Origin of the sequence: Cellulomonas dongxiuzhuiae (assembly GCF_018623035.1) — a bacterium.
Lineage (GTDB): Bacteria > Actinomycetota > Actinomycetes > Actinomycetales > Cellulomonadaceae > Cellulomonas > Cellulomonas dongxiuzhuiae.
The window spans coordinates 1,943,603-2,058,945 of sequence record NZ_CP076023.1; the positions used below are offsets into that span (position 1 = coordinate 1,943,603).

The 115,343-nt window shown below is 74.3% G+C and carries 105 protein-coding genes, 4 tRNA genes and 1 riboswitch (2 of these 110 running past the window's edge); of the genes, 90 read left to right on the forward strand and 19 right to left on the reverse strand.

The features are described 5' to 3' along the window. Both KKR89_RS18570 and KKR89_RS08730 read right to left on the reverse strand, forming a co-directional pair. Positions 1-1,634, reverse strand: the 5' portion of a protein-coding gene (locus tag KKR89_RS18570; protein ID WP_208195006.1) for an HAD-IIIA family hydrolase. 4 nt of this gene lie to the left of the window's left edge; 1,634 of the gene's 1,638 nt are visible here — the first part of the coding sequence; the start codon lies at positions 1,632-1,634; its stop codon lies beyond the left edge, outside the window. Further along, positions 1,631-3,361, reverse strand: coding sequence for a carbamoyltransferase family protein (locus KKR89_RS08730; protein ID WP_208195007.1), 1,731 nt, complete (start codon positions 3,359-3,361; stop codon positions 1,631-1,633). The genes KKR89_RS18570 and KKR89_RS08730 overlap by 4 nt, the downstream gene beginning before the upstream one ends. 194 nt (positions 3,362-3,555) lie before the next feature. On the opposite strand from KKR89_RS08730, the gene KKR89_RS08735 reads away from it, so the two are divergent. Both KKR89_RS08735 and KKR89_RS08740 read left to right on the forward strand, forming a co-directional pair. Beyond that, positions 3,556-5,040: an aldehyde dehydrogenase family protein gene (locus KKR89_RS08735; protein ID WP_208195008.1), complete on the forward strand. Its 1,485-nt coding sequence runs from the start codon at positions 3,556-3,558 to the stop codon at positions 5,038-5,040. A gap of 121 nt (positions 5,041-5,161) precedes the next feature. Then, positions 5,162-5,926 (forward strand): glycosyltransferase family 2 protein, encoded by a 765-nt coding sequence (locus KKR89_RS08740; RefSeq protein WP_251141082.1) that lies wholly within the window; start codon positions 5,162-5,164, stop codon positions 5,924-5,926. Positions 5,927-5,951: 25 nt separating this feature from the next. On the opposite strand, the gene KKR89_RS08745 is transcribed toward KKR89_RS08740, so the two are convergent. The 3 genes from KKR89_RS08745 to KKR89_RS08755 form a co-directional block, all read right to left on the reverse strand. Next, positions 5,952-7,439, reverse strand: coding sequence for a PP2C family protein-serine/threonine phosphatase (locus KKR89_RS08745; RefSeq protein WP_208195009.1), 1,488 nt, complete (start codon positions 7,437-7,439; stop codon positions 5,952-5,954). Further along, positions 7,436-8,155 (reverse strand): GAF and ANTAR domain-containing protein, encoded by a 720-nt coding sequence (locus tag KKR89_RS08750; RefSeq protein WP_208195010.1) that lies wholly within the window; start codon positions 8,153-8,155, stop codon positions 7,436-7,438. Before KKR89_RS08750 ends, KKR89_RS08745 begins: the two co-directional genes overlap by 4 nt. A gap of 115 nt (positions 8,156-8,270) precedes the next feature. Next, complete coding sequence (locus KKR89_RS08755; protein WP_208195011.1) at positions 8,271-9,050, reverse strand: ANTAR domain-containing protein; 780 nt, start codon at positions 9,048-9,050, stop codon at positions 8,271-8,273. A 261-nt stretch (positions 9,051-9,311) separates the two neighbouring features. Here KKR89_RS08755 and KKR89_RS08760 point away from each other — a divergent pair, with 261 nt between their 5' ends. Further along, positions 9,312-9,482: a hypothetical protein gene (locus KKR89_RS08760; RefSeq protein WP_243882207.1), complete on the forward strand. Its 171-nt coding sequence runs from the start codon at positions 9,312-9,314 to the stop codon at positions 9,480-9,482. On the opposite strand, the gene KKR89_RS08765 is transcribed toward KKR89_RS08760, so the two are convergent. From KKR89_RS08765 to KKR89_RS08785, 5 genes are all read right to left on the reverse strand, one after another. Continuing rightward, complete coding sequence (locus KKR89_RS08765) at positions 9,434-10,126, reverse strand: hypothetical protein (RefSeq protein WP_208195012.1); 693 nt, start codon at positions 10,124-10,126, stop codon at positions 9,434-9,436. The genes KKR89_RS08760 and KKR89_RS08765 overlap by 49 nt on opposite strands. After that, positions 10,123-11,064 (reverse strand): glycosyltransferase family 2 protein, encoded by a 942-nt coding sequence (locus tag KKR89_RS08770; RefSeq protein WP_208195013.1) that lies wholly within the window; start codon positions 11,062-11,064, stop codon positions 10,123-10,125. The genes KKR89_RS08765 and KKR89_RS08770 overlap by 4 nt, the downstream gene beginning before the upstream one ends. Before the next feature lie 172 nt (positions 11,065-11,236). Next, positions 11,237-11,308: transfer RNA gene (locus KKR89_RS08775), tRNA-Val, on the reverse strand. Between the two features lie 16 nt (positions 11,309-11,324). Further along, positions 11,325-11,395: transfer RNA gene (locus tag KKR89_RS08780), tRNA-Cys, on the reverse strand. A gap of 49 nt (positions 11,396-11,444) precedes the next feature. Continuing rightward, positions 11,445-11,516, reverse strand: a tRNA-Gly gene (locus KKR89_RS08785). Positions 11,517-11,700: 184 nt separating this feature from the next. On the opposite strand from KKR89_RS08785, the gene KKR89_RS08790 reads away from it, so the two are divergent. Beyond that, on the forward strand, positions 11,701-12,564 hold the full coding sequence (locus KKR89_RS08790) for an aminotransferase class IV (RefSeq protein WP_208195014.1): 864 nt from the start codon (positions 11,701-11,703) through the stop codon (positions 12,562-12,564). A 90-nt stretch (positions 12,565-12,654) separates the two neighbouring features. Here the strand turns inward: KKR89_RS08790 and KKR89_RS08795 are convergent, their stop codons facing one another. Next, the gene (locus KKR89_RS08795) at positions 12,655-13,083 is read right to left on the reverse strand and encodes an SsgA family sporulation/cell division regulator (RefSeq protein ID WP_208195015.1); all 429 of its coding nucleotides are present in this window, start codon (positions 13,081-13,083) and stop codon (positions 12,655-12,657) included. Positions 13,084-13,438: 355 nt separating this feature from the next. On the opposite strand from KKR89_RS08795, the gene KKR89_RS08800 reads away from it, so the two are divergent. The 20 genes from KKR89_RS08800 (at position 13,439) to KKR89_RS08895 (ending at position 34,093) form a co-directional block, all read left to right on the forward strand. Beyond that, positions 13,439-13,510: transfer RNA gene (locus tag KKR89_RS08800), tRNA-Val, on the forward strand. A 79-nt stretch (positions 13,511-13,589) separates the two neighbouring features. Next, the gene (locus KKR89_RS08805; RefSeq protein ID WP_208195016.1) at positions 13,590-15,656 is read left to right on the forward strand and encodes an NAD(+) synthase; all 2,067 of its coding nucleotides are present in this window, start codon (positions 13,590-13,592) and stop codon (positions 15,654-15,656) included. 122 nt (positions 15,657-15,778) lie between these two features. Continuing rightward, entirely contained in the window at positions 15,779-17,794 is a 2,016-nt protein-coding gene (gene thrS, locus KKR89_RS08810) for a threonine--tRNA ligase (protein WP_208195017.1), read from the forward strand. Between the two features lie 3 nt (positions 17,795-17,797). Then, the gene (locus KKR89_RS08815; RefSeq protein WP_208195018.1) at positions 17,798-18,370 is read left to right on the forward strand and encodes an HIT family protein; all 573 of its coding nucleotides are present in this window, start codon (positions 17,798-17,800) and stop codon (positions 18,368-18,370) included. A gap of 7 nt (positions 18,371-18,377) precedes the next feature. After that, positions 18,378-18,989, forward strand: coding sequence for a phosphatidylinositol phosphate synthase (gene pgsA, locus KKR89_RS08820; RefSeq protein ID WP_208195019.1), 612 nt, complete (start codon positions 18,378-18,380; stop codon positions 18,987-18,989). Further along, positions 18,986-20,053: a phosphatidylinositol mannoside acyltransferase gene (locus KKR89_RS08825; protein ID WP_208195020.1), complete on the forward strand. Its 1,068-nt coding sequence runs from the start codon at positions 18,986-18,988 to the stop codon at positions 20,051-20,053. Before pgsA ends, KKR89_RS08825 begins: the two co-directional genes overlap by 4 nt. 14 nt (positions 20,054-20,067) lie before the next feature. Beyond that, a complete protein-coding gene (locus tag KKR89_RS08830) occupies positions 20,068-21,255 on the forward strand; it encodes a glycosyltransferase family 4 protein (protein ID WP_208195699.1) in 1,188 nt (395 codons plus the stop codon). Continuing rightward, positions 21,252-21,929: a hypothetical protein gene (locus tag KKR89_RS08835; protein WP_208195021.1), complete on the forward strand. Its 678-nt coding sequence runs from the start codon at positions 21,252-21,254 to the stop codon at positions 21,927-21,929. Before KKR89_RS08830 ends, KKR89_RS08835 begins: the two co-directional genes overlap by 4 nt. Before the next feature lie 160 nt (positions 21,930-22,089). Further along, positions 22,090-23,004, forward strand: a complete 915-nt coding sequence (gene pdxS, locus KKR89_RS08840; RefSeq protein ID WP_208195022.1) for a pyridoxal 5'-phosphate synthase lyase subunit PdxS — start codon at positions 22,090-22,092, stop codon at positions 23,002-23,004. Beyond that, on the forward strand, positions 23,001-23,603 hold the full coding sequence (locus KKR89_RS08845; protein WP_208195023.1) for an NUDIX hydrolase: 603 nt from the start codon (positions 23,001-23,003) through the stop codon (positions 23,601-23,603). The genes pdxS and KKR89_RS08845 overlap by 4 nt, the downstream gene beginning before the upstream one ends. 40 nt (positions 23,604-23,643) lie before the next feature. Then, the gene (gene pdxT, locus KKR89_RS08850) at positions 23,644-24,255 is read left to right on the forward strand and encodes a pyridoxal 5'-phosphate synthase glutaminase subunit PdxT (protein WP_208195024.1); all 612 of its coding nucleotides are present in this window, start codon (positions 23,644-23,646) and stop codon (positions 24,253-24,255) included. An 89-nt stretch (positions 24,256-24,344) separates the two neighbouring features. Further along, positions 24,345-25,100, forward strand: a complete 756-nt coding sequence (locus KKR89_RS08855; protein WP_191779335.1) for a YebC/PmpR family DNA-binding transcriptional regulator — start codon at positions 24,345-24,347, stop codon at positions 25,098-25,100. A gap of 88 nt (positions 25,101-25,188) precedes the next feature. Further along, on the forward strand, positions 25,189-25,755 hold the full coding sequence (ruvC, locus tag KKR89_RS08860) for a crossover junction endodeoxyribonuclease RuvC (RefSeq protein ID WP_208195025.1): 567 nt from the start codon (positions 25,189-25,191) through the stop codon (positions 25,753-25,755). A 91-nt stretch (positions 25,756-25,846) separates the two neighbouring features. Continuing rightward, on the forward strand, positions 25,847-26,455 hold the full coding sequence (ruvA, locus tag KKR89_RS08865) for a Holliday junction branch migration protein RuvA (RefSeq protein ID WP_208195026.1): 609 nt from the start codon (positions 25,847-25,849) through the stop codon (positions 26,453-26,455). Next, positions 26,448-27,536: a Holliday junction branch migration DNA helicase RuvB gene (ruvB, locus tag KKR89_RS08870; RefSeq protein WP_372438467.1), complete on the forward strand. Its 1,089-nt coding sequence runs from the start codon at positions 26,448-26,450 to the stop codon at positions 27,534-27,536. Before ruvA ends, ruvB begins: the two co-directional genes overlap by 8 nt. A gap of 131 nt (positions 27,537-27,667) precedes the next feature. Then, complete coding sequence (gene yajC / locus KKR89_RS08875; RefSeq protein WP_208195027.1) at positions 27,668-28,060, forward strand: preprotein translocase subunit YajC; 393 nt, start codon at positions 27,668-27,670, stop codon at positions 28,058-28,060. Positions 28,061-28,143: 83 nt separating this feature from the next. Continuing rightward, on the forward strand, positions 28,144-29,940 hold the full coding sequence (secD, locus tag KKR89_RS08880; protein ID WP_243882208.1) for a protein translocase subunit SecD: 1,797 nt from the start codon (positions 28,144-28,146) through the stop codon (positions 29,938-29,940). Next, positions 29,940-31,028 carry a protein translocase subunit SecF gene (secF, locus tag KKR89_RS08885; RefSeq protein ID WP_208195028.1) on the forward strand — a complete coding sequence of 363 codons (1,089 nt, stop codon included), beginning with the start codon at positions 29,940-29,942 and terminating at the stop codon, positions 31,026-31,028. The genes secD and secF overlap by 1 nt, the downstream gene beginning before the upstream one ends. After that, on the forward strand, positions 31,025-31,603 hold the full coding sequence (locus KKR89_RS08890; protein ID WP_208195029.1) for an adenine phosphoribosyltransferase: 579 nt from the start codon (positions 31,025-31,027) through the stop codon (positions 31,601-31,603). Before secF ends, KKR89_RS08890 begins: the two co-directional genes overlap by 4 nt. A 99-nt stretch (positions 31,604-31,702) precedes the next feature. Next, on the forward strand, positions 31,703-34,093 hold the full coding sequence (locus KKR89_RS08895; RefSeq protein WP_208195030.1) for a RelA/SpoT family protein: 2,391 nt from the start codon (positions 31,703-31,705) through the stop codon (positions 34,091-34,093). Between the two features lie 48 nt (positions 34,094-34,141). On the opposite strand, the gene KKR89_RS08900 is transcribed toward KKR89_RS08895, so the two are convergent. From KKR89_RS08900 to KKR89_RS08910, 3 genes are all read right to left on the reverse strand, one after another. Next, entirely contained in the window at positions 34,142-34,729 is a 588-nt protein-coding gene (locus KKR89_RS08900; protein WP_208195031.1) for a hypothetical protein, read from the reverse strand. A 75-nt stretch (positions 34,730-34,804) separates the two neighbouring features. Continuing rightward, entirely contained in the window at positions 34,805-36,613 is a 1,809-nt protein-coding gene (locus KKR89_RS08905) for a DUF349 domain-containing protein (protein ID WP_208195032.1), read from the reverse strand. Then, on the reverse strand, positions 36,610-37,392 hold the full coding sequence (locus KKR89_RS08910) for a peptidylprolyl isomerase (protein WP_208195033.1): 783 nt from the start codon (positions 37,390-37,392) through the stop codon (positions 36,610-36,612). The genes KKR89_RS08905 and KKR89_RS08910 overlap by 4 nt, the downstream gene beginning before the upstream one ends. Positions 37,393-37,598: 206 nt before the next feature. Between KKR89_RS08910 and KKR89_RS08915 the strand changes: the two genes are divergently transcribed. From KKR89_RS08915 to KKR89_RS08945, 7 genes are all read left to right on the forward strand, one after another. Then, positions 37,599-38,321 carry an MBL fold metallo-hydrolase gene (locus KKR89_RS08915; RefSeq protein WP_208195034.1) on the forward strand — a complete coding sequence of 241 codons (723 nt, stop codon included), beginning with the start codon at positions 37,599-37,601 and terminating at the stop codon, positions 38,319-38,321. Positions 38,322-38,397: 76 nt separating this feature from the next. After that, a complete protein-coding gene (gene hisS, locus KKR89_RS08920) occupies positions 38,398-39,783 on the forward strand; it encodes a histidine--tRNA ligase (protein WP_208195035.1) in 1,386 nt (461 codons plus the stop codon). A gap of 69 nt (positions 39,784-39,852) precedes the next feature. Next, entirely contained in the window at positions 39,853-40,491 is a 639-nt protein-coding gene (locus KKR89_RS08925; RefSeq protein ID WP_208195036.1) for a hypothetical protein, read from the forward strand. 31 nt (positions 40,492-40,522) lie between these two features. Next, positions 40,523-41,566, forward strand: coding sequence for an Rv2578c family radical SAM protein (locus KKR89_RS08930; RefSeq protein ID WP_208195037.1), 1,044 nt, complete (start codon positions 40,523-40,525; stop codon positions 41,564-41,566). A 121-nt stretch (positions 41,567-41,687) separates the two neighbouring features. Beyond that, a complete protein-coding gene (aspS, locus tag KKR89_RS08935; RefSeq protein ID WP_208195038.1) occupies positions 41,688-43,469 on the forward strand; it encodes an aspartate--tRNA ligase in 1,782 nt (593 codons plus the stop codon). Between the two features lie 14 nt (positions 43,470-43,483). Beyond that, positions 43,484-44,251 carry a GNAT family N-acetyltransferase gene (locus KKR89_RS08940; protein WP_208195039.1) on the forward strand — a complete coding sequence of 256 codons (768 nt, stop codon included), beginning with the start codon at positions 43,484-43,486 and terminating at the stop codon, positions 44,249-44,251. A 103-nt stretch (positions 44,252-44,354) separates the two neighbouring features. Beyond that, positions 44,355-45,134, forward strand: coding sequence for an SDR family oxidoreductase (locus KKR89_RS08945; protein ID WP_208195040.1), 780 nt, complete (start codon positions 44,355-44,357; stop codon positions 45,132-45,134). A 21-nt stretch (positions 45,135-45,155) separates the two neighbouring features. On the opposite strand, the gene KKR89_RS08950 is transcribed toward KKR89_RS08945, so the two are convergent. From KKR89_RS08950 to KKR89_RS08960, 3 genes are all read right to left on the reverse strand, one after another. Continuing rightward, on the reverse strand, positions 45,156-46,610 hold the full coding sequence (locus KKR89_RS08950) for a lipase maturation factor family protein (RefSeq protein ID WP_208195041.1): 1,455 nt from the start codon (positions 46,608-46,610) through the stop codon (positions 45,156-45,158). 78 nt (positions 46,611-46,688) lie between these two features. Further along, entirely contained in the window at positions 46,689-47,102 is a 414-nt protein-coding gene (locus KKR89_RS08955) for a DUF2809 domain-containing protein (RefSeq protein WP_208195042.1), read from the reverse strand. Between the two features lie 23 nt (positions 47,103-47,125). Further along, on the reverse strand, positions 47,126-49,357 hold the full coding sequence (locus KKR89_RS08960) for an MMPL family transporter (protein WP_208195043.1): 2,232 nt from the start codon (positions 49,355-49,357) through the stop codon (positions 47,126-47,128). 108 nt (positions 49,358-49,465) lie between these two features. On the opposite strand from KKR89_RS08960, the gene KKR89_RS08965 reads away from it, so the two are divergent. The 28 genes from KKR89_RS08965 (at position 49,466) to nusB (ending at position 79,645) form a co-directional block, all read left to right on the forward strand. Beyond that, the gene (locus KKR89_RS08965) at positions 49,466-50,875 is read left to right on the forward strand and encodes a replication-associated recombination protein A (RefSeq protein WP_208195044.1); all 1,410 of its coding nucleotides are present in this window, start codon (positions 49,466-49,468) and stop codon (positions 50,873-50,875) included. A gap of 233 nt (positions 50,876-51,108) precedes the next feature. Next, entirely contained in the window at positions 51,109-51,735 is a 627-nt protein-coding gene (rpsD, locus tag KKR89_RS08970) for a 30S ribosomal protein S4 (RefSeq protein WP_191779370.1), read from the forward strand. Between the two features lie 152 nt (positions 51,736-51,887). Beyond that, positions 51,888-52,253, forward strand: a complete 366-nt coding sequence (locus KKR89_RS08975; protein ID WP_208195702.1) for a DUF948 domain-containing protein — start codon at positions 51,888-51,890, stop codon at positions 52,251-52,253. Next, positions 52,250-52,633, forward strand: a complete 384-nt coding sequence (locus tag KKR89_RS08980) for a hypothetical protein (RefSeq protein WP_208195045.1) — start codon at positions 52,250-52,252, stop codon at positions 52,631-52,633. The genes KKR89_RS08975 and KKR89_RS08980 overlap by 4 nt, the downstream gene beginning before the upstream one ends. 93 nt (positions 52,634-52,726) lie before the next feature. Next, the gene (gene alaS / locus KKR89_RS08985) at positions 52,727-55,420 is read left to right on the forward strand and encodes an alanine--tRNA ligase (RefSeq protein WP_208195046.1); all 2,694 of its coding nucleotides are present in this window, start codon (positions 52,727-52,729) and stop codon (positions 55,418-55,420) included. A 37-nt stretch (positions 55,421-55,457) separates the two neighbouring features. Beyond that, positions 55,458-55,997: a Holliday junction resolvase RuvX gene (gene ruvX, locus KKR89_RS08990; protein ID WP_251140832.1), complete on the forward strand. Its 540-nt coding sequence runs from the start codon at positions 55,458-55,460 to the stop codon at positions 55,995-55,997. A gap of 7 nt (positions 55,998-56,004) precedes the next feature. Continuing rightward, a complete protein-coding gene (gene mltG / locus KKR89_RS08995) occupies positions 56,005-57,216 on the forward strand; it encodes an endolytic transglycosylase MltG (protein ID WP_208195048.1) in 1,212 nt (403 codons plus the stop codon). Further along, positions 57,213-58,064: a shikimate dehydrogenase gene (locus KKR89_RS09000; protein ID WP_208195049.1), complete on the forward strand. Its 852-nt coding sequence runs from the start codon at positions 57,213-57,215 to the stop codon at positions 58,062-58,064. The genes mltG and KKR89_RS09000 overlap by 4 nt, the downstream gene beginning before the upstream one ends. A gap of 126 nt (positions 58,065-58,190) precedes the next feature. Further along, positions 58,191-59,864, forward strand: coding sequence for a GspE/PulE family protein (locus KKR89_RS09005; RefSeq protein ID WP_208195050.1), 1,674 nt, complete (start codon positions 58,191-58,193; stop codon positions 59,862-59,864). Between the two features lie 250 nt (positions 59,865-60,114). Beyond that, the gene (locus tag KKR89_RS09010) at positions 60,115-61,473 is read left to right on the forward strand and encodes a type IV pilus twitching motility protein PilT (RefSeq protein ID WP_243882210.1); all 1,359 of its coding nucleotides are present in this window, start codon (positions 60,115-60,117) and stop codon (positions 61,471-61,473) included. Next, complete coding sequence (locus KKR89_RS09015; RefSeq protein WP_208195051.1) at positions 61,473-62,702, forward strand: type II secretion system F family protein; 1,230 nt, start codon at positions 61,473-61,475, stop codon at positions 62,700-62,702. The genes KKR89_RS09010 and KKR89_RS09015 overlap by 1 nt, the downstream gene beginning before the upstream one ends. Before the next feature lie 164 nt (positions 62,703-62,866). Continuing rightward, positions 62,867-63,304, forward strand: coding sequence for a prepilin-type N-terminal cleavage/methylation domain-containing protein (locus KKR89_RS09020; RefSeq protein WP_243882313.1), 438 nt, complete (start codon positions 62,867-62,869; stop codon positions 63,302-63,304). Between the two features lie 114 nt (positions 63,305-63,418). After that, positions 63,419-65,302 carry a prepilin-type N-terminal cleavage/methylation domain-containing protein gene (locus tag KKR89_RS09025; protein ID WP_208195053.1) on the forward strand — a complete coding sequence of 628 codons (1,884 nt, stop codon included), beginning with the start codon at positions 63,419-63,421 and terminating at the stop codon, positions 65,300-65,302. A gap of 38 nt (positions 65,303-65,340) precedes the next feature. Further along, on the forward strand, positions 65,341-66,045 hold the full coding sequence (locus tag KKR89_RS09030) for a hypothetical protein (RefSeq protein WP_243882211.1): 705 nt from the start codon (positions 65,341-65,343) through the stop codon (positions 66,043-66,045). Beyond that, positions 66,045-67,955: a pilus assembly PilX family protein gene (locus tag KKR89_RS09035; RefSeq protein WP_243882212.1), complete on the forward strand. Its 1,911-nt coding sequence runs from the start codon at positions 66,045-66,047 to the stop codon at positions 67,953-67,955. The genes KKR89_RS09030 and KKR89_RS09035 overlap by 1 nt, the downstream gene beginning before the upstream one ends. Before the next feature lie 2 nt (positions 67,956-67,957). Beyond that, entirely contained in the window at positions 67,958-68,755 is a 798-nt protein-coding gene (locus tag KKR89_RS09040; RefSeq protein WP_372438468.1) for a prepilin peptidase, read from the forward strand. 72 nt (positions 68,756-68,827) lie between these two features. Continuing rightward, positions 68,828-69,889 (forward strand): type IV pilus assembly protein PilM, encoded by a 1,062-nt coding sequence (pilM, locus tag KKR89_RS09045; RefSeq protein WP_208195054.1) that lies wholly within the window; start codon positions 68,828-68,830, stop codon positions 69,887-69,889. Beyond that, the gene (locus KKR89_RS09050; protein WP_208195055.1) at positions 69,886-70,587 is read left to right on the forward strand and encodes a fimbrial assembly protein; all 702 of its coding nucleotides are present in this window, start codon (positions 69,886-69,888) and stop codon (positions 70,585-70,587) included. Before pilM ends, KKR89_RS09050 begins: the two co-directional genes overlap by 4 nt. Beyond that, on the forward strand, positions 70,587-71,360 hold the full coding sequence (locus tag KKR89_RS09055) for a hypothetical protein (RefSeq protein ID WP_208195056.1): 774 nt from the start codon (positions 70,587-70,589) through the stop codon (positions 71,358-71,360). Before KKR89_RS09050 ends, KKR89_RS09055 begins: the two co-directional genes overlap by 1 nt. 232 nt (positions 71,361-71,592) lie before the next feature. Beyond that, positions 71,593-72,810 carry a chorismate synthase gene (gene aroC, locus KKR89_RS09060; protein WP_208195057.1) on the forward strand — a complete coding sequence of 406 codons (1,218 nt, stop codon included), beginning with the start codon at positions 71,593-71,595 and terminating at the stop codon, positions 72,808-72,810. A gap of 126 nt (positions 72,811-72,936) precedes the next feature. Continuing rightward, the gene (locus tag KKR89_RS09065) at positions 72,937-74,490 is read left to right on the forward strand and encodes a peroxidase family protein (RefSeq protein ID WP_208195058.1); all 1,554 of its coding nucleotides are present in this window, start codon (positions 72,937-72,939) and stop codon (positions 74,488-74,490) included. A gap of 75 nt (positions 74,491-74,565) precedes the next feature. After that, entirely contained in the window at positions 74,566-75,129 is a 564-nt protein-coding gene (locus tag KKR89_RS09070; protein ID WP_208195059.1) for a shikimate kinase, read from the forward strand. Next, positions 75,126-76,247 (forward strand): 3-dehydroquinate synthase, encoded by a 1,122-nt coding sequence (gene aroB, locus KKR89_RS09075; RefSeq protein ID WP_208195060.1) that lies wholly within the window; start codon positions 75,126-75,128, stop codon positions 76,245-76,247. Before KKR89_RS09070 ends, aroB begins: the two co-directional genes overlap by 4 nt. 153 nt (positions 76,248-76,400) lie before the next feature. Next, a complete protein-coding gene (locus tag KKR89_RS09080) occupies positions 76,401-77,309 on the forward strand; it encodes an endonuclease domain-containing protein (RefSeq protein WP_208195061.1) in 909 nt (302 codons plus the stop codon). A 113-nt stretch (positions 77,310-77,422) separates the two neighbouring features. Continuing rightward, positions 77,423-78,013 carry a hypothetical protein gene (locus KKR89_RS09085; RefSeq protein WP_208195062.1) on the forward strand — a complete coding sequence of 197 codons (591 nt, stop codon included), beginning with the start codon at positions 77,423-77,425 and terminating at the stop codon, positions 78,011-78,013. 15 nt (positions 78,014-78,028) lie between these two features. Then, positions 78,029-78,457 (forward strand): hypothetical protein, encoded by a 429-nt coding sequence (locus KKR89_RS09090; protein ID WP_208195063.1) that lies wholly within the window; start codon positions 78,029-78,031, stop codon positions 78,455-78,457. Positions 78,458-78,663: 206 nt separating this feature from the next. Continuing rightward, positions 78,664-79,227 carry an elongation factor P gene (efp, locus tag KKR89_RS09095; RefSeq protein WP_191779423.1) on the forward strand — a complete coding sequence of 188 codons (564 nt, stop codon included), beginning with the start codon at positions 78,664-78,666 and terminating at the stop codon, positions 79,225-79,227. Position 79,228: 1 nt separating this feature from the next. Continuing rightward, entirely contained in the window at positions 79,229-79,645 is a 417-nt protein-coding gene (gene nusB, locus KKR89_RS09100; protein ID WP_208195064.1) for a transcription antitermination factor NusB, read from the forward strand. A 36-nt stretch (positions 79,646-79,681) separates the two neighbouring features. On the opposite strand, the gene KKR89_RS09105 is transcribed toward nusB, so the two are convergent. Further along, positions 79,682-82,018, reverse strand: coding sequence for a putative bifunctional diguanylate cyclase/phosphodiesterase (locus KKR89_RS09105; RefSeq protein ID WP_208195065.1), 2,337 nt, complete (start codon positions 82,016-82,018; stop codon positions 79,682-79,684). Positions 82,019-82,213: 195 nt separating this feature from the next. Between KKR89_RS09105 and pyrR the strand changes: the two genes are divergently transcribed. From pyrR to KKR89_RS09225, 24 genes are all read left to right on the forward strand, one after another. After that, positions 82,214-82,807 carry a bifunctional pyr operon transcriptional regulator/uracil phosphoribosyltransferase PyrR gene (gene pyrR / locus KKR89_RS09110; protein ID WP_208195066.1) on the forward strand — a complete coding sequence of 198 codons (594 nt, stop codon included), beginning with the start codon at positions 82,214-82,216 and terminating at the stop codon, positions 82,805-82,807. After that, on the forward strand, positions 82,804-83,859 hold the full coding sequence (locus tag KKR89_RS09115; protein WP_208195067.1) for an aspartate carbamoyltransferase catalytic subunit: 1,056 nt from the start codon (positions 82,804-82,806) through the stop codon (positions 83,857-83,859). Before pyrR ends, KKR89_RS09115 begins: the two co-directional genes overlap by 4 nt. Beyond that, the gene (locus KKR89_RS09120) at positions 83,856-85,166 is read left to right on the forward strand and encodes a dihydroorotase (protein ID WP_208195068.1); all 1,311 of its coding nucleotides are present in this window, start codon (positions 83,856-83,858) and stop codon (positions 85,164-85,166) included. The genes KKR89_RS09115 and KKR89_RS09120 overlap by 4 nt, the downstream gene beginning before the upstream one ends. Next, the gene (locus KKR89_RS09125; RefSeq protein WP_208195069.1) at positions 85,166-85,717 is read left to right on the forward strand and encodes a PH-like domain-containing protein; all 552 of its coding nucleotides are present in this window, start codon (positions 85,166-85,168) and stop codon (positions 85,715-85,717) included. Before KKR89_RS09120 ends, KKR89_RS09125 begins: the two co-directional genes overlap by 1 nt. Further along, entirely contained in the window at positions 85,714-86,934 is a 1,221-nt protein-coding gene (gene carA, locus KKR89_RS09130) for a glutamine-hydrolyzing carbamoyl-phosphate synthase small subunit (protein WP_208195070.1), read from the forward strand. Before KKR89_RS09125 ends, carA begins: the two co-directional genes overlap by 4 nt. Next, positions 86,934-90,272, forward strand: coding sequence for a carbamoyl-phosphate synthase large subunit (gene carB, locus KKR89_RS09135; protein WP_208195071.1), 3,339 nt, complete (start codon positions 86,934-86,936; stop codon positions 90,270-90,272). Before carA ends, carB begins: the two co-directional genes overlap by 1 nt. Further along, complete coding sequence (gene pyrF, locus KKR89_RS09140; protein ID WP_208195072.1) at positions 90,269-91,117, forward strand: orotidine-5'-phosphate decarboxylase; 849 nt, start codon at positions 90,269-90,271, stop codon at positions 91,115-91,117. Before carB ends, pyrF begins: the two co-directional genes overlap by 4 nt. A 194-nt stretch (positions 91,118-91,311) precedes the next feature. Continuing rightward, the gene (locus tag KKR89_RS09145; RefSeq protein ID WP_208195073.1) at positions 91,312-92,214 is read left to right on the forward strand and encodes a hypothetical protein; all 903 of its coding nucleotides are present in this window, start codon (positions 91,312-91,314) and stop codon (positions 92,212-92,214) included. 136 nt (positions 92,215-92,350) lie between these two features. After that, positions 92,351-92,662, forward strand: coding sequence for an integration host factor, actinobacterial type (gene mihF / locus KKR89_RS09150; RefSeq protein WP_191779445.1), 312 nt, complete (start codon positions 92,351-92,353; stop codon positions 92,660-92,662). A gap of 105 nt (positions 92,663-92,767) precedes the next feature. After that, positions 92,768-93,337 (forward strand): guanylate kinase, encoded by a 570-nt coding sequence (gene gmk, locus KKR89_RS09155; protein ID WP_208195074.1) that lies wholly within the window; start codon positions 92,768-92,770, stop codon positions 93,335-93,337. Positions 93,338-93,472: 135 nt separating this feature from the next. Beyond that, on the forward strand, positions 93,473-93,739 hold the full coding sequence (rpoZ, locus tag KKR89_RS09160) for a DNA-directed RNA polymerase subunit omega (protein ID WP_191779449.1): 267 nt from the start codon (positions 93,473-93,475) through the stop codon (positions 93,737-93,739). Between the two features lie 10 nt (positions 93,740-93,749). Further along, the gene (gene coaBC, locus KKR89_RS09165) at positions 93,750-95,000 is read left to right on the forward strand and encodes a bifunctional phosphopantothenoylcysteine decarboxylase/phosphopantothenate--cysteine ligase CoaBC (RefSeq protein ID WP_208195075.1); all 1,251 of its coding nucleotides are present in this window, start codon (positions 93,750-93,752) and stop codon (positions 94,998-95,000) included. After that, entirely contained in the window at positions 94,997-96,196 is a 1,200-nt protein-coding gene (gene metK, locus KKR89_RS09170) for a methionine adenosyltransferase (protein ID WP_208195076.1), read from the forward strand. The genes coaBC and metK overlap by 4 nt, the downstream gene beginning before the upstream one ends. Positions 96,197-96,272: 76 nt before the next feature. Continuing rightward, positions 96,273-98,423, forward strand: a complete 2,151-nt coding sequence (locus KKR89_RS09175) for a primosomal protein N' (RefSeq protein ID WP_208195077.1) — start codon at positions 96,273-96,275, stop codon at positions 98,421-98,423. 39 nt (positions 98,424-98,462) lie between these two features. Further along, positions 98,463-99,431, forward strand: coding sequence for a methionyl-tRNA formyltransferase (gene fmt, locus KKR89_RS09180; RefSeq protein ID WP_208195078.1), 969 nt, complete (start codon positions 98,463-98,465; stop codon positions 99,429-99,431). Continuing rightward, on the forward strand, positions 99,428-100,963 hold the full coding sequence (locus KKR89_RS09185) for an RsmB/NOP family class I SAM-dependent RNA methyltransferase (protein WP_208195079.1): 1,536 nt from the start codon (positions 99,428-99,430) through the stop codon (positions 100,961-100,963). Before fmt ends, KKR89_RS09185 begins: the two co-directional genes overlap by 4 nt. A gap of 66 nt (positions 100,964-101,029) precedes the next feature. Further along, positions 101,030-101,701 carry a ribulose-phosphate 3-epimerase gene (gene rpe / locus KKR89_RS09190; protein ID WP_208195080.1) on the forward strand — a complete coding sequence of 224 codons (672 nt, stop codon included), beginning with the start codon at positions 101,030-101,032 and terminating at the stop codon, positions 101,699-101,701. Between the two features lie 67 nt (positions 101,702-101,768). Beyond that, positions 101,769-101,902, forward strand: a riboswitch (FMN riboswitch). A gap of 86 nt (positions 101,903-101,988) precedes the next feature. Next, positions 101,989-103,116, forward strand: coding sequence for a bifunctional diaminohydroxyphosphoribosylaminopyrimidine deaminase/5-amino-6-(5-phosphoribosylamino)uracil reductase RibD (ribD, locus tag KKR89_RS09195; RefSeq protein ID WP_372438469.1), 1,128 nt, complete (start codon positions 101,989-101,991; stop codon positions 103,114-103,116). Continuing rightward, positions 103,116-103,730 carry a riboflavin synthase gene (locus KKR89_RS09200; RefSeq protein WP_208195081.1) on the forward strand — a complete coding sequence of 205 codons (615 nt, stop codon included), beginning with the start codon at positions 103,116-103,118 and terminating at the stop codon, positions 103,728-103,730. Before ribD ends, KKR89_RS09200 begins: the two co-directional genes overlap by 1 nt. After that, on the forward strand, positions 103,727-105,097 hold the full coding sequence (ribA, locus tag KKR89_RS09205) for a GTP cyclohydrolase II (protein ID WP_208195082.1): 1,371 nt from the start codon (positions 103,727-103,729) through the stop codon (positions 105,095-105,097). Before KKR89_RS09200 ends, ribA begins: the two co-directional genes overlap by 4 nt. After that, on the forward strand, positions 105,094-105,567 hold the full coding sequence (gene ribH / locus KKR89_RS09210; RefSeq protein WP_208195083.1) for a 6,7-dimethyl-8-ribityllumazine synthase: 474 nt from the start codon (positions 105,094-105,096) through the stop codon (positions 105,565-105,567). Before ribA ends, ribH begins: the two co-directional genes overlap by 4 nt. 68 nt (positions 105,568-105,635) lie before the next feature. Further along, positions 105,636-105,899 (forward strand): phosphoribosyl-ATP diphosphatase, encoded by a 264-nt coding sequence (locus KKR89_RS09215; protein ID WP_208195084.1) that lies wholly within the window; start codon positions 105,636-105,638, stop codon positions 105,897-105,899. Between the two features lie 52 nt (positions 105,900-105,951). Beyond that, on the forward strand, positions 105,952-106,800 hold the full coding sequence (gene hisG / locus KKR89_RS09220) for an ATP phosphoribosyltransferase (protein ID WP_208195085.1): 849 nt from the start codon (positions 105,952-105,954) through the stop codon (positions 106,798-106,800). A 1-nt stretch (position 106,801) separates the two neighbouring features. Further along, positions 106,802-107,245, forward strand: a complete 444-nt coding sequence (locus KKR89_RS09225; protein ID WP_208195086.1) for a PH domain-containing protein — start codon at positions 106,802-106,804, stop codon at positions 107,243-107,245. Between the two features lie 15 nt (positions 107,246-107,260). Here KKR89_RS09225 and KKR89_RS09230 read toward each other — a convergent pair whose 3' ends face one another. Then, complete coding sequence (locus KKR89_RS09230; RefSeq protein ID WP_208195087.1) at positions 107,261-108,418, reverse strand: DUF3866 family protein; 1,158 nt, start codon at positions 108,416-108,418, stop codon at positions 107,261-107,263. Between the two features lie 73 nt (positions 108,419-108,491). On the opposite strand from KKR89_RS09230, the gene KKR89_RS09235 reads away from it, so the two are divergent. The 7 genes from KKR89_RS09235 to KKR89_RS09265 all read left to right on the forward strand — a co-directional run. Further along, positions 108,492-109,571, forward strand: coding sequence for a helix-turn-helix transcriptional regulator (locus KKR89_RS09235; RefSeq protein WP_208195088.1), 1,080 nt, complete (start codon positions 108,492-108,494; stop codon positions 109,569-109,571). Beyond that, positions 109,564-110,550: a helix-turn-helix transcriptional regulator gene (locus KKR89_RS09240; protein WP_208195089.1), complete on the forward strand. Its 987-nt coding sequence runs from the start codon at positions 109,564-109,566 to the stop codon at positions 110,548-110,550. The genes KKR89_RS09235 and KKR89_RS09240 overlap by 8 nt, the downstream gene beginning before the upstream one ends. A 1-nt stretch (position 110,551) precedes the next feature. Further along, on the forward strand, positions 110,552-110,884 hold the full coding sequence (locus tag KKR89_RS09245) for a hypothetical protein (protein WP_208195090.1): 333 nt from the start codon (positions 110,552-110,554) through the stop codon (positions 110,882-110,884). Between the two features lie 112 nt (positions 110,885-110,996). Then, entirely contained in the window at positions 110,997-111,281 is a 285-nt protein-coding gene (gene tatA, locus KKR89_RS09250) for a Sec-independent protein translocase subunit TatA (RefSeq protein ID WP_208195091.1), read from the forward strand. A 49-nt stretch (positions 111,282-111,330) separates the two neighbouring features. After that, the gene (gene tatC, locus KKR89_RS09255) at positions 111,331-112,140 is read left to right on the forward strand and encodes a twin-arginine translocase subunit TatC (protein ID WP_208195708.1); all 810 of its coding nucleotides are present in this window, start codon (positions 111,331-111,333) and stop codon (positions 112,138-112,140) included. Further along, a complete protein-coding gene (locus KKR89_RS09260) occupies positions 112,137-113,051 on the forward strand; it encodes a diacylglycerol/lipid kinase family protein (RefSeq protein WP_208195092.1) in 915 nt (304 codons plus the stop codon). Before tatC ends, KKR89_RS09260 begins: the two co-directional genes overlap by 4 nt. Positions 113,052-113,101: 50 nt before the next feature. Next, positions 113,102-115,343, forward strand: the 5' portion of a protein-coding gene (locus tag KKR89_RS09265) for a DEAD/DEAH box helicase (protein WP_208195093.1). It continues 629 nt past the right edge of the window; only the first 2,242 of its 2,871 coding nucleotides appear in the window; the start codon lies at positions 113,102-113,104; its stop codon lies beyond the right edge, outside the window.

Here is a 115,343-nt window from a genome sequence, read left to right on the forward strand (position 1 = left end):
GCGGCGACCTCCGTCTCGGTGCCGACCTCGGGCTCGTGCGGTGCGGCGTCCACCGGCTGCGCGTCGAGCCGGTCGGCGGGCGTCCCGACGACGTCGGGCAGGACGGCCACGAGGGCCGCGCGGAGGTCGGTCGCCACCTCCGGGGCGGCGTCGACCTCCTCGGGCAGCGTGGCGGGCGTCGGGACGAGCACCGGGCGCGCGCCCGCGGCCAGCGCCGCCTCCACGTCGGCGCCGATGTCGCCCACCACCGCGCACTCCCACGGTGCGACGCCCAGCTCACGGGCCGCCGCGAGCACCATGCCGGGTGCGGGCTTGCGGCACGTGCAGCCGTCGTCGTCCGTGTGGGGGCAGACCTGCACGGTGCCGAACGACCCCAGCAGGTCGGTGACGCGCGCGTTCACGGCCGTCACCTGGGCGTCCGTCAGCAGGCCGCGGCCGATGCCCGACTGGTTGCTCACGAGGCCGACCCGCACGCCCGCCGCGCGGAGGGCGTCGAGCAGCTCGCGTGCGCCCGCCACGGCACGCACCTGGGACGGGTCCCCGTTGTACGGCACGTCGTGGACGAGCGTGCCGTCGCGGTCGAAGAGCACGGCGCGCACCGGCGGGCGCCACGGCGGCGCACCGCCGCGATGCGCGATCGTGCCCGCGACGCGGTGACGCACCGCCGCGAACGGCAGCACCACCGAGGTCAACGCCATGCGCCGCCACTCGTCGCGCCAGCCCTCGTCACCCGGGCGAGGGCCCGGCAGGACGCGGATCCGTACGAGGTCGGCCGTCAGGGCGGCCCATGCGGCACCCGCGGCGGCCGCCGCGCGCGGCCGTCCCGCGACGAGCGCGGCCCCGCCGGCGGTCGCGGCCGCCACGGTCGCGACGTGCCAGGCGAACCGCCCCCGCCCCGTCTGCGCCAGGTCGCGCCAGCGGGGGCCGTGCGCGGCCCGCAGCAGCGCGTCGTCGCGGGCCCCGGCCTGCACGCGCACGCTCACGCGGTCGTCGGCCGGACGCACCGGGTGCGTGGTGACGCGGTCCCCGACGTGCAGGCGCCACCCGGCCTGCCGCACGCGCAGCGCGAGGTCGGCGTCCTCCCGGTAGGCGCGCGGGAAGCGCTCGTCGAACCCGTCGACCGCCACGAGCGCGGTCCGGCGGTACGCCATGTCGGCGGTCGCCCAGCGCGCGCCCTCGAGACCGCCGGTGCTGCGCTCCCAGTCCGTCGGCGGCCGGTGCGCCGGCAACGGCACCCGCAGCCGACCCTGCGTGGCGGCGACGTCGGGCTCGGAGTCGGCCGCGGCCAGGTCGGCGGCGAACGCCTCGGCCCAGCCGGCGGGCAGCAGCACGTCGTCGTCGAGGAACAGCACCCACGGCGTGCGCACCCGGCGCCACCCCGCGTTGCGGGCGGCGGCCGGTCCGCGCCCACCGACCCGCACGACGCGCACGGGCAGCGCGACGTCGTCCACGTCGAGCGGCTCCGCGGCGGTCAGCGGACGGTCGTCGCACACCACGACCGCCTCGGGCGCGGGCAGCACCGCACCCAGCGGCTGCGCGGCGAGCGTGTCGAGCAGCGCGCGCAGCGACGGTCGGCCGATCGTCGGCACGACGACCGACCACGCGGGTGGCGACGCGAGCCCCGACGGCGTCACGCCGTCGCTCCCTCGCCGCCACGGGCTGCGTCACCCGGCGGGTCGTCGACCGCGCCGCCGGCCGGGCGTGGGCTCCCGGCCGCTGCGAAGACGTCCGCCCGGCGCACCAGGTGGGGGCCGAGGACCAGCAGGTCGACGGGAGCCGAGCCGAACAGCTCGAGGGCGTCGCGGGGGTCGTCGACCATCGGCCGGCCCGCGGTGTTGAGGCTCGTGTTGATGACGACCGGCAAGCCCGTGCGGTCCGCGAACGCCTCGATCGTCGCGCCGAGACGCGGCTGCCTCGCCGGGTCGACGGTCTGGATGCGCGCGGTGCCGTCGACGTGCACCGCAGCCGGGATCCGGTCACGCCACGCATCGGCGACCCGGTGCACGAAGAGCATGTACGGGCTCGGGAGCGGACCGTCGGAGAAGATCTCCGGCGCGCGGTCCAGCAGCACCATCGGCGCCACCGGGCGGAACTGCTCGCGCCCCTTGACGTCGTTCATGCGCTCGAGGTTCTCGGCGTGCCCGGGGTGCGCCAGCAGCGAGCGGTGACCCAGCGCGCGCGGGCCGAACTCGCTGCGCCCGTCGAACCACGCGACGACGCCGTCCGCCGCCAGCACGTCGGCGACGTCCTGCGCGAACCGCTCCGGCGGCGGGGTCGTGAACGGCACGCGGGCGCCGCGCAGCCACTGCGCGAGCTGGGCGTCGTCCCACTCGCGGCCCAGGTCCGCACCCGGCATGGGCCGCACCGGCTCACCGAGCTCCGCGGCCGCCTGGAGCGCCGCTCCCAGCGACGTGCCCGCGTCCCCGGCGGCGGGCTGCACCCACACCTCCTCGAACCCGCTCTCGCGCCAGATGCGGGAGTTCGCGACGCAGTTCAGCGCGATGCCCCCGGCCATCGTCAGGACGCGGTCGCCGGTGCGCTCGTGCAGCCACCGCGCGAGGTCGACCAGGACCTCCTCCAGGCGCACCTGCACCGACGACGCGAGGTCGGCGTGCTCGCCGCCCCACGTGCCGTCGTCGACGCGCCTGCTCGCGAACCGCGTCCAGTCGGGGATCTCGGCGACGAACCCGCCGTCCCCGGTCGCGTACACGTGCTCGCGCAGCTGCTCGAGGAACCGGGGGCGGCCGTAGGACGCGAGCGCCATGACCTTGTACTCGTCCGACGAGCGCAGGAAGCCCAGGTGCTCCGTCAACGACTCGTACAGCAGCCCCAGCGAGTGCGGCAGCTCCTGGGTCGTGAAGACCTCGATCCGCCCGCCCTCGTAGCGTCCCGCCAGGTGCGAGGCCCGTTCTCCGCGTCCGTCGAGCACCAGGACGCTGCTCGTCGGGAACGGCGAGGCGAGCGCGGCCGACGCCGCGTGGGCGACGTGGTGCGGCACGTGGTGCAGGCGCGCGTGCTCGATCCCGGGCAGCGCGCTGCGCAGGAACCCGCCGACGTTCTGCGCGTACGTCGTGCGCAGGTGGTCCCACGGGTCGTGCAGGCCCAGGTCCTCCGCGGACTTCGACAGCTCGGGGTCGAACGAGTACGCGACGACGTCCACGTCGGCCGGCGTCAGTCCCGCGCGCTCGAGGCACCACCGCATCGACAGCTCCGGCAGCTCCCACGCCGAGAAGGGCACGGGTCGCTTGCCGTGCTTGCGGCGGCTGAACCGCTCCTCCTCGGCGGCGGCGACGACCTCGCCGTCCACGACGAGGGCGGCCGAGGGGTCGTGGTAGATCGCGTTGACGCCGAGCACCCGCATGAGTGGCCGACCTTCCGTGCATGGTCCACAGTCGGGGTGGACGCAGTGCTGCGGCTGGCTCGCTGCTGAACCGTCCCGCGCCGGTGATCCCGGCCCAGCGTGGAGCACTTCACCCGCTCGTGCACGTCGAGACGATTCGTCGGACTCGTCCGACTCGTCCCCCCACCCGTACGGACCCGTCGATCGGAGAGCACATGACCACCGCGACCGCCCCGGCCGCCGCGCACCCCGACGTCCCGACCTCGGTCGACCGCCTCGACGTGCACCACCTCGGCGGCCGCCCGGTGGCAGCCCGTGGCACCCGCGAGATCGTGCGCGTGTCGCCCGTCGACGGCCGGCCCGCCGTGGTGCTGGTCCCCGCCGACGCGCACGAGGTCGACGCCGCCGTGGCGGGCGCCCACGCCGCGCGACGCACCTGGCGACGGACCGTGCCGCAGGAGCGGGCGGCCGCGCTGCGGACCGCCGCCGCGCACGTCCGGGCACGGGCCGAGGAGCTCGGCATGCTCCTCACCCGGGACACGGGCCGGCTGCTCACCCAGTCGGTCGCGTCCGCACACGTGGCGGCCGACATCCTCGAGGAGACGGCGACCACCGGCCTGGGGGCGACAGGTCGCGCGCTCGCGGGCGACCCGCTCGCGCTGGACGTCGTGCGCCGCGAGCCGCACGGCGTCGTCGCAGTCATCACGCCCTGGAACGACCCGTTCCCGGCGGCGGCAGGCCTGCTCGCCGCCGCGCTGGTGACGGGCAACACCGTCGTGCACAAGCCGTCCGAGCGCAGCCCGCGTGCGGGCTTCGAGCTCGCGCGGACGATCGCCGAGGCGTTCCCGGGCGGCGTCCTCGAGGTCGTCAACGGTGACGGGGAGACGGGCGCGGCGCTCGTCGCGGACACCCGTGTGGCCCTCGTCGCCCAGGTCGGCAGCAGCGCGACCGGTCGAGCCATCGCCCGCGCGGCGGGGGAGCGGGGCGCGCGCGTGCTGCGGGAGAACGGTGGCAAGGACGCGCTGGTCGTGGACGCGGGCGTCGACGCGGCGTGGGCGGCGCGGCAGATCGCCACGGGGGCGTTCACGAACACAGGGCAGCTGTGCACGTCGGTCGAGCGGGTGTACCTCCACCAGGACGTCGCCGACGCGGTCCTCGCGGCGCTGGTCGCGATCGCCGAGGAGATGCGGGTGGGAGCGCCCGAGGAGCCCGGGACCGAGCTCGGTCCGCTGGTCGACGGGGCGCAGCGCGACGTCGTCGTGCGGCACGTCGAGGAGGCCGTGGCCGCCGGCGCGCGTGCGCTCGTCGGCGGTCGGCCGCTCGACGGCCCTGGCGCGTACTACCCGCCGACGGTCCTGGACGGCTGCACGGCGGACATGGCGGTCATGCGCGAGGAGACCTTCGGTCCGGTGGTGGCGATCACGCGCGTACCGGACTTCGCCACCGCGCTCGAGCTGGCCGACGCCGGCGCCTACGGGCTCGCCGCGACCGTGCTCACGCCGCGGCTGGACCACGCGCTGCTCGCGGCCGAGCAGCTCGACGTCGGGACCGTGAAGATCAACGCGGTGTTCGGCGGCGCGCCCGGCGGCTCGGCCGACCCGCGGCGCGAGTCCGGCGCGGGCGCCGGCTACGGTCCCGACCTGCTGGCGGCGATGACGCAGCTCAAGACCGTGCACCTCGAGCCCGCGGTCACCGGCTGACGTCGCCACCTGTCACCCCTGCCGCGCGCACCCGACCCTCCCTGCCCGGTGGCGGCACCCGGACGCGAGGGCGAGGATCGTGCGGACGAGCCCGACGCGGTCGGGCCCAGGCAGGAGGACCGTGGACCCCCACGCCACCGCTGTGGCGGTGACCCGCGGCGCCGGGCGCGGTGTCGTCGTCTCGGTCGTCGTCCCGGCCCGGGACGACGCCGAGCACCTCGCCGTGTGCCTCGCGCTCCTCGCCTGCCAGACGCGCGCGCCCGACGAGGTGGTGGTCGTCGACAACGCGTCGCGGGACGCCACGGCCGACGTCGCACGACGTCACGGTGCCCGGGTCCTCCACGAGCCGCGCGTCGGCATCCCCGCAGCGGTGGCGACCGGCTACGACGCCGCACGCGGCGACGTGATCCTGCGCCTGGACGCCGACTCCCGGCCCGGGCCCGACTGGGTCGCCCACGCGCTGGACGTGCTGCGCGACCCCGACGTCGACGCCGTCAGCGGATGGGGTCGGTTCGACCTGCCGGGACCGTGGGGCGGGCTGCTCGCCCTGACCTACCTCGGGTCCTACTACGCCCTCGGTGAGCTCGCCGCCGGGCACCCGGTGCTGTGGGGCTCGTCGGCCGCGCTGCGCGCCGGTGCCTGGCAGCGGGTCCGCGGCGAGGTGACCCGGACGGGCGACGTGCACGACGACCTCGACCTCGCGATGGCGCTCGGGCCGGGCGCTCGGGTCGTCGTGGACCGGACCTGGCGCGTCGGGGTCTCCGCCCGGTCGGTGCGCCCGGGGCGGCAGTGGTTCCGCCGGTTCGGGCGCGCGTACCGCACGCTGCGGCGGCAGTGGCAGGTGGCGCCGCCCTGGGAGCGGTGGTGGGTGCGCCTGCGGGGATGAGCGTGCTCGCGCGCGCGGGACCCCCTCACAGCGGCTCGGGGTACGGCGCCGCCGGCTCGGGGTCGAGCGCGTCCTGGCCCTCGGTCGTCCACTGCACGAGCAGCAGCGTCGCGTCGTCCTGGAGGACGCCGTGCTGGTGCTTCCGGATCGCCTGGGAGACCCGCCGGACGACCTCGGGCAGCGGGAGGTGCTCGGCGGCACCGCGCTGCAGCGTGTCGACGAGCCGCGCCACACCGAACTCCTGACGCTCCTGGTCGCGGGCGTCGGTGACCCCGTCGGTGTACAGCACCACGGTGTCGTCGGGCTGCAGGTTCTCCTCGCCGACCGTCATGTCGCGCAGGTCCAGCCCGAGCACCGGCCGGCGCCCCGCGGCGAGGCTCTTGACGACCTTCCCCTCCCGGAAGAGGAGGGGGGCGGGATGGCCGGCGACCAGGTACCTGAGCCGCCCCGTCGTGAGGTCGAGGTCGGCGACGACGCCCGTCGCGAGCACGTCGCCGTGGAACCCCTCGGCGATCGCGTCGTGGACCGCCTCGACCTGCTCGAAGAGCCCGGCACCGGAGCGCCGGGCGCTGCGGTACGCCGACACCGCGGCCGCGGCAGCGAACCCGGCTCGCAGGTCCTGCCCCATGGCGTCGACCACGGCGAACTGCGCGCGGTCGGCGGACAGCGCGTAGTCGAAGACGTCGCCCCCGATGTCGTGCGTCGGCTCGATGCGACCGGCCACGAGCACACGGTCGGTGCCGGCCGTCAGCGGCGGCAGGAGGCGCCACACGAGCTCGGCCTGCGCGCTGCGGGGCCGGCTCACGCGCAGCGACTCGAGGAAGTCGCCGTAGGCGGTCGTCGAGGAGACGAGATGACCGAGCTGGTGCGCCCACCACCAGCACTGTCGGTGCAGCTGGGGGTCGGTGAGCTCCGCCGGCTCGCGCGTCATGACGTCCAGGACGCCGAGCCGCTCGACGCCGTCGATGACGGGCACCCACAGGCGCGCCTGGCCGTCGTCCGACACGGTCGTCTCGATCTGCAGCCGGCGGAACGCCCGGCCGGGCAGGGTGCCGTCGATGCGCAGCGGGGGCCGGCTCGCCCCGCCGTCGCCGGGCACGGGGACGAGCATCTCCGTGGCGTCGTCGGCGAGGTACGCCACGACGCCCACGCCGAGGTGACCGCCTGCGGCGGACAGGACCGCAGGCAGCGCCTCCGGGGGCGCCAGGTGGGTGCCCCGGAGCATCGCGACGAGCGCCGCCGGGAGCCCCGTCGAGGGCTCGGGCGGGCGCACGGTGCGCGAGTACGGTGCGCGGGCCGCACCGGCGAGGGTGTTGAGGTGGTCGTTGACGGCCAGCGCGACCCGGTCGCGCTCGACCTCGGGCAGGTCCGCCTCGCCGGCGAGGAACGCCTCGAGGTCCACCACCCCCGCGCTGCCGCCCAGCGCGACGTACCGCAGCCACAGCTCGTCGACCGTCTGGCGCGTCCGCAGGTGCGCGATGCGCATGAGTCGCCAGTGCGGCTCGGTCGTCACGGCCGGACGACCACCCGGCGGGCGTGCTCCGTCAGCGCGCGCGAGGCGATGTCGTGGACGCTGAGGCGCTCGCGCTCGGCGACGGACGCGAGGTGCCCGAGGGCGGCCTGCTCGGTGACGCGGTCCCGCCCCATGAGCAGCCCGATGGCCTGCTGCAGCGCGTCGCGCCGGGCGAGCAGCGCCTGCACGTCGCCGCCGAGCCGTCCTGCCTGGCGGGACGACCGCGCACCCGCGACCAGGAGCGCGGTCTGCGCGGCGAACAGGCCGAGCGTCGTCTCGTCGTGGTCGGTGAACGCCCCGGCGTCCCGCGAGTACAGCTTGATGGCACCGAACGCGGTGTCCCCTGCGACGACGGGTGCGCTGAGCACGGCGTGCAGCCCGAGACCGACCACCGCGGACGCCCACCGGGGCCAGCGGGTCTCCGCCGCGGCGTCGTCGACCCGCACGACGCGACGCGTCAGCCACGCGGTGAGGCAGGGCCCCTCCGCCAGCTCGTACTGCAACCCGTCGGCATTCTCGACGAGCCGGTCGGTCCCCGCCGTGGTGGCCGAGACGCCGTCGTCCCCGACCAGCGTGATCCCCGCCCCGTACGCCGACGGCACGGCCTGCACGGCCGTCGACGTCAGCAGCCGCAGCACCCCGTCCACCGTCCGGCCCGCCAGCATCAGCCCGGAGGCCCGGGCCACCACGTGCTCCAACGAGGATCCCGCCGTCATGACGTCGCCTCCTTGCGACCACCCACGGTTGCGGTGATCCATCGACTGTACGACCGGCGCCGTCGCAGCGCAGTCGGTCGCCCCGCAACCGCGTCGACGCGGGACCGCGCCCCGGCTAGGCCGGCGGCGACGCCGCGTCGGCCCGTGACCCGGGCCCGGACGTGCGGGCGCCTCCGGCGGCACGAGGTGACGTGCTGGCTCGCGGCTGGAACGGCGACACGCGGGGCGGACGTCCCGACACGCGCGTCACGATCTCCGTCGCCACGACCCGGAGCTTCGCGTTGCGGTGCATCGAGGCCGTCCGCAGGATGTCGAAGGCGGTGTCGGCGTCGCAGCGGTTCTGGGCCATGATCACGCCCAGAGCCTGGTCGATCACGGCGCGCGCACCGAGCGCGGCCAGCGAGTCCTCCGTCGCGCGCGTGACCGACTCGACCTCGAGCGCCGTGAGCCACAGCAGGGCGATCGCGTCCGCGAGCTCCGACAGCCGACGGAGCTGGTGGGGCGGCCAACCGCCCGGCGTGTCGCGGTGGACGCTGAGCGCGACCCTGGCGTGCTCGTGCCGCCCCAGCACCACGGCCACCGACTGCACGCCGGCGTCCGCGCAGGCGCGTGCCCACCCGGGCCACCGAGCGCACGTCACGACGTCGTCCACGACGACGTCACGGTCCTCGATCAGGGCGAGCGCCCGTGGTCCGCCACCTGCGACGTCCTGCGCGGCGTCGCACCGTCCTGCCGCCGCCGACGTGGCCGTGACCCACCGCTGGTCGTCGCCCGACCGGACGACGACGCTCGTGTGAGCGTCGACCGCCTGCCGCGCCTGGTTCGCCAGTGTCGGCACGAGCGCCTCCAGCCATGCGGACGCGTGGTGCCGGACCTGCCCGTCGATGATCTCCATGCGCTCGTCTCCGCCGCCGCTCGCCGTCCCACCACCTGGCGTCCTGCATCGACACCGGCCTCCGGGTCACCGGTCCGAGAGCGACCCGGGGGGCGCGTCGACGGAGCCGCGGCCGACGCGGTCAGGGTAGGGCTCCGGAGGGCCGACGGCATCCGGGCGGCGACGCGCCGGCGTCCGGGAGCTCCGGTCGAGACGTGCGCGCACCGGGGCCGTGCGGGCGCGCGCGGGGGCCCTCGTCTGCAGGACTCGCCCACCTTCACGGTGCCGCGCGGGCTCAAGGCGCTCGTCGACCGCTTCGGGCCCCGCGGCGAGTCCCAGTGGAAGATCGTCGTGACCGCTTCCGTCATCACGACGGTCCCGATGATCCTGCTGTTCCTCTTGCGTCAGCGGTGCTTCGTCCAGGGCGTCTCGACGACGGGCAGCAAGGGCTGACGCGAGGCGGCGTACGCGGGCAGCCGGAGCGCCGCCGCCCAGCCGTACGTGCCGTACGGCGCGTGCAGGACGGGGTCGAACCGGGGGTCGGCCGTGTGGTCCCGCTCGGTCGCGACGAGCCGGCCGCACCGCTGCCACGGTCCTCCCGGCCGCGCCGCCAGGAGCACGAGGTCGACCCGCAGGTCACCGTCGTGGACGTCCCCGAACGCGCCGGGACCCGGGACGGCGCCGAGCAGCAACGGGCCGCCCGAGGTGCGGAACGGCATGATCGTGCTGAACGCGCCGGTCCACGGCCTGCGCCGGGGGACGAGGACGAAGCGACCCGCACGCCCGGCGCCGGTCCCGGAGAGCAGCAGGTCGCGCGGCGCACCGTCGACGTGCCAGCGCACCGCGACGCCGTGCACGTCCGGCAGCCCGGGCGGCAGGCCCGCCGCACGCGACACACGGACGAGCGCGGGACCGCGGTACCCGGGAGCGGGCAGGGGAGAGCCGGGACCGCCCGCGAGCTCCAGCGTCCCGTGGAGGGTCGCACCCTGCGGGTGCAGCGCGCGGCCGCGCCGCAGCGCGGCGACGGGCGCCGGCACGAGCGCCAGGAGCCCGCCCAGGACACGCACCGGGAGCGGCCCGGGGGACCGGCCGGTCACCGGGATCCCGCGACGCCGCGGGCGGGGCGGTCCCCTGCGCCCGGTGCGCTGCCGTCGAGCTGCGCGATGTCCGCGAGGACGTGCCGCGGCAGCACACGGCGCTGCCGCAGGGCGCCGGGCAGGTCCCGCACCGCGTCGAGGGCGCCACGGCGCGTCGCGGCGTCCTCGACGAGCGCCTGCCGCACCCGGACCAGCGCGTCCCGCCGGGGCAGCCGCAGCAGGCCCGTCAGGACCCGGGACCGGGCCACCGCCCGCCGGCGTGCTGCGGCGTCGTGGCGTCGCGGCGAGGGATGGTGGTGGACCACGGGTCCGGCGACGTAGGCCGGGGGTGCGCCCTGGGCCGTCAGGTCCCAGGCGAGCCGCTCCTCCTCGCCGGGGAAGCGCACGACGTCGTCGAACCCGCCCGCGCGCAGGAAGGCGTCACGCCGCACCATGGCGGCGCAGGCCATGAACCCGAGCACGCGGGGTCCCGGCAACAGCTCCCCGCCACCCTCCAGCGGAGAGGCTGCGAGCACGTCGCAGAAGGGGTCGCGGCGTTCGGCGGCGCCGACCAGGACGTCGACCGCCACCAGCCCCGCCGCCGGTGCCGACGCGAGCGCGTCCGCGGCGGCGGCCAGCGACCCGGGGGACCACCACGAGTCGTCGTCCGCGAAGGCGACGAACGGTGTCGTCGCTCGCCGGACGCCGATGGTCCGGCCCGCCGCTGCGAGGTTCCGGCCCAGCTCGACGACCTCCACGTTCGGGAAGGCGCGCCGCACGGCCTCGACGGTGCCGTCGGTCGATCCGTTGTCGACGAGGATCACGCGCGCCCGGTGCCGTCCCAGGGTCCGCAGCAGGTCGTCACGACGGTCGCGGCTGGCCACGACGACTGTGACCCGGGGGTCCTCCGGCGGCTCGGGCCCGTCGCCGGAGCCGTCCGGACGCAGCGTGCTCTGCACGGCGGCACCTCCACGAGGCGGGTGAGGCGAGGGCGGAGTCCGGGGGACCCCGCCGTCCGAGGGTACGAAGACCGGAACCGTTCCGCGCGGCGGCCGAGCGGCAGCGTCCGGCTGCGCCGGCGGATGCCTGGGTACGACGAAGGCCCCAGGTCGATGACCTGGGGCCTTGCTGTGGGCGATACTGGGATCGAACCAGTGACCTCTTCCGTGTCAGGGAAGCGCGCTACCGCTGCGCCAATCGCCCATGGGAGTGCAATACGAGGTGGAGACGGGATTCGAACCCGTGTATACGGCTTTGCAGGCCGCTGCCTCGCCTCTCGGCCACTCCACCGCTGAGACCGCAGTCCACAACGGCTGGGAGCCGAAGGGGAGAGCCTCCGAGCGGACGACGGGATTCGAACCCGCGACCCTCACCTTGGCAAGGTGATGCTCTACCACTGAGCCACGTCCGCGCGTCAGTTCCGCCGTTTCACCGGCGTTCCTGGTGCGTCGAAGACTCTAGACGACAAACTCGGCGAGAGTCCAACCGGCCCCCGTCCGCGTGTCGCCCGACGCGTCCGCCGACCTGCGCCAGGAGGCGCGGAGAGGGTCCGCGACGGGCGGCGCCGCAGGTCCGGGCGGTGCGAGGATGAGGTCGTGGACCTTGCGATCTGGGCCGGCGGACGGCTGCACGCGCCCGACGAGCCGGTGCTCACCGCCGTCGACCACGGGCTCACCGTGGGTGACGGGGTGTTCGAGACCTGCGCCGTGCACCGCGGTGCCGCCTTCGCGCTCACGCGCCACCTCGCTCGCCTCGAGGCGTCGGCCCACGGGCTCGGCCTGCCGCCCCTGCCGATGGACGAGGTGCGCGAGGGCGTCCGCGCGGTGCTCCGGGCCGCGGGCGAGCACGCGGGACGCCTCCGCATCACCGTCACGGGCGGACCGGGCCCCCTGGGCTCGCACCGCTACCCGGACGACGAGGTGCGCCCCACGGTGGTCGTCGTGGCAGGTCCTGCCACGGTGTCCGACGTCGCGCGTGCCGTGCGCGTCCCGTGGGTGCGCAACGAGCGCTCGCCGCTCGCGGGGCTCAAGACCACGTCGTACGGCGAGAACGTCGTCGCGCTCGCACGGGCGCGTGAGCGCGGTGCCGACGAGGCACTGCTGGCCGACACCCGCGGACGCCTGAGCGAGGGGACCGGGTCCAACGTCTTCGTCGAGCTCGGCGGCGAGCTGCTCACGCCGTCCCTCGAGACCGGGGCGCTCGCGGGCGTCACACGTGCCCTGCTGCTGCTGTGGGGCGCCGAGGCGGGTCTCCCGGTGCGCGAGGCGCGGCCGGACGAGCTGGCGTGGGAGGTGCTCGACGACGTCGTCGCGGGCCGCGCCCACCTCGCGCTGACGGGATCGGTCCGCAACGTCACGCCCGTCGTGCGCCTCGACGACCACGACGTCGCGGCCGGTCCGCTGTCCCGGGAGGCCCGGCGGCTGTTCCTCGCGCGGCTGGACGACGACGTCGACCCCTGATCGCGTCGTCCGTCGGGGTGCGCCCCGACGCACGACGGCCGGCCCCGCGTCGCGGGACCGGCCGGCAGCCGTGGTGGTGACGCCCGAGGATCAGGCGGTGAGGAGAGCCGCGATGAGCGCGGTGATCTCGCCCTCCATCTTGTCCGACTCGCTGCCGATGGGCACGAGCGCCTCGGTCGCGGCGATGAACCGCAGGAGAGGCTCCGTCGGCGCCGCGAGCAGCGCGCTGCCCTCCACGCCGGAGAGCGACACGAGGGTGTAGTCGGGGTCGTCGTCGCGCCACACCTGCACGTCGCCCGTGCCGGCCGGTGCGTCGGCGACCGCGTGCACGCCCTGGGCCAGCAGCTCGCGGCCGAGGAGCCAGGTCGACATCGTGTGGGCGCCGGTGAAGACGGCGCGCACCGTGTACGGGTCGGTGGTGCGGAAGCACATCTCTGCCGACACCGGGATGACGGTCGCGTCGGACCCGATGAGCTGCATGGCAACGACCTCGATGACGTCGTACGACGTATCCGCCATCGGGTCCTCCTGTCGCATGGTGGGGCCCCGATCGGGCCGTGAGGTCACATCATGGCAGGACGGATGTCCCATTGGACCGATGCTCGGGCACAGTTCACCCGCCCGGACCCTTTCAGGTGGTATGGAAAACGTTGCACATCGCTCTCCCGGGCGCCGAAGGCGACATTTCACCCCGTTTGCCGCGGCTTGGCGGCTGCGGTTGCGCTGCCGGGCCGCTCGTCGCGACGTGAGGTCCGCCGGTTCGGAGATCGGCCCGGCGTCCGCTAGCATCGTCTCCCGTGCCGCCTACGGGTGGTCCGCACGACTCCTGCCCACGGGCCGGTGCAGGCGGGCACACGTGGCCGGCGCAGGCAGCGGGCGATTGGCTCAGTGGTAGAGCGCCTCGTTCACACCGAGGAGGTCACTGGTTCGAACCCAGTATCGCCCACCCGCACGAACGCCCCCGGCTGAGCCGGGGGCGTTCGTCGTTCCAGGTGAGCGCGTCGTCGGCGTGCCAGACTCGCAGCGTGGACTTCCTCTCGGCCTACTCCCACGGGTTCGCACGGGTCGCCGCGTGCACCGTGCCCGTCACCGTCGCGGACCCGGCGCGCAACGCGGCTGCCGTGATCGACGCCGCCCGCGCGTGCCACGACGACGGCGTCGCGGTCGCCGTGCTCCCGGAGCTGTGCCTGTCCGGCTACGCGATCGACGACCTCTTCCTGCAGGACACGCTGCTCGACGCCGTGCGGGCGGCCCTCGACGAGGTCGTCGCCGCGTCGAGGGACCTCCGTCCCGTGCTGGTCGTCGGGGCGCCTCTCGCGCACGGCAACCGGGTGCTCAACGTCGCGGTCGTCATCCACCGCGGACGCGTGCTGGGCGTCGCACCCAAGTCCTACGTGCCGACCTACCGCGAGTTCTACGAGCGCCGCTGGTTCGGGCCCGGTGACGACGTGCGCGGCACGGTCACGGTCGCGGGCCAGGAGGCCCCGATCGGGCCCGACCTGCTGTTCGCCGCGACCGACGTCCCCGGCCTCGTCGTGCACGTCGAGGTCTGCGAGGACATGTGGGTGCCCGTCCCGCCGAGCGCGACCGCCGCGCTCGCCGGCGCGACGGTGCTCGTCAACCTGTCGTCCAGCCCCATCACGGTCGGACGCGCCGAGGACCGCCGGCTGCTCGTGCGCTCGGCGTCCGCGCGGTGCCAGGCGGCCTACGTCTACGCGGCCGCCGGTGCGGGGGAGTCGACGACGGACCTGTCGTGGGACGGCCAGACGCTGCTGTACGAGCTGGGGGAGCTGCTCGCGGAGGGTGAGCGGTTCGTCGACGGCACCGTCGTGACGGTCGCGGACGTCGACCTGGACCGGGTGCGCCAGGAGCGGCTGCGCATGGGCACCTTCGACGACAACCGCCGCACCCTCGGCATGGCACCCGCCGGCGCCTCGCACCGCACGGTCCGGTTCACGGTCGATCCGCCGACCGGCGACATCGGGCTGCGGCGCGCGGTCGACCGCTTCCCCTTCGTCCCCGACGACCCGCAGCGCCTCGCGCTCGACTGCTACGAGGCCTACAACATCCAGGTCAGCGGGCTCGAGCAGCGGCTGCGCGCGGTCGGCGACGCCAAGGTGGTCATCGGGGTGTCCGGTGGCCTGGACTCGACGCATGCGCTGATCGTCGCGGCGAACGCCATGGACCGTCTCGGCCGGCCGCGCAGCGACATCCTGGCCTTCACGATGCCGGGCTTCGCGACGTCCGACGTGACGCGCAGCAGCGCGCTCGCCCTGATGGAGTCCCTGGGCACGACGGCCGAGACGCTCGACATCCGGCCCGCGGCCCGGCAGATGCTCGCCGACCTCGGTCACCCCGCCGGTGCCGGCGAGGAGGTCTACGACGTCACCTTCGAGAACGTGCAGGCCGGCCTGCGGACCGACTACCTGTTCCGCGCGGCGAACCAGCGCGGCGGGATCGTGCTCGGCACGGGCGACCTGTCGGAGCTCGCGCTCGGGTGGTGCACGTACGGCGTGGGCGACCAGATGTCGCACTACGCGGTCAACGCGGGCGTGCCCAAGACCCTCATCCAGCACCTCATCCGGTGGGTCGTGTCCGAGGGCCACTTCGACGAGGCCACCAACGAGGTCCTGCTGCGGGTCGTCGAGCAGGAGATCTCCCCGGAGCTGGTGCCGGCGCGCGAGGGCGAGCCGGTCCAGTCGACCGAGTCGACGATCGGCCCGTACGCGCTGCACGACTTCGCGCTCTTCCAGGTGCTGCGCCACGGCACGCGGCCGAGCAAGATCGCCTTCCTCGCGTGGCACGCGTGGCACGACGCGCAGGCGGGTGCGTGGCCGCCGGCGTGGCCGGACCACCGTCGTCCCGCGTACGACCTGCCTGCCGTCCGCCGCTGGCTCGAGGTGTTCCTGCGGCGGTTCTTCGCGAGCCAGTTCAAGCGGTCGGCGCTGCCCAACGGGCCGAAGGTCAGCGCGGGCGGCACGATGTCGCCCCGCGGGGACTGGCGCATGCCGTCGGACGCGTCGGTGGCGGCGTGGCTGGCCGAGCTCGAGGCGCACGTCCCGCACGACCTGCCGACCCACGGGTCCGCCTGACCCGCGCCGGTTATCGGGTCCTGGCGCGGGCCGCGCGGTCGGTAGCATCGACCACGTCCGTGTCGGCGACCGCCGACCCGCCGCGAGACGCGGCGCGGGCAGACCCGAGGAGCTGGCGCAGCGTGCCCGAGCAGATCACCCTGACCGTCGACGGCGTCGAGACCCCGGTCGCGCAGGGCACGACGGCCACGGAGCTGTTCGCCGAGCGCCGCGACGTCGTCGTCGTGCGTGTCGACGGCGAGCTGAAGGACCTCGCGCTGCCGCTGCCCGACGGTGCGGTCGTCGAGGCCGTGACCATCGGGTCGCCGGACGGCCTGGCGGTGCTGCGGCACTCGGCCGCCCACGTCCTGGCGCAGGCCGTGCAGGAGGTCAACCCGAAGGCCCGGCTCGGCATCGGCCCGCCCATCACCGACGGCTTCTACTACGACTTCGACGTCGAGACCCCCTTCACCCCCGAGGACCTCAAGGCCGTCGAGAAGGTCATGGGCCGGATCGTCAAGGAGGGCCAGGCCTTCCGGCGGTGGGACGTCACCGAGGCGGAGGCCCGCGAGGTGCTGGCCGACGAGCCGTACAAGCTCGAGCTCATCGGCCTCAAGGGCTCGGCGTCGGACGCGGCCGAGGGCGCGTCGGTCGAGGTGGGCCTCGGCGGGCTGTCGATCTACCAGAACGTGCGTGGGGCCGGGCGCGAGTCCGAGACCGTCGTGTGGCAGGACCTGTGCCGCGGACCGCACCTGCCCAGCACCCGGCTCATCGGCAACGGGTTCCAGATCACCCGGTCCGCCGCCGCCTACTGGCGCGGCTCGGAGAAGAACCCCCAGCTGCAGCGCGTCTACGGGACCGCGTGGCCGAGCAAGGACGAGCTCAAGGCGTACCTCGAGCGCGTCGCCGAGGCGGAGCGGCGCGACCACCGCCGCCTGGGCAGCGAGCTCGACCTCTTCTCCTTCCCGGAGGAGATCGGCTCGGGCCTGTCGGTGTTCCACCCCAAGGGCGGGATCATCCGCATGGAGATGGAGGAGTACTCGCGCCGCCGCCACGTGCAGGCGGGGTACTCGTTCGTCAACACGCCGCACATCACCAAGGAGCAGCTGTTCCAGGTGTCGGGCCACCTCGACTGGTACGCCGACGGCATGTACCCGCCGATGCAGCTGGACGAGGAGCGCGACGCCGACGGGCACGTGAAGCGGGCGGGGCAGAACTACTACCTCAAGCCCATGAACTGCCCCATGCACAACCTGATCTTCCGCTCGCGCGGGCGCTCGTACCGCGAGCTGCCGCTGCGGCTCTTCGAGTTCGGCACCGTGTACCGGTACGAGAAGTCGGGCGTCGTGCACGGCATGACCCGCGGGCGCGGCTTCACCCAGGACGACGCGCACATCTACTGCACGCGGGAGCAGATGCAGGGCGAGCTCACCAGCCTGCTCACGTTCGTCCTCGACCTGCTCAAGGACTACGGGCTCGACGACTTCTACCTGGAGCTGTCGACGCGCAACCCCGAGAAGTCGGTCGGCTCCGACGAGGTCTGGGAGGAGGCGACCGAGACGCTGCGTGCCGTCGCGGAGGCGTCGGGGCTCGACCTCGTGCCCGACCCGGGCGGCGCGGCGTTCTACGGCCCCAAGATCTCCGTGCAGGCCAAGGACGCCATCGGCCGCACCTGGCAGATGTCGACGATCCAGCTCGACTTCAACCTGCCCGAGCGGTTCGAGCTCGAGTACACGGCGCCCGACGGCAGCCGGCAGCGGCCCGTCATGATCCACCGCGCCCTCTTCGGGTCCATCGAGCGCTTCTTCGCCGTGCTCACCGAGCACTACGCCGGCGCGTTCCCGGCCTGGCTCGCGCCCGTCCAGGTGCTCGCCGTGCCCGTCGCCGAGCCGTTCGAGCCGTACCTGGACGAGGTGGTCGCGCGGCTGCGGGCCCAGGGGATCCGCGCCGAGGTCGACCGGTCCGACGACCGCTTCGGCAAGAAGATCCGCAACGCCTCCACGCAGAAGATCCCGTTCGTGCTCATCGCGGGCGGCGAGGACGCCGAGGCCGGTGCCGTGTCGTTCCGCTACCGCGACGGCCGCCAGGACAACGGCGTGCCCGTGGACGAGGCGGTCGAGCGGATCGTCTCCGCCGTGCGCGACCGCGTCCAGGTCTGAGCCGTGGCCTCGTCCGACGACGTCGAGGTCGAGTCCGCCGGTGCCTTCGCGGGTGAGCCGGACGGGCTCGACCGGCTGTGGACGCCGCACCGCATGGCGTACATCGGCGGGCAGGACAAGCCCGCCGACGACGCACCCGGTGACGGCTGCCCGTTCTGCCGCATCCCCACGCTGCCGGACGAGCAGGGGCTGGTCGTGCACCGCGGCGAGGTCGCGTACGTCGTGATGAATCTCTACCCGTACAACTCCGGGCACCTGCTCGTCTGCCCCTACCGGCACGTCGCGGACTACACCGAGCTCACCGAGGCCGAGGTGCAGGAGGTCGCCGCGCTCACGCGGACCGCGATGCGCGTCGTGCGGCAGGTCATGACGCCCGACGGCTTCAACCTCGGCATGAACCAGGGCCAGGTCGCCGGTGCGGGCATCCAGGCGCACCTGCACCAGCACGTCGTCCCGCGCTGGGGCGGCGACGCGAACTTCCTGCCGATCGTCGCGCGCACGCGTGCGCTGCCGGCGCTGCTGGGCGACACCCGGGCGGCCCTCGCGGACGCCTGGCCCGTCACGACGAAGGGATGACCGACCCGTGCTGAGCCGACTGCGCGGCGTGATGACGCGGCTGTGGACGCCGCTCGCCGACGCGCTCCTGCGAGCCGGGGTGAGTCCGGACGCCGTGACCATCGCGGGGACCTTCGCCGTGGTCGTCACCGCGCTGTGGGCGTTCCCGACGGGCCACCTGCTCCTCGGCGGGTTGCTCATCGCCGTCTTCACGCTCACCGACTCGATCGACGGCGTGATGGCACGGCGGTCGGGCCGCAGCGGGCCGTGGGGCGCCTTCCTCGACTCGACCCTCGACCGGTTCGGCGACGGCGCGATCTTCGCGGGGCTCGTGCTCTGGTACATCGGTGCGGGCGACTCGCGCCCCGACGCCGTGCTCGCGCTGGCGTGCCTCGTGCTGGGCTCGATCGTGCCCTACGCACGCGCTCGCGCGGAGGGTCTCGGCATGACGGCGGCGGTCGGCATCGCCGAACGGGCCGACCGGCTGTTCGCCGTGCTCGCCGCGACGGTCCTCGTCGGGGCCGGGGCGCCCGACGTCGTCATGACGGTCGTGCTCGCGCTGCTGACGGTGGCCTCGGCGGTGACGGTCGTGCAGCGCATGGCGACCGTCCGGCGCCAGGTCCGGCAGGCGGCGCCGTGAGCGTCGACGTCGCCCGTGCCTACCACCTCGCGTGGCGCGTCGGCCATCGGCTGCCGGGGGGTCTCGTGCGCGCCGCCATGACGCTGGGTGCGGACGTGGCCTGGTGGCGGCGGGGCTCCGGCGTGCGGCGCCTCGAGGCCAACCTGGCCCGTGTGCGGCCCGAGCTCGACTCCGGCGCGCTGCGTCGCCTCTCGCGGGCCGGCATGCGCTCCTACATGCGCTACTTCGGCGAGGCGTTCACGCTGCGCGGGCTGACCCCCGAGCACCTCGCCGCCCGTGTCCGCGTCGAGGGCATGGAGAACCTGCGCCCCGACCTCGACGCGGGCCGGCAGGTCGTCATCGCGCTCGGGCACATGGGCAACTGGGACCTCGCCGGTGCCTGGGCCGCCGCGCACGTGGCGCCCGTCACCACCGTGGCGGAGCGGCTCGAGCCCGAGGAGCTGTTCCAGGAGTTCAGGGCCTTCCGCGAGAGCATCGGCCTGCGGATCGTCCCGCTGACGGGCGAGGGCGACGTGTTCCGCCGGCTCGTGCGCGTCGCGCGCACCGGCCCGGGCCTGCTGCCCCTGCTCGCCGACCGCGACCTGACGGCCAGGGGGCTCGAGGTCGACCTGTTCGGGCACCGGGCGCGGGTCGCCGCCGGTCCCGCGGCTCTCGCGGTCACGACGGGTGCCACCCTCGTGCCCGCGTCCATCACCTACGAGCGGCTGCGCCGCGCGCGGCGACGAGCGGCCGGGGGGCCGTGGGGGATCGTGGTCCGCTTCCACGCCCCGGTGCAGGCCGATCCGGACGCGCCGCGTGCGGAGCGCGTCCACGCGCTCACGCAGGCGTGGGTGGACGTGGTGGCCGAGCAGATCCACGCGCACCCGCAGGACTGGCACATGCTGCAGCGCGTGTTCGTGGCCGACCTCGACCCTGCCCGGGACGCGGCGCGGCGGTCCCCGGGTGCACCGCCGGACGACGGTGCCTGGACCGACGACGGTGCCCGGACCGACGACGGCGCCGGGACCGACGGCGGCGCCGGGACCGACGGCGGCGACCCCCTCGACGTCGGGAGCGTGTCGTGATCGCGGGGCGTCCCCTGCGGGTGGGGCTCGTGTGCCCCTACTCCTTCGACGTGCCCGGCGGCGTGCAGTTCCACGTCCGCGACCTCGCGGAGGCGCTCATCGCCCGCGGTCATGAGGTCTCCGTGCTGGCGCCCGCCTCGGACGACACCCCCGTGCCGCCCTACCTCGTCGCTGCGGGCCGCGCCGTCCCGGTGCACTACAACGGGTCGGTCGCGCGCATGACGTTCGGACCCGTCACGGCCGGCCGGGTGCGCCGCTGGCTGGCCGCGGGGCAGTTCGACGTGCTGCACCTGCACGAGCCGGTCACCCCGAGCCTGGGCATGCTCGCGCTGTGGATCGCGGACGGCCCGGTCGTGGCGACGTTCCACACGTCCCTGGTCCGGTCGCGACCGCTGCAGATGGCGTACCCGCTCGTGCGGCAGTCGCTCGAGAAGATCTCGCTGCGCATCGCGGTGTCGGAGGACGCGCGCCGCACGCTGGTCGAGCACCTGGGCGGCGACGCGGTCGTCATCCCCAACGGCGTGTGGGTCGACACGTTCGCCGCGGCGGGCACCGACCCGCGCTGGACCGGTACGCCGCAGGCGCCGACCGTCGCGTTCCTCGGCCGGCTCGACGAGCCCCGCAAGGGCCTGGCGGTCCTGCTGCGCGCCGTCGCGACCGTGCTCGAGGCGTACCCCGGTGCACGGTTCCTCGTGGCCGGCAGCGGCGAGACCGGCGAGGACCAGGCGCGCGACGTGCTGGGTGACCGCGCGTCGGCCGTGGAGTTCCTCGGCGGTGTCAGCGAGGAGGACAAGGCGCGCCTGCTGGCCTCGGCGGACGTGTACTGCGCGCCGCAGACCGGTGGTGAGAGCTTCGGCATCGTCCTCGTCGAGGCGATGAGCGCCGGCACGACGGTCGTCGCGAGTGACCTGGGCGCCTTCGCACGCGTGCTCGACGACGGCGAGGCGGGCGTGCTGTTCCGCACGGGTGACCCCGCCGACCTCGCGGCGACGCTCGTGCGCGTGCTGGGCGACCCGGCGCTGCGGACCCGCGTGAGCGAGCACGCGTCGCGTGTCGTGCGGCGCTACGACTGGTCGGCGGTCACCGACCAGGTGCTCGCGGTGTACGAGATGGCCGTCGACGGCGCGAACGCGCCCGTCGGCGAGGACCCGTCGTCCCTGCGCGGTGCCCGGTTGATCGAGCTGCGGCGGGGTCGCTCGTGACCGGCGGGTCGGACGTCACGGTCGTCCTGGTGGTCGTCGCCGTCGTGCTGCTGCTCGCCTGGCTGGTCTGGGTGCGGGCGAGCCGCCTCGACCGGCTGCACCGCAAGGTCGGCGCGTCGCGCGCGGTCGTCGACGCCCAGCTCGTGCGCCGCGCGTCCGTCGCGGCCGAGCTCGCGACGAGCGGTCTGCTCGACCCGGCGAGCTCGCTGGTCATCGGTGAGGCCGCGTGGGGGTCGCTGACGGACGGCGGTGCGGGCGACGTGCCGCCCGGCCTGCTGCCCGCCGACCTGCGGGACCTGCTGCGGGGCGGGGCCGCGGCCACTGGCGCCGTGGACCGGGCCCAGGTCGAGAGCGACCTCACGGCGGCGCTGCGGGAGGTCCTCGACGACGCCGACGAGGTGGCGGCGCTGGCGGACGACCCGGAGGGCGGTCGGCTGCTCGAGGCGCTCGCCGCGGCGTGGTACCGCGTGCAGCTGGCGCGGCGGTTCCACAACGAGGCGGTGGCGCAGACCCAGCGCGTGCGTCGCGGCGCGCTCGTCCGGCTGCTGCGACTCGCGGGCCACGCACCGGAGCCGCGGACGCTCGAGCTCGACGACGCCTGGCCCCAGGGCCTGCCGCGCCCCGGGGAGGGGCCGCGCACCACCCGGCCGGGCGGCGCGGCGTCGGGCGCCTGACGTCCGGTGTCCGGGTGGCGGGCGCGGCACCCGGCCGCGTGCAGCGACGACCTAGGATGGACGGCGCACCGACCACGGCCCTCCGCACCTCCGGTCCTGCCCGCATCCGGGGACCACGCGGGCGCCGGGCGTCCCGAACCACGGATCGAAGAGGTCTGACGTGACCGAGAACCCCCAGCCCGTCGCCCCCGCCGGTGAGGTCGGAACCGCGCGCGTCAAGCGCGGCATGGCCGAGATGCTCAAGGGCGGCGTCATCATGGACGTCGTCACGCCCGAGCAGGCGAAGATCGCCGAGGACGCCGGCGCGGTCGCCGTCATGGCGCTCGAGCGGGTGCCCGCCGACATCCGTGCGCAGGGCGGCGTCGCGCGCATGAGCGACCCCGACCTCATCGACGGCATCATCTCGACGGTCTCGATCCCCGTCATGGCGAAGGCACGCATCGGCCACTTCGTCGAGGCGCAGGTGCTGCAGTCCCTGGGCGTCGACTACGTCGACGAGTCCGAGGTGCTGACGCCCGCCGACTACGCGCACCACATCGACAAGTGGGCGTTCAACGTCCCGTTCGTCTGCGGTGCGACCAACCTGGGCGAGGCGCTGCGCCGCATCACCGAGGGCGCCGCGATGATCCGCTCGAAGGGCGAGGCGGGCACGGGCGACGTGTCCAACGCGACGACCCACATGCGGACCCTGCGCGACCAGATCCGTCGCCTGACGTCGCTGCCCGAGGACGAGCTCTACCTCGCCGCGAAGGAGCTGCAGGCGCCGTACGAGCTCGTCAAGGAGGTCGCCGCGGCCGGCAAGCTGCCCGTGGTGCTCTTCACCGCCGGCGGCATCGCCACACCGGCCGACGCCGCGATGATGATGCAGCTCGGTGCCGAGGGCGTGTTCGTCGGCTCGGGCATCTTCAAGGCCGGGAACCCCGCCGAGCGGGCCGCCGCGATCGTCAAGGCGACGACGTTCTACGACGACCCGGACGTCATCGCCAAGGTCTCGCGCGGCCTGGGCGAGGCCATGGTGGGCATCAACGTCGACGACGTCCCGGTGCCCCACCGCCTCGCCGACCGGGGCTGGTGACCACGCCCGACCCGCAGGCCCCCGGGGCCGTCCCCGTCGTGCCACCGGGCGCCGAGGGGGACGGCCCCGCCGTCGTCCTCGACGGTGGCTGGGTGCCGGGTCCGGACGGCGTCCTGTCGCGCAGCGCCGCGCGCGTGCTCCTGCTCGACGAGTCGGACCGGGTGCTGCTCGTGCGCGGGCACGACGCGGACGCCCCGGACCGCTCGTGGTGGTTCACGGTCGGCGGTGGCATCGACCCCGGCGAGGACGCGCGGTCCGCGGCGGTGCGCGAGGTGCACGAGGAGACCGGGATCCGGCTGGCGGCCGACGATTTGGTGGGCCCGGTGTACACGCGCTCGGCGCTGTTCGACTTCGCGGCCCGCACCTGCCGTCAGCACGAGGACCTGTTCGTCGCCCGGGTGCGCAGCACGGACGTCGCGCTCAGCCGGGACGGCTGGACGGACGTCGAGCGGGACGTCATCGACGAGCTCCGGTGGTGGGAGCTGGACGCGCTCGCGCGCGTCGAGATCGAGGTCTTCCCCGCGGGCCTGGCCCAGCTCGTCCGCGACGTGCTCGTGTGGGACGGGACGACCCGGCACCTCGGCCTCGTGCGGGAGTGAGGCGTACGGCTGCGCCCCGGCGCACCTAGGATCGTCGACCGTGACTCCCACCATCGGTGTCCTGGCGCTGCAGGGCGACGTCCGCGAGCACGTCGCCGTCCTGACCTCGCTCGGTGTCGACGCGGTCGGCGTGCGCCGCCCGGCCGAGCTCGACGCCGTCGACGCGCTCGTCGTCCCGGGCGGGGAGTCGACGACCATCGACAAGCTGCTGCGGGCGTTCGAGCTCGACGGGCCCGTGCGCGACCGGCTGCGCGCCGGCATGCCGGCCTACGGCTCGTGCGCGGGGATGATCCTGCTCGCGGACCGGATCATCGGCGGCATCGAGGGGCAGCAGACCCTCGGGGGCGTCGACATCACCGTGCGCCGCAACGCCTTCGGCCGGCAGGTCGACTCGTTCGAGACCGACCTCGTGATCGACGGGATCACCGACAGCGCCGAGGCCCCCGTGCACGCGGTGTTCATCCGGGCCCCGTGGGTCGAGGAGGTCGGCCCGGCTGCCACGGTCGTGGGCCGCGTCGCGGACGGGCCTGCCGCCGGTAGGATCGTCGCGGTGCGCCAGGGCCCGCTGCTCGTGACCTCGTTCCATCCCGAGGTGACCGGGGACCCGCGGGTGCACCGACTGTTCGTTCAGATCGTCCGCGACAGCCTGTGACGTCGCGGGGTCCCCGGCCCGTCCCCGCCAGGACGGCGGCGTGGGGGAGCGACGCGGGCGCACCAGCGGAGACGAAGGGGTAACGAGCCATGTCGGGTCACTCCAAGTGGGCCACCACCAAGCACAAGAAGGCCGTCATCGACGCGAAGCGCGGCAAGCTCTTCGCCAAGCTCGTCAAGAACGTCGAGGTGGCCGCCCGCACGGGCGGTGGTGACCCCGCCGGCAACCCGACGCTCTTCGACGCCATCCAGAAGGCCAAGAAGTCGTCCGTCCCCAACGACAACATCGACCGGGCGGTCAAGCGCGGGTCCGGCCAGGAGGCCGGCGGCGCGGACTACCAGTCGATCACGTACGAGGGATACGGCCCCGGCGGGGTCGCCGTGCTGGTCGAGTGCCTCACCGACAACCGCAACCGTGCCGCGTCGGACGTGCGGGTCGCGTTCACGCGCAACGGCGGCCAGATGGCCGACCCGGGCTCCGTCGCGTACATCTTCAGCCGCCGTGGCGTCGTCGTCGTGCCGCAGGAGGGCACCGACGAGGAGGCCGTCATGGAGGCCGTCCTCGAGGCGGGCGGCGAGGAGGTCAACGACCTGGGCGACACGTTCGAGGTGATCAGTGCCGCGACGGACCTCGTGGCCGTGCGGACCGCGCTGCAGGAGGCCGGCATCGACTACGACTCGGCCGACGTGGTCTGGTGGCCCTCCACCCAGGTCGAGGTCGACGCCGACGGCGCGCGCAAGGTGCTGCGCCTCATCGACGCGCTCGAGGACTCCGACGACGTCCAGAACGTCTACGCGAACTTCGACGCCTCCGACGAGGTCATGGCCGAGCTCGACGCCGAGTGACGCGCGGCAGGTCGCGACCTGCACGCACGGGCCCCGTCACCGGTGTGGCGGGGCCCCTCGCACGCGGGACGCCTGCGACGATGACCGCGTGCGCGTGCTCGGAGTGGACCCCGGCCTGACCCGCTGCGGCCTCGGCGTCGTCGACTCCCTGCCGGGGCGGCGCGCGCGCCTCGTGCACGTGTCGGTCGCACGCTCCGACCCCGGCCTCGACGTCGACCAGCGGCTGCTGCTCATCGAGCGGGCCCTCGAGGAGTGCCTCGAGGAGCACGCCCCCGACACGGTCGCGGTCGAACGGGTCTTCGCGCAGCACAACGTCAGCACCGTCATGGGCACCGCGCAGGTCGCCGGGCTCGCCATGGTGGCGGCCGCGCGCCGGCGCATCCCCGTCGCGCTGCACACGCCCAGCGAGGTGAAGGCGGCGGTCACCGGCTCCGGCCGTGCGGACAAGGCGCAGGTCCAGACGATGGTGGCGCGGCTCCTGGGGCTGACCGAGGTGCCGCGGCCCGCCGACGCCGCCGACGCGCTCGCGCTCGCCATCTGCCACCTGTGGCGCCCGGCGGGGGCACTCGGAGCCCCGCAGCGCGAACCCGGCGGCATGACGACGGCGCAGCGGCAGTGGGCCGCGGCGGAGCAGGCGGCGCGGCGGCGCGCGTGACGTCGCGACGCGGGACCCCGGCGCGTGTCCTTCGTACACCTGTTCGCCTCGTGTGGGAGAGTGGGGCGGTCGACGACAGGAGGAGCGCGCGGTGATCGCGTCGGTGCACGGGACGGTGCTGGCAGTACGGCTGGACGCGGCGGTCGTGGAGGTCGGAGGTGTCGGCCTGCTGGTCCAGGCGACGCCGGCGACCCTCGCGGGACTGCGGGTCGGGCAACCGGGTCGGTTGTTCACGTCGCTCGTCGTGCGCGAGGACGCGCTGACGCTGTTCGGCTTCGCCGACGACGACGAGCGCGACGTGTTCGAGACCGTGCAGACGGTCTCGGGCGTGGGGCCGCGCCTCGCGCTGGCCATGCTCGCGGTGCACACGCCCGACGGGCTGCGTCGCGCGGTCGCGCACGAGGACCTCGCGGCGCTCATGCGCGTCCCCGGCATCGGGCGCAAGGGCGCGCAGCGCATCGTCCTGGAGCTCGGGGAGCGGCTCGGTGCGCCGTCACCGACCGCAGGTGCCCCCGCGGCGTCGTCCGCGGACCACCGCGAGCAGGTCGTCGAGGCGCTCGTCGGCCTGGGCTGGCCGCTGCGCGCCGCGCAGGACGCGGTCGCCGCGGTGCTCGACGGCTCACCGAGCCCGGTCGGGGCCGACGAGGTGCCGGGCGTGCTGCGCGCGGCGCTGCGCTCGCTGGGCAGCGCCCGTGCGTGACGCCGGGTCGCCGCGCATCGAGGTCGGCGGGGCGGAGGAGGACGGCGACGTCGAGCCGTACGGTGCGGAGTCGCTCGTGCGTCCCGTCGCCGACGAGCCGGAGCGCGCCGCGGAGGCGGCGCTGCGTCCCCGGCGGCTCGACGAGTTCGTCGGCCAGCGGGTCGTGCGCGACCAGCTGTCCCTGGTCCTGCAGGCGGCGCTGGGTCGCGGGCGGGCACCGGACCACGTGCTGCTGTCGGGCCCCCCGGGTCTGGGCAAGACCACGCTCGCGATGATCATCGCGGCCGAGCTCGGGGCGTCGCTGCGCGTGACCAGCGGGCCGGCCATCCAGCACGCGGGGGACCTCGCCGCGGTCCTGTCCTCGCTCGAGGAGGGCGAGGTGCTCTTCATCGACGAGATCCACCGGCTCGCACGCCCGGCCGAGGAGCTGCTCTACGTCGCGATGGAGGACTTCCGAGTCGACGTCATCGTCGGCAAGGGGGCGGGCGCGAGCGCGATCCCGCTGTCCCTGCCGCCGTTCACCGTCGTGGGGGCGACCACGCGCGCCGGGCTGCTGCCGGCGCCGCTGCGTGACCGCTTCGGCTTCACCGGGCACCTCGACTTCTACGACGACGCCGAGCTCGAGCGCGTGCTCGTCCGGTCCGCCGGGCTGCTGGGCGTCCCGCTCGACGTGACGGCCGCCGCCGAGATCGCGTCGCGTTCGCGCGGCACGCCCCGCATCGCCAACCGCCTGCTGCGGCGCGTGCGCGACTGGGCGCAGGTGCGCGGCGACGGCATGCTCTCGCTCGCCGCCGCACGGTCCGCCCTCGAGGTGTACGAGGTCGACGAGCGCGGCCTGGACCGTCTCGACCGGTCGGTCCTGGACGCGCTGTGCCGACGCTTCGGTGGCGGCCCGGTCGGGCTGACGACGCTCGCGGTCGCCGTGGGGGAGGAGCCCGAGACCGTCGAGACGGTCGCCGAGCCGTTCCTCGTCCGCGAGGGTCTCATCGGGCGCACGTCGCGCGGTCGCGTGGCGCTGCCACCTGCCTGGGAGCACCTCGGGCTGCCGGTGCCGCCGCCCGCCGGCACGCTGTTCGGCTGACCGCCGCGGGCACCCCGGCGGACGGGAACGGGCCGCGAGGGAACCCCCGGGGACGGTCGCACGTTGGAGCGTCGGGCCGCGGCGCCTAGACTGCGGCCGACGTCTGACACGATGCGGAGAACCACCACCTCATGGACTACTCGTTCCTGGTCATCATGCTGCTCGCCTTCGCGGCGCTGTGGTTCATGTCGAGCCGCTCCCGCAAGCAGCAGCGCGAGGCCGCCGACTTCCGCAGCAACCTCGCCGTCGGCGACGAGGTCATGACGGGTTCCGGACTCTTCGGCACCGTGACCGCGATCGACGGTGACGTCGTGACGCTCGAGTCGACACCCGGCAGCTCGACGCGCTGGCTGCGCGCCGCGATCGCCCGCAGGTCCGAGCCGGTCGTCGTCGACGACGCGGCGGACGCCGCTCCCGCTGTCGTAGAGGACGAGCCCGTCGTGGACGTCCCCGACGACCTGTCCTCCCTGCCGCCGGAGCCGCCGGCGACCGGGCGCGAGGACCGCGACCGCGACAACCAGTGACTCCCCGGCCCGGGCGATGACGCCCGGGCCCCGACCCCACCGGCCGCCTCGGCGGCCGGTGCGCGCACGAGAGAAGAACTCCGTTGGCTCCTCCTCCCCGCCGCCGTGAACGGCCGGTCCGCACGCTCGTCACCCTCGCGGTGCTGGTCGTCGCGCTGTTCGCGTCGATCCTCGCCGGCACCCGCTGGAGCGACGCGACGCTGACGCCCAACCTCGCGCTCGACCTCGAGGGCGGGACGCAGGTCATCCTGCAGCCCGTGCCCGAGGCGCAGGGCTCCGTGACGTCGGAGACGATCAACCAGGCGATCGCGGTCATCCGCCAGCGTGTCGACGCCTCGGGCGTCGCCGAGGCGGAGATCACGAGCCAGGGCGGCGACAAGATCGTCGTCGGCCTGCCGGGCCGGCCCAGCGAGGAGACGCTGGACCTGGTGCGCACGTCCGCGCAGATGGAGTTCCGCCCCGTCCTGGTGATGGGCGCCGCGGCGGCCACGCCGGACGCGGCGGGCGACGACGCGGCTGCTGACGACGCCGCGCCGTCCGACCAGCCGACCAAGGCCGCGCCGGACAGCCCGAGCGACGTGGCGTACTACGTCACGCCCGCGCTGCAGGCGGAGTACGACGCGCTCGACTGCACGCTGCCGGAGAACCGGACGGGAGGCGTGCCGGGCAACCCCGACGAGGCCGTCGTCGCGTGCGACCTCGAGGGGCTGGCCAAGTTCATCCTCGGTCCGGTCGAGATCCCCGGTGCCGACATCGCCACCGCCACCTCGGGGCTCGGCACCACGTCGACGGGTGCGTCGACGGGCCAGTGGGTCGTCAACCTGGAGTTCACCGGCGAGGGCACCCCGAAGTTCACCGAGGTGACCACCCGTCTGGCGAGCCAGGGCGAGCCGCTCAACCAGTTCGCGGTCGTGCTCGACGCCCTCGTCATCTCGGCACCGTCCGTGAACGAGGTCATCCCGAACGGTCAGGCGCAGATCTCGGGGTCCTTCACCCGGGAGTCCGCCGCGACGCTCGCGAACCAGCTGAACTTCGGCTCGCTCCCGATCAGCTTCGAGGAGCAGAGCGTCCAGCAGATCTCGGCGACGCTCGGTTCCGAGCAGCTCCAGAAGGGTCTGCTCGCGGGCGTCTTCGGCCTCCTGCTCGTCGTCGTGTACTCGCTGTTCCAGTACCGGACGCTCGGGCTGGTCACCGTGGCCTCGCTGCTCGTCGCGGCCGTCATCACGTACGGGATCATCGTCCTGCTGTCGTGGGTGCAGGGTTACCGGCTCTCGCTGCCGGGCGTGGCGGGCATCATCGTCGCGATCGGCATCACCGCGGACTCGTTCATCGTGTACTTCGAGCGCATCCGCGACGAGCTGCGCGACGGCCGGTCCCTGGGCGCCGCCATCGAGAAGGGCTGGGAGCGCGCGCGACGCACGATCCTGGCGTCCGACGCGGTCAACTTCACCGCCGCGATCGTGCTGTACCTGCTGGCCGTCGGCGGCGTGCGCGGCTTCGCCTTCACGCTCGGTCTGACGACCCTCGTCGACCTCGTCGTGGTGTTCCTGTTCACGCACCCGCTCATGGTCCTGCTCGGGCGCACGCGGTTCTTCGCCGAGGGCCACCCCGCCTCGGGCCTCGACCCGCGGCGGCTGGGAGTCGACACGGCGCGCTACGCGGGCCGCGGCCGGGTCGCGGGAGGCCCCAGCGCGCCGACCACCACCGGCTCCGCGTCCTTGCGCGAGCCCGTCGCGGTCGGCGCGTCCGGTATGACCATCGCCGAGCGGCGCGCGGCCGCTCGTGCGGCCCAGGCGGCCGCAGGGCGATCGCAGGACCCACCCACGACCGTTGTCGACGACGAGCCCATCTCCGGCCGTCCTGAGGGGAGCGACCGCTGATGGCCACGGGATTCGCCCAGTGGGGCAACGACCTGTACACCGGTCGGCGCTCGTACGACATCGTCGGACGCCGACGGACCTGGTACCTCATCTCGGCGGTGCTCGTCGCGATCTCGGGCGTGCTGCTGTTCGTGCCGGGCCTCAACCCCGGCATCGAGTTCCGCGGTGGCTCCGAGTTCGTCGTGTCCGGCGTCGACACGACCGACCAGCAGCTGGCGACCGACACGGTGCTCGCGGTCGCCCCCGACGAGGTCCCGCGCGTCACGACGGTCGGCGGCTCGTCGCTGCGCATCCAGACCGCCGAGCTCACGAGCGAGGAGGTCACCGAGGTCACCAACAGCCTCATCGCGGCCTTCGACGTGGACGAGGACCAGGTCACCAGCACCTTCATCGGCCCGACCTGGGGCCAGGACGTCTCCCAGAAGGCGATCACGGGTCTCGTCGTCTTCCTCGTCTTCGTCTCGATCGTCATGACCGTCTACTTCCGCAACTGGCGGATGGCGGCGGCGGCGATGCTCGCGCTGTTCCACGACCTGATCCTCACGGTCGGGGTGTACGCGGCCGTCGGGTGGGAGGTCACCCCGGCGACGGTGATCGGGTTCCTCACCATCCTCGGGTACTCGATCTACGACACGGTCGTCGTGTTCGACAAGGTCCGCGAGAACACTGCGGACGTGCTCGATCAGTCGCGGTTCACGTACGCCGAGAAGGCGAACCTGGCGGTCAACCAGACGCTGGTGCGCTCGATCAACACGTCCGTGGTGGCCCTGCTCCCGGTCGCCTCGATCCTCGTCATCGGTGCGTTCATCCTCGGCGCGGGGACGCTGCGCGACATCGCGCTGGCGCTGTTCGTCGGCATGTTCGTCGGGACGTTCTCGTCGGTCTTCCTGGCGACACCGCTCGAGGTGTCGCTGCGCGAGCGCGAGCCGCGGATCCGGGAGCACACCGCCAGGGTGCTCGCCGCCCGGGCGGGCGTGTCCGCGGACAGCGGTGACGTCGCCGTCGGTGCGGCGCCGCGGGCGACCGCCGCGCTGCGGCCCGGTGGCCACCTGGGCGCCGCGGCACAGCCCCGGCGCAAGGGTCGATGAGCGGCGTCGTGGACGGGTCGGGCGCGCAGCCCGGCCCGTCGGACGACCGGGCTGGTCTGGCCGACCTGGTCGAGAGCATGCTGCGCACCGTGCCGGACTTCCCGGAACCGGGCGTCCAGTTCCGCGACATCATGCCGCTGCTCGCGGACGGTGACGCGTTCGCGCGCGTCGTGACGGCGCTCGCCGGCCATCCGCACGGTCCCGTGGACCTCGTCGCCGGCATGGAGGCGCGCGGGTTCCTGCTCGCCGCCCCCGTCGCCGTGGCGCTCGGGGCCGGTGTCGTGCCGGTGCGCAAGGCCGGCAAGCTCCCCGGGCTCGTCGCGTCGCAGTCCTACGCGCTGGAGTACGGGTCGGCGTCCGTCGAGATCCAGCCGTCCACCGTCCCCGCGGGCGCGCGGGTGCTGGTGATCGACGACGTCCTGGCCACGGGCGGGACGGCCGCGGCGACGGTCGAGCTGCTCGAGTCCTGCGGTGCGACGGTCGTCGGGCTCAGCTTCCTCGTGGAGCTGGGCGCCCTGGACGGCCGCGCCCTGCTCCCGGGTCGGGACGTCGACGTCCTGCTGACCCTGCCCTGAACGCCCGTCACCCGGACGGCGCCCGCCCGCGGCGCCGGTGTCGGGACGCGAGCGTCGCGGTCGTAGAATCGTGCGGACGACAGGAGGGGGTGAGCGGCGATGGCGGACAAGGTCGGAGCAGGGGCTGACGCCGTGACGTCGCCCGTGCCTGTCGTGGCGGAGCCTGCGCAGGAGAGCGCGCCGGCCGCGGCCGTCGACGCGCCGCCCGAGACCGAGCCGGCGACGGGCTCGACGGGTCGGGTGCGGGCGCGCCTCGCACGACTGTCGGGGCGGTCCGCTTCCGCGTACCCGGCGCTCGAGCCGGTGCTGCACGCCGTGCGCACCAACCACCCCAAGGCCGACCTCTCGGTGATCGAGCAGGCCTACGTCGTCGCCGAGCACGCCCACCGCGGCCAGATGCGCAAGAGCGGCGACCCGTACATCACGCACCCGGTCGCGGTCGCCACCATCCTCGCCGAGCTCGGCATGACGCCGTCCACGATCGTGGCCGCGCTGCTGCACGACACCGTCGAGGACACCGACTACTCCCTGGACCAGCTGCGGCGCGACTTCGGGCCCGAGGTCGCGATGCTCGTCGACGGCGTGACGAAGCTCGACAAGGTCACCTACGGTGACGCGGCGCAGTCCGAGACCGTCCGCAAGATGGTCGTGGCGATGTCCCGTGACATCCGCGTGCTCGTCATCAAGCTCGCCGACCGCCTGCACAACGCCCGCACGTGGAAGTTCGTGTCGGCGGCTTCGGCCGAGAAGAAGGCGCGCGAGACGCTCGAGATCTACGCGCCGCTCGCCCACCGGCTCGGCATGAACACCATCAAGTGGGAGCTCGAGGACCTGTCGTTCGCGACGCTCTACCCCAAGGTCTACGACGAGATCGTCCACCTCGTCGCCGAGCGCGCTCCCGCGCGCGAGGAGTACCTCGCGACGGTCCGCGACCAGGTCGGTGCCGACCTGCGGTCGGCGAAGATCAAGGCCGCCGTGACCGGCCGGCCGAAGCACTACTACTCGATCTACCAGAAGATGATCGTGCGTGGTCGCGACTTCACGGACATCTACGACCTGGTGGGCGTGCGCGTGCTCGTCGACACGGTGCGGGACTGCTACGCGGCTCTCGGCGCGCTCCACGCGCGGTGGAACCCGGTCCCCGGCCGGTTCAAGGACTACATCGCGATGCCGAAGTTCAACCTGTACCAGTCGCTGCACACCACGGTGATCGGCCCCGGCGGCAAGCCTGTCGAGATCCAGATCCGCACGCACGACATGCACCGGCGCGCGGAGTACGGGGTGGCTGCGCACTGGAAGTACAAGGAGACCACCAAGAGCAACGGCCCGCAGGACGCGGCGGGCAACGACATGACGTGGCTGCGCCAGCTCGTCGACTGGCAGCGGGAGACGGCGGACCCGGCGGAGTTCCTCGACCTGCTGCGCGACGAGATCGCCGGCGCCGAGGTCTACGTCTTCACGCCCAAGGGCGACGTGCAGGCACTGCCCGCCGGCTCCACGCCGGTCGACTTCGCCTACGCGGTGCACACCGAGGTCGGGCACCGCACGATGGGCGCGCGCGTCAACGGCCGGCTCGTGCCGCTGGACTCGACGCTCGAGAACGGTGACGTCGTCGAGGTCTTCACCTCCAAGTCCGAGACGGCCGGTCCCAGCCGTGACTGGCTCGCGTTCGTCAAGAGCCCCCGGGCGCGCAACAAGATCCGGCAGTGGTTCACCAAGGAGCGCCGCGAGGAGGCGATCGAGCAGGGGAAGGACGCGATCGCCAAGGCGATGCGCAAGCAGAACCTCCCCATCCAGCGGCTCATGTCGCACGAGGCGCTCGTGGCGCTCGCGCACGAGATGCGGTTCGCGGACGTGTCGGCCCTGTACGCCGCCGTCGGTGAGGGGCAGGCCTCGGCGGCGTCCGTGGTGCAGCGGCTCGTGCACTCGCTCGGCGGAGAGCCCGCCCAGGAGGAGGACCTCGCCGAGGCCGCACGCCCGGGCGCGACCGGGCGCCGGGTGCGCAGCGGAGACCCCGGTGTCGTCGTCAAGGGCGTCGACGACGTGTGGGTCAAGCTCGCCAAGTGCTGCACCCCGGTGCCCGGGGACGAGATCATCGGTTTCGTGACGCGGGGCGCGGGCGTCTCGGTGCACCGGACCGACTGTCTCAACGTCGAGGCCCTGCGCCGGCAGCCCGAGCGGATCGTCGACGTGGAGTGGACGCACACCAGCTCGCAGATGTTCCTGGTGCAGATCCAGGTCGAGGCCCTCGACCGCAGCCGGCTCCTGTCGGACGTGACACGGGTCGTGTCGGACCACCACGTCAACATCCTGTCGGCGTCGGTCTCGACCTCGCGGGACCGCGTCGCGCTCTCGCGCTTCGTCTTCGAGATGGCCGAGCCGTCGCACCTGGCGTCGGTGCTGAGCGCGGTCCGCAAGGTCGAGGGCGTCTTCGACGTCTACCGGATCACCGGGTCGCGCGGGGCCGAGGAGCCGGCGATCCGGGCCTGACGCCCGCGACGGCCCGGCCTCGGGCGGTCCGCCGTGGAGCCTGCGCGCTCACACCTGCCGGAGCGTGGCGCGTGCCGCGCGCAGCCCGCGGCCGCCGCGGTGCGCGTCGATCCGCCGTAGCGCGGCGTGCGGGTCCAGCCCGCGCGGCAGCAGCGTCCGCAGCACGGGCACTGCGGTCGGTGCCGGGACCCAGCGCGCGACGTCGACCGCGGTGCGTGTCACGGTGGTGACCAGCACGCCGCCGAGGGTCTGCAGGTCCTCGTCGACGAGGTCGGCCTCCGCGGTCGTGCGGTCCGGGTGAGGGTCGGGCCGGCGGGCACCTGAGCGCACGAGGACGGTCACGCGCCGCGGCGGCGTGCCACCGGCGTGCACCCACGCGGCCGCGAGCTGCCCGACGGCTCCGCGCTGCGGGACGAGCGGCGCGAAGGCGCGCGCGCGGACCGCCGGGTCCTCGGGCGTCCCGCGGACCCGCGCGACGTCCCCCCAGAGGGGAGCGAGGACCCCGTCGAGGTGCAGGCCGGTCCACGCCCAGGCGGGGACGTCACCGCGTCGCAGGACGACGGGACCGGGCGACGGCGGACGCGGACGCAGCCGCTGCAGGAAGGCCGGGGCCGCGGCGGGGTCGCAGACGGTCATGAAAGCCAGGATGCCCGCCGGCGTCCCCCGACGGGGGAGCAGGCGGGCATCCTGTGGACGGACGGGCGCGCGGTGTCAGCCGCGGGCGTCCTGCGCGGCGCGCTGCACCTGCTCGAGCCAGGCGCGCCGGGCGTCGAGCGCGGCCTGGGCCTCCGTGACGCGGCGCTGGTCGCCTGCCGCCTTCGCGCTCTCCAGGTCGGCCTCGAGGCCGGCGATCGCCTGCTCGAGCTGCGCGGCCGCACCCTCGGCGCGGGCGCGCGTCTCGGGGTTGCTGCGACGCCACTGCGCCGAGTCGGCCTCACGCACCGCGGTCTCGACGGCCCGCATCCTGCCCTCGACCCGCTGGACGTCGGCGCGCGGCACCTTGCCTGCGGCGTCCCACCGGTCCTGCAGCGAGCGCAGCGCCGCCTTGGCGGCACCGAGGTCGCGGACGGGCAGCAGCGCCTCGGCCTCGACGAGCAGCGCCTCCTTGACCTCGAGGTTCGCGCGGAACTCCTCGTCGATGGCCTGGTTCGCGGCGTCCCGGGCGGCGAAGAACGCGTCCTGCGCGGTGCGGAACCGGGCCCAGAGCGCGTCGTCGACCTGGCGGTTGGCCCGTCCGGCCGCCTTCCAGCGCGTCATGAGGTCACGGAAGGCCGCCGACGTCGCACCCCAGTCCGTGCTCGTCGCCAGCCGCTCTGCGTCGGCCACGAGCTGCTCCTTGACGGTCTTCGCCTCGGAGTTGCGCGCCTCGAGCTCGGCGAAGAAGTGCCGCCGCTCACGGTCGAACGTGGTGCGGGCGTGGCTGAACCGCTTCCAGAGCGACTCCTCCGTGGGCCGGTCGATGCGCGGGCCGGAGCGCTGGGCGTCCTTCCACTGGTCCAGCAGGAGGCGCAACTGCTCACCGGCGGGCCGCCACTGGATGCGCGACGGGTCGGTCGTGGCGATCTTCTCGGCCTGCTCGACGATCTGCGTGCGTGCGGCGACGGCCGCCTCCCGCGCCGCGGCGCGCTCGGCGTCCGCCTGCGCACGACGCTCGGCGGCCCGGGACCGCAGGCCCTCGAGCCGCGCCCGCAGCGCGTCGAGGTCGCCCACGGCGGCCGGCTCGGCGAGCTCCTCGGTGAGGCGCGTGAGCGTCTGGTCGATCTCCTTGACCGAGAGGTCGGTGGCGGACAGCCGCGCGTCGAACAGCGCGACCTTCGCCTGCAGGTCCAGGAACCGCCGGACGTACAGCGCGAGCGCCTCGGGCGCGCTCGCACCGGGGAACTGCCCCACGACGCGCTCGCCCGCGGCCTCGACGACGTGCACCGTGCCGTCCTCGTCGACGCGCCCGAAGGTCGCGGCGTGCGCGGCCGCGGCCTCCTCGTCGGGGGTCGGGACGGGGACCGCCGGGCCGGCGGGGGACGCCGCGACCGCCGACGGCCGCGGCACGGGCCGCGGGAGCGGACGCACGGAGGCCGGGGAGGGGCGCGGAGCCGCGGGTGCTGCCGGGGCGGTGGACTCGCCCGTGGGCTCGGCCTCCTCCGCGGCGGGCCCGTCCGTGGCGTCGCCCGACGGCTCCTCCGCGAGGGCCTCGGGCGTGGCGTCGACGTCGCCGGCCGGGGCGTCAGCCGCGGACCCGTCCTGGGCGGCCTCGTCCGTGGCCTCGGCGGAGGGCTCCTCCGGGAGGGCCTCGGCCGCGGGCTCGGGGTCCGCGGTCGCGTCGGTGCGGGCCGCCTCGTCGTCGGCCACGACGGCCTCGGTGGTCGACCCGTCCGTGGGCTGCGGGCTCGGTGCCGCGTCGTCGACGGGTGCCACCTCGGGCACCTCGGGCACGTTCGGCGCAGTGGTGCCGGCCGGGTCGCCCGCGGGAGGGGGAGCCTGCTCGGCGTCGTCCGGGGACGACGTCGTCGGGTGCTCGGTCACTGGATCTCCACTCCCTCGATGGTGACGTCGGTGACCGGACGTTCGCTGCCGTCCTGGGTCCCCGCGTCAGCGATGGCCTTCAGCACGTCCAGACCGGACGTGATGTGGCCGAACACGGTGTAGCCGCCCGCCGTGTCTGACGGGATCTGCGAGTCCTCGTAGACGAGGAAGAACTGGGAGCCCATCGACGCGGCGTCGCCGCCGACGCGGGCCATGGCGATCGTGCCTGCCGGGTACATGTCGTCCGACGGTGCGTTCTCGATCGGACCCCACGTGTAGCCCGGGCCGCCGGTGCCGGTGGCCGTCGGGTCGCCGCACTGGAGCACGTAGATGCCCTCGGGCACGAGGCGGTGGCAGATCGTGCCGTCGAAGTACCCCTCCCCGGCCAGCGTCACGAAGTTCGCGACCGCCTGGGGCGCCGCGGCACCGTCGAGCTCGATGCCCACCGCCCCCGCGGACGTCGCGATCGTGCCGGTCCACGTCCGGTTCTCGGCGAGCGAGGCCTCCGGCAGGACGCCGCCGTTGCCGGTGCGAGCGGGGAAGGTGGCTGCCGGGGCTGCGGTGGCGGCGGGGTCGTCGGTCGACGAGGCCGCCGACGGTCCGTCGTCGCCCGAGAGGTTGATGACGGCGACGACTCCCACGGCCAGCGCGAGCACCGCGACGACTCCGCCGGCGATCACCCGCATGCGCTGCTGGTGTGCCCGCTGCGCCTGCAGCTGGCGTGCGTGCAGCTTCTCGTACCGACGGCGCTCGTACTCGCGCTCGCGCTTCGAAGACACCGCTCTCCTCGTCTCGTCGTGGCGACAGCGGCGGTGCCGTGTGCTCGGGCACCGTCGCCGTCGAGGCTGCGACCACCGGACACATGCCGGACCCCGGACAGTCTAGGCAAGGCGGGGGCGTCGTCGTGCACCGGCGCACCCGCATGGACGCACGTACCCCGCGGTGGGCACGGCGCGGGTGCGGGGGCTCGTCTAGCGTGCGGGGGATGGAGATCCTCACGGTCGTCGCACCCGTCTTCGCCGCCCGGTGCTCGGTGCTCGTCGCCGACGACGGCGCGTGCGTCGTCGTGGACCCCGGCGCGGGCGCCGGCGACCAGGTCCGGCGGCTCGTCGTGGCCCGTGGCCTGACGCCTCGGGCGGTGCTCGTCACGCACGGCCACGCGGACCACACGTGGGACGCACCGGCGCTGTCGCGGGACCTCGACGTGCCGGTGATGCTCCATGCCGGTGACGCCTACCGCCTCGAGGACCCGTTCGGGACGCTCGGCGTCCTCGACCCGCGGCACGACCCGTCCGGTCCGCTCGCGCAGGCGCTGCGCGCCGCCGGGGTCGACGTCGCGTCCTGGCGCTCCCCGCAGCGGGTCGAGCCGTTCGGGGCCGCCGGGAGCGGCCGCACCGGTGACGTGGAGCTGGACCTCGGCGGCGTCCGCGTCGTCGCGCGCCACGCCCCCGGGCACACCGAGGGCTCCACCCTGTACCTGGTGGACACGGGGGAGGCGGACCCGGTCGTGCTGTCGGGGGACGTCCTGTTCGCGGGCAGCATCGGGCGCACCGACCTGCCCGGCGGGGACGACGCCGCGATGGCGGCGACCCTGCGCGACGTCGTCGCGGTGCTGCCGTCGTCGTCGCGCGTGCTGCCCGGCCACGGGCCGGCGACCGACGTCGCCACCGAGCTGGCGACGAACCCGTACCTGGCCCGCGCCCGCTGACCGGGCCCGGCGCACCGTCGCCCGCGCCGTGGACGTCGGTGCGGGACCGTCGTGCCGGTCTGGGATCATCGGACGCATGGCGCGACCCACACCCCTGTCCGGATTCCCCGAGTGGCTGCCCGACGGGCGCATCGTCGAGCAGCACGTGCTCGACGTGCTGCGCCGCACGTTCGAGCTCCACGGGTTCGCGGGGATCGAGACGCGGGCCGTGGAGCCGCTCGAGCAGCTGCTGCGCAAGGGTGAGACCTCCAAGGAGGTCTACGTGCTCCGCCGCCTGCACGACGAGCCCGCGGGGGCCGACGAGCCCGCCGACCGCCAGGGTCAGCTCGGGCTGCACTTCGACCTCACCGTGCCGTTCGCGCGCTACGTGCTCGAGAACGCGGGGCGCCTGGCGTTCCCCTTCCGGCGCTACCAGATCCAGAAGGTCTGGCGGGGCGAGCGGCCGCAGGACGGCCGGTTCCGTGAGTTCGTGCAGGCCGACATCGACGTCGTCGGCGCCGGTGCGCTGCCGTACCACTACGAGGTCGAGCTGCCGCTCGTCATGGCCGACGCCCTGGGCGCGCTGCGGGACCTCGGCGTCCCGCCCGTGCGGATCCTGGTGAACAACCGCAAGGTCGCCGAGGGCTTCTACCGCGGGCTGGGCCTCGAGGACGTCGAGGCGGTGCTGCGCGGCATCGACAAGCTCGACAAGGTCGGGCCCGAGGCCGTCGCCGACCTCCTCGTCGCCGAGGCCGGTGCGACGCCGGAGCAGGCCGCCGCGTGCCTCGAGCTCGCGGCCGTGCACGGCGGCGACGCGTCCGTCGTCGACCGGGTGCGCGAGCTCGCCGAGCGCCACGGGGCGTCGACCGAGCTCCTCGAGGAGGGCCTTCGCGAGCTGGGCGCCCTCGTCACCGCCGCGGCGGAGCGGGCCCCGGGCGTCCTGGTCGCGGACCTGAAGATCGCCCGCGGGCTCGACTACTACACCGGGTCGGTCTACGAGACCGTGCTCGTCGGGCACGAGGACCTCGGGTCCATCTGCTCGGGCGGGCGCTACGACACGCTGGCGTCGGACGGCACGACGACCTACCCGGGCGTCGGCCTGTCGATCGGCGTGTCGCGGCTCGTCTCGCGCCTGCTGTCCGCCGGGCTCGTGCGCGCGACGCGCTCGGTGCCCACGGCGGTGCTGGTCGCCGTCACGTCCGAGGAGCGTCGCACGGCGTCGGACGCCGTCGCCGCGGCGCTGCGCGCGCGCGGCATCCCCACCGAGGTCGCGCCGAGCGCCGCGAAGTTCGGCAAGCAGATCAAGCACGCCGACCGCCGCGGGATCCCGTTCGTGTGGTTCGTCGGCGACGCGGACGAGGACGGCGCACCCGCGCAGGACGAGGTCAAGGACATCCGGTCGGGCGAGCAGACGCCGGTCGACGCGGCGACGTGGACGCCGCCCGCCGAGGACCTGCTGCCGCGCGTCGTCGCCGCCGGCTGACGCACGCGTGCCCCGAGGGGCCGGCCCGGTCGTGGTGCGGCCGTGCCGGCCCACGCCTAGCGTGGCGGCGTGCCCACCGTCGCGTCCGACGTCGCCCCGGCGCCCGTCGTCCTCGACGGGCGCATCGCGGGCGTCGGCACGGCGCACGGCACGAGGCTCGTGGTCGGGCGGTGGCTGCGCTCACCTCTCGGCGGGTTCGCCGACGTCATGGTCGAGCACCCCGACGGCACGCGGGTGCTGCTGGCGCCACGCAGCGACGTCGCGGACCTCGTCACGCGGCTGTACACCTTCGACGCCGTCCACGTGGTGCCCGTGCACGTCGTGGCCGACGCGAGCTCGCGCACGTGGACGGTGGTCGCCGGGCCCCTGCGCGCACGCCTGACCATCGGGGCGCGCACCCCGGTCGGGGCACTGCTCCGGCTCGTCCCTCCGGTCGTCGTACGCGCCCGCGCGACCGCCGGCCTCGTCGACGCGCTCGCGGGTGCGCTCGTCCGGGGTGTGCGCACGCGCGGCCGGGGCCGCGACGGTTCGTCGCAGGTGTACGCCGCACGCGACCAGCACGCCCTCGTCGCGCTCGACGCGCGCTGGGGCGACCGCTCCCTCGGCGACCTGCGCCGCGTCGGACCGCCCGTGCGCTTCGGCTTCTCCTCCGTCCCCGCGGCACCCGCCGTCACGGCTGTCCAGGTCACGATCGACGCGCCGCCTTGACCCGGTATCGAACACGTGTTCGAATCGACGCGTGCGCTGGGACGGGCAGAAGATCGACGCGGGGGAGGGCGACGCCCTGCCCGGCCTCGACCTGCGCACCCTGCCCGGGCTGGTCCGCAGCGTCCGCACGCCCGACTTCGCCGGCGTCACGTTCCACGAGGTGCTCTCGCGCACCGCGCTCAACCGCGTCCCCGACGCCTCGGCCGTCCCGTTCCGGTGGACCGTCAACCCCATGCGCGGCTGCCTCCACGCGTGCACCTACTGCTTCGCCCGCGGCACGCACCGCTACCTCGACCTGGACGCGGGCAAGGACTTCGACACTCAGATCGTGGTGAAGACCAACGTCGCCGAGGTGCTGCGCGCCGAGGTCGCCCGCCGGTCGTGGGCGCGCGAGCACGTGGCGCTCGGCACCAACACCGACCCGTACCAGCGCCCGGAGGGGCGCTACACGCTGATGCCCGGGATCATCGAGGCGCTCGCGGGCTCGGGGACGCCCCTGTCGGTGCTCACCAAGGGCACGCTGCTGCGGCGGGACCTGCCGCTGCTGGCCGCGGCGTCGCGCGACGTGCCCGTGTCGCTCGCGGTGTCGATCGCCGTGCTGGACGACGAGCTCCAGCAGCAGCTCGAGCCCGGCACGCCGACCGCCCGGGCGCGGCTGTCGCTGGTGCGGGCGATCCGGGACGCAGGCCTGCCCGTGCAGGTCCTGGTAGCGCCCGTCCTGCCGTGGCTCACCGACTCGACCGACCACCTGGACCGGCTGCTCGGTGCCGTCGCGGACGCGGGCGCCCAGCGCGCCACCGTCATGGCGCTCCACCTGCGACCCGGCGCGCGCGAGTGGTTCCTCGCGTGGCTGACGCGGGAGCGTCCGGAGCTCGTGGCCGGGTACGGCCGGGTGTTCCGGGGCGGGTCGTACGTGCACGGCGAGTACCGCGCATGGCTCGACGCGCGCGTCCGGCCGCTGCTCGCGAAGCACGGCCTCGACCGGCCGCAGCCGGACGCGGAGGGAGTGCGCTGGGCCCGCCGGGACGGCGACGCCCACCCGGCAGCGGCGCAGCTCCAGCCCGCGCTCTTCTGACCGTCGTCGCGCGGTGGGGGGCAGCGTCCGCGTCGCCGATCCCGCGTGGGCCGGCCCCGCGGGCGCACCTATGATCGTCATGCGCCCACCCGGGCGCGGACCCCGACCTGAAGGACCTTCCGTGCTGCGCACCCACACCGCCGGCTCGCTGCGGGCCGAGGACATCGGCACCACCGTCACCCTCACGGGCTGGGTGGACCGGCGTCGCGACCACGGCGGGGTCGCGTTCGTCGACCTGCGGGACGCCTCGGGCATCGCCCAGGTCGTCATCCGTGACGAGGCCGTCGCGCACGGCCTGCGCGCCGAGTACGTGCTGCAGGTCACCGGCGAGGTCGGCCGACGCCCCGCGGGCAACGAGAACCCGAACCTGGCCACGGGCGAGGTCGAGCTCGTCGCGCACGAGGTCGTGGTGCTCAACGAGTCCGCCCCGCTGCCGTTCCAGGTCTCGGCGTCCGTCGACGAGCCGGTCGGCGAGGAGACGCGGCTGCGCTACCGCTACCTCGACCTGCGCCGCGCGGGACCGTCGCACGCGCTGCGGCTGCGCGCCCAGGTCAACCGCGCCGCGCGTGCGGTGCTCGACGAGCGCGGCTTCGTCGAGGTCGAGACCCCGACGCTGACCCGCTCGACGCCCGAGGGTGCGCGCGACTTCGTCGTCCCGGCCCGCCTCGCACCCGGCAGCTGGTACGCGCTGCCGCAGTCGCCGCAGCTGTTCAAGCAGCTGCTCATGGTCGGCGGGCTCGAGAAGTACTACCAGATCGCCCGCTGCTACCGGGACGAGGACTTCCGCGCCGACCGGCAGCCGGAGTTCACGCAGCTCGACGTCGAGGCGAGCTTCGTCGACCAGGACGACGTCATCGAGCTGGCCGAGGCCGTCCTGACGTCCCTGTGGGAGCTCATCGGGTACACGATCCCGACGCCGATCCCGCGCATGACGTACGCCGAGGCGATGCGTCGCTACGGCAGCGACAAGCCGGACCTGCGGTTCGGGCTCGAGCTGACCGACCTCACGGAGTACTTCGCCGCGACGCCGTTCCGGGTCTTCCAGGCGCCGTACGTCGGGGCCGTCGTGCAGCCGGGCGGTGCGAGCACGCCGCGGCGCGGGTTCGACGCGTGGCAGGAGTGGGCCAAGCAGCGCGGCGCCAAGGGCCTCGCGTACGTCACGGTCGGCGAGGACGGCGAGCTCGGGGGACCGGTCGCCAAGAACATCACGGACGAGGAGCGGGCCGGCCTCGCCGCGGCCGTCGGTGCGCAGCCGGGCGACGCGGTGTTCTTCGCGGCCGGCAAGGTCACCGACGCGCGGGCGCTGCTCGGTGCCGCACGCCTCGAGATCGGGCGCCGCGGCGGCCTGATCGACGAGTCCGCGTGGTCGTTCGTGTGGGTCGTCGACGCGCCGCTGTTCAAGCCGACGGGCGAGGACGACGACGTGGCGGTCGGCGGCGGCGCCTGGACCGCCGTGCACCACGCCTTCACGTCGCCGACGCCGGAGTGGGTCGACCGCTTCGAGGAGTCGCCCGGCGAGGCGCTGGCGTACGCCTACGACATCGTGTGCAACGGCAACGAGATCGGTGGCGGGTCGATCCGTATCCACCGCCGCGACGTGCAGCAGCGGGTGTTCGAGGTCATGGGCATCGGGCCGGAGGAGGCGCAGGAGAAGTTCGGCTTCCTGCTGGACGCCTTCGCCTTCGGCGCCCCCCCGCACGGCGGGATCGCGTTCGGCTGGGACCGGATCGTCACGCTCCTGACGCGCTCGGACTCGATCCGCGAGGTCATCGCGTTCCCGAAGTCCGGCGGCGGGTACGACCCGCTGACCGGTGCGCCGGCCCCGATCTCGCCCGAGCAGCGTCGCGACACGGGCGTCGACGTCAAGCCCAAGCAGGCGCCGAGCGCCGCCGTCCAGGACTGACGGGCAGGCCCGTGGTGGCCGCACGACTCCTCGAGCGACTCCCGCCCGTGCTGCGGGAGCGGCGTGACGTCCTCGACGGACAGGTCCGCTGGGCCGCCGCGTCCGTCCTCGCCCAGGACGACGCGGCGGTCGTCCTCGTCGTCGACTCGCCCGCAGGTGACCTCTTGTGGGCGCTCGGGGACGTCGACCAGCTCGAGCGGCTCGTGCCCGACGCCCTCGTCGCCCACGGCGGCGGGTTGTGGTGGGCCACGGTGCCGCGGGCTGTCGAGGTGCCCGCCGAGGCGCTGGACGTGGCCGGCATCCGGCGGCAGACCACCTGGGACCGCTTCACGACGGACGCACCGCCCCCGCAGCAGCCGGGGGAGGGTGCCGTGGTCGCGCTCGACCCCGTGCGTGACGCCGTCGCCATCAACGCCTGCCTCGACGTCGGTCACCCCACGACGCGCGACCGCCCCGGTGCACCGGACGACGCGGGGTGGTGGGGCGTGCCCGGCGAGGGTGGCGAGCTCCTCGGCGTGCTGGGCGTCACCACCCGCCCGGGCGGGGCGACGCCGCCGATGCACCTGCACGGTCTCGGCGTCGTGCCCGCTGCGCGGGGGCGGGGTCTGGGGGCCGCGATCACCGCGACGGCCGCGCGACGCGCCCTGCAGGCCGGTGCGCCGTGGGTCTCGCTGGGCATGTACGCGGACAACGTGCACGCCCGCCGGGTCTACGACGCCCTGGGGTTCCGGGTGGACGTCGAGAACGCGGGCTACGGACCACCGGGGGCCACCCACCCGTGACCCTGCCGCCGGCGGGACGCCCTCTCACGAGGTCGCCCGCTCGCCGCGCGGTCCGCGCGCGCCTTGGCTAGCGTCGGCGTGTCGGACCACAGGAGGGCGGACGATGACGCTGCAGGACAAGGTCGCGCTGGTCACGGGCGCGGGATCAGGCATCGGGCGGGCCACGGCGGTGCGCCTCGCGCAGGACGGGGCGACGGTCGTCGCGCTGGGGCACAGCCAGGACAGCGCGGACGACGTCGCCGAGGAGATCCGCGGCAACGGTGGCACGGTGCTCGCGGTCGCGGCGGACGTCGGTGACGCCGCCGCGGTGCGCGACGTCTACGCGCGGGTCGAGCGCGAGCTCGGACGACTGGACGTGGTCGTCGCGAACGCGGGCGTCAACGGCGTGTGGGCGCCGCTCGACCAGCTCGAGCCGGAGGAGTGGACCTCGACGCTCACCACCAACCTCACGGGCACGTTCCTCACCGTGCGTTACGCGGTCCCGCTCCTCGTCCGGCAGGGCGGTGCGGTCGTCGTCGTCTCGTCCATGAACGGCACCCGGACGTTCACGACGGCGGGCGCGTCGGCGTACTCGACGAGCAAGGCCGGGCAGGTCGCGTTTGCGCGGATGGCGGCGGTCGAGCTCGGCCCGCGCGGGGTGCGGGTCAACTCCGTGTGCCCCGGTGCGATCGAGACGAACATCCTGGACAGCACCGAGCAGCGGGACACCGAGGGCATCGGTGTGCCCGCCGAGTACCCGCAGGGCCAGATCCCGCTCACGGGTGAGGAGTCCGGGTCGTCGCGCCAGGTCGCGGACGTCATCGCCTTCCTGGTCTCCGACGCCGCGAGCCACGTCACCGGCACCGAGGTGTTCGTCGACGGCGGCCAGTCGCTGATCATCTGACGGCGCGCCGCCGCGCGCGGGTCACTGCAGGCGGGCGAGCCGCGCGCGGTCGGTCGCGTCGACCAGGAGGCCTTCGGCCTCACGGACCCACCGCTGTCCCGTCGCGCGCCGCTGCTCGCGGGTGGCGAACCGGTAGCGGTACAGGCGGGCGCGGACCCAGCGCGGCGGCGCGCCGTCGAACGGGTCGTGCGCGAGCAGGCGCAGCGTCGGACCGTCGGCGTCGAGCAGGCGGCCGAGGAACGGCACGAACCAGCGCAGCTGCGACGACGAGCCCAGCGCGAGGAACCACATCCCCCAGTCGAGGCGCAGGTGGTACGGCGCGTACTGGCGGGGGAGGCGACGCACGTCCGTCGGCTTGCCGCGGAACTCGTACTCGAGCCACGTCGCGGCCCCGGGGTCCGCATCGCGCGTGCCCTCCACGACCACCTCGGTGCGCCGCCGCGTGACGGAGCCGAAGGCCCCGTAGGCGTTGACGAGGTGCAGCGCGTTGAACGACGCGTTCATCGCCTGGTGGCGCGAGAGCAGGTTGCGCAGCGGGTGACGGCTCAGCCACACGCACAGCGCCGCCACCGCGAGCACGACGACCACGTACCAGGCCGGCGGGTCGCCGACAGGTGCGACCGGGCCGAGGTCGACGCCGACGAGCCCGAGCGCCCACCGCCACGACGCGTCGTCGATCGCGGAGCACGCCAGCACGATCGTGAGCCAGTTGAGCCACGCGAAGTTGCCCGACAGCACGAGCCACAGCTGGGTGGCGATCATGATCGCGGCGGCCGTGGACGCGACCGGCCCCGGCACCAGGAGCCCGAACGGCACCACCAGCTGCGTCACGTGGTTCGCCAGCACCTCGACCCGGTGCAGCGGGCGCGGCAGCAGGTGGAAGAGGCGGCTCAGCGGCCCGGGCATCGGCTGCGTCTCGTGGTGGTAGTACAGCGCGGTCAGGTCCCGCCACGCCCGGTCGCCGCGCATCTTGATGAGCCCCGCCCCCAGCTCCAGGCGCAGCACGAGCCACCACAGCAGCACCAGGACGGGCAGGGGCGGCGGTACGTCGTCGGACCCCAGGAACGCCGCGAGGAACCCCGCCTCGAGCAGCAGCGACTCCCACCCGAACCCGTAGAACACCTGCCCGACGTTGACGACCGACAGGTACAGCACCCACAGGACGGCGAACGCGAGCAGCGGCAGCCACGGCGGACCCTGCTGCGGCAGCCCGACGACGAGGGTCAGCGCGACGACGACACCCACCCACCCGACGAGCACCACGAGCCGGTCGCTGTACCAGCGGTGGAACAGGCTCGGGCTCGCCCGGAAGGGGACCCGCGCGGTGAACGCGCGCACGGGGAGCAGCCCTCGCTCGCCCAGCAACGGGCGGAACTGCTGGAGCACCGCGACGAACGCGACGACGTGGACGGCCGCGACGCCCCGCTGCACGAGCGCACGCGCAAGCGTGTACCCGTCCGCGTCGAACCACTCCATCCCGACCACCCCCGGCCTCGCCCCCGGGTCCAGGCTCGTGCAGGACGGCGCGGCCTGCCCGGCGACCGTCCCGGCGCGTCAGGTGGCCCGACGCGCCAGGGCGTCCACGGCCGCCACCGCGAGCACGCCCGCGAGGTACGCGAGCAGGTCCGCCGGCACGAACGTCGACCCCAGGGCGTAGGCGGCGGGCGGCCATGCCGCGACGACGGCCCCGGGGACGGGCGTGAGCTGGGCGAGCTCCACGGCGACGCACACCCCGAGCGCCACCGCCGCCGCACCGGTGACGCGCGCCGCCGGGACGGCGAGCAGGACCAGCAGCTGCACGAGCGCGGCGTACAGCGCACCCCCCGCGAGATCGGCGGCGAGACCGTCGCCGCGCGACACGGCGAGCCCCGCGACCAGCACCGCGAGGGCCGCGACCCCGAGCAGCGCCCGCCGCCGCGGCCGCCGGACCTCCGGCGTCGGGGCGTCGGACGCGGGCGACGGGTGCACCGGGGGACCGTACCCGGGTGCCGTCAGTGGAGGATCGCGAAGCGCCGGTACAGCCGGCGCAGCGGGCCGGGAGCCCACCAGTTGGCCCGGTCCAGGATCGTCATCGTCGCCGGGACGAGGAAGAGGCGCACCACGGTCGCGTCGATCAGCACGGCGAACGCGAGCGCGAAGCCGACCTGCTTGATGACGACCAGGTCACCCACGACGAAGCCGGCGAACACGACGATGATGATCGCCGCGGCGGACGTGATGATCCGCCCGGAGCGCTGCAGCCCCAGCCGGACCGCCTCGTCCGTGGGCAGGCCCTCGTCGTGCAGCTCCTTGACTCGCGAGAGCAGGAAGACCTCGTAGTCCATCGCCAGCCCGAACGCGAACGCGATGACCAGCGCCAGCACGTACGTCTCGATCCCGCCGGTCGACGTGAACCCCAGCAGCCCCTCGAGATGGCCGTCCTGGAACACCCAGACCAGCACGCCGAGCGAGGCCACGATGGACAGCGCGTTCGTGATCAGAGCCTTCACCGGGATCACGACGGACCCCGTCATGAGGAACAGCAGGAGCAGCGTGGCGACGCCCACGATCCCGAGCGCGATCGGCGCACGCGCCAGCAGCGCGTCCGTGAAGTCGATCTGCGAGGCGGCCTGACCCACGACCCACCGCTCGAACGGCACGTCGAGCCCGCGCACCTCCCGCACGACGTCGGCGGCCACCGGACCGCCCGGGTCGTCCGTGTCGGCCCGCACCCCGAGGACGACGTACGCCCCCACGGGAGTCGGCGGGTCGACGCCGACGACACCCGGCAGCTGCGCGATCTCCTCGGCCCACGCGGTCGCCTCCGGGAGGGACGCGGCCGTGAGGACCGTGACGGCCGGGGACGACGCCGCGGGGTAGTTCTCCTCGAGGTCGGCGACGTACGCGCGCTGGGTCGTGCCGGCCGGGAGCAGCTCGAGGCCGCTGATCCGCAGCTCCATCCGCAGCGCCGGCGCCGCCAGCAGCGCCAGCAGGGCCACGCACCCGAGCATCACCCACCACGGGTGTCGCTGCACGCGCCCGGCGAGGTGCGAGAACGCACCCTCGTCGTGCCGCACGTCCGACGCGCGGCGCAGACCCGGCACCCGGGCCAGCAGGCCCGGCTTCGCCAGGCGGCGGCCCGTCATCGTGAGCAGCGCCGGGACGAGCGTGACCGCCGTCGCGACGGCCACCAGCACGACGGCCACCCCGCCCGCCCCCACGGCGCGCAGGATGTCCGGGCGGAACACCAGCAGGCCGGCGATCGAGACGGCCACCGTCACGGCGGAGAACACCACGGTGCGGCCCGCGGTCGCCATGGTGCGCTCGACCGCCGCGACGACCGCGCCGTCACCACGGCGCCGCCGGCTGCCCGCGCCGTCGTCGGTCCCGACGCTGCGGTGCAGCTCCTCGCGGAACCGCGAGACGATCAGCAGGCCGTAGTCGATCGACAGACCCAGCCCGAGCACCGTGACGACGTTGACCACCGACGCGTCGACGTCCATCACGTACGTCAGGGCGAGCAGGGCGCCCAGCCCGCCCGCGATCGAGGCGAGCGCACCCGCCATCGGCATCGCCGCGGCGAGGAAGCCCCCGAACACCACCACCATGATGAGCAGCGCGATCGGCAGCGCCACGACCTCACCCGTGCGCAGGTCGTCCTCGACCTGCTGCGTGATCTCGTCGACGATGAGGTGCTCGGCGCCCACCACCCCGTCCACGTCGGGCGCCACGGCCGCGAGCTCGCCCGGCACCTCGAGCAGCCGCTGCTCCACCGCGTCGAGCGCGGCCCCCTGGGCGTCGTCGGACAGGTCCGGCGCCAGCTCGACGACCACGAGGAACCCCTCGCCGTCACGGGCGAGCAGCGGCGCGGACGCCGGGTTCTCGACGCCGCCCGGCAGCACGAGGGGGTCGATGACGGACGCCACGCCCTCGATCGCGGACAGCTCCGCGCGTACGGGCTCGAGCGCCGGCCCCAGCTCAGGGTCCGCCGGGTCCAGCCCCGACAGCACGAGGTTGACGCTCGGCCCCGTCGTCCGCTCGGCGGCGAGGATCTCCTGACCGCGCGTCGACTCGGTGCCCGGCACCCCCGGCGACCCGGTCGCCACCCGGTCGAACAGGTTCTCGCCGTGCAGCCCCTGCACCGCCAGGACGTAGCCGAGGACCGTGAGGACCAGCCACACGACGACCGTGGACCGCGGGTGGTGGGCGACGGTGCGACCCAGGCGTGCGAACACGCGGGTCATGCTCGCAGGTCCCGGGGGCCCGGCGCACGTCACGGCGGCGCCCGGGTGGTCGCGCGCGCCCGTGACCGCAGGACCGACCCGTCGCAGGCGGCCCGTAGGCTCGCAGGCATGGACCTGTTCGACGCGGTCTCCTCGACCGCGCACGGGCTGCCGGCCCCCGCCGCCGGAGCCCCGCTCGCGGTGCGCATGCGCCCGCGCACCCTCGACGAGGTCGCCGGGCAGGGGCACCTGCTGGTGCCCGGCTCCCCCCTGCGCCGCCTCGTCGAGCCCGCCGAGGAAGGCGCGCGCCGTGCCGTGCCGTCCTCCGTCGTCCTGTGGGGCCCGCCCGGCACGGGCAAGACGACGCTCGCCTACCTGGTCGCCAGCACGTCGGGACGCCGGTTCGTCGAGCTCTCGGCCGTCACCGCCGGCGTCAAGGACGTGCGCGCCGTCGTCGACGACGCGCGCCGCCGGCTCGCGGCCGACGGGTCCGAGACCGTCCTGTTCATCGACGAGGTGCACCGCTTCACCAAGGCCCAGCAGGACGCCCTGCTGCCGAGCGTCGAGAACCGCTGGGTCACGCTCGTGGCCGCCACCACCGAGAACCCCTCGTTCTCCGTCAACTCGCCCCTCCTGTCGCGGTCCCTGCTGCTGACCCTGCAGCCGCTGTCCACCGACGACGTGCGCGTCCTCGTCGAGCGTGCGGTGCGCGACGAGCGCGGCCTCGCCGGCTCGGTCACGCTCGACGACGACGCCCTCGACCACCTCCTGCGCCTCGCCGGTGGCGACGCCCGCAAGGCGCTGACGATCCTCGAGGCCGCCGCGGGCGCCGGGCTCTCGGAGCGCGGCCCCGCCGCCGGGACCGCCACCCCGGTCACGATCGACCTGGCCACCGTCGAGCGCGCGATCGACGTCGCCGCCGTGCGCTACGACCGCGACGGCGACCAGCACTACGACGTCATCAGCGCGTTCATCAAGTCGATGCGCGGCTCCGACGTCGACGCGTCCCTGCACTACCTGGCGCGGATGGTCGCCGCGGGGGAGGACCCGCGCTTCATCGCCCGGCGCATCGTCATCGCCGCCGCCGAGGACGTCGGCATGGCCGACCCGAGCGCGCTGCAGACCGCGGTCGCCGCCGCACAGGCCGTCGCTCTCATCGGCATGCCGGAGGCGCGGATCATCCTCGCCGAGGCGGTCGTGCACCTGGCGACCGCTCCCAAGTCCAACGCCGCCTACGTCGGGATCGACCGCGCGCTCGCGGACGTGCGCGCCGGACGCATCGGCACCGTCCCGCCGCACCTGCGCGACGCGCACTACGGAGGCGCCCAGGGACTCGGGCACGGCAAGGGCTACCGGTACGCGCACGACGCTCCGCACGCGGTCGCGACGCAGCAGTACCTGCCGGACGAGCTCGCGGGTACCCGGTACTACGAGCCGTCCGACCGGGGCTTCGAGCGTTCCGTGGGGGAGCGGCTGACGAGGATCCGGTCGATCCTCGACCCGTCCGGCGGCGGGGATCCCGGGGGCGGACCTGCCTGAGGACGCGTCGGCGGCTGATCCGAGCCCGTCCGTCAGGTAGTATCGACCGGTCGTCCGCCGTTGCGCGGACGGCAGCAGTCAGCACCTGGGGCCCTAGCCCGCGGCACCGACCGTCCTCATGACGACCGGGTGGCCGCACCGTGGTCGGCCCCACGCCCGCCGGAGACCTTTCCGTCCGGACCTCGTCCGGAGCGCGGGTGTGCTCGTCCATCGACACGACAGGAAGTACCACTGTGAGCAGCGTGACCCGTTCGCGTCGCCAGGTCCGCCTGAGCCGCGCGCTCGGCCTGGCCCTGACGCCCAAGGCCGTCAAGCACTTCGAGAAGCGTCCCTACCCGCCCGGTGAGCACGGCCGCGCCCGTCGCCGCACCGAGTCGGACTACGCGGTGCGTCTGCGCGAGAAGCAGCGTCTGCGCGCCCAGTACGCGCTGCGCGAGAAGCAGCTCGCCAAGGCGTACGAGAACGCCCGCAAGGCCCCGGGCCTGACCGGTGAGGCCCTCGTCGAGGACCTCGAGACGCGTCTGGACGCGCTCGTCCTGCGCGCCGGCTTCGCCCGCACGATCCTGCAGGCGCGCCAGACGGTCACGCACCGTCACGTGCTCGTCGACGGCAAGATCGTCGACCGTCCGTCCTTCCGCGTGAAGGAGGGCCAGACGCTGCAGATCAAGCCGAAGTCCCAGGCCACCGTGCCGTTCCAGGTCGCCGCCGCCGGCGCTCACCGCGACGTGCTGCCGAACGTGCCGGGCTACCTCGAGGTCCAGCTCGAGAAGCTCAGCGCCACGCTGGTGCGTCGCCCCAAGCGCGCCGAGGTCCCCGTGACGTGCGAGGTCCAGCTGGTCGTCGAGTACTACGCCCGCTGACCCACCCCACGAACGCCCCGCCGCGCACCATCGCCGGCGGGGCGTTCGTGCGTCCGGTGCGCACGGCACGCGCGTCGTCCGGGCGTGGCGCCCGGGTAGGGTGACGACGTCCGATCACGGACCAACACGCAGCTGGAGAGAGGTCGGGCATGGTGTCGATCGGTGACGTCGCGGGACTCATCGCAGCAATCGCCTTCGTCGGTCTGGTCGGTTTCCTCGGGTTCGTGTGCCTGAAGGTCGCGGCCGTGCTCGAGGAGACGCGCAGCTCCGTCAAGGAGCTGACGGACCACACGGTCCCGATGCTGGACGAGGCCGCGAAGGTCGTCGCGTCGTCCGCCTCGCAGATGGACAAGGTCGACACGGTCACGACCGCAGCGGCCCAGGTCGGCGAGAACGTCTCCGCCCTGTCCTCCCTGGTCACGGCCACGGTCGGTGCGCCGCTCCTCAAGGTCGCGGCGTTCTCCTACGGCGTGCGGCGGGCCCTCGCCGGCCTGCGCACGGGCGGCACGGGCCGATGAGGCGCCTGTTCTGGGTCGGCGTCGGCGTGGCGCTCACGGTCGTCGTCGTCCGGCAGGGTCGTCGGCTGGTCGCGCAGTACGCACCGGCCGGCACCGGCGACGCGGTCGACGGCGCGGTCCGGGTCGGTCGCGCGCTGCGAGCCGCACGGGACGACTTCCGCACCGGCGTCGCCGAGCGCGAGGCCGAGCTGCTCGAGGCCCTCGTCGGTGACGTCGACATCGACACGGTGCGCGCGAACGCGCCGCGGCACCGCGCCGAGCTGCGCGAGACCTTCGGCCGGCCCGCCCAGGACGGTCTCGCACGTGACCTGTCCGCCCGCGGCTGGGCGGACGAGCCGCTCACCGACCCCGACGACGACGCGCAGGCCCCGTTCTTCTGAGCGGGCCGCCGCGCACCACCCGGGCCCGCGTGCCCGGACCCACCCGAACCATCCGCCGCCGCCGTGCGGTGGACCGCACCTGACGAGGACGACATGCGCACCGCCGAGATCCGCCAGCGCTGGCTCGACTACTTCGAGACCCGGGGCCACGCCATCGTGCCGTCCGTGCCCCTGATCTCCCCGGATCCGTCGATCCTGTTCACGATCGCCGGCATGGTGCCGTTCATCCCGTACATCCTGGGGACGCAGGAGGCGCCGTGGCCCCGCGTGGCCAACGCGCAGAAGTGCATCCGCACCAACGACATCGAGAACGTGGGCCGCACGACGCGCCACGGCACGTTCTTCCAGATGCTGGGCAACTTCTCGTTCGGCGACTACTTCAAGCAGGGCGCCATCGAGCTCGCGTGGGGCTTCCTCACCGGCTCGCAGGCCGACGGCGGGCTCGGGCTGGACGGCGACCGGTTCTGGGTGACGATCTGGAACGAGGACACCGAGGCGGCCGACGCGCTCGTCCGCGTCGGCGTGAACCCGCAGCACATCGTGCGTCTGACGCGCGAGGAGAACTTCTGGGACACGGGCCAGCCCGGCCCGGCGGGCCCGTGCGCCGAGTGGCACTACGACCGCGGCCCGGAGTTCGGCCCCGAGGCCGAGGGCGGCACGGTCGACCCCGGTGGCGACCGGTACCTCGAGATCTGGAACCTCGTCTTCGACCAGTTCGTGCGCGGCGAGGGCCGCGGCAAGGACTACCCGCTGCTCGGCGAGCTCGAGCGCAAGGCCATCGACACCGGGGCCGGGCTGGAGCGCATCGCCTACCTGCTGCAGGGCAAGAACAACCTGTACGAGACGGACGAGGTCTTCCCGGTCATCGAGCGCGCCGCCGAGCTCACGGGGCGCCGCTACGGCGCGGGCGGCGAGGACGACGTGCGGCTGCGCGTCATCGGCGACCACGTCCGCTCCGCACTCATGCTCATCGGTGACGGCGTCACGCCGTCCAACGAAGGCCGCGGCTACGTGCTGCGCCGGCTCGTGCGCCGCGCGGTGCGCTCGATGCGCCTGCTCGGCGTCGAGGAGGCGGCGCTGCCCCAGCTGCTGCCGATCAGCCGCGACCTCATGAGCGCGTCGTACCCCGAGATCGCGCGCGACTTCGACCGCATCGCCCAGGTGGCGTACGGCGAGGAGGAGACGTTCCTGCGGACCCTCACGGCGGGCACCACGATCTTCGAGGGCGCGGTCAGCCGCGCGAAGGCCGGCGCGGGCGACGGCGACGCGGCGCTGACCGGCGAGCAGGCGTTCGCGCTGCACGACACCTACGGGTTCCCCATCGACCTCACGCTTGAGATGGCGGCCGAGCACGGCGTCAGCGTCGACGAGCAGGCCTTCCGCACGCTCATGCAGGCGCAGCGGGACCGTGCGCGCGCCGACGCGCTGGCCAAGAAGACGGGCCACGCAGACACCAGCGCGTACCAGCAGCTCCAGCAGTCGCTGAGCAGCGAGCACGGCGCCCCCGTCACCTTCGTCGGCTACACCGACACGACCGCGCGTGCCAAGATCGTCGGCCTGCTCGTCGACGGCGCGCCCGCCCCGGCGGCGACCGCCCCCGCGCACGTGCAGGTCGTGCTCGACGTCACTCCCTTCTACGCCGAGGCCGGCGGCCAGCTGGCCGACACCGGCACGATCACGCTCGAGAACGGCGGCATCGTCGAGGTCGACGACGTGCAGGCGCCGGTCAAGGGGCTGTCCGTGCACCACGGCCGCCTCGTCGACGGCACCGTCACGCTCGGTGACCAGGGCACCGCGACCATCGACACCGCGCGCCGTCGCGCGATCGCGCGCGCCCACACCGCGACCCACATGGTGCACAAGGCGCTGCGCGAGGAGCTCGGCGACAGCGCCACGCAGGCGGGCTCGGAGAACGCACCCAGCCGCCTGCGGTTCGACTTCCGGTCCGGCGCCTCGGTGCCCGCGTCCTCGCTCTCGCAGATCGAGGGCCGCGTCAACGAGCGGCTGCAGGACGACCTCGAGGTCACGGACCGCACGATGGCGATCGACGAGGCCCGCGCGCTGGGCGCGATGGCGCTCTTCGGGGAGAAGTACGGCAACCAGGTGCGCGTCGTGTCCATCGGCGGCGACTGGTCACGCGAGCTGTGTGCCGGCACGCACGTGCGGCGCTCGGGCGAGCTCGGCCTCGTCACGCTGCTGGGGGAGTCGTCCATCGGGTCGGGGGTGCGCCGCGTCGACGCGCTCGTCGGGGACTCGGCCTACGGTTACCAGGCCAAGGAGCGCGCGCTCGTCAGCCAGCTCTCGGGGCTGCTGGGGGCGCGCCCGGACGAGCTCGGCGACCGCGTGTCGTCGCTGCTCACCCGCGTGCGCGAGTCGGAGAAGGAGCTCGCGGCGCTGCGCCAGGCACAGGTGCTGGCGGCCGCGGGTCAGCTCGCCGCGGGTGCGGAGCAGGTCGGCACGGTCCGGGTCGTCGCGCACGACGCGGGCGACGTGGCGGCACCCGACGACCTGCGCACCCTGGCGCTGGACGTGCGCGGGCGGCTGGGGGAGTCGTCCCCGGTCGTCGTGGCCGTCGGCGGCGTGGCCAAGGGCCGTCCGGTCGTCGTGGTCGCGACCAACGCGGCCGCGCGCGAGGCCGGCCACCGGGCGGGCGTGCTCGTGCGCACCGCCTCGGGCGTCCTCGGCGGCGGCGGTGGTGGCAAGGACGACGTCGCCCAGGGCGGCGGCACCGACGCGGCCCGACTCGCCGACGCCCTCGCGGGTGTCGTCGCGGCGGTCCGTGGTTGACGCCACGCCGCCGCGGGGCGCGGTCGACGTGGACACGGTGACGCGCGGCGTCCGCCTCGCGGTGGACGTCGGCACCGTGCGCGTCGGACTGGCGGCGAGCGACCCGGACGGCATGCTCGCCACGCCCGTGGCGACGCTCGCGCGCGCCTCCGGCAAGCCGTCCTCGACGGCCACGGACGTGGCGAGGATCGCGGACGAGGCCCGGGAACGAGGTGCGGAAGTGGTGTACGTCGGGCTTCCCCGTCACCTGTCGGGTGCCGAGGGGTCGTCCGCAGGGGTCGCGCGCGCGTACGCTGTCGCACTGGCGCACGCGGTCCGGCCCCTCGCGGTCCGGCTCGTGGATGAGCGGATGAGCACCGTGACCGCGCATCACGCACTACAGGCGGCCGGCCGATCCGGACGCCGCCACCGGCAGGTCGTCGACCAGGCAGCCGCGGTGGTGATCCTGCAGCACGCGCTGGACGTGGAGAGGTCCACGGGACGACGTCCCGGGGAACGGGTCGAGGTCGACCCGGACCGTTCCGCTCCGGCGCGGGGGGCTGCTGCAGGTGACGACGGCACGACAACCGTGGAGTGACGCGCAGGTGAGCAACCAGACGGAGTGGTGGGCCCCCGTGAAGTCGGACGAGAGTGCGACCGAGCTCTTCGGCGGTGACCGTGCCGCGGCAGCGCCCGGTGCGCCGGAGCCTCGTCGCCGGTCCCGGGCCTCCGGACGCAAGCGCGACGAGCGGATGCGCAAGCAGCGCCGCCGGCGGTCGATCTCGGTGCTGGTGGTCGCCCTGGTGCTGGTGGTCGGCGCCGTCTACGTGGTGTTCTCCCTCATGGGTGGCTCGCTCCTCGGGGGCGCCGGCCAGACGCGGGAGGTGACGGACTATCCGGGCTCGGGCAGGCCGGGAGCCCCGACGGTCGTCATCAACGCGGGCGACTCGGGCGCGGTGATCGCCACGACGCTGCACCAGGCGGGGATCGTGGCCTCCGAGGAGGCGTTCCGCGACGCGTTCGACGCGAACCCCGACGCCGCGGGCATCCAGCCCGGCACCTACCAGCTGATGCTGGAGATGAAGGCGGAGCTCGCGGTCCGCTCGCTGCTCGACCCGAAGAGCCGGGTCTCGATGAAGGTCACCATCCCCGAGGCCTTCACCGCCGAGCAGATCTTCACGCGCATCCACGAGGTCACGCTCATCAGCGTCGACGAGATCCGCGCCGCCGCGGCGGACCCCGCAGCGATCGGCCTGCCGGCGGAGGCCGGCGGCAAGGTCGAGGGGTGGCTCGCCCCGTCGACCTACCAGATCGAGCCGAACACCTCGCCGCAGAACATCCTCGCGCAGATGGTCGCGAAGACCGTCGAGACGCTCAGCTCGAAGGGCGTGCCGCAGGACCAGTGGCACGACGTGCTGACGAAGGCGTCCCTCATCGAGAAGGAGGCCAAGCAGCACGAGGACCGGCCGATCATGGCCCGCGCCATCCAGAACCGGCTGGACCGTGGCATGACGCTCGACATCGACGCCTCGGTCGCGTACGGCCTGGGGATCTCCGGGACGCAGCTCACGCGCGAGCACACGCAGGACCCGAGCAACCCGTACAACACCTACAAGCACCTGGGTCTGCCGCCGACGCCCATCGCGGCACCTGGCACCGTGTCCATCGACGCCGTGCTCAACCCGGCCGAGGGCAAGTGGGTGTTCTGGGTCGCGATCGACCTCGAGACGGGCGAGACGCGGTTCGCCGAGACGCACGACGAGCACCAGGAGAACGTCCAGCTGCTCCGGCAGTGGCAGGCGGAGCACGCGGGGTGACGGCTGCGCACCGTCGCGCGGCGGTGCTCGGGCACCCGGTCGCGCACTCGCTGTCGCCCGTGCTGCACCGTGCGGCCTACGCGGCGCTCGGCCTGGACACCTGGGCGTACGACGCCGTCGACGTCACCGAGGACCAGCTCCCGGGCTTCCTGGACCGTCTCGACGCGTCCTGGGCGGGCCTGAGCCTGACGATGCCGCTCAAGCAGACGGTGATCCCGCTGCTGGATCACGTCGAGCCGCTCGCGCAGGTGGTCGGTGCGGTGAACACCGTGCTCGTGCAGGGCTCCGGGCCGGCACGCATGCTCACGGGGGCCAACACCGACGTGCACGGACTGGTCGCGGCGCTGGGGGAGGCCGGTGTCTCCGGCGGGCTGCGATCGGCCGGGGTGGTCGGTGCCGGAGCCACCGCGGCGTCGACCCTCGCGGCGCTCGCGCAGCTCGGATGCCCGACGCCGCGGGTGTACGTGCGGTCGCAGGCGCGCGCCGGCGCGCTGTTGCGCGCTGCGCACCGCATGGGCGTCGAGCCGCGGCTGTGCCGGCTCGACGACGCGGCGGGGGAGATCGGCCGCCTCGACGCGGTCGTGAGCACCCTGCCCGCGCACGCCGCGGACCCGCTCGCCGCGGCGCTGCCCGCCCACGTCGGCGGCGCCCTGCTGGACGTCTGCTACGACCCGCGGCCCACGGCGCTGTCCGCGTCCTGGGCGGCGCGGGGCGGCCGGGTCGTCGGCGGTGAGCGCATGCTGCTGCACCAGGCCGTGGAGCAGGTGCGGCTGATGACGGGACGACCCGGGCCCCTCGACGCGATGGACGCGGCGCTCGACGCGGTGCTCGCCCCGACCACCGCCTGAGCGCTCGCCCCGTCCGTCCCGTGTGCAGGGTGCGGCACCTGGTGGGTCCGCGCTTCAGAGTCCGGGAGCGTCTGCCGATGACCTTCACGGAGGCCGAACGCGGTCCCCGGACGAGGAGGCGTGCGCGTGAAGCAGCTCGGGGAGATCCTGCTGACCGGGGGTCTGGTGACGGAGTCGCAGCTGCTCGCGGCGATGGACGAGCAGATCGCGACGGGGACGTCGCTGGGACGCACGCTCGTGGAGCTCGGCATCCTCTCCGAGTCCCAGCTCGTGCAGGCGCTGGCCGAGCAGGTCGGCATGGAGTTCGTCGACCTCGACGAGTACCCGGTCGACCGCCGTGCGGTCACGCTCGTCCCGGGCGTGATGTGCCGGATGCACACGGTCCTGCCGGTCGGGCTGCGCGACGGCGCCATCGTGCTGGCGACCGCCGACCCCGGCAACGTCGTCGCGGTGGACGACGTCCGCACCGTGTCCCAGATGCCCGTCATCTCGGTGATCGCCACGCACGACAACCTGCTGCGGGCGATCGACCGGTACTGCCGCGCCGACGACGAGATGGAGGACCTGAGCCACGCGTTCGAAGTCGACAACCGCGCGCAAGAGGTCGACCTCAGCCGCCTCGGGGACTCCGTCGACGACGACGCGCCGATCGTCCGGTACGTCAACCTGCTCGTGACCCAGGCGATCAGCGACCGGGCGTCGGACATCCACATCGAGCCCTCGGAGCATGACCTGCGGGTGCGGTACCGCATCGACGGCGTGCTGCACGAGACGCAGCGCTCGCCCAAGAACATCATCGGCGGCGTCATCAGCCGCGTGAAGATCATGAGCGACATCGACATCGCCGAGAAGCGCAAGCCTCAGGACGGTCGCATGTCCGTCGTGCACAACGGTCGCAAGATCGACCTGCGCGTGGCGACCCTGCCGACGGTGTGGGGCGAGAAGATCGTCATGCGCATCCTCGACAACTCCACCGCGAGCCTCGACCTGCGCGACTTGTCGTTCCTCGAGCATAACTACGCGACGTACAAGGAGTCGTACACCAAGCCGTACGGCATGATCCTCGTCACCGGCCCCACGGGCTCCGGCAAGTCGACGACGCTGTACGCGACGCTCAACGCGGTGTCCAAGCCCGAGATCAACGTCATCACCGTCGAGGACCCCGTCGAGTACCGGCTGCCCGGCATCAACCAGGTGCAGGTCAACCCGAAGGCCGGCCTGACGTTCGCCGCGGCGCTGCGCTCGATCCTGCGCTCCGACCCGGACGTCGTGCTGCTCGGTGAGATCCGCGACCACGAGACGGCGCAGATCGCGATCGAGGCCGCCCTGACCGGCCACCTCGTGCTGTCGACCCTGCACACCAACGACGCTCCCTCGGCCGTGACGCGTCTGACCGAGATGGGCATCGAGCCGTTCCTCGTCGGCTCGGCCCTCGACTGCGTGGTCGCCCAGCGGCTCGCGCGCCGGCTGTGCACGCGGTGCAAGGAGCAGTACACGCCGGCGCAGCACGAGCTGGAGGCCGCGCGCTTCCCGTGGATGCCGGGCGAGCCCCTGCCCCAGCTCTACCGCCCCGCGGGGTGCACGGCCTGCTCGCGGACCGGCTACAAGGGGCGGCTCGCGCTGCACGAGGTGATGCGCGTGACCGAGGAGATCGAGCGGCACGCCGTCGCGCACTCGTCGGCGCTCGAGATCAACGCGACCGCCGTCAAGCAGGGGATGCTGGGTCTGCGTGAGGACGGGTGGCAGAAGGTGGCCGACGGTCTGACGTCGATCGAGGAGATCCTGCGCGTCGTCGCCTGAGCGAGTCGGACGCACGCTCAAGTGCGGACCTGCAGCCGCCGATGCCTTGGCAAGGCCGCCGGACGGGTGGCACTCGCCGGCGCGGAGGACTGCAGTGACGGACAGCTACCCGGGCGGACCCACGCGGCCGCTCCCGCCCTACCGACCGGTGACCGGCGAACGTCCCCCAGCAGCGGCCGTGTTCCTGCCCGTGCCGTCGCAGTCCCACGACGCGCGGCCGCCTGCGACCTCCGCCTTCCCGTCGCGTCCGATGCAGCCGGGTGAGACGTTCGCACCTGCGGACCCGCCGCCCCCGCCGGTGCCGCCGTCGCAGCGGGTGCCGGTGCCGCAGCAGCCGACGGCGGCGATGCCGGTCAGTCCCGTCCCGCCGGCAGCGGGCCACGCGCGCGCCGCGGGTCCCGGTGCCCCGCGTGCCGCGGCACCGCAGCAGCAGCGCTCGGGCAGCGGCATGCAGCGCCAGCCCGACGACATCGACATCGACCAGGTCCTGCGCGCCATGGTCGAGGCGGGCGGCTCCGACCTGCACCTGACGGCCGGCGCGCCGCCGACGGTCCGGATCTCGGGGAGCCTGAAGCCCCTCGGCGGGTTCGCCCCGATGATGCCCGAGCCGCTGCGCCGCTCGATCTACGCGATGCTCACGCAGAAGAACCGGGAGAAGTTCGAGGCGAACCTCGAGCTCGACATCTCGCACGCCGTGCGCGGGCTCGCGCGGTTCCGGGTCAACGTCTACCAGCAGCGCGAGTCCGTCGGGGCCGCGTTCCGCGTGATCCCGTACGAGATCAAGGAGCTCAAGGACCTCGGTGTGCCGCCGATCGTCGGCACGTTCGCGGGCATGCCGCGCGGCCTGGTCCTCGTGACCGGACCGACGGGCTCGGGGAAGTCGACGACGCTCGCGTCGATCGTCGACCTCGCGAACCGCACGCGCGAGGACCACATCATGACGGTCGAGGACCCCATCGAGTTCCTGCACCGGCACAAGAAGTGCGTCGTCAACCAGCGCGAGGTCGGCGCGGACACGCACTCGTTCGCGAACGCCCTCAAGCACGTGCTGCGCCAGGACCCCGACATCATCCTGGTCGGCGAGATGCGTGACCTGGAGACCATCTCGGTGGCGCTGACCGCGGCCGAGACCGGGCACCTGGTCTTCGCGACCCTGCACACGCAGGACGCCGCGCAGACCATCGACCGCATCATCGACGTGTTCCCCGCCCACCAGCAGGCCCAGGTGCGCACGCAGCTCGCGGGTGCGCTGCAGGGCGTCGTCTGCCAGACGCTCGTCAAGCGGTCCGACGGTCCGGGGCGTGCGGTGGCCACCGAGGTGCTGATCGCCACACCGGCCATCCGCAACCTCATCCGTGAGGGCAAGACGCACCAGATCTACTCGGCGATGCAGGCCGGTGCCCAGCAGGGGATGCACACGCTCGACCAGCACCTCGCGGACCTGGTGAAGGACAACAAGGTCACCTACGAGGCGGGGCTGGAGGCGTGCCACCACGTCGAGGACTACAACCGCCTGACCGGCCGGTTCTCCGGCGGCAGCCAGGGCGCGGCCGGCATGGGCGGCATGGACCCGTACGCGAGCATGGAGATGGACATGGGGAGCATGTGATGGCCGAGGGGACGAAGACCTTCGAGTACGCGGTCCGCGACCGCGAGGGCAAGATCGTCAAGGGCCGGCTCGAGGCCACGGACCAGGCGGCCGTCGCGAACAAGCTCAAGTCGATCGGGGTCGCGCCCGTCTCGATCCAGGAGGTCGCGACCGGCGGCCTGAACGCCGAGCTCAAGATCCCCGGCATGTCCGACCGGGTCAAGATGAAGGATCTGGCGATCATGGCGCGCCAGATGGCCACGATGATCGACTCCGGTCTCTCGCTGCTGCGCGCCCTGAGCATCGTGGCCGAGCAGACCGAGAACAAGGCGCTGGCCCGCCGGCTCGCGCAGGTCCGCAACGACGTCGAGCAGGGCGTCGCCTTTTCCGTCGGGCTCGGCAAGCATCCGGACGTGTTCCCGCCACTCATGATCAACATGGTCAAGGCCGGCGAGGTCGGCGGGTTCCTCGACCAGGTCCTGATCTCCGTCGCGGACAACTTCGAGTCCGAGGTCAAGCTCCGCGGTCAGATCAAGTCGGCGATGACCTACCCGGTCGTCGTCTTCATCATCGCCATCCTCGCCACGGTCGGCATGCTGCTGTTCATCGTCCCGGTCTTCCAGGAGATGTTCGAGAACCTGGGTGGAAAGCTGCCTGCCCCGACGCAGTTCCTCGTGACGATGTCGAACGTCATGAAGGTCGCGATCCTGCCCCTGCTCGCCGCCTTCGGCGTGTTCACGTGGTGGTGGTCCAAGCACAAGAACGACCGTGCGATCCGTGAGCGGCTCGACCCCCTCAAGTTGAAGATCCCCGTCTTCGGCAAGCTTTTCCAGAAGGTCGCGGTCGCGCGTTTCACGCGCAACTTCGGCACGATGCTCCGCTCCGGCGTCCCGATCCTGCAGGCTCTCGACATCATCGGCGAGACCAGCGGCAACCTCGTGCTCGAGAAGGCGGCGCACTCCGTGCAGGAGTCGGTGCGCTCCGGGCAGTCCCTCTCGGGCCCGCTCTCCCTGCACCCGGTGTTTCCTCCGATGGTCGTGCAGATGATGGCGGTGGGCGAGGACACCGGTGCGCTGGACACGATGCTCGAGAAGGTCGCGCAGTTCTACGACCAGGAGGTCGAGGCGACGACGGCGCAGCTCACGAGCCTGATCGAGCCGCTCATGATCGTCGTCATCGGCGGTGTGGTCGGCGGCATGATCATCGCGTTGTACCTGCCCATCTTCTCGATGTTCGAGCTCGTCCAGTAGGTCCCGCGGGACACCGACTGGTCCGCTCGGGTGAAGTTCCCGGTGTGAATCCGACAGCCGCTCAAGGGCGATCTCCGACGGCCCGATCTCGTGGGGGCAGCACCCGAACCGGCATCCCGCCGGAATTCGTCTGACACTTCCCTTCCCTCAAGGAGCACATCGTGATGGCACGTCTCCGCAAGGCTCAGGACGAGCAGGACCAGGGCTTCACCCTGATCGAGCTCCTCGTCGTCATCATCATCATCGGCATCCTCTCCGCGATCGCCATCCCGGTCTTCCTGAACCAGCGTGAGCGCGCCGTGGCCACCGCCGCGCGGGCCGACGTCTCGGTCCTGGCGAAGGAGATCTCGACGGCGATCATCGACAACAGCACGGCGCTGCCGGCCGTGGCCATCGCGACCGGCTCGTACACCGTGACCCCTGCCGGCGGTACTGCCCGCGTTGTCGGCCCGGTCAGCAACGCCGGCTTCACGGCTCCGACGATCCCGACCACGGCGACCACCAGCGACTGGTGCGTGCAGCTCACGGTCGCGGGTGCTGGTGCCATCACGGCAGTCAGCTACGACTCGCAGACCGGCGCGAAGGATGCGGCCTGCTCCTGATCTGAGCACCGCGTGATCGCGGTGTGACCTGGGTGGGGCGGGGGACGACGTCCCCCGCCCCACCTGCACGACCCGCACTCCCACACCCCCGCACGGTCCCCGGAGGCTCGCCCCATGGTGCAGAGGCAGACCACCCGCGGCGCTCATGCCGACGACGGCATGAGCCTGGTCGAGGTGCTGATCGCCGCTGTCGTGCTGGCGATCCTGTCGACCGCGGTCCTCGGGGTCATCCTGCGCACGCAGGCCGCCAACGTGGACACGCGTTCGCGGACCGCGGCGGCCAGCCTCGCCCAGCGCGAGATCGAGTTCGTCCGTGAGGAGTTCGTCCGGACGCCCACCAGCCCCGTCGACATCGCCAACGCCGGCGTCGTCACCAACGCCCATCCCCTCACCGGCGGTACCGCCGGGTCGCCGCTGGTGCTCGACAACGTGCCGTACACGGTGACCCGCTCCGTGGCGTGGAACGTCACGGGCACCGGGGCCTCCGCGTGCGAGGGCGGGTCGCTCGTGCAGCACCCGACGCTGGGCGTCACGGTCGCCGTGACGTGGCCCAACATGGGCGCCACCCGACCGGTCCTGTCCCACATCCAGCTGGCCCCGCCGAAGGGCACGAGCGTCTCGGCCACGCAGGGCTTCGTGGCGGTCAAGGTCGTCGACTCCGACGGCGCCCCGCACGCGGGGCGCACGGTGCGCGTGACCAGCACGGCCGGTGCGACGACGTCGTCTCTCACCGACACCGCCGGCTGTGCGGTCGTCGCGGTCAACCCGCCGGCCGCCGGGAGCGTCTACACGGCGCGGTTGGGCGACGTCGGGTTCGTCGACGTCTCGGGGGTGCCCGACCCGTCGAAGCAGACCGGCGTCCTGAAGGCGGGTCAGCTCAACGCGAACCTGAGCTTCGCGTACGACCGTGCGGCGACGCTGCGGGTGCGCGTGGTCGACGGGTCGGGTGCGCTCCTGCCCGACAGCGCGGCGGCAGGCGCCCTGCTGACCGTCGCGGCCACGGTGAGCTCCGGTTCGTCGGCCACGTCGGAGCACACCGCGACCGGCAGCGAGACCACGATCGGGGGCCTGTGGCCGTCGCGCTACGGTGCGTACTTCGGTGCAGCGCCACCCCCCGGCGGGTACGCCTCGGTCGAGCTCGAGCCGGGCGCGACCGGCCAGGTCGACGTCGTCCTGAAGTTCGCCGAGGGCACGATCGGCAACCTGCCCCCCGGCACGACGGGTGTCGTCGCGGTGCCGGGCACCGGTGGGTGCACGGCGCCCGGGGCACGGTCGGTCGACCCCGCCGGGTTCAGCCTGATGCCGGGGCAGTGGACGTTCTGGGCGACCGGTGCGGCCTTCACCTGTGCCACCGGCCCGACGGTCACCCTCGTCGGCGGCCCCGCCGGCACCATCGGCTTCGCGCCGTCCGTCCTCCGGGTCGTCGGCGTGCCCGCCGGTGGCACCCTCTGGGCGGTCAGTACGACGAAGGCCACCGGTCTGACGACCTGCGCGGGAGCCGCGACCGCCGGTGTCGCACTGAACGTGGACGCGGCGCGCACCGGACCGCTGCCACTGCCCGCCGGCGACTGGTTCGTGTACCGCACGAACGGGGCCGCCGACGGCCCCTGCCTGTCGGTACCGGCGACTGCCTACCCGCAGAACGTCGCCTACGGCACGAGCTCGACCCTGACCTGGGTCGATCGGCCGCCGCCGGTGGGACTGACGATCACGAACGTGCCCTCCGGCAACCAGTGGCGCGTGTTCGTCTCGCGCACGACCCGCTCGGCGAACTGCGGGACGACGCTGCCGGCGGGTGCCGTGCAGGTGGGCGCTCTGAACGCCAGGAACGTCACAGGCTCCGTCGAGCAAGGTGTCTGGTACGTCTACCGGCAGCGCACCGACGGCAACACGAGCACGCGATGCACGCTGATGAAGGGTCCCGGGACCGTGACGATCTCCGGTACGGCCACGGCCTACTCGGCGGACTTCATGAGCGGCCTGGTGACGTCGTCATGAGGCGGCTGCGCAGTCGGCGCGGTGACGCCGGGACGACGATGTCGGAGCTCGTGGTCGTCATGTTCGTGCTGTCGATCATCGTGATCGCGACGATGACGCTGACCGTCACCATGCAGCGCACCAACGCCCAGACGATGAACCGCCAGGAACAGATCGACGGCGTGCGCTTCGCGATGGACCGGATCAGCCGCACGCTGCGGTCCGCCGTACGTCCCAGCCAGCTGTCGACGGCCTGCGCGACGTGCACCGCCGACGCGTTCGTCTCGGGGCAGCAGTTCGCCGTGCAGTTCTACGCCAACGTCGAGAGCACGTACTCGGTGGTGGTCCCCAGCCGGGTCACCTACTCGGTGGCCGCGACCGGCCCCACCGCCGGTGTCCTGGTCGAACGGGTCCAGGAGCCGGACCAGGGCACACCCACGGCGTCCGGCTGGACGTACTGCGACGCAGAGGCCGCCGGGGCGACAGCGGCGTGCAAGGCGCGGCTGCAACGCCGGACGCTCGCGACCGGCGTGCGCGCGACCGGCACACCCATGTTCGCGTACTACGCGAACAACAACACGGCTCTCAGCGCTGCCGGTACGGGGCTCGCGGCCACCGAGTTGGCCACCGTCATGGCCGTCGAGGTGCAGCTCACTGCGACCAGCACCGGCGTGGCCGCCGCTCAACCCACCACCATCGTCCAACGCGTGCTTCTCACCAACCCGTACACCCTGCTGCGACCCGACCCCGGAGCGACCCCGTGATGCGACTGATGCGGACGCGCCTCGGCGCGCGTCACGACGACACCGGTGCCGGCCTCGTTCTCGTCGTGGGGTCGATGATGGTGCTGACCATGCTCGCCCTGACCGCGCTCGCCTCCGTCACCGCCAGCGAGCGGCTGGCACGGCATTCGCAGGACTACCAGGCGGCTGCCGCCGCTGCGCAGGCGGGCGTCGAGGAGTTCATCAGCAGGGTCAACCGCGAGGACTCCTACGGCTCGACCATCGACTGCCTCAACCCCGCGTGGCGTGCTCCGACGACGACCGCCAACTCGTGCGGCTGGAACGCCGCGACCACGGTGGGTTGGGCGCCGGTCGTACCCGGCGAGACGGACCCCGCCGCCGCATGGTTCCACTACTCCGTCGACGCGAGCCGCAAGACGGCCGAGGGGTCGATCCTGCTGACCGTCACGGGCCGCGTCAACGGGGTGTACCGCACCGTCGAGACCGCTGTCGGCAAGGGCGGCTCGACGGACTACGTCTACTACACCGACTTCGAGTCGGCCGACCCTGCCAACATCCAGGCCTACACGGCGGCGGAGAAGGCCTCGATGAGCGCCGCGCAGCGCAACGCCTGCGGGATCAACGGTCACTCCAACGCGCTGTACTGGTGGAAGAAGAACGCCGCGAACCAGACACGCTCGTCGTACGGCTGCGAGGAGATCACCTTCATCGACGGCGACCGCCTCGACGGGCAGGTCCACACCAACGACACGATCTTCGCCTCGATCCGCACGTCCGGTGCCCCGAAGCCCTCGTTCCTCGAGCCGGTGACCACGTCCGACGAGCGCTGCCGGACACCCGGGACGACGAACTCGCAGTGGGAGGACCGGTGCCTGCGCCCCTCGACGAACAGCCTCAACGGCCTGGCGAACTTCAACAGCAAGCCGCCGTCCTACAAGGACCCGCTGTACCTCGACGACACGTCGGCCGAGTTCGTGAACCACCCGGGGTGCCACTACTACGGGTCGACGCGCGTGATCTTCCGCAGCAACGGGCGCATGACCGTCTGGAACAAGCGCGTCAACAACAACAACACCGCACCGGTCTCGATCGCGGCGCCCGACGGCACGCAGCGCGGCTGCGGGACCCTCGACCAGCTGGATGCCGGTGCCGACCTCGAGATCCCCGACGACATGGTCCTGTACGTCGGAGCGTCGTCGGCACCCATGCGGGAGTGCTACAAGGGAGAGATCGGCGGGCCGACGGGTCGGGCGCTGCCGCTCGGCACGTACACCGGTGCCGCGGCCGGCAGCGGGGGCACCTACCAGCGTGACGTCAACATGGAGGAGCCAACGAAAGCCTGCTCCCGCGGCAACCTGTACGCCGAGGGCATCGTCAACGGTCACGTCACGCTCGCCGCGGCGGAGTCCGTGATCGTGACCGGTGACCTCGTGCTCGCCGACGGACGCACCGAGGGCTCCTCGGACCTGCTCGGACTCGTCGCGACGAACTCCGTCGAGGTCTTCCACCCCCGCATGGTCACGGTGAACGCCACCCGCAACTACGTAGGTGCACCTTGGTACTGGGGCAACCCGAGCGGTGAATCCGACCCCAGCACGGACTGGCCCACGCGGTACACCGACCCCACGACCAGCTCCTACTTCCCGTCCTCGGGTGTCCAGATCGCCGGGTCGATCCAGACGCTGCAGCACTCGTTCCTCGTGCAGAAGCACTCGGTGGGCGGCGCCCTCGGAACGCTCTACGTGTACGGCTCCATCGCCCAGCGGTGGCGCGGTATCGTCGGGCAGGGCACGAACGGGTACACGAAGTCGTACAACTACGACAAGCGCCTGCGTTACGCGTCGCCGCCCTACTTCCCCCGCTGGGCCAACGCCGAGTGGAGCCTGCGCTACACCGGCGAGACGACGACGCCCGACGAGGTGAGGACCTGACCGTGGACGCCGTGGAGATCGCCGGTCTCGTTCTCCTCGGCCTCTTCGGCATGGTCGTCGGGTCGTTCCTCAACGTCGTCGTCTGGCGGGTGCCCCGCGGGGAGTCGGTGGTCAGGCCCCCGAGCGCGTGCCCGACGTGCCGGGCTCGCATCGTCTGGTACGACAACGTTCCCGTGGTCTCGTGGCTCGTGCTGCGGGGGAGGTGCCGGCGGTGCGCTGCGCGCATCAGCGTGCGGTACCCGGTCGTGGAGCTCGTGACGGGCCTGCTGTTCGTGGGGACCGCGCTGGTGGTCGGCTGGACCCTCGCCCTGCCGGCGTTCCTGTACCTCGTGTCGATCTCCGTCGCGCTCGCCGCCATCGACGTCGACGTGCACCGGTTGCCGGATGCGATCGTCCTGCCGTCGTACGCCGTGGCCGGGGTCCTTCTCGTGCTGGCGTCGTGGACGCCTGGTGAGGGCGTCGACACCGACGCCCTGGTGCGCGCGGCTGCGGGCTCGGGCGCGCTCTTCCTGCTGTACCTCGTGCTGGCCCTCATCCACCCGCGGGGCATGGGGCTCGGCGACCTCAAGCTCTCGGGCGTGCTCGGGCTGTACCTCGGCTGGGTCGGTTGGGGCGCTCTGGCGGTCGGTGCCTTCGCCGCGTTCCTCCTCGGCGGCCTCTACGGCGTCGTCCTGATGGTCGCGGGACGTGCGGGCCGCAAGACCCAGGTGCCCTTCGGGCCGTGGATGCTCCTGGGGGCGGTGCTCGGCGTCGTCGTCGGCGAGCCCCTGGCTGCGTGGTACATCCGCATTGCCGTCTGACCCGGCTCAAGTCCGGGGTCGGTCCGACCGATAGTCCCTTCGTGCGCACACCGCCGACGGAAGGACGATGACGTGGCCGCCTCGCGGGTGATCGGGCTGGACATCGGGACGACGATGCTCCGAGCCGCCGAGCTGGAGTTCGGCAAGGGGACCGGCATGAGCAGGTCCGCCTCGTTGGTGCGCTACGCCGAGGCGCCGCTGCCTGCCGGTGCGGTGCGAGACGGTGAGGTCGTCCAGGCGGAGATCGTCTCCACGACCCTGCGCCAGCTGTGGTCCAAGGCCCGCTTCGGCACGAAGGACGTCGTCATCGGGGTGGGCAACCAGCGGGTGCTCGTCCGCGAGTTCGACCTGCCGTGGCTGCCGGACAACCAGATCAAGCAGGCGCTGCCGTTCCATGTGCAGGGCGTCCTGCCGATGTCGACGGACGACGCACTGCTGGACTTCCTGCCGATCTCGGAGTTCGAGGGCCGCTCGGGCCGCACGCTCAAGGGCATGCTGGTCGCCGCTCAGCGGGACACCGTGAACTCGAACGTCCTCGCCGTGGTCGGCGCGGGGCTGAGCCCCACGATGGTCGACCTCAACGCGTTCGCACTGCTGCGCTCGGTCTGCCGCGGCGAGCTTGCCGGCCGCACCGTCGCGGTCGTCGACGTCGGTGCGAACCTCACGCACGTCGTCGTGTCGCAGGCCGGAGTGCCGCGGCTCGCGCGCACGCTGCCCTCCGGCGGGCAGGCCGTGACCGACGCCGTGGCGTCGGCGGCCGGCATCGGGCGCCCCGAGGCGGAGGATGCCAAGCGCGCCCTCGGCATCGGCTACAACGGCAGCGGTGACGCTACTGTCGCCGCCCAGGCGGTCAACGAGTCGGCGCAGAAGCTGCTCGACGCGGTCCGAGGGACGATCGGCTTCTACTCCAACAGCAACCGGCAGGCACCCGTCGAGGCGGTCCTGCTCACGGGCGGCGGAGCGGATCTGCCCGGCTTCGGCCAGTACCTGGCCACCCTCGTACGCCTTCCGGTCCAGGGCGCCGACGTGCTCGCCGGCGTGCGCGTCCGTAAGGGCAGCCTTCCCACGGCCCGCGGCGGCGGCGCTTCCGTGGCCGCCCTCCCGATCGGTCTCGCCTACGGAGTCGCCGCATGAACGCCGCCCTCGCCCCGACCGCGCCGACCGGCGTCGACGGCTCCACCGCCGTCAGGGTGCGCGTCCCGCAGGTCAACCTCCTTCCCTCGAGCGTGTCCGACGCGCGCGGTCTGCGGACGGTCAAGCGCTGGGCGCTGCTCGGGGTTGCGGCGACGGTGCTCCTCGTGGCGCTCGTCTACGTGGCCTCGGCGCTCCAGCTCGCGGAGGCGCAGGGTGACCTCACCGCGGCGCAGGCCCGCACCACGCAGCTCCAGGGACAGATGGCCGAGTACTCCGAGGTGCCGCTCGTGCTCGGCGAGCTCGGACAAGCTGAGCAAGCGCGGTCACTGGCGACCTCGACCGAGGTGCTGTGGCGGCCGTACCTCGACTCCGTGCGCGCTGCACTGCCCGCCGACGCCGCGCTGCGCACGCTCCAGGTCACGGGTGCGACCCCCACCGTCAGCGCACTCACCCCGGCCGACCCCCTGCAGCCGCAGGCTTACGGCCAGATCGCCTTCACCGCCGCGTCGACCACCATCCCGGACTCCGCGGCGTGGGTCGACGCCCTGCGAGCGATCCCCGGGTTCGTCGACCCACGCATCCAGTCCGTGGTCGCCGAGGCGACGGAGACCACCAGTGGTTTCCTCGTGACCGGCACGGTGCAGTACGACGCGAACGCCCTCTCCGGGCGGTTCCAGGAGTCCGAGGGGAACGAGTGATGGCCGCCAAGCGATCAGGTGCATGGATCGGTGGTGCGGCGTTCCTCGCCGTGCTGATGATGGCGGGCGGGTGGCTCCTCCTCGTGGCGCCCGCACGCGCGGACGCCACGGACGTGCGCGCCCAGACGGTCGCCGCCGTGCAGCAGAACGACCTGCTGGAGCTCCAGCTGGCGTCGTTGCGGGTCGACGCGGCCAAGCTCGACGAGTACAAGGCCCAGCTCGAGAGCGTGCGTCGACAGGTACCCCGGACGCTGCTCGACACCGACCTCACCCGCGAGATCGACGCCATCGCTGCCGCCAACGGGGTGACGATCGAGGACTTCGCCCTGACGACACCGATGACGGTCGTCGCGGTCGCCCCGGTGCCCGGGACGGAGCCCGTGGCGCCCGCCGTACCCGCCGACGACGCACCGGCCGACGGTGAGGCACCGGCCGAGGGCGACGCACTGCCCGTCCCTCCGGCGCCGACGGGGCCGACGGCACCCAACGGCATGGTCGGGGTCGACCTGAGCCTCACGGTCGTCGGGACACCTGACGAGGTCAGCGCCTTCATAGCCGCGCTGCAGGAGGGCATCACCCGACTGGTCGGCGTCTCGGGGCTCGAGGTCATGGTGCTCGAGGACCAGGGTGCCCAGGGCGGACAGGCAGCGGTCACTGCCGGGGACTGGCAGGCCACCGTCCGCGCGACCGCCTACGTCCTGGCGCCCGAGGCCACCCCACCCGCCGCAGCGGCGGTCGCGCCGGCGGTCGCGCCCGCCGAGGTGAACAGCTGACCGAGCACTCCGCACGGTGCCCGGGCTCGACATGAGCCCGGGCACCGGCGTACGTCGCTCCGAACGCGGTCGACCACCGACCCGCGACGGGGAGGGCGCGGCGACCAGCGCCGGCACCTGAACGGTGCGGCGCGCCCGGCACAGCGGGTGCCCGCGCTGACGACGACGCAACGTCGGTCCAGGGAGCGGGCACGCGGAGGTGGCACGCTCCACGCGTGAAAGGATCGCCCCCATGCTCCGATGGCTAACCTCCGGCGAGTCGCACGGTCCCGCGCTCGTCGGCATCCTCGACGGTCTGCCCGCCGGTGTGCAGGTGCAGACCTCCGACGTCCAGGCCGCGCTCGCGCGGCGTCGTCTCGGGTACGGGCGCGGTGCGCGCATGAAGTTCGAGCAGGACGAGGTTCGCCTGCTCAGCGGTGTGCGCCACGGCCTGACGCAGGGTGGTCCGCTCGCGATCGAGGTCGCCAACACCGAGTGGCCCAAGTGGGCCGACGTGATGTCGGCCGACCCGGTGCCCCCCGAGGCGCTGACGGTCGACGCCGGTATCGGGGACGTCAAGGAGATCGCGCGCAACCGGCCGCTGACCCGGCCCCGCCCGGGTCACGCCGACCTCGTCGGCATGCGCAAGTACGGCTTCGACGACGCCCGCCCGGTGCTCGAGCGGGCCTCGGCCCGCGAGACGGCGACGCGCGTCGCGCTCGGCACGGTCGCGGCGGCGTTCCTCGAGCAGGTCGCCGGCGTGCGGCTCGTGTCGCACGTCGTCGCGATCGGGCCGGTCGCGGTGCCGGACGACGCACCGGAACCGACGCCCGACGACGTCGCGGCCCTGGACGCCGACCCCGTGCGCTGCTTCGACGCCGCCACGAGCGCGGCGATGGTCGCCGAGATCGACCAGTGCCACAAGGACGGCGACACGCTCGGGGGTGTCGTCGAGGTCCTCGTGCACGGCCTGCCGTCGGGCGTCGGCACGTACGTGCAGGCGGACGGCCGCCTCGACGCGCGGCTCGCGGGTGCCCTCATGGGCATCCAGGCCATCAAGGGCGTCGAGGTCGGCGACGGGTTCCGCACCGCGACCCGCCGCGGGTCGCAGGCGCACGACGAGATCGAGCGCGACGCGTCGGGGCGCATCGTGCGGCGCACCAACCGCGCCGGTGGCATCGAGGGCGGCATGTCCAACGGCGAGGTCGTGCGCGTGCGTGCCGCGATGAAGCCGATCTCGACGGTCCCGCGGGCCCTCGCCACGGTCGACACGGCCACGGGGGAGCCGGTCACGGCCCACCACCAGCGCTCGGACGTGTGCGCCGTGCCCCCGGCAGCCGTGGTCGCCGAGGCCATGGTCGCGCTCGTCGTCGCGCAGACGCTCCTGGAGAAGACCGGCGGCGACAGCGTCGCCGAGGTCCGGCGCAACCTCGAGGCGTACCTCACGTCCATCCCCGAGCTGCTGGCCTGACACCCCGACGTACCGACGACGGGCGGTCCGGGCATCCGGGCCGCCCGTCGGCGTATCTGCCCCCCGGGTCGTGCGCTCCTCCCGCATGACGGCGCTGCGCCCGCAGCCGCCGCTCAAGGGGGGACCATGACCATCACCGCACCGCAGCGTGCGGGGCACCACGCCCCGCGCACCGCCGAGGAGCTCACCGCCGCCGGCACCTCCGCGCACGGCCTGGGACGCGGGCGGCGACCCGCGCGCGGCCACGGCCACGAGGCGCGCGGCCTGCAGTACCTCCCGCTGTCGGCGCTGCACGAGGGGCGGTTCGGACGCCTGTTCCGGCTGCCGCCCTACGTGCCGTCCGACACCGAGATCGCGCGCGTCGCCGCGCTCATGACCGAGGGCAGCACCGGCGGTGACCGCACGCTCGACAACCCCGCCATCCCGGCCGGCTACACCTACCTGGGCCAGTTCGTCGACCACGACCTCACGTTCGACCCCGCGTCGAGCCTCGAGCGCCAGAACGACCCCGATGCACTGACGAGCTTCCGCAGCCCGCGCTTCGACCTCGACTCCGTCTACGGCCGCGGCCCGGCCGACGACCCGTTCCTCTACGACAGGACCAGCCAGGTCGACGGCGCCGCGAAGCTCCTGATCGGGTCGAACGGACGCGACGACGACCTGCCGCGCAACACCCAGGGCGTCGCCCTGCTCGGGGACCCGCGCAACGACGAGAACACGTTCGTCGGGCAGCTGCACCTGACGATGCTGAAGTTCCACAACGCCGTCATGGACCACGTCCTGGGCGACCCGCACCTGACCCGCGGCAGCGAGACCCCGTTCGAGACCGCGCAGCGGATCGTACGCTGGCACTACCAGTGGGTCGTCGTGCACGACTTCCTGCGCCGCACCGTCGGTGACGCCGCGCTCGCGGACCTGCTCGTGACGTCGCCCGACGGCCGGCCGCAGGCGCGGCTGCGCCACTTCACGTGGCAGCGGGCGCCGTACATCCCGGTGGAGTTCTCGGTCGCGGCGTACCGGTTCGGGCACTCCCAGGTGCGCGGGCGCTACCGGCTCAACACGGTGGTCGGCGCGCCCGACCCGGCGGACCCGCAGGCGCGCCCGGGGCTGCCGACGTTCACGCCGGACCCCGTCGACAAGGAGCCGCTCGGCCACTTCGGCGGGTTCCGTCCGCTGCCGCAGTTCTGGACGATCGAGTGGGCGCGCTTCTTCGAGCTCGACGGGGCCGGCTCCGACGGGCTCCAGCACAGCCGGAAGATCGACACGCACCTGGCCAACCCGCTCGCGGCCCTGCCGCCCGAGATCGGCGGCGCCATGCCGTCGCTCATCGCGCGCAACCTGACCCGCGGAGCGCGCCTGCTGCTGCCGTCGGGCCAGGCCATGGCGGCCCGCATGGGCGTCGAGCGGCTGTCCGAGGACGAGATCGGTCTGGACGGTGCCCCCGCGCCGCTGTGGTACTACGTGCTGCGCGAGGCCGAGGTGCAGGCCGACGGTGAGCACCTGGGGGAGCTCGGCGGCCGGGTCGTCGGCGAGGTGTTCCTCGGCCTGCTGCAGGCCGACCCGTCGTCGTACCTGCGCAACGAGCCGACGTGGACGCCGTTCCTGGGCACCGGGGACGACTTCGCCATGCCCGACCTGCTGCGCGTCGCCGGCCACGGGCTGGGACCCACCCCCGGGTGAGTCGTCGCGTCCCGTGCCGCCCGCCGTCCCGTGGACGGCACGGGACGCCTCCCACGGCGGGGCTAGGCTGCGGCCGTGCCCCGTGCAACCCCCACCTCCGGACCTCGTGTCGTTCTCGTCGGCCCGCCCGGCGCGGGCAAGTCCACCGTCGCCGCCGCGCTCGCGGAGCGCTGGCAGCTCGAGTCCCGCGACACCGACACCGACGTCGAGACCGCGGCCGGCAAGTCCGTCGCCGACGTCTTCGTCGAGGACGGCGAGCCGCACTTCCGTGCGCTCGAGCGCACCGCCGTCGCCACCGCGCTCGGCGAGCACGAGGGCGTCCTCGCGCTGGGCGGGGGAGCCGTGCTCGACCCTGCGACGCGCGCCCTGCTGCAGGCGTACCGCGACGGCGGCGGGGTCGTCGTCTTCCTCGACGTCAGCCTCGCGCACGCCGCCGGACGTGTCGGGCTCAACCAGTCGCGCCCGCTGCTCGTCGGCAGTCCTCGCGCGCAGTGGCAGTCGCTCATGGACGTCCGGCGTCCGGTCTACGAGGAGGTCGCGACCGTGCGGGTGTCGACGGACGGGCTGCGCCCCGCCGAGGTCGCCGAGGTCATCGAGACGACGCTGCGCGAGCAGCGCATCGCGGAGCCGGGCGCATGAGCGGCGAGGCCGTCGTCACGGTCGCGGGGGAGCAGCCGTACGACGTCGTCATCGGGCGCCACCTGCTGGGCCACCTGCCGGCGATGCTCGGCGACACCGTGCGCCGGGTGCTCGTCGTGCACCCGGCCGCCCTGGCCGCGTCCGCCGAGACGGTGCGCGAGGACCTCGCGTCGCACGGCTACCAGGTCTACCTCGCGCAGGTGCCGGACGCCGAGGAGCAGAAGACGGCCCAGGTCGCGGCCTTCTGCTGGGGCGTGCTCGGCCAGGCGGACTTCACGCGCTCCGACGCGGTCGTCGGGCTCGGCGGGGGTGCGACCACCGACCTCGCGGGATTCGTCGCGGCGACGTGGCTGCGCGGCGTGCGCGTCGTGCAGGTGCCCACCACCGTGCTCGGCATGGTCGACGCCGCCGTGGGCGGCAAGACCGGCATCAACACCGCCGAGGGCAAGAACCTCGTCGGCGCGTTCCACCCGCCCGCGGGCGTGCTGTGCGACCTCGCGTCGGTGGAGTCCATGTCCCGGTACGACTTCGTCGCCGGGCTCGCGGAGATCGTCAAGTGCGGGTTCATCGACGACCCGCGGATCCTCGAGCTCGTCGAGGAGAACACCGCGCTGCTGCAGGATCCCGTGGCCGCCGCCTCCTCACCCGTGCTCGCCGAGCTCGTCGAGCGGGCGGTGCGGACCAAGGCGCGTGTCGTCGGCGAGGACCTGCGCGAGGCCGGCCTGCGCGAGATCCTCAACTACGGCCACACGTTCGGCCACGCGGTCGAGCAGGTCGAGCGGTACCGGTGGCGCCACGGCGCCGCGGTGTCGGTCGGCATGGTGTTCGTCGCGGAGCTCGCCCGGCTGGCCGGACGGCTCGACGACGACGTCGTCGAGCGGCACCGCCGCGTCCTGAGCTCCCTCGGCCTCCCGACCACCTACCGCGGCGACCGCTGGGACCAGCTGCTCACCGCGATGCGCCGCGACAAGAAGACGCGCGGTGACCTGCTGCGCTTCGTCGTCCTCGACGGCCTGGCGCGCCCGTCGCGCCTCGAGGGCCCGGACCCGACCCTGCTGGCAGCCGCCTACGCCGAGATCTCGTCGACCCCGGAGCCGTCGACAGGCATCCTCCTCTGACGTGAGAGCGCCGAATCCGGGCCCGTGACGCCCGGATCCCTCACTCTCACCCATGGGCGGTGAACCGTCCACAGGGGAAGGAGCGGACGCGCCGGTCCACAGATCGCCCTCGTGGTCGGTCAGGTCGCCTCGGGGTGCAGCAGGTTCGGGTGCGTGGCTCCCACCGTCGACCGCACCTGGACCCCGCCCGCCGCAGCGGGGCGCCGCGGCGTCTTCACCCGTGCTGAGGCCGTCGCGGCGGGTCTCACCGAGGACCAGGTGCGCCACCGCATCGAGTCGGGGGCGTGGCGGCGGGTCTGCGGTGCCGGGCTCGCGCTCGCCTCGGCACCGCGCGACCCGTGGCTCGACGCGCACGCCGCCACCGTGACCTGGCCCGGTGCGACGCTCGCGCTCACCACCGCGGCGCTGCTGCACGGCATGCCGGTGCCCGACGACGGCCGCGTGCACGTGGTCGTCACCGGACCCCGCGCGCGGCGCGGCCGACTGATCCCGCACCGGCACGTCCTGGCACCTGCGGACCGGGTCGTCCTCGGTGGGGTGCACGTCACCGGACGCGTCCGCACAGCGGTCGACTGCCTCGGGTCGCTGGCCCGTGCCGACGCCGCCCGCCTGCTCGCCTGGGTCGGGACCCGCGGGATCGTCGGTGCGGACGACCTCGACGGCTGGGTGGATGCCCACCCCGGGCACCGGGGCAACGCGCAACGCACCTGGTGCGCCGACCGGCTGCGCAGCGGCGCCCTCAGCGTCGCGGAGGAACGGCTGCACGGCCTCCTGCACAGCGCGGGCGTGACGGGCTGGGTGGCGAACGCGTCGCTCCTCGACGCCCTCGGCGTCCCCGCTGTCGTGGACGTGTGGTTCGCAGACGTCCGCCTGGTCGTCGAGATCGACGGCCGTGTCGCGCACGGGCCCGACCGGTTCCAGGACGATCGGACTCGCCAGAACCTGCTCGTGGGCGCCGGGTGCACGGTGTTGCGCTACACCTGGCACGACCTGACCCGCCGGGCCGGCCACGTGCTCGCTCAGATCGTCGAGACCCGTCGCCGGCTGCGCACGCCTCGGTGAGGGAGAGGATTCCGGGAAGGATCTGCCCGTCATCCTCTCCTTCACCGTCAGGGGCGCGCGACGGACAAGTGTGGGGGCTTGTTTGGGGTGGTACAAGGTGCAAGGCTTGTCGCATGTTCGTCATGACGATCGACCAGCGCGGGAGCCGGCGCGGCACCGACCGGGTGCCCGAGCTGCTCGCCGCGCTCGCGGACGTGCCGGTCGTCCGCGGCTTCGAGCGCACGGTCGGCGACGAGGTCCAGGGCGTGCTGGACGACCCCGAGGTCGTGGTCGACACCGCACTGGTCGCGCTGCGTGACGGCGGCTGGAGCGTCGGGGTCGGCGCCGGACCCGTCGACGAGCCGCTGCCGCGCTCACCGCGCGAGGGCTCCGGAGCGGCCTTCCTGCTCGCGCGCGACGCCGTGGAGGCGGCCAAGAACCGGCAGCGGCCCGTCCCGCTGGCCGTCCGGGGCGTCGACGCGACTGCCGCCGCCGACGCCGACGCGGTGCTCGTGCTGCTCGGGTCGCTGGCGGCGCGGCGCACGGCCGCCGGGTGGGCCGCGGTCGACGCCGTCCGCGCGGCCGACGCGGGTCAGGACGTCGTGGCCCACGCGCTCGGTGTCTCCCAGCAGGCCGTCAGCCAGCGCCTGCGGACCGCGATGTGGGCCGAGGAGCTCGCCGCACGGCCCGCTGCGGCGCGTCTGTTGACGCGTGCGGCCGACTGACGCCAAGGTCGGCCCGTGCACCCTGCCCTCGTGGCCGGCATCTGGGCCGGCGCCCTGCTCCTCTCGTCCGCGGGCGGCTGGTTCGTCACCCGCCTCGTCCTGCGCCTGGCGTCCCGCTCGCGCGACGCCGGGCGCCGCCGCGGCCACGGGCCGGTGCTGCTCGAACGCCTGAGCGTCAGCGACGGTCCCGAGGGGGAGGGGGCGCAGATCGTGCTGCGCGGCGGCACCTGGATCGGGGTCCTCGAGCGGCTCGCCGTCACAGGCAGCGTGCTGGCGGGCGTGCCCGAGGGCGTGGCGGTCGTCGTGGCGGTCAAGGGCCTCGGCCGCTACCCCGAGCTCCGCGAGAACCCGGGGGCCTCCGAGCGCTTCGTCATCGGGACGCTGGCCTCGCTGCTCTGGTCGGCGGTCATCGGCCTGGCCGCCGCGCGGGTGCTGCTGCTCTGACCCGGGCGCGCGGGCGCTAGGATGGTCGACGGCCTGCGGCCGGTCCGTGCACCTCGTGCACCGGTCCGGCCGGGCACAGAGAGTCGGACGCGGTGGGCACCAGGTGCCCGCCCGGCGGCTCCGTGGCCGGCAGCCGTCCTGTGGGGCGCCTGTGCTCCGGACGCGCCGCACGGCGCGCACCACCACCGACCGGGAGATCGACGCTCGTGGCGACCACCAACGACCTGAAGAACGGCATCGTGCTGCGCATCGACGGCCAGCTGTGGACCGTCATCGAGTTCCAGCACGTCAAGCCCGGCAAGGGCGGTGCCTTCGTGCGCACCAAGCTCAAGAACGTGCTGTCCGGCAAGACCGTCGACCGCACGTTCAACGCCGGCGTGAAGGTCGAGACCGCCAGCGTCGACAAGCGCGACATGCAGTACCTGTACAAGGACGGCGACGACTTCGTGTTCATGGACACGGACACGTTCGACCAGCTCAACGTGCCGGCCGCCACGGTCGGGGACGCCGCGAACTTCATGCTCGAGTCGCAGACGGCGCTCGTCGCGACCAACGAGGGTGTGCCGCTGTACGTCGAGCTGCCGCCGTCGGTCGTGCTCGAGGTCACCTACACCGAGCCCGGCCTGCAGGGTGACCGCTCGTCGGCCGGCACCAAGCCCGCGACCCTCGAGACCGGGTACGAGATCCAGGTCCCGCTGTTCCTCGAGGCCAACACCAGGGTCAAGGTGGACACCCGCGACGGGTCGTACCTCGGCCGCGTGAACGACTGACATGGGCGCCCGGACGAAGGCACGCAAGCGCGCGCTCGACGTGCTGTTCGAGGCCGAGCAGCGCGGCCTCGACGTCGCCGAGCTCCTCGCGCAGCGCGTCGTGGAGCCGGGCACCGAGGCGTCGCTGCCCCAGTACGCGGTCGACATCGTCGAGGGTGTGCTGGAGCACTCCGAGCGCATCGACGAGCTGCTGGCGACGCACGCGCACGGCTGGACGGTGGCGCGCATGCCGGCCGTCGACCGTGCGCTGCTGCGCCTGGGTGCCTGGGAGATCCTCTGGAACGACGACGTGCCGGACGCGGTCGCGGTCGACGAGGCGGTGTCGCTGGCCCGCGAGCTGTCGACCGACGACTCGCCGGGGTTCGTCAACGGCCTGCTCGGCCGCCTCGTCGTCCTGAAGCCGACCCTGCTGGCCTGACCGGCCACGCGAGCACCACCCGACGCCCGGGCACCCTCACAGGTGCTCGGGCGTCGTGTCGTCCAGGGACCCCTGCACGACGCGCAGCGGTCGCGGCACGAGCTGCGGACGGCGCAGGGGCAGACGAGGCCCGACCGGGCGCAGGTCCTCGACCGCGACCAGCCCACCCGGGAGCCGCGGCTGCGGCCGGGCGCCCCGGACGGGCAGGCCCGGGGCCGGTCGACCCACGAAGTTGCCCTGCGCCTGCGGGACCCCGAGCTCGACCAGCATCTCCAGGTCCCCCGCCGACTCGACGCCCTCGGCCACGACGTCGAGCCCGTGGTGCTCCGCCAGCGCCACGATCGCCCGGACCGGTCCCGCGCCGCGCGGCGTGCGCACCTCCCGGACGAACGACCGGTCGATCTTCAGGACGTCGACGGGCAGGCGAGCGAGGCGCGCGAGCGAGCTGAACCCGGTCCCGAAGTCGTCCAGCGCGATCCGCGCCCCGCGGGCGCGCAGCTCGGACAGGACGGGCACGGCGGCGGCCGTGCGCAGCATCGTGCTCTCGGTGATCTCGATCGTCAGGTGCTCCCACGGCCCGCCGGACCAGGCGGCGTCGATGCGCTCGAGGACGTCCGGCTCGTGCAGCTCGCGTGCCGAGAGGTTCACGGCCACCGGCATGTGGTGCCGGTCGAGCGCGCGCCGCGCCTGGCGGATCATCGACCTGCCGATCGGCACGATGAGTCCGCTCTGCTCGGCGAGCGTCAGCCAGTGCTCGGGCAGGATGAAGCTGTCGCCCTCGTGCCAGCGCGCGAGCGCCTCCAGGCCGACCACCTCGAGCGTCCGGGTGTCGACGATCGGCTGGAAGTACGCCGTGATCCGGTCCTCCTCGACCGCGCGCTCGAGCGCGGCGCGCTGCCGGCGTGCGTCCTCGGCGCGCGCCCGCAGCGCCGGGTCGAACACGCGGTGCCCGGACTGCGTCCGCTTCGCCTCGAGCATGGCGGCGTCCGCGTGCCGCAGCAGCGCGTCGGGGTCCACGATGTCGGTCGGGTTCCACGTCGCCACGCCGCAGGTGAGGCGGGGGCCGGCCACGGTGCCGACGCGGGCGCCGAAGCCGCTGCGGATGCGGCGCGCGAGGTCGGCGAGCTCGTCGTCACCGGGTGCGCGGCACACGACGACGGCGAACTCGTCGCCCGCGAGCCGGGCCACGTAGGTGTCGTCGTCGACCCAGCCGCGCAGGAAGCCCGCCGTGCGTCGCAGCAGGTCGTCACCCGCCGCGTGCCCCTCGCGGTCGTTGACGTCCTTGAAGCCGTCGATGTCGCAGTAGACGACCGAGACGCGCGTGCGCTCGACCGCGGCCCGCTCGAGCACCTCGCGCAGGTGGGTGTCGACCGCGCGCCGGTTCGGCAGACCGGTCAGGGTGTCCGTCACCGCGGCCCGCGACAGCCGGGCCGTGAGCGTGTACCGCTCGGCCGCCGTGGAGACCACGAGCCCCAGGTCGATGAGGAAGGTGCGCTCGTGGGGGGCGAGCCGGTCCGGGGCGGCCGGGAACAGGTCGGCGACGTAGCGGTCGCGCTGCAGCGGGCGCAGCGACCCCTCGATGCTCGGGTCGGCGAGGACCTCGCGCGCGGCATCGCGGGCCTGCAGGAGCAGCGCGTCCGCGTCGCGGTGGAACCAGGCGCTGTTGGTGACGGCCGACAGGGCGTCGCGCATGAGCTCGCGGCGCTGTGCGGTCAGCTGCGCGCGGCGCAGGCGCGCGGACGCGAGCCACTCGAGCCCGACGGCCAGCGGCAGCGGCCACAGGCTCGCGAGCACGGCGCCCACCGGCCGGCCCGCGAGCAGGACCCCGGCGGTGAGGGCGCCCATCGAGACCCCCGCGGCGCAGACCAGCAGCACGCCGAGGCGGTTGAGCCGCACGCTGCCGAGGGCCGCCACGACGTAACCGACCACCACGCCGAGGGCGACGAACAGCAGCGCGACCGCCACGGGCCTGGCCGTCGGCGGGCCCGGGTCGTCGACGGGACCGAACGTGAGGAACCACAGCGCGGTCCGCAGGACGAGGACGACGGCGGCGGCCGTCACCCACGGGCGCAGCCGCGGCCCCCCGCCGCCGAACGCGCGGGTCGCGGGGAGGCACAGCAGGGCCACGACGCCCACGAGCTGGCCGTGCAGGAACGACAGCGCCTCGCGCGCCTCGGGCGCGACCGTGACGCCGTGCAGGCCCGCGACGAGCACCAGCCCGGCCATCGCGACGGAGAGGGCCAGGGACCACGTCGACCCCTCGGAGCGCAGCGCGCCGCGCCACCAGACCCACTGCAGCACGCAGAAGCCACCGACCAGACCGGCAGCGAGGAACTGTAGGACGGTGGTCCACAGGGGGACGTCGCCGAGCATGTGGGGAACATCGGCGCACGTCGGGCCCGGGATGAACGAACCACCGGGTGATGCTCACCCACCCGTACGGCCGTCCGCGCGGCGTGCCGCGCGTCACGTCGCGCCGTGCGGGACGGCGCCGCGAGCGACGGTAGGATCGGCCGCGAGCAATCTCCCTTTAAGCCCGTCCTGTGAGGCGGGGAAGGAGTCGCACGCATGAGCACGCCCACGTCCACGTCCGGGGAGTCCGAGCCCGGGCACGCGGCACCCGGCACCACCGTCCTCGGTGCCGACGACATCGCCCGCGCGCTGACCCGCATCGCGCACGAGGTGGTGGAGCGCAACAAGGGCGTCGACGACGTCGTCCTGCTGGGCATCCCCACACGTGGCCTCCCGCTCGCCCGCCGCCTCGCGCAGCGGCTGGAGCAGGTCGAGCACGTGCCGGCCGCAGACCTCGTCGGCAGCCTCGACGTGACGATGCACCGCGACGACCTGGCGCACCAGCCGACCCGCACGATCGGCGAGACGTACGTCCCCGGTGACGGCATCGACGGCCGCGTCGTCGTGCTCGTGGACGACGTCCTGTACTCGGGGCGCACGATCCGTGCCGCGCTCGACGCGATCAGCGACCTGGGCCGGCCGCGCGCGGTGCAGCTCGCCGTCCTCGTCGACCGGGGGCACCGCGAGCTCCCCATCCGCGCCGACTACGTCGGCAAGAACCTGCCCACCGCGTCGGCCGAGCGTGTCCGGGTCCTGCTGTCCGAGACCGACGGCGAGGACCGCGTGGTCATCGAGGGGGGTGCCCGATGAGGCACCTGCTCTCCGCGGCGGACCTCGACCTCACCGAGGCGGTCCGCGTGCTCGACACGGCGGCGCAGATGGCCGCGACGCAGGCCCGGGAGATCAAGAAGCTCCCGACGCTGCGCGGCCGCACGGTCGTCAACCTCTTCTTCGAGGACTCCACCCGCACCCGCATCTCGTTCGAGACCGCCGCCAAGCGGCTGTCCGCCGACGTCATCAACTTCTCCGCCAAGGGGTCGAGCGTCTCCAAGGGCGAGTCGCTCAAGGACACGGCCCTGACGCTGCAGGCGATGGGCGCGGACGCGGTCGTGATCCGGCACCCGGCCTCGGGCGCACCGCACACGCTCGCGCACGGGGGCTGGACGCGCGGCGCGGTCGTCAACGCCGGCGACGGCATGCACCAGCACCCGACGCAGGCGCTGCTCGACGCCTACACGCTGCGCCGTCACCTCGTGGGCGACGGCGGTCGGGCCGACGCGACGGGTCGCGACCTCGCGGGCGTGCACGTCGCGATCGTGGGCGACGTGCTGCACAGCCGCGTCGCGCGGTCCAACGTCCAGCTGCTGCGCACGCTGGGCGCGCGGGTCACCCTGGTGGCACCGCCCACGCTCGTGCCCGTCGGCGTGCACGCGTGGCCCGCGGAGGTGTCGTACGACCTCGACGACGTGCTCGCGACCGGCCCCGACGCCGTGATGATGCTGCGCGTCCAGCGCGAGCGGATGTCGAGCGCGGGCGGCGGCTTCTTCCCCAGCCCGCTCGAGTACTCGCGGGGCTACGGTCTGGACGCCCGGCGGCTGGCCGTGCTGCCGGACCACGCCGTCGTGCTGCACCCCGGTCCGATGAACCGTGGCCTGGAGATCTCGGCGGACGCGGCCGACTCGCCGCGGGCCGTCATCGTCGAGCAGGTCGCCAACGGCGTCGCGGTGCGCATGGCCGTGCTGTACCTGCTGCTGGCGGGCGGGGAGCCGGCACGCGGCCGCGACGACGCGGCGGGCACGCCGACGGCGGAGGGCCAGGAGCGCACGGACGTGCGCACGGACGAGACGAGGACGCACGCGTGACGACGTATCTGCTGACCGGGGCCCGGCCGCTGGGCGGCGACCCCACCGACGTGCTGATCGCCGACGGCGTCGTGGCCGCGATGGGCGCGGACGCGCGACGGGGTGGCGCGGACGCCGTCGTCGTCGACGCCACCGGCCTCGTGCTGCTGCCCGGGCTGGTCGACCTCCACACGCACCTGCGCGAGCCGGGGCGCGAGGACGCCGAGACCGTGGAGTCCGGGACCCGCGCGGCGGCGCTCGGCGGGTTCACCGCGGTGCACGCGATGGCGAACACGACGCCCACGCAGGACACCGCGGGCGTCGTCGAGCAGGTCTGGCGCCTGGGCCGCGACGCGGGCTGGTGCGACGTGCACCCCGTCGGCGCGGTGACCGTCGGCCTGGCGGGGGAGCGCCTCGCCGAGCTGTCGGCCATGGCGCGGTCCGCCGCCGCCGTGCGCGTCTTCTCGGACGACGGCAAGTGCGTGCACGACCCGGTCGTGATGCGCCGCGCGCTGGAGTACGTCAAGGCGTTCGACGGTGTCGTCGCGCAGCACGCCCAGGAGCCGCGGCTCACCGAGGGCGCGCAGATGCACGAGGGCGTGGTCTCCGCCGAGCTGGGCCTGACGGGCTGGCCGGCGGTGGCGGAGGAGGCCATCGTCGCGCGCGACGTCCTGCTCGCGGAGCACGTCGGCTCGCGCCTGCACGTGCTGCACCTGTCCACCGCGGGCTCGGTCGAGATCGTGCGGTGGGCCAAGGCCCGCGGCATCGACGTGACGGCCGAGGTGACGCCGCACCACCTCATGCTGACCGACGACCTCGTGCGCGGCTACGACCCGCGCTTCAAGGTGAACCCGCCGCTGCGCACGGCCGAGGACGTCGAGGCCGTCCGCCAGGGGCTGGCCGACGGCACGATCGACACCGTGGGCACCGACCACGCACCCCACGCGCGGGAGGACAAGGACTGCGAGTGGGGCGCCGCGGCCTTCGGCATGACGGGCCTGGAGACCGCGCTGTCGGTCGTGCAGGCGACCATGGTCGACACCGGCCGCCTGACCTGGGCAGACGTCGCACGCGTCATGTCGGCCGCACCCGCGCGGATCGGCCGCGTGGCCGGCCACGGTCGGCCGATCGCCGTCGGTGAGCCCGCGAACCTCACGCTCGTCGACCCGGCCGCGCGTCGCGTCGTCGTCCCGGAGGAGCAGGCGACCGCGAGCGTCAACTCGCCGTTCGCGGGCCGCGAGCTGCCGGGCCGCGTGGTCGCCACGTTCCTGCGCGGGCGCGCGACCGTGCTCGACGGTGCACCGGTCGAGCGCGGGGTGCACGTCTGATGCCCGTCTGGCTCTCCGTCACGGTCCTGGCCGCGCTCGCGGTGCTGGGCCTGTGGGGCATGTGGCACGGCTGGCGGGCGCGCGGGCGCCGGACCGCGGCCCTCGTGCCGACCCTGCCCGACGTGCCCGGCACGCGCGGTGCCCCGCTCACGGACGACCTCGAGGCGGTCTACGTGTCCTCGACGCGCTCGGGCGACTGGCTCGACCGCGTCGTGGCCCACGACCTGGGCGTGCGCAGCCCGGCACGCGTGCGGGTGCACGCGGACGGCGTGCTCGTCGCCCGGACGGGCGCGCGTGACGTCTGGGTCCCCGCCGGCGCGCTGAGCGCCGTCGGCACGACGAGCGGGCAGGCCGGTAAGTTCGTCGGCCGCGACGAGCTCGTCGTCCTCACCTGGGTGCCCGACGCCACGTCGGGCACCGCCATCGACACCGCGCTGCAGGTGCGCCACGACGACGCACGCGCCGCGCTGCTCGCCGCCGTGCGCACCCTGCCGGCAGCGCCCACCGACACCGACACGACGCCGTCCGCGGCGCAGGAGGAGCAGGCATGAGCGACGCGATCCTCGTCCTCGAGGACGGCCGCACGTTCGCCGGACGGGCCTACGGGGCCACCGGACGCACCGTCGGCGAGATCGTCTTCAACACCGGCATGACGGGCTACCAGGAGACCCTGACCGACCCGTCGTACCACCGGCAGATCGTCGTGATGACGGCGCCCCACATCGGCAACACCGGCGTGAACGACGAGGACCCCGAGTCGTCGCGCATCTGGGTGGCGGGCTACGTCGTGCGCGACCCCGCGCGGCGCTCGTCGAGCTGGCGTGCGCGCCGTTCCCTCGACGAGGACCTGGTCGCGCAGGGCGTGGTCGGGATCAGCGACGTCGACACCCGTGCGCTCACGCGGCACCTGCGCGAGCGCGGGGTCATGCGCGCCGGCATCTTCTCCGGCGACGCGATCGTGCGTCCCGAGGGTGAGCGGCGCCCGGTCGACGAGCTGGTCGACGAGGTGCTGGCCGCACCGCAGATGGCCGGTGCCGACCTGGCGGGCGAGGTCAGCGTCGACGAGTCGTACGTCGTGCAGGCCCTGGACGCCGACGGCGCACCGCTGGACGCCCCGTACGCGCGGGTCGCTGCCGTCGACCTCGGCATCAAGTCGATGACGCCGCAGCGCCTGGCGGAGCGCGGCGTCGAGGTGCACGTGCTGCCCGCGACGTCGTCGATCGAGGACGTGCTCGCGGTGCAGCCCGACGGCGTGTTCTTCTCCAACGGCCCCGGCGACCCGTCGGCGGCGCGCCACGAGATCGACGTGCTGCGCGGCGTGCTCGACCGGCGGATCCCGTTCTTCGGGATCTGCTACGGCAACCAGCTGTTCGGCCGTGCGCTCGGCTTCGGCACCTACAAGCTGCGCTACGGGCACCGCGGCGTGAACCAGCCCGTCGTCGACCGCACGACCGGCAAGGTGGAGATCACGGCCCACAACCACGGCTTCGCCGTGGACGCCCCGCTGGACGGCGAGACGGCCGCGCCCTTCGACGGCGGTCGCTACGGGCGCGTGCGGGTGTCGCACATCGACCTCAACGACGACGTCGTCGAGGGCCTCGAGGCGCTCGACCTGCCCGCGTTCTCCGTGCAGTACCACCCGGAGGCTGCGGCCGGACCGCACGACGCCGCCTACCTGTTCGACCGCTTCCTCGACCTCATGACCACGCACCGCGACGGCTCCGGCTCGGCCGCGGACGCCGCCACCACCGGAAAGGGCGCCGCCTGATGCCGCGTCGCGACGACCTGAAGTCCGTCCTCGTCATCGGCTCCGGCCCGATCGTCATCGGGCAGGCCTGCGAGTTCGACTACTCCGGCACGCAGGCGTGCCGCGTGCTGAAGGAGGAGGGCCTGCGGGTCGTCCTCGTCAACTCCAACCCCGCCACGATCATGACCGACCCGGAGTTCGCCGACGCGACGTACGTCGAGCCGATCACCACCGAGGTCCTGACGTCGATCATCGCCAAGGAGCGTCCCGACGCGCTCCTGCCGACCCTCGGCGGCCAGACCGCTCTCAACGCGGCGATCGCGCTCGACGAGGCCGGCGTGCTGGAGAAGTACGACGTCGAGCTCATCGGCGCGAACATCGCGGCGATCCAGAAGGGTGAGGACCGCCAGGCGTTCAAGGAGGTCGTGGCGATCGCGGGCGGCGAGTCCGCGCGCTCGGTCATCATCCACACGGTCGACGAGGCGCTCGTCGCGGCCGAGGACCTCGGGTACCCGATGGTCGTGCGGCCGTCGTTCACCATGGGCGGCCTGGGCTCCGGCCTCGCGTACGACGAGTCCGACCTGCGCCGGATCGTCGGGCAGGGCCTGCACTACTCGCCGACCACCGAGGTGCTCCTGGAGGAGTCGATCCTCGGCTGGAAGGAGTACGAGCTCGAGCTGATGCGTGACAACCACGACAACGTCGTGGTCGTCTGCTCGATCGAGAACGTCGACCCCGTCGGCGTGCACACCGGCGACTCGGTGACGGTCGCGCCGGCGCTCACGCTCACCGACCGCGAGTACCAGCGCCTGCGCGACATCAGTATCGCGGTCATCCGCGAGGTCGGCGTCGACACCGGCGGCTGCAACATCCAGTTCGCGGTGCACCCCGACACCGGGCGCGTCATCGTCATCGAGATGAACCCGCGCGTGTCGCGGTCCTCCGCGCTGGCGTCGAAGGCGACGGGCTTCCCGATCGCGAAGATCGCCGCGAAGCTCGCGATCGGCTACACGCTCGACGAGATCCCCAACGACATCACGCGGTCGACGCCCGCGTCGTTCGAGCCGACGCTCGACTACGTCGTCGTGAAGGTCCCGCGCTTCGCGTTCGAGAAGTTCCCCGCGGCGGACGACACGCTCACCACCACCATGAAGTCCGTGGGCGAGGCCATGGCGATGGGCCGCAACTTCACCGAGGCGCTCGGCAAGGCGCTGCGGTCCCTCGACAAGAGCGGCTCCAGCTTCCACTGGGACGGCGAGCCGGCCACGGGCGAGGACCTCGAGGCCCTCGTGGCGTCGATCTCGCGGCCCACCGAGCACCGGCTCGTCGACGTGCAGCAGGTGCTGCGCGCCGGGGTGTCCGTGGACGACGTGTACGCCCGCACCGGCATCGACCCGTGGTTCCTGGACCAGGTCCAGCTCGTCAACGAGGTCGCGCGCGCGACGGCCGACGCCCCGGCGCTCACGACCGACGTGCTCGTGCACGCCAAGCGGCACGGTCTGTCGGACACGCAGGTCGCCTCGCTGCGGCAGACCAGCGAGGACGCGGTGCGACGCACACGCTGGGCGCTGGGCGTGCGTCCCGTGTACAAGACGGTCGACACCTGCGCGGCGGAGTTCGAGGCGCGCACGCCGTACCACTACTCGTCGTACGACGAGGAGACGGAGGTCCGGCCCCGGGAGCGGCCCGCGGTCCTCATCCTGGGCTCGGGACCGAACCGCATCGGGCAGGGCATCGAGTTCGACTACTCGTGCGTGCACGCCGCGCTGGCCCTCAAGGGCGAGTACGAGACGGTCATGGTCAACTGCAACCCGGAGACCGTCTCGACGGACTACGACACGGCCGACCGGCTCTACTTCGAGCCCCTGACCTTCGAGGACGTCCTGGAGGTCTACGAGGCGGAGCTCGCGGCCGGACCCGTCGCCGGGCTCATCGTGACGCTCGGCGGTCAGACGCCGCTGTCGCTCGCGCAGCGGCTGTCCGACGCCGGCCTGCCCATCCTGGGCACGCAGCCCGAGGCGATCGACGCCGCGGAGGACCGCGGCGAGTTCGGCGCGGTCCTCGCCGCCGCGGGCCTGCCCGCACCGGCGTTCGGCACGGCGACGAACCTCGAGGCCGCACGTGAGACAGCCCGCCGGATCGGCTTCCCCGTCCTCGTGCGCCCGTCGTACGTGCTCGGCGGGCGCGGTATGGAGATCGTCTACGACGAGGCGCAGCTCACCGAGTACGTCGATCGCGCGATCGCCGAGCAGCTGGGCGGCGACCGCGGCGGGAGCCTGCCGCCGCTGCTCATCGACCGGTTCCTCGACGACGCGATCGAGATCGACGTCGACGCGCTCTACGACGGCACCGAGCTGTACCTCGGCGGTGTCATGGAGCACATCGAGGAGGCCGGCGTGCACTCCGGCGACTCGGCCTGCGTGCTGCCTCCCGTCACCCTGTCGGTGTCGGAGCTCGGCCGGATCCGGGACTCCACCGAGGCCATCGCACGGGGGGTCGGGGTGCGCGGGCTCCTCAACATCCAGTTCGCGCTCGTGTCCGACGTGCTCTACGTGCTGGAGGCCAATCCGCGCGCGTCGCGCACGGCACCGTTCGTCTCCAAGGCCACGGGCGTCTCGCTCGCCAAGGCCGCGGCGCTCGTCATGACGGGCCGGTCGATCGCGCAGCTGCGCGAGCAGGGTGTGCTGCCCGCGACGGACGCGAGCGTCGTCGACCTCGACGCGCCGATCGCGGTCAAGGAGGCCGTGCTGCCCTTCAAGCGGTTCCGCACGGCCGACGGGACCGTCGTCGACACCGTGCTCGGCCCGGAGATGCGGTCGACCGGCGAGGTCATGGGCTTCGACGTGGACTTCCCGACCGCGTTCGCCAAGTCGCAGGCGGCGGCGTTCGGCGGCCTGCCGACGGGGGGCCGCGTGTTCATCTCGGTGGCCGACCGCGACAAGCGCTCGATCGTGTTCCCGGTCAAGCGCCTCGTGGAGCTCGGCTTCGAGGTCCTCGCGACGGAGGGGACGTCGGCCGTGCTGCGGCGCAGCGGGATCGTCGCGCGCATCGTGCGCAAGCACTCGGCGGGCCGTGGCCCGGACGGTGAGCCCACGATCGTCGACCTCATCTCCGCCGGAGAGATCGACATGGTCGTCAACACCCCGTCGGGCCAGGGCGCTCGCGCCGACGGCTACGAGATCCGTGCCGCGACGACCGCCGCCGACAAGGCGATCGTCACGACGGTGCAGCAGCTCGGCGCCGCGGTGCAGGCGATCGAGGCGCGGCAGTCGGGTCCGTTCACCGTGACGAGCCTGCAGGAGCACGACGCCGCAGCCGCGGCGCGGCGCGCGGCCCGCGACGCGGCGGCGGTCGCGTGACGGGCGCGCCGTTCGGCGCCCGCCTGGCGGCGGCCATGGACGCGCACGGGCCCCTGTGCGTCGGGATCGACCCGCACGCGTCGCTCCTCGCCGAGTGGGGGCTGCCCGACGACGCGACGGGCGTGCGCGAGTTCGCGCTCCGGGTCCTGGAGGCCGTCGCGGGGCGGGTCGCGGCGGTCAAGCCGCAGGCGGCCTTCTTCGAGCGGCACGGCTCCGCGGGGGTCGCGGTCCTCGAGGAGGTCGTCGCGGCGGGCCGGGAGACCGGGACGCTCGTCGTGGTGGACGCCAAGCGCGGCGACATCGGCTCGACCATGGGTGCCTACGCGGACGCGTTCCTGCGCGACGGCTCGCCGCTCGCCGGTGACGCGCTGACGGTCTCGCCCTACCTGGGGTTCGGTTCGCTCGACCCGGCCGTCGACCTCGCCCTGTCGACGGGACGCGGGCTGTTCGTGCTGTGCCTCACCTCGAACAAGGAGGGGCACGAGGTGCAGCACGCGCGTACGGAGGAGGGCGTGAGCGTCGCGGCGACGATGGCCGCGCGTGCCGCGGCGCTCAACGCCGGGGCGGCGCCGCTCGGGTCGGTCGGGCTGGTCGTCGGTGCGACGGTGGGCGACGCCGCGGTGCGCGCAGGCGTGGACCTGGCTCGCGTCAACGGCCCCCTGCTGGCGCCCGGGGTGGGCGCGCAGGGTGCCGGTGCGGCGGAGCTGTCCCGGGTGTTCGGGGGAGCCCGCCACCAGGTGCTGGCGTCGTCCAGCAGGGGAGTGCTCCGCGCGGGTCCGGACGTGGGGGCGCTGCGTGCGGCGGCGCTCCGCGCGAGCTCTGAGGCGGCCGCAGCCCTGCGCTGACCGGGCATGCGGTGCGCGTGGCGTCCGCATGCTCGTTCGCGGTGAACAATAACGGAACCTAGCGCTCGAACAGGCTAGGGAACTGACCAGAAGGGCGGCCTGACGGCCGCCGGCACGGACCAACGACCGACCCAGAACGCCGGGGGCCGGTTGCGCGCACGTCCGATGTCCTAGCTGGTCGCTAGGGTGCGGACGTGCCGAGAGACGCGACCGTGGAACAGGCCGTGGGGCGGTACCTCGGGTTGCTCGGGGACCGGCACCCCAGTACCGCGCGCGCCTACCGATGGGCCCTGGCGAACCTCCGCGACGCGGCGGGGGAGGAGGGGCTGTCCCACGTCCTCGGCAGCGAGGTGCTCGCCCAGTGGCTCGTGTCGCCGACCGGCGCCGGGCGTGAGCCGTCGGCGGCGTCCGTGCGGCAGCGCGCGACCGCCGCGCGCGGGCTCGTGCGGTTCGCGACGGACGCACGGCTGCTCGACGCCCCCACGGCGCAGGCTGCGCTCGAGGCGCTGAGCCGCCCGGCGACCCCGGCCGTCGTGCGGGACACGGCTCCGGCACGCCTCCTCCTCGCGCGCGCTGAGGGTCGACGCCCCCACGGCGTCTCGTGGCACGTCTGGGTCCGGTTCCGCGCGCACGCGCTGACGCTCGCCGACACCGGTGCGACCGAGCGTGACCTGGCGCGGGCGTGCGTGACCGACCTCGCCGCCGACCGCACGGCCCTCGTGCTGGACGGGACGACGCACGGGTTGGGGGAGCCGGCGCGCCATGCCGTCGGGACGTGGCTCTCGTCACGCGAGCAGCTCGTCGCGACGCTCCAGGGCAGCCCGCCGCCGCAGCTCTGGGTGCGGGCGCACCCCTCGGTCCACCCGCGGACCGGCGCGGTCGCGGCCGTCGGCATGCCGATCACCGCCCGGGGGCTGCGCAAGGCCTTCCAGGACGTGGTGGCGGCGCTCGTCGACGGTGACCCCCGCCTGGGGACCTGCACCGTCGCGCACGTACGCGCCCTCGCGCCGGTCAGGACCGCGGCCCGGGGCGAGCCCGCCACGCCCGCCCGGCGCCCCCCGACGGGCCCGCCCGAGGGCGCCGACGAGCCGGGCTGACCGGCGTCGGCGCAGGTCCAGGCGCGACACGCGACCCGCCCGCGTTGCCGAGCGGCAGTCCCCTCGCTAGTTTCGTCTTCAGATCCCGCGCATCGGCGACAAGGATCTCCGGCCCAGTGACGAGAAGGTGAAGCGCGTGGCTCTTCCTCCGCTGACTCCCGAACAACGAGCCGCCGCGCTCGAGAAGGCTGCCGCGGCGCGGCAGGCCCGTGCCGAGGTGAAGAACCGCCTCAAGTACTCGCAGGGTTCCCTGTCCGAGGTGATCGAGCAGGGGCAGCGGGACGAGACGATCGGCAAGCTCAAGGTCGCCGCCCTGCTCGAGTCCCTTCCCGGTGTGGGGAAGGTCAAGGCCCGTGCGATCATGTCCGAGATCGGCATCTCGGAGACGCGTCGGGTGCGTGGCCTCGGCCCGCACCAGGTGAAGGCGCTCGTCGACCGGTTCGGCTGAGCGTCCCGTGAGCCCCACGGCGCCCCGCCCGAGCCCGGGCGGGGCGTCGTCGCATGTCCGGGACCGTCCGGACGTCCATCCCTGATCTGGAGCGGTGCACCACCCATGACCACCACGCCGGCACGGCTCACCGTGCTCGCCGGACCGACCGCCGTGGGCAAGGGGACGGTCTCGGCCGACATCCGCGCCCGGTACCCCCAGGTCTGGCTGTCCGTCTCGATGACGACCCGCGAGCCGCGACCGGGCGAGGTGGACGGTCTGCACTACCACTTCGTGTCGCCCGAGCGCTTCGACGAGATGGTGGCGAGGGGTGAGCTGCTCGAGTGGGCGGTCGTGCACGGCCGCAACCGGTACGGCACGCCCCGCGGGCCCGTCCTCGAGCGTCTCGCCGCGGGCGAGCCGGCCCTCCTGGAGATCGACCTGCAGGGTGCGCGCCAGGTGCGCGAGTCCATGCCGGACGCGCGGTTCGTGTTCCTCGCCCCGCCGTCCTGGGACGAGCTCGTCCGGCGGCTCGTCGGCCGGGGGACCGAGGGCGAGGAGGAGCGGGAACGCCGGCTCGCCACGGCCCGGGTGGAGCTGGCCGCCGAGCCGGAGTTCGACCACGTCGTCGTGAACGACGACGTCCACCGTGCCACCGACGAGCTGGTGCGGCTCATGGGCGTCGTCGTCGCCTGACCGGCGGGGCTCGGGGTCCGCGCGACCGGGTACGATGGGGGTCGACTGCGCCGCTCGCCGCCCGAGCACCATCCCGGGCGATCGCCCGCGGCGCCTGCGAACCTGCACCACTCTCCGACAGGACGGGAGTCCTCCGTGTCCGGAACCGTTGCCGCCCCCACGGGCATCACCGACCCGCCGATCGACCGCCTCCTCGAGCGCACCGACTCGAAGTACGCGCTCGTGCTCTTCTCCTCGAAGCGCGCCCGGCAGATCAACGCGTACTACGCCCAGCTCAACGAGGGCCTGCTCGAGTACGTCGGGCCGCTCGTCGAGACGCGCCCGCAGGAGAAGCCGCTGTCGATCGCGATGCGCGAGATCGACGCCGGCCTCCTCACGTCGGAGCCGGTCGAGGGCGACTGACCCTCCCGTCATGCGCATCGTCCTCGGCGTCGCGGGCGGCATCGCCGCCTACAAGGCGGTTCTCCTGCTCAGGCTCCTGCGCGAGCAGGGTCATGCCGTCCGCGTCGTCCCGACGCGCGCGTCCCTCGAGTTCGTCGGGCGCGCGACGTGGGAGGCGCTGTCGGGCGAGCCCGTGACCACCGACGTGTTCGAGGACGTGGACCAGGTGGCCCACGTCGCCGTCGGCAAGGGCGCGGAGCTCCTGGTCGTCGCGCCGGCCACGGCCGACCTGCTGGCCCGCGCGGCCGCGGGGCGCGCGGACGACCTGCTGACCGCGACCCTGCTCGTCGCACGCTGCCCCGTGCTGCTGGCCCCCGCCATGCACACGGAGATGTGGGACCACCCCGCCACCGTCGCCAACGTCGCGACGCTGCGCGCGCGCGGCGTGCACGTGCTGGACCCCGCCTCGGGTCGCCTGACGGGTCAGGACTCCGGCCCCGGGCGCCTGCCCGAGCCCGAGGAGATCGCCACCGCGGCGCTCGCGCTCCTGGAGCCGGCACGCCCGGCCGACCTCTCGGGTCGGCGCGTGGTCGTGTCGGCCGGCGGGACCCGCGAGCGGCTCGACCCGGTGCGGTTCCTCGGCAACCGGTCCTCCGGCCGCCAGGGCGTCGCCCTGGCGCAGGCCGCGACCGAGCGTGGCGCCCTCGTGACGCTCGTCGCCGCGAACGTCGGCGCCGAGGTGCTCGCAGGCCTGAGCCGGGGTGTGGACGTCGTGCACGTCGAGTCCGGTGAGGACCTGCGCCACGCCGTCCGGGCGGCCGCGCGGGCCGCCGACGTCGTCGTGATGGCGGCCGCCGTCGCGGACTACCGCCCCACCACCGCGTCGGACAGCAAGGTCAAGAAGTCGGGCGGTGAGCTGAACCTGACGCTTACCGAGACGACCGACGTCCTGCGCGAGCTGGTGACGGACCCGCCGCGGCGCGGGCAGGTGGTCGTGGGGTTCGCGGCCGAGACCGGGGACTCCGAGGGCTCCGTGCTCGACCACGCGCGCGCCAAGGCGCGCCGCAAGGGTGCGGACCTGCTCGTCGTCAACCCCGTGGGCGACGGCCGGGGCTTCGGCACGTCCACCAACGAGATCACCGTGGTCGACGGTGCCGGCGACGTCGTGACGACGGCCGCGGGCACCAAGCTCGAGGTCTCGCACGCGATCTGGGACGCCGTCGTCCCGGTGCTGGACGGTCGCGCAGCGGGGACCGACGACGCGGCTAGCATGCCCGCATGACCTCCGCGCACCTCCGCCTGTTCACCTCGGAGTCGGTGACAGAGGGGCACCCCGACAAGATCTGCGACCAGATCTCCGACGCCATCCTCGATGCCATCCTCGAGCAGGACACGACCGCCCGCGTCGCGGTGGAGACCATGGTCACCACCGGCCTCGTGCACGTGGTCGGCGAGGTGACGACGTCGGCGTACGTCGAGATCCCCCAGATCGTGCGCGAGGTGGTGCGCGGCATCGGCTACACGTCGTCGCTCATCGGGTTCGACGGCGACTCGTGCGGCGTGTCCGTGTCGATCGGGCAGCAGTCGCCCGACATCGCCGCAGGCGTCGACAAGGCGATCGAGGCGCGTCAGGACGACCGCGACCTCGACCCGCTGGACCTCCAGGGCGCAGGCGACCAGGGACTCATGTTCGGGTACGCCAGCGACGAGACGCCCACGCTGCTGCCGCTGCCGATCTGGCTGGCCCACCGGCTCGCCGAGCGTCTCGCGCAGGTGCGCAAGGACGGCACCCTGCCGGGGCTGCGTCCCGACGGCAAGACGCAGGTGACCGTCGGCTACGACGGGGACACCCCCGTCTCGCTCGACACCGTGGTGCTGTCCACGCAGCACGAGCCGGACCTCGCCGAGTCGACGCTCGCGGCGCAGGTCGCCGAGCTCGTCGTGGCGCCGGTGCTCGCCGACGCGGGGATCGACACCTCGGCCCACCGCCTGCTGGTCAACCCCACGGGCCAGTTCGTGATCGGCGGCCCTCAGGGCGACGCCGGGCTGACGGGTCGCAAGATCATCGTCGACACGTACGGCGGCATGGCCCGCCACGGTGGCGGCGCCTTCTCCGGCAAGGACCCGTCGAAGGTGGACCGGTCGGCCGCGTACGCGATGCGCTGGGTCGCCAAGAACGTCGTGGCCGCCGGCCTGGCCCGGCGTTGCGAGGTGCAGGTCGCGTACGCGATCGGCAAGGCGCACCCGGTCGGCCTCTACGTCGAGACGTTCGGGACGGGGACCGTGCCGGACGACCGGCTGACGCAGGCGATCAAGGACGTCTTCGACCTGCGCCCCGCGGCGATCATCCGTGACCTGGACCTGCTGCGCCCGGTGTACCGGCGCACGGCCGCCTACGGCCACTTCGGCCGCGAGCTGCCCGAGTTCACCTGGGAGCGGACCGACCGCACGGCCGACCTCCTGTCGGCCGTCGGCTGACGCCGCCCGCTCGGGTCAGGGGTGCCGCGGCGCACCCGGAGACCCGGCACCGCCGGTGTCCGCGCCGCGTGGTGGGATGGCACCCGTGACCGACGTCCTGCCCCCCGAGCAGCCCGCGCTGGCGGGCCTCGAGGTGCCCCGAGCGCGACGTCGACGCCTCCCGGCGCCGCCCGGTCCCGCGTCGCGGCTGCCGGTGGCGCGCGTGTGCGTCGACCTCGCGCCTCCCCATCTCGACCGACCGTTCGAGTACGTGGTTCCCGAGACGCTCGACGCGGCTGCGCAGCCGGGGGTCCGCGTCAAGGTGAGGTTCGCCGGGCAGGACGTCGACGGCTGGCTGCTGGAGCGCGTCGACCGCGCCACGCACGAGGGTCGGCTGCTGCCGTTGCGACGCATCGTGTCGCGCGAGCCTGTCGTCGCACCGCGGGTCGCGCTCCTGGCGCGCGCGGTCGCCGACCGGTGGGCCGGCACGCTGGCGGACGTGCTGCGCCTCGCCGTGCCGCCTCGGCACGCACGCGTCGAGGGCGAGGCGCGCCCCGACGCCGCACCGGACGGTGCGGCGCCCGGCACGCACGACGCACCACACGACGTCCCCGCCGTCGACGGCCCGTCCGTCGCCGTGCCGCCCGTCGCGCCCGCCTGGGAGTCGTACCGGGGCGGCCCGGCGTTCCTGCGGCACGTGGCGTCCGGCGGTGCCCCGCGCGCGGTGTGGACCGCGCTGCCCGGCACCGGCGAGCAGCGCTGGGCGGCCGCGCTCGCGCAGGCCGTCGCGACGTGCCTTCACGGTGGCCGTGGTGCACTCGTCGTGGTGCCCGACGGGCGCGACGTCGACCGCGTGTGCGCCGCGCTGCGGGAGGTCGGGCTCGCCGACGTGGCCGAGGGCGGGCCCGTCGCACGCCTCGTCGCGGACGACGGACCGGCGGCCCGCTACCGCGCGTTCCTGGCGGCGCTGCGCGGGCCGGCCCGGGTCGTGGTGGGGACCCGCGCGTCGGCGTTCGCCCCCGTCGCGGACCTCGGCCTCGCCGTGTGCTGGGACGACGGCGACCTGCAGCACGCCGAGCCGCGCGCACCGTACCCGCACGTGCGCGAGGTCCTCGCCCTGCGCTCCGAGCTCGAGGGCGCCGCGCTGCTCGTCGGTGGGCACGCACGGACCGTGGAGGCGCAGCAGCTGGTCGTCTCCGGGTGGGCGCGCGAGGTCGTCGCGGACCGCGCGGCCGTCCGGGCGCGCACCGCGCGGGTCACGGCGCTGACGAGCGTCGAGCTGGCGCGCGAGGGCCCCGCCGCGGCGGCGCGCCTGCCCGGCCCGGCGTGGCGCGTCCTGCGTGACGCCCTGCTGGCGGGCCCCGTCCTGGTGCAGGTCCCACGCGCGGGGTACGTGCCGGTGGTGGCCTGCGTGCGCTGCCGGACACCCGCGCGCTGCAGCACCTGCCACGGGCCCCTGGGTCTGACCCGTGGTGACGGCCCGCCGTCCTGCGGATGGTGCGGTCGGCTGGCGACCGACCGGCGGTGCGACGAGTGCGGTGCGTCCGGCCTGCGCTCCGTGCGCGTCGGGTCGGAGCGCACCGCCGAGGAGCTCGGGCGCGCTTTCCCCGGCGTCACCGTCCGGGTCTCGGGGGCACGGGCCGCCGGGGGCGTCCTCGCGGAGGTGCCGGACAGGCCTGCGCTCGTCGTCGCGACCCCGGGCGCCGAGCCCCACGCGCCGTCCGGCTACGCGGCGGCCGTGCTGCTCGACGCCGCGGTCGCCAGCGCCGGCGAGCGGCTGGGCGCCGAGGTGGACGCGCTGCGCCGCTGGCTGGGCGCTGCCGCGCTGGTCAGGCCCACCGGTGAGGGCGGCCAGGTCCTGCTCGTCGGTGACGGTGCCGCACGCCCCACGCAGGCGCTCGTCCGGTGGGACCCCGCGGGGCTGGCGGAGCGTGAGCTCGACGAGCGCAGGGGGCTACGACTGCCGCCTGCCGTGCGTGTCGCGGCGCTCACGGGCACGCGGGACGCGGTCGCGGCAGTCGTCACGCGCGTGGACGTCCCGGTCCTGGAGGTGCTCGGACCCGTGCCGCTGCCCGTCGACGACCGGGACGGCTCGGCGCTGGAGCCCGAGGTCCGCACGCTGCTGCGGGTGCCCCCGAGCGACGGAGCGGCACTCGCGCGGGCGGTCGCGGCGTCGGTCGCGATCCGGAGCGCACGTCGCGAGGGCGGCACCGTCCGGGTCCAGGTGGACCCGGCCGACCTCCTGTGACAGGCAGGGGGACCGCTCGCGCGACCTAGGATCGAGCCCATGCGTCTGCTCTTCGCGGGAAGCCCCGCGGCCGCCGTGCCCTCGCTCGAAGCCCTCCTGAGATCCCGGCACGAGGTGGTCGCCGTCCTGACGCGACCCGACGCGCGCGTCGGGCGGGGCCGGACGCTGCAGCCCTCGGCCGTCGCGGCCGTCGCACGCGACCGGGGTCTGCCCGTGCTGACCCCGACGACGCTGCGGGACCCCGCCGTGGTCGCGCAGATCACCGAGCTCGGTGTCGACGCGGCGCCCGTCGTGGCCTACGGCGTGCTCGTGCCCCGCGACCTGCTGGACGTGCCCACCCACGGGTGGGTCAACCTGCACTTCTCCGTGCTGCCCGCGTGGCGGGGCGCCGCACCCGTGCAGCACGCGCTCATGGCGGGTGACGAGGTGACCGGCGCGTCGACGTTCCGGCTCGAGGAGGGCCTGGACACCGGGCCCGTGTACGGCACGCTGACCGAGACGATCCGACCGACCGACACGTCGGGCGACCTGCTCGGCCGGTTGTCGACCGCCGGGGCCGAGCTGCTCGTGCGGACGCTGGACGCGCTCGAGGACGGCGCCCTGGAGGCCGTCCCGCAGCCCGCGGACGGTGTGAGCCACGCGCCCAAGCTCACGACGGCGGACGCCCGTGTCCGGTGGACGCACCCGTCGCACGTCGTGGACCGCCGGATCCGCGGCTGCACGCCCGCGCCAGGCGCCTGGACCACCCTGCCGGACGGCCAGCGCCTGGTCCTGGGCCCCGTGCGGCCCGCGCCGGACGTCACGGACCTGCGGCCGGGCGAGCTGCGCGCCGACAAGCGCGAGGTGCTCGTCGGCACCGGCGCAGGAGCGGTGCGGCTCGGTGACGTCACACCCCCGGGCAAGCGGCCGATGCCCGCGGCCGACTGGGCACGCGGCGCACGTCCCGCGGCCGGGACCGTCCTGGGGCTCGACGCCGACACCGCAGCAGCGACGGCGGACGCCCGATGAGCGGCGACGAGCGGCGGGGTCGGGACGACCGCGCGCAGGACGCCCGCCGGGACGCCCGCGGACGCCAGCGCGGCGAGGCGCGCGCCCAGGGCCGTGCCGGACGCACGACGGCCGCACCTGCGAGCCGCGCGCGTGCGGGCGACGCCGCGCGTGGTGCCGCGTACGACACGCTGCGCGCCGTCGAGGGTTCCGACGCGTACGCGAACCTCGTGCTGCCGCCGCTGCTCCGCGAGCGCCGCATCGCCGGGCGCGACGCGGGCTTCGCCACCGAGCTGGCCTACGGGACGCTGCGCCTGCAGGGCCGCTACGACGCGGTCCTCGCCCAGGCGTCGTCCCGCCCGCTCGACCAGGTGGACCGTCCCGTGCTCGACGTCCTGAGGCTCGGCGCCCACCAGCTGCTCGGCATGCGGGTCGCCCCGCACGCCGCGGTCTCCGAGACGGTCGGGCTCGCCCGCGAGCGCGTGGGCGCCGGCGCGGCGCAGTTCGTCAACGCGGTGCTGCGTCGGGTGGCGGAGCACCCGCTGGAGGTGTGGCTCACGCGCATCGCGGACGCGGCCGACCCGGGCGGCGAGGACGCGGTGGCGCGGCTCGCGGTCGTGGAGAGCCATCCGGCGTGGGTCGTGCGGGCGATGCGCGAGTCCCTCGTGGGGTCCGGACGGTCGGCCGACGAGCTGGGGGCGCTGCTGGCGGCGGACAACCTGGCGCCGCGGGTGACGCTCGTGGCGCGTCCCGGCCTGGTGTCGGTGGACGACGTCGCGGAGCAGACGGGCGCGCAGCCGGCCGGGCTGGCCCCCACCGCGCTGGTCATGTCGGGCGGCGACCCGGGGGACGTGCCGGCGGTGCGGGCGGGTCTGGCCGGCGTGCAGGACGAGGGGTCGCAGCTGGTGACGCTCGCGCTGGTGGCGGCGCCCGTGGCGGGGGCGGACGAGCGGTGGCTCGACCTGTGCGCGGGGCCGGGCGGCAAGGCGGCGCTGCTGGGCGCGCTGGCGGCGCAGCGGGGTGCGCGGCTCGTGGCGAACGAGGTGCAGCCCCATCGGGTGCGGCTGGTCGAGCAGGCCCTGCGTGCGGTGCCGAGCGACGCGGTCGAGGAGGTGCGCACGGGTGACGGGCGTCGCGTGGGGGAGCAGGAGCCCGCGTCGTACGACCGTGTGCTGGTGGACGCCCCGTGCACGGGGCTGGGTGCGCTGCGGCGACGTCCGGAGTCCCGCTGGCGGCGGACGCCGGCGGACCTGGCGACGCTGAGCGCGCTGCAGCGTGAGCTCCTGGCGTCGGCGATCGCGGCGGTGCGACCCGGGGGAGTGGTGGCGTACGTCACGTGCTCGCCGCACCTGGCGGAGACGCAGCTGGTCGTGCTGGACGCGGTGCGGGCGGCGGCGCGTGCGGGTACGGCGGTGGAGGTGCTGGACGCGGCGCCCGTCGTGGCGCAGGTCGCGCCCGCGTGGGAGCCGGTGGCGGGTCGCCAGGACGTGCAGCTGTGGCCGCACGTGCACGGCACGGACGCGATGCACCTGACGCTCCTGCGTCGGGTGTGAGGTCCGGTGGGACGGCGCGCGGCCGCGGGCGCGCGGTCCCGGGTGCCGGCTGGGTAGCGTGGGTCCGTGGCCCCCGTGCTGATCAACCCGAGCATCCTGTCCGCCGACTTCGCGAACCTCGAGCGTGACCTGCAGCTGATCGCCTCGGCGGACTACGCGCACGTGGACGTCATGGACCACCACTTCGTGCCGAACCTGACCATCGGCCTGCCGGTGGTGCGTCGCCTCGCCGAGGTGAGCCCGGTGCCCCTGGACGTGCACCTGATGATCGAGGACGCGGACCGGTGGGCGCCGCAGTACGCCGAGGCGGGCGCGGCCTCGGTGACGTTCCACGCCGAGGCGGCGCAGGCGCCGGTGCGCCTGGCGCGCGAGCTGCGCGCCGGCGGTGTGCGCGCGGCGGTCGCGCTGCGCCCGGCGACGCCCGTCGAGCCGTTCCTCGACCTGCTGGCGGAGGTCGACATGGTCCTGGTGATGACCGTCGAGCCGGGCTTCGGAGGTCAGGCGTTCATCGAGGGGACGCTGGCCAAGGTCCGGCGGACGCGTGCCGCGATCGACGCGGCCAGGGCCGCCACCTGGGTGCAGGTGGACGGGGGCGTGTCGCGCGACACGATCGGGCGCATCGCGCGGGCGGGGGCGAACGTGTTCGTCGCGGGGTCCGCGGTGTACGGCGCGCAGGACGTGGCCGGGGAGATCGCGGCGCTCCGGCGCCTCGCGGAGCACCCGGTCGTCGAGGTCTGAGCCACGTCGCGCGGGTGGACGTCGCACGGTCAGGAATGCGGGCTGTGGCATCATCGTTGACGAACACACACGTGCTCCGGGGTCGGTGAAAGTCCGAGCCGGCGGTGACAGTCCGCGACCCGTGAGCCCCGCGAGGGGCGAGCGGTTGACCTGGTGGAACTCCAGGACCGACGGTGAAAGTCCGGATGGGAGGAGACGCGTGCGCGGTGCGCCCCAGGCGCGCCGTGCCGGTGCGGCATGCCGCCCGAGCGACCCCGGAGCCTTCGAGGCGACGGAGGTGCAGGGTGATGAGCGCGACGACCAGTGCGACGTGCGTCCCCGGACCCGACCCGGTGGTGCCGGGCGCTGCCCCGCAGGAGCTCGCGGCGATGCGCCGCGCCCTGGAGCTGGCGGCCCGCGGCCCGTATGGCCCGAACCCGCGTGTGGGCTGCGTCCTGCTGGCGCCGGACGGCACGACCCTGGGTGAGGGCTGGCACCGGGGTGCGGGCACGCCGCACGCCGAGGTGGCGGCCCTGGCCGACGCCCGCGAGCGCGGTGCGCAGGTGCGCGGGGCGACGGCGGTCGTGACGCTGGAGCCGTGCGACCACACCGGGCGGACGGGTCCGTGCTCCGTGGCGCTCCTGGACGCGGGGGTCGCGCGTGTCCTGGTCGCCGTGGCGGACCCGAACCCGGTGGCGGCCGGGGGAGCCGACCGGCTGCGTGCGGCAGGGGTCGACGTCGTGACGGGCGTGCTGGGGGAGCAGGGCGTCGAGGCCCTGGGCGCGTGGCTCCCGGCGGTGCGCGGCGGCAGGCCGTTCGTGACGCTGAAGATCGCCACGTCGCTCGACGGTCGGGTCGCGGCTGCCGACGGCACGAGCCGCTGGATCACGTCCGACGTCGCGCGGCGGCACGCGCACGCGCTGCGGCAGCAGGTCGGTGCGATCGTCGTGGGGACGGGCACGGTGCTGCTGGACGACCCGTCGCTGACGGCGCGCGCGGTGGACGGGTCCCTGGTCGAGCAGCAGCCCCTGCGTGTCGTCGTGGGGTCGCGCGACGTGCCGCCGGGGGCGCGGCTGCGCGGGCCGGGCGGCGAGCTGGTCCAGGTCAGGACCCACGACCCCGCCCGGGTGCTCGCGGTGCTGCACGAGCGCGAGGTGCGGCACGTCCTCGTCGAGGGCGGTCCGACGCTCGCGGCGGCGTTCCTCGCGGCGGGCCTGGTCGACGAGGTGCACGCGTACGTCGCACCGGTCCTGCTGGGGGCCGGTGCGGGCGCCGTCGGGGACCTGGGCATCACCACGATCTCGCAGGCGCTGCGGCTGGTGCCGAACCAGGTCCTCCCGCTGGGGCCCGACGTGCTCGTCGTCGCCACGCCGCAGCACCCGCCGGGCGGCCCTGCCGCCCCGGCCCCACGCACGTCCACCGAGGAGGAGATCTGATGTTCACCGGGATCGTCGAGGAGATGGGCACGGTCGTGGCCCTGGTACCGGGTGACGGCGCGGAGGCGGACGCGCGGCTGCGGGTCCGCGGGCCGCTGGTCACGTCGGACGCGTCGCTGGGCGACTCGATCGCGGTGAGCGGCGTGTGCCTGACGGTCGCGGAGCTGCCGGGCGACGGCTCGTTCGTCGCGGACGTCATGCCGGAGACCCTGCGCCGCTCGGCGCTGGGCGACCTGGCGGAGGGCGACCCGGTGAACCTGGAGCGTGCGCTGGCGGTCGGCGGACGGTACGGCGGGCACGTCGTGCAGGGCCACGTCGACGGTGTGGGCGTCGTCCGGTCGCGCCGTCCGGGGCCGCGATGGGACGAGGTCGAGATCGGTCTGGACCCGGCGCTCGCGCGGTACGTCGCGGAGAAGGGGTCGATCACGGTGCAGGGCGTGTCCCTGACGGTGACGCACGTGGGCGACGACTCGTTCGGGGTCTCGCTGATCCCGACGACGCTGCAGGTCACGACGCTGGGTGCGCTCGCGCCGGGGGCGCCCGTGAACATCGAGGTGGACGTGCTGGCCAAGTACACCGAACGGCTGCTGGCGACCGCGGGGGTGACGCGATGAGCGCGGACATCCGGCTGGGCACCGTCGAGGAGGCGCTCGAGGCGCTGCGTGCCGGTCGGCCCGTGGTCGTCGCCGACTCCCAGGACCGGGAGAACGAGGCGGACGTGGTCCTCGCGGCCCAGTCCGCGACGCCCGAGTGGGTGGCGTGGACCATCCGGCACTCGTCGGGCTACCTGTGCGCGCCGATGCCCGCGGCGCGGGCCGACGCGCTGGACCTGCCGCTGATGGTGCCGCACAGCCAGGACCCGCGGCGCACGGCGTACACGGTGACGGTGGACGCCGCGACGGGTGTCACGACCGGGATCTCCGCGGCCGACCGGGCGCGCACGCTGCGCGTCCTGGCGGACCCCGCATCCGGCCGGGGCGACCTGATCCGGCCCGGGCACGTCCTGCCGCTGCGCGCGGTGCCCGGTGGGGTGCTGCACCGCGCGGGACACACCGAGGCGGCGGTCGACCTGTGCCGGCTCGCGGGCCTCGAGCCCGTCGGCGCGATCGCCGAGCTGGTGCGCGACGACGGCCACATGGTCCGGCTGCCGGAGGCGGCGCGCATCGCCGCCGACGCGGGGCTGGTCCTGCTGACGATCGCGGACCTGCGCGCGTGGCGTGCCGAGCACGACGGCCTCGAGCCCGCGGACGTCGAGCCGGACGCAGCGCCACGCGTGCACGCCACGCACACGGCGTACCTGCCGACGCGCCACGGCGACTTCCGCATCCACGGGTTCCGCGACCTGCGCACGGGCGACGAGCACGTCGCCCTCGTGTCGACATCGGGCCTCGCCGACGAGCCGACCGTGCGGGTGCACTCGGAGTGCCTGACCGGTGACGCGTTCGGCTCGGCGCGCTGCGACTGCGGCCCGCAGCTCGACGCGGCCCTGGAGATCGCCGCGGCGGAGGGCGGCGCCGTGGTGTACCTGCGGGGCCACGAGGGCCGGGGGATCGGCCTGCTCGCGAAGGTCGCCGCCTACGCGCTGCAGGACGACGGGCGCGACACCGTCGAGGCGAACGTGGACCTCGGGTGGCCGGCGGACCGGCGCGAGTACGGCGCCGCGGCCGGGATCCTCGCGCAGCTCGGCGTGCGACGCGTGCGGCTGCTGACCAACAACCCCGCCAAGGTCGCGGGGCTGCGCGCGCACGGCATCGACGTCACGCAGGTGCGCGGCCTCGAGGTCGGACGCACCCCGCACAACGAGGCGTACCTGCGCACCAAGGCCACGAGCATGGGCCACGCGCTGCACCTCGACGGCGACACGCCAGGCACACCGCGCCTCGAGCCGGCCGTGCGCGTCGCACCCGTCCTCGCCGGCCCCGCACCCGCGGGCGCCGACACCACCGACCACACGTTCGACCCTCTGGAGGAGCTGGCATGAGCGGCGCAGGCGCACCCACCCTGGACCTGGACGGGCACGGCCTGCGGGTCGTCGTCGTGGCGGCCAGCTGGCACACCGAGGTGATGGACGGCCTGGTCGCCGGTGCCCAGCGCGCACTGGCCGAGGCGGGCGTGCAGGACGTCACGACCGTGCGCGTCCCCGGCTCGTTCGAGCTGCCCGTCGCCGCGCAGCGCGCGGCCGGCACGGCCGACGCGGTCGTCGCGCTCGGCGTCGTGATCCGCGGCGGCACCCCCCACTTCGACTTCGTGTGCCAGGCGGCCACCTGGGGCCTGACGGAGGTCGCCCTGCGCACCGGTGTGCCGGTGGGGTTCGGCGTCCTGACGTGCGACGACGAGCAGCAGGCGCTCGACCGCGCCGGCCTGCCCGGATCGCACGAGGACAAGGGCGCCGAGGCCGCGCAGGCAGCCGTCGCGGCGGCCCTGACGCTGCGCACCCTGGCCGACGCGTGACGGACGCGTGTGAGCCGCGGGTCGGACGCGTGTGCGCCGCGGGTCGGACGGGCGTCTAGGCTCGACGCGTGAAGTCGTTCGAGGAGCTCTTCGCCGAGCTGTCCCACAAGGCCGCCACCCGCCCCGACGGGTCGGGCACCGTCGCCGAGCTCGACGCCGGCGTGCACGCCATCGGCAAGAAGGTCGTCGAGGAGGCCGCCGAGGTCTGGATGGCCGCCGAGCACGAGTCCGACGAGCGTGCCGCCGAGGAGATCTCGCAGCTGCTCTACCACCTGCAGGTGCTCATGCTCGCCAAGGGGCTGACCCTGCAGGACGTGTACGCGCACCTGTGACGGCGACGCCGCCCGCCCTTCCCCCGACATCCCCCGAACCACCGAGGACACCGTGCTGAGGATCGCCGTCCCCAACAAGGGCTCCCTGTCGGAGCCCGCCTGCGACATGCTCCGCGAGGCCGGCTACCGCCAGCGCCGCGACTCCCGCGAGCTGGTCCTGCCCGACCCGGACAACGACGTGGAGTTCTTCTTCCTGCGTCCGCGCGACGTCGCCGTGTACGTCGGCGCCGGCACGGTCGACGTGGGGATCACCGGTCGCGACCTGCTCATCGACTCCGCGTCGTCCGCGGTCGAGCACCTCCCGCTCGGGTTCGCCCGCTCCACGTTCCGGTTCGCCGGCACCGCAGGAACCCTCACGGACGCGCGGCAGGTCGCCGGGCTGCGGGTCGCGACCTCGTACTCCGAGCTCGTCGCCGCCTACCTGCGCGAGCGTGGCATCGAGCCCGCGGCCGTCGTGCGCCTCGACGGTGCCGTCGAGTCCGCGATCCGGCTGGGCGTCGCGGACGTCATCGCCGACGTCGTGGAGACCGGGTCGACGCTGCGCGCCGCCGGGCTCGAGGTCTTCGGCGAGCCGATCCTGCGCTCCGAGGCCATCCTGGTGCGCCGGGCCGACGTCGACCAGCCCGTCGGGCTCGACATCCTGACGCGCCGCCTGCAGGGCGTGCTCACGGCCCGCGAGTACGTCCTCATGGACTACGACGTGCCGCTCGAGCTCGTCGAGCAGGCCGTCGCCATCACCCCCGGCCTGGAGTCCCCGACGGTGTCGCCGCTGCACAACGGCCAGTGGGCCGCCGTGCGCGCCATGGTGCCGCGCAGCCAGACCAACCGCGTCATGGACTCGCTGTACGACGTCGGCGCGCGCGCGATCCTCGTGACCTCGATCCTGGCCTGCCGGATCTGACATGACGGCCGCCGACGACCTCGCCGCCCCGTTCCGGCCCCGCCTCGCGCGGGTCGTGACGATCGCCGTGGCGGTCGTGGTCCTCGCGCTCACGCTGGTGCTCGTCACGACGATGCCCGGCCTGGCGACGCTCGACAAGACCGGCTTCGTGCTGTTCGCGCTGCTCATCGCGTGGTTCTGCTGGCGGCAGGCGTCCGTGAGCGCGGTCCCGGACGACACCGGCCTGCGCGTGCGCAACCTGCTCATCACCACGCACGTCACGTGGGCGCAGATCGTGTCCGTGCGCTTCGGCCAGGGACGTCCCTGGGTGCAGCTCGACCTCGCCGACGGCGACACGCTGGCCGTCATGGGCGTGCAGCGGGCCGACGGTCAGCGCGCCGAGCAGGAGGCGCGCCGGCTCGCGACCCTCATCGCCCGACGCACCGCGACCATCCGCGACGACTGACGCTCGCGCGGGACGTCAGGCCACGGTCACCGCGTGCGCACCGGCCACCGCCGCCGCGAGGAACGCCGCCGGGTCGGCGTCCAGGCCACGGCCCATGGTCGACAGCCGCACCGGGCACGTCCGCAGCGCGTCGAGCAGCTCCGTGCCCGCCGCCCCCGTCGTGGCCGTGTGGCGGCCCTGCGGCACCGCGAGCGCGGCGGCCTGACCCGCGACGCGGTCCGAGAGGGCCGACCAGGCGGCACCGTCGGGATCCGCAGTGAGGTCCTGCGGCGTGCCCGGCAGGTCGGGGGAGAAGACCGGGACGACCACGTCCGCGGGGGACAGCGCGACCCGTCCGTACGCCGTCAGCGAGTGGTGCGAGACGCCGAGGTGCCGCTCGCGCGGATCGGCCCCCGAGACGCGCAGCGACGCGACAGGACGCCCCCCGAGCACCCCGGCGGCGTTGAGCGCCTCGCCCGCGGCGACGCCCGAGAACCCCCACCGGGTGCCGGTGCCGAGGTTCCCGGGACCCTGTGCGACCACCACGAGGTCCGCGCCGACGACGTGCCGCGCCGCGAGCAGGCCCGTGTGGACCGTGACCGCCTCGAGGTCCCCCCCGAACGCCTGCCCGGTGGTGACGCACGCGGAGATCCACCCGGCGGTCCGCAGCGCGTCGACCGCGCGCGAGAACCAGGCGGGCAGCGCGCCCCCGTCGGTCATCACGTACGCCACGCGCGGTGCCGGCACGCCCAGCTGCGCCGCGGCCGCACGGGCTCCCGCGATCACCGCGGGCACCGCCGAGTGCAGGTCCGCGACGACGACCGGCAGCCCCGCGAGGTCGTCGGCGTCCCGCAGGACGTCGTGGTGCGGCGACTCCTGGTCGTCGACGCCGAGCACCATCGCCTGCAGCGGCGTGTACCGGGCCTTGACCAGGTGACCGGGCCCGGGCAGCGGGTCGGGGACGAGCACGTCGGTGCGTGCCACCACGAGCGCGTAGCCGCCCGTGCCCAGGCCGCGCAGCAGGGCCGTGGCGTTGAGCAGCACGTGCGCGCCGGGCACGACCTCGCCCACCAGGTGCGGGTACGACAGTGCGCGGACCGTGCGCTCCTCACCGTCGAGCACCACCGTCGACTCGCACGCGCCGTCCCACCGGGCCCGGCACTCCGTCACCACTCCCGCACGCCATGCGATCACGCGCCCACGCTACCGGCGTGCCGTGCGCCGTCCGCGCCCGTGGCGGGGGCCGCGGCGACTACCGTGGTGATCGATGCCCCCCGCGATCCCGCCCGCCGAGCGCCTGCTCAACCTCGTCATCGCCCTGGTGAACACTCCCGGCCGCATGACGAAGGAGCAGGTGCGCACCTCCGTGGCCGGGTACGGCGACGCCCGGTCCGACGAGGCGTTCGAGCGGATGTTCGAGCGTGACAAGGACACCCTGCGCGAGCTCGGCATCCCCGTGCTGACCGTGACGCACGCCGGGCACGGTGACGACATCGGGTACCGCATCGACACAGCCACCTGGTCGCTGCCGCCCATCGAGCTGACGGCCGCCGAGCTCGGCGTGCTGGCGCTGGCCGCGCAGGTGTGGCAGGACCAGTCGCTGCGGGCCGACTCGACGCGCGCGCTGACCAAGCTGCGCGCGGTGGGCACGGCCCCCGAGGCGCACGACCTCGTGGCCGGGCTGGCACCGCGCGTGCGTGCCGGTGGCGACGCGTTCGCGCCGCTGGTGGACGCCGTGCAGAACCGCCAGGCCGTGCGCTTCACGTACCACGCGGCGACCACCGGCGAGGTGCGCGAGCGGCGCGTCGAGCCGTGGAAGCTGCTGGCGCGCCGCGGCGGGTGGGTGCTGCTCGCGCGGGACCGTGACCGCGGCGCGAGCCGCTCCTTCCGGCTCAGCCGCATCCGCGGCACGGTCCGGCCCGTGGGGACGCCGGGCGGGTTCGAGCCACCGACCTCGCAGGAGCTGGCCGACGCGTCGCGCGCGTGGGTCGGCGACGGCCCGGAACGCACGGCGCTGCTCGCGGTGACGCCGCAGCGGGCGGGGGCCCTGCGGGCGCGGGCGACGCCCGTCCCGTCCGACGTCGCCCTGCCGACCGGCGCCGACGTGGTCCTACGGAACCGGGACCTCGTGGCCGTGCCCTACCGCCTGCACTGGGAGCTCGCCGAGGAGCTCGTCGGCTACGGCGACGCGGTCGTCGTGCTCGACCCGCCGCAGGTCCGCGACGCGGTCGTCCGGATGCTGCGCGTCGCGGCGACCCTCGACAGGCTCCCGCGGGTGACGGGCGAGCGGGCGTTCGCACGCCCCGCCGAGGCCGGTCCCGACGTCGAGGAGGCCCGGGGTGCCTGAGCGCGCGAGCGACCGCCTGGTGCGGATGCTGGGGATGATCGCCTACCTCGAGCGCCACGAGGACGTCCCCGTCGAGCAGGTCGCAGCCCAGTTCGGCGTCACGCCCGAGCAGGTCATGGCCGACGTCGACACGCTGTGGGTCACCGGCACGCCCGGCTACCTGCCAGACGACCTCATCGACTTCGACGCCTCCTCCTACGAGCAGGGCGTCGTCCGGCTCACCGAGGGCCGCGGCGTGACGCGACCGCTGCGCCTGGGCCCCCGCGAGGGCGTCGCGCTGCTGGCCGCGTTGCGCTCGCTCACGGCCCTGCGTCCCGCGCTCGACGCGGAGCGCGCGGCCGCGCTCGACTCGGTGCTCGCCAAGGTGCAGGCCGCGACCGGTGACGCCGCCGCGGGCGTCCCCGTGGACGTCGAGCTGCAGGTCGGTGCCGTGCCGGCGGTGGCCGCCGCGATCGGTGCGGCGCTCACGGGCCGTCGCCGCCTGCGCCTGCGGTACGTCGACGCCTCCGACGTCCTCACCGAGCGCGACGTCGACCCGGTCCGCCTCGTCAGCCAGGACGAGCACTCCTACCTGCTGGCGTGGTCGCTGGCCGCCGACGCCGAGCGCAAGTTCCGGGTCGACCGGATCGTCGAGGCGACCGTCCTGGACGCACCGGCGGACGACCACCCGCTCGCCGACGACGCCGACGTCTTCCAGCCCGACCCGTCGGGCGAGCTCGTGACCGTGCGGCTCGCGGGCCGCGCCCGCTGGGTCGCCGAGTCCGTGCCCGTCGAGCGCACGCGCGAGCTGGCCGACGGCATGTTCGAGGTCGACCTGCGCGTCGTGCAGCCCGCATGGTTGCGGCACCTGCTCGTCCAGGTCGCCGACGAGGTGATCGACGTGCGCCCGCCGCACGTCGCGCAGGACACCGCCGGTGCGGCGCGTGCGGCCCTGGAGGCCTACGGACCGCTGCTCGGCACGACGACGGGGGAGGCCTGAGGTGCTCTGGTTCACGGTGTGGACGGTGCTCGTCCTCGCGACGCTCGCCGGCGCCTTCCTCGTGGGGCGCCGCGTGTGGCGCTCGGGGGTCGCCCTCGCGCACGAGCTGGGCCGTGCCGGTGACGTCGCGGCGCAGCTCTCGCAGCGTGCGGCCGAGCTCGAGGACCAGGCGCGTGCGGCGCACGTCGCGCAGCGGCCGGCCCTCGGCGCCGACGTCGAGGAGCTGGGCGCCCGCGTCGAGCAGCTGCGGGCCGTCCGGCGCGACCAGCGCGCGCGGCGCCGCGAGCGGCACCGCAGCACCGTGGCCGACGCCGCGACGCGCTGGCTCGGCTGACGCCTCGCGGCACGTCCCGCGCCCAGCTCCCTGGGTGGCGCACGACCTCGCGACCGCGGCGCACGACGTACACTCACGGGCGCAGGACACATCGGATCGCGGAGGGGTCGTCATGCTCAGGAACGTCAGCGCCTGGCACGTGATCGTGGTCCTGGTGGTGGTCCTGCTGCTGTTCGGGGCGAACCGGTTGCCGGGCCTGGCGAAGAGCATCGGCCAGTCCATGAAGATCTTCAAGAACGAGATCAAGGACCTGTCGGACGACGGCCGGCGTGACGACTCGACCACGACCACCGGCACCACCGCGACGGGCGCCACGGCTCCGGACCCCGTGACCGGCCAGGGCGGCGGCACCGACGTCCCGCCCCCGCCGGTACCGCCCGCCCCGCCGCGTCCCTGAGCCGCACGTGAGCCGCACGTCCCGTCGTGTCGCCGACCCCGACGGCCGCATGCCGCTGCGCGAGCACCTGCGCGAGCTGCGCCGCCGGACCGTGCTCATCGCGCTCGGCCTGGTGGTCGGCGCCGTCGCGGGCTGGCTGCTGTACGAGCCGGTGTTCGACCTGCTCCAGCAGCCCATCCTCGACGCGGCCGACAGGCGGGGGCCGAGGGTCTCCCTGAACTTCCTGGGCGTGGCGACCGCGTTCGACGTCCAGGTCAAGATCTCCCTGTTCCTGGGCGTGCTGTTCAGCGCCCCCTGGTGGATGTACCAGCTGTGGGCGTTCATCACCCCCGGTCTGACGTCCAAGGAGCGCAGGTACGCGGTCGGGTTCCTCGCCGCCGGCGTGCCGTTGTTCTTCGCCGGCGCCGCGCTCGCCTGGTGGGCGGTGCCCAACGCGGTGCACCTGTTCATCGACTTCGCCCCGGACAGCACGACCAACTTCGTGGACGCCCAGCTCTACCTGGGCTTCGTGATGCGCGTCGTCCTCGCCTTCGGCCTCGGGTTCCTCCTGCCCGTCGTGATGGTGGCGCTCAACTTCGCGGGCGTCGTGCGCGCCCGCACCTGGCTCGCCGCATGGCGCTGGGCGGTCCTGGTCGCGTTCGTGTTCGCCGCGATCGCGACCCCCACACCGGACGTCGTCACGATGCTGGCCGTCGCGATCCCCATCTGCCTGCTGTTCTTCGCCGCGCTCGGCGTCTGCCTGCTGCACGACCGGGGGATCGACCGCAGGCTCGTCGCCCAGGGGCTGCCGCGCCTCGACGGGACCATGGCCGACGACGGTGCCGAGCGGACGACCGACACCGCACCGGGCGCCGGGTGAGCACGCTCGGCCTCGTCGTCAACCCCGCCGCCGGCACGGGCCGCGGCACGAGCGTCGGACGCCGCGCCCACCGCCTGCTGAGCCGCGCCGGGCACGACGTCCACGACCTGTCCGCCCCGACCCTCGCCCAGGCCACCGACCGGGCGCGCCAGGCCGCCACCGCGGGCCTGGACGCCCTCGTCGTCGTCGGGGGCGACGGCATGGTGCACCTCGGCGTCGGGATCGTCGCCGGCACACCGCTCCCGCTCGGCATCGTCGCCGTCGGCACCGGCAACGACGTCGCGCGCTCCCTCGGGCTGCCACGCGGCGACGTCGACCGGGCCGTGGCGGTCGTCGACCGCGCGCTGCGCACCGGACCACGCGACGTCGACGCCCTGCGCGCCGGCCCGCTCGACGGCAGCACCGTGCGGTGGTGCGCGGGCGTCCTGTCCTGCGGGCTCGACGCCGCGGTCAACGCGCGCGCCAACGCCCTGACCTGGCCGCACGGGCACGCCCGCTACCTGCGGGCCCTGGTGCCCGAGCTCGCCGCGTTCCGCCCCTACGGCTACCGCGTCCGCGTCGACGACACCACGTGGGAGTCCGCCGGGACACTCGTCGCCGTCGCCAACACCCCCTGGTTCGGCGGTGGCCTGCCCATCGCACCCGACGCCCGACCCGACGACGGGCTCCTCGACGTCGTGCTGGCCGGCCCCTTCTCCCGCCGGGAGGCCCTCGGGATCTTCCCGCGCATCTACCGGGGCAGGCACGTCGACGACCCGCGCGTGCGCGTCCTGCGCGGCCGGCACGTGGTGGTCGAGGCCGCCCTCGACCTCGGCCCGCCACCGCCGGCCGCGTTCGCGGACGGCGAGCGCGTCGGGGACCTGCCGCTGCTGGTCGAGCTGGTCCCGGGAGCCCTGCGCGTCCTCGGGTGACGCGCCCGCGCGGCGTGCCCCGCGTCGGCGGGCATGCCTAGGGTGACCCCGTGCCCTCACGTCGCCGCAGCACACGCACCGCGACCGGTCCCGCCGCGCCCGGACCGGCCCCCTCCTCGCCGGCCGAGCCGTCGCCCGCCGAGCGCTACGCCGCCTCACGTCGGCGCGCCGCCGCCGACCGCGGCGAGCTCGCCACCTTCCGCGCGCGCCTGGACTTCCCGCTCGACGACTTCCAGGTCGAGGCCTGCGCCGCGCTCGAGCGCGGCAGCGGCGTCCTGGTCGCCGCGCCGACGGGCGCCGGCAAGACGGTCGTGGGGGAGTTCGCCGTGCACCTCGCCCTCGCGGCCGGGCGCAAGGCGTTCTACACGACGCCCATCAAGGCGCTGTCCAACCAGAAGTACGCCGACCTGGCGCGCGTGCACGGCAACGAGCGCGTCGGCCTGCTCACCGGGGACACCACCGTCAACGGCGACGCCGACGTCGTCGTCATGACGACCGAGGTGCTGCGCAACATGCTGTACGCCGGCTCCGCCGCCCTGGACGGGCTCGGGTACGTCGTCATGGACGAGGTCCACTACCTCGCCGACCGCTTCCGCGGCCCCGTGTGGGAAGAGGTGATCATCCACCTGCCCGACGACGTGCAGCTCGTGTCGCTGTCCGCCACCGTGTCGAACGCCGAGGAGTTCGGCGACTGGCTCGCGACGGTCCGCGGCGACACGACGGTCGTGGTCAGCGAGCACCGCCCGGTGCCGCTCGGTCAGCACGTGCTCGTCGGCGACCGCCTCCTGGACCTGTACGCGGGCCACGTCGATCCCACCGCGCCCGGTGTCGACCCGCCCATCAACCCGGACCTGACGCACCTGCTGCGTCGCCAGCCACCCGGCGACCGCGAGCGCCGCGGTCCGCGCGACCGCGGCGAGCGTGGCCGCGGCGGTCACCGGCCCGCCACCGGGGTGCGACCCGTGCCACGGTTCGTCGTCGTCGACGAGCTCGCACAGGCCGGTCTGCTGCCCGCCATCGTGTTCATCTTCTCCCGCCTCGGCTGCGAGGCGGCCGTGCAGCAGTGCCTGACGGCCGGCGTGCGCCTCACGACGCCCGCCGAGCGGGCCGACATCCGGCGGGTCGCCGAGGAGCGGTGCTCCGCCATCCCGCCCGAGGACCTCGAGATCCTGGGGTACGACGCGTTCGTCGAGGCCCTCGTGCGGGGGGTGGCCGCGCACCACGCCGGCATGCTGCCGCTGTTCAAGGAGACCGTCGAGGACCTGTTCTCGCGCGGCTGGGTCAAGGTCGTGTTCGCCACCGAGACGCTCGCGCTCGGCATCAACATGCCGGCCCGCTCGGTCGTGCTCGAGAAGCTCGTCAAGTGGGACGGCAGCGCCCACGTCGACGTCACCCCGGGGGAGTACACCCAGCTCACCGGACGTGCCGGGCGTCGGGGCATCGACACCGAGGGGCACGCCGTCGTCGTCGCGCACGGCGCACTGGACCCCGTGCAGCTCGCCGGCCTGGCGTCGCGCCGCCTGTACCCGCTGCGCTCGTCCTTCCGGCCCACCTACAACATGGCCGTCAACCTCGTCGCACAGGTCGGCCGCGAGCGCGCGCGCGACGTCCTGGAGACGTCCTTCGCGCAGTTCCAGGCCGACCGCGGCGTCGTCGGGCTCGCGCGCCAGGCGCAGACGCACGCCGAGGCGCTCGAGGGCTACGCCGAGGCGATGTCCTGCCACCTGGGGGACTTCGGCGAGTACATGACCCTGCGGCGGGCGATCACCGAACGCGAGCGCGGCCTGGCACGGACGGAGGCCGCGACCCGGCGCGCCGACGTGACGCGCACGCTCGAGGGGCTGCACGCCGGCGACGTCGTGGAGATCCCCGGCGGGCGTCGCGCGGAGCACGCCGTGGTCGTCGACCCGGGCGGCAAGGGCGGGTTCGACGGGCCGCGGCCCACCGTCCTGACCACCGACCGGCAGATCCGCCGGCTGACCGTCGCCGACGTCGGGACCGGCCTGCGCACCGTGGGCCGGCTCAAGGTGCCCGCCCGGTTCGAGGTGCGCGTACCGGCGGCCCGCCGCGACCTCGCGGCTCGGCTCCGGTCACGGCTCGACGAGCTCGACCTGACCCCGGCACCCGCGCGCGGCGGGGGACGGCGTGCGGAGCGCAGGTCGGCCGCCGCCGACGACGCCGAGCTCGAGTCGCTGCGGCGCGACCTGCGCGCGCACCCGTGCCACCGGTGCCCCGACCGGGAGGACCACGCGCGGTGGGCCGAGCGCTGGGCGCGGCTGCGCGACGAGCACG

Excerpts from the sequence above, each read along its gene's own strand:
- KKR89_RS08965 (WP_208195044.1), top strand. The coding sequence starts at position 49,466 with ATGGACCTGTTCGACGCGGTCTCCTCGACCGCGCACGGGCTGCCGGCC.
- KKR89_RS09055 (WP_208195056.1), top strand. The coding sequence starts at position 70,587 with ATGGCCGCCAAGCGATCAGGTGCATGGATCGGTGGTGCGGCGTTCCTC.
- KKR89_RS09185 (WP_208195079.1), top strand. The coding sequence starts at position 99,428 with ATGAGCGGCGACGAGCGGCGGGGTCGGGACGACCGCGCGCAGGACGCC.
- KKR89_RS09050 (WP_208195055.1), top strand. The coding sequence starts at position 69,886 with ATGAACGCCGCCCTCGCCCCGACCGCGCCGACCGGCGTCGACGGCTCC.
- KKR89_RS08945 (WP_208195040.1), top strand. The coding sequence starts at position 44,355 with ATGACGCTGCAGGACAAGGTCGCGCTGGTCACGGGCGCGGGATCAGGC.
- KKR89_RS09105 (WP_208195065.1), bottom strand. The coding sequence starts at position 82,018 with ATGCTCGGCGACGTCCCCCTGTGGACCACCGTCCTACAGTTCCTCGCT.
- KKR89_RS08855 (WP_191779335.1), top strand. The coding sequence starts at position 24,345 with ATGTCGGGTCACTCCAAGTGGGCCACCACCAAGCACAAGAAGGCCGTC.
- tatC (WP_208195708.1), top strand. The coding sequence starts at position 111,331 with ATGCCGCTGCGCGAGCACCTGCGCGAGCTGCGCCGCCGGACCGTGCTC.
- KKR89_RS09125 (WP_208195069.1), top strand. The coding sequence starts at position 85,166 with ATGCCCGTCTGGCTCTCCGTCACGGTCCTGGCCGCGCTCGCGGTGCTG.
- KKR89_RS09015 (WP_208195051.1), top strand. The coding sequence starts at position 61,473 with ATGGCCGAGGGGACGAAGACCTTCGAGTACGCGGTCCGCGACCGCGAG.
- KKR89_RS08890 (WP_208195029.1), top strand. The coding sequence starts at position 31,025 with ATGAGCGGCGTCGTGGACGGGTCGGGCGCGCAGCCCGGCCCGTCGGAC.
- KKR89_RS08915 (WP_208195034.1), top strand. The coding sequence starts at position 37,599 with ATGGAGATCCTCACGGTCGTCGCACCCGTCTTCGCCGCCCGGTGCTCG.
- fmt (WP_208195078.1), top strand. The coding sequence starts at position 98,463 with ATGCGTCTGCTCTTCGCGGGAAGCCCCGCGGCCGCCGTGCCCTCGCTC.
- KKR89_RS09115 (WP_208195067.1), top strand. The coding sequence starts at position 82,804 with ATGAGGCACCTGCTCTCCGCGGCGGACCTCGACCTCACCGAGGCGGTC.
- KKR89_RS09035 (WP_243882212.1), top strand. The coding sequence starts at position 66,045 with ATGCGACTGATGCGGACGCGCCTCGGCGCGCGTCACGACGACACCGGT.
- KKR89_RS09020 (WP_243882313.1), top strand. The coding sequence starts at position 62,867 with ATGGCACGTCTCCGCAAGGCTCAGGACGAGCAGGACCAGGGCTTCACC.
- ribH (WP_208195083.1), top strand. The coding sequence starts at position 105,094 with ATGAGCGGCGCAGGCGCACCCACCCTGGACCTGGACGGGCACGGCCTG.
- ribD (WP_372438469.1), top strand. The coding sequence starts at position 101,989 with ATGAGCGCGACGACCAGTGCGACGTGCGTCCCCGGACCCGACCCGGTG.
- KKR89_RS08980 (WP_208195045.1), top strand. The coding sequence starts at position 52,250 with ATGAGGCGCCTGTTCTGGGTCGGCGTCGGCGTGGCGCTCACGGTCGTC.
- ribA (WP_208195082.1), top strand. The coding sequence starts at position 103,727 with ATGAGCGCGGACATCCGGCTGGGCACCGTCGAGGAGGCGCTCGAGGCG.
- aroB (WP_208195060.1), top strand. The coding sequence starts at position 75,126 with ATGAGCGGCGAGGCCGTCGTCACGGTCGCGGGGGAGCAGCCGTACGAC.
- coaBC (WP_208195075.1), top strand. The coding sequence starts at position 93,750 with ATGCGCATCGTCCTCGGCGTCGCGGGCGGCATCGCCGCCTACAAGGCG.
- KKR89_RS09200 (WP_208195081.1), top strand. The coding sequence starts at position 103,116 with ATGTTCACCGGGATCGTCGAGGAGATGGGCACGGTCGTGGCCCTGGTA.
- KKR89_RS08750 (WP_208195010.1), bottom strand. The coding sequence starts at position 8,155 with ATGACGGCGGGATCCTCGTTGGAGCACGTGGTGGCCCGGGCCTCCGGG.
- KKR89_RS08960 (WP_208195043.1), bottom strand. The coding sequence starts at position 49,357 with ATGACCCGCGTGTTCGCACGCCTGGGTCGCACCGTCGCCCACCACCCG.
- KKR89_RS09235 (WP_208195088.1), top strand. The coding sequence starts at position 108,492 with ATGCCCCCCGCGATCCCGCCCGCCGAGCGCCTGCTCAACCTCGTCATC.
- KKR89_RS09085 (WP_208195062.1), top strand. The coding sequence starts at position 77,423 with ATGTTCGTCATGACGATCGACCAGCGCGGGAGCCGGCGCGGCACCGAC.
- KKR89_RS08895 (WP_208195030.1), top strand. The coding sequence starts at position 31,703 with ATGGCGGACAAGGTCGGAGCAGGGGCTGACGCCGTGACGTCGCCCGTG.
- KKR89_RS09030 (WP_243882211.1), top strand. The coding sequence starts at position 65,341 with ATGTCGGAGCTCGTGGTCGTCATGTTCGTGCTGTCGATCATCGTGATC.
- alaS (WP_208195046.1), top strand. The coding sequence starts at position 52,727 with ATGCGCACCGCCGAGATCCGCCAGCGCTGGCTCGACTACTTCGAGACC.
- carB (WP_208195071.1), top strand. The coding sequence starts at position 86,934 with ATGCCGCGTCGCGACGACCTGAAGTCCGTCCTCGTCATCGGCTCCGGC.
- yajC (WP_208195027.1), top strand. The coding sequence starts at position 27,668 with ATGGACTACTCGTTCCTGGTCATCATGCTGCTCGCCTTCGCGGCGCTG.
- tatA (WP_208195091.1), top strand. The coding sequence starts at position 110,997 with ATGCTCAGGAACGTCAGCGCCTGGCACGTGATCGTGGTCCTGGTGGTG.
- KKR89_RS08730 (WP_208195007.1), bottom strand. The coding sequence starts at position 3,361 with ATGCGGGTGCTCGGCGTCAACGCGATCTACCACGACCCCTCGGCCGCC.
- metK (WP_208195076.1), top strand. The coding sequence starts at position 94,997 with ATGACCTCCGCGCACCTCCGCCTGTTCACCTCGGAGTCGGTGACAGAG.
- KKR89_RS09025 (WP_208195053.1), top strand. The coding sequence starts at position 63,419 with ATGGTGCAGAGGCAGACCACCCGCGGCGCTCATGCCGACGACGGCATG.
- KKR89_RS08900 (WP_208195031.1), bottom strand. The coding sequence starts at position 34,729 with ATGACCGTCTGCGACCCCGCCGCGGCCCCGGCCTTCCTGCAGCGGCTG.
- KKR89_RS09175 (WP_208195077.1), top strand. The coding sequence starts at position 96,273 with ATGGCACCCGTGACCGACGTCCTGCCCCCCGAGCAGCCCGCGCTGGCG.
- KKR89_RS09225 (WP_208195086.1), top strand. The coding sequence starts at position 106,802 with ATGACGGCCGCCGACGACCTCGCCGCCCCGTTCCGGCCCCGCCTCGCG.
- secF (WP_208195028.1), top strand. The coding sequence starts at position 29,940 with ATGGCCACGGGATTCGCCCAGTGGGGCAACGACCTGTACACCGGTCGG.
- KKR89_RS09065 (WP_208195058.1), top strand. The coding sequence starts at position 72,937 with ATGACCATCACCGCACCGCAGCGTGCGGGGCACCACGCCCCGCGCACC.
- KKR89_RS08950 (WP_208195041.1), bottom strand. The coding sequence starts at position 46,610 with ATGGAGTGGTTCGACGCGGACGGGTACACGCTTGCGCGTGCGCTCGTG.
- hisS (WP_208195035.1), top strand. The coding sequence starts at position 38,398 with ATGGCGCGACCCACACCCCTGTCCGGATTCCCCGAGTGGCTGCCCGAC.
- KKR89_RS08755 (WP_208195011.1), bottom strand. The coding sequence starts at position 9,050 with ATGGAGATCATCGACGGGCAGGTCCGGCACCACGCGTCCGCATGGCTG.
- KKR89_RS08795 (WP_208195015.1), bottom strand. The coding sequence starts at position 13,083 with ATGGCGGATACGTCGTACGACGTCATCGAGGTCGTTGCCATGCAGCTC.
- gmk (WP_208195074.1), top strand. The coding sequence starts at position 92,768 with ATGACCACCACGCCGGCACGGCTCACCGTGCTCGCCGGACCGACCGCC.
- carA (WP_208195070.1), top strand. The coding sequence starts at position 85,714 with ATGAGCGACGCGATCCTCGTCCTCGAGGACGGCCGCACGTTCGCCGGA.
- KKR89_RS08735 (WP_208195008.1), top strand. The coding sequence starts at position 3,556 with ATGACCACCGCGACCGCCCCGGCCGCCGCGCACCCCGACGTCCCGACC.
- pyrR (WP_208195066.1), top strand. The coding sequence starts at position 82,214 with ATGAGCACGCCCACGTCCACGTCCGGGGAGTCCGAGCCCGGGCACGCG.
- KKR89_RS09010 (WP_243882210.1), top strand. The coding sequence starts at position 60,115 with ATGCAGCCGGGTGAGACGTTCGCACCTGCGGACCCGCCGCCCCCGCCG.
- aroC (WP_208195057.1), top strand. The coding sequence starts at position 71,593 with ATGCTCCGATGGCTAACCTCCGGCGAGTCGCACGGTCCCGCGCTCGTC.
- nusB (WP_208195064.1), top strand. The coding sequence starts at position 79,229 with ATGGGCGCCCGGACGAAGGCACGCAAGCGCGCGCTCGACGTGCTGTTC.